Annotated in this window: 111 protein-coding genes, 2 tRNA genes and 3 pseudogenes (1 of these 116 running past the window's edge); 55 read left to right on the top strand and 61 right to left on the bottom strand. The window is 58.5% G+C overall.

The window, feature by feature from the left end:
* From hisD to TU74_RS06005, 9 genes are all read right to left on the bottom strand, one after another.
* Positions 1-65, bottom strand: partial view of a histidinol dehydrogenase gene (gene hisD / locus TU74_RS06045; protein WP_048375575.1) — the beginning only. It extends 1,261 nt beyond the left edge of the window; 65 of the gene's 1,326 nt are visible here — the first part of the coding sequence; its start codon is at positions 63-65; its stop codon lies off the left edge, out of view.
* A 148-nt stretch (positions 66-213) separates the two neighbouring features.
* Positions 214-849, bottom strand: a complete 636-nt coding sequence (gene hisG, locus TU74_RS06040) for an ATP phosphoribosyltransferase (protein WP_047273377.1) — start codon at positions 847-849, stop codon at positions 214-216.
* Positions 850-1,030: 181 nt separating this feature from the next.
* A complete protein-coding gene (gene murA / locus TU74_RS06035; RefSeq protein ID WP_047273376.1) occupies positions 1,031-2,296 on the bottom strand; it encodes a UDP-N-acetylglucosamine 1-carboxyvinyltransferase in 1,266 nt (421 codons plus the stop codon).
* Positions 2,297-2,327: 31 nt separating this feature from the next.
* A complete protein-coding gene (locus tag TU74_RS06030; protein ID WP_003439919.1) occupies positions 2,328-2,567 on the bottom strand; it encodes a BolA family protein in 240 nt (79 codons plus the stop codon).
* A gap of 114 nt (positions 2,568-2,681) precedes the next feature.
* The gene (locus TU74_RS06025) at positions 2,682-2,987 is read right to left on the bottom strand and encodes an STAS domain-containing protein (RefSeq protein WP_047273375.1); all 306 of its coding nucleotides are present in this window, start codon (positions 2,985-2,987) and stop codon (positions 2,682-2,684) included.
* Positions 2,984-3,655 carry an MlaC/ttg2D family ABC transporter substrate-binding protein gene (locus TU74_RS06020; protein WP_048375574.1) on the bottom strand — a complete coding sequence of 224 codons (672 nt, stop codon included), beginning with the start codon at positions 3,653-3,655 and terminating at the stop codon, positions 2,984-2,986. Before TU74_RS06020 ends, TU74_RS06025 begins: the two co-directional genes overlap by 4 nt.
* Positions 3,656-3,666: 11 nt before the next feature.
* Entirely contained in the window at positions 3,667-4,134 is a 468-nt protein-coding gene (mlaD, locus tag TU74_RS06015; RefSeq protein ID WP_047273373.1) for an outer membrane lipid asymmetry maintenance protein MlaD, read from the bottom strand.
* Entirely contained in the window at positions 4,134-4,931 is a 798-nt protein-coding gene (mlaE, locus tag TU74_RS06010; protein ID WP_047273372.1) for a lipid asymmetry maintenance ABC transporter permease subunit MlaE, read from the bottom strand. The genes mlaD and mlaE overlap by 1 nt, the downstream gene beginning before the upstream one ends.
* Complete coding sequence (locus TU74_RS06005; protein WP_047273371.1) at positions 4,931-5,740, bottom strand: ATP-binding cassette domain-containing protein; 810 nt, start codon at positions 5,738-5,740, stop codon at positions 4,931-4,933. The genes mlaE and TU74_RS06005 overlap by 1 nt, the downstream gene beginning before the upstream one ends.
* 292 nt (positions 5,741-6,032) lie before the next feature.
* Here TU74_RS06005 and TU74_RS06000 point away from each other — a divergent pair, with 292 nt between their 5' ends.
* The 10 genes from TU74_RS06000 (at position 6,033) to TU74_RS05955 (ending at position 13,062) form a co-directional block, all read left to right on the top strand.
* On the top strand, positions 6,033-7,007 hold the full coding sequence (locus TU74_RS06000; RefSeq protein WP_047273370.1) for a KpsF/GutQ family sugar-phosphate isomerase: 975 nt from the start codon (positions 6,033-6,035) through the stop codon (positions 7,005-7,007).
* Positions 7,007-7,531: a KdsC family phosphatase gene (locus TU74_RS05995; protein WP_047273369.1), complete on the top strand. Its 525-nt coding sequence runs from the start codon at positions 7,007-7,009 to the stop codon at positions 7,529-7,531. Before TU74_RS06000 ends, TU74_RS05995 begins: the two co-directional genes overlap by 1 nt.
* 8 nt (positions 7,532-7,539) lie before the next feature.
* Positions 7,540-8,112, top strand: a complete 573-nt coding sequence (gene lptC, locus TU74_RS05990; RefSeq protein WP_047273368.1) for an LPS export ABC transporter periplasmic protein LptC — start codon at positions 7,540-7,542, stop codon at positions 8,110-8,112.
* Positions 8,099-8,641, top strand: coding sequence for a lipopolysaccharide transport periplasmic protein LptA (gene lptA / locus TU74_RS05985; RefSeq protein WP_047273367.1), 543 nt, complete (start codon positions 8,099-8,101; stop codon positions 8,639-8,641). Before lptC ends, lptA begins: the two co-directional genes overlap by 14 nt.
* On the top strand, positions 8,641-9,366 hold the full coding sequence (gene lptB, locus TU74_RS05980) for an LPS export ABC transporter ATP-binding protein (protein WP_047273366.1): 726 nt from the start codon (positions 8,641-8,643) through the stop codon (positions 9,364-9,366). Before lptA ends, lptB begins: the two co-directional genes overlap by 1 nt.
* A 183-nt stretch (positions 9,367-9,549) precedes the next feature.
* Positions 9,550-11,046, top strand: coding sequence for an RNA polymerase factor sigma-54 (locus TU74_RS05975; RefSeq protein WP_047273365.1), 1,497 nt, complete (start codon positions 9,550-9,552; stop codon positions 11,044-11,046).
* 75 nt (positions 11,047-11,121) lie between these two features.
* On the top strand, positions 11,122-11,436 hold the full coding sequence (gene hpf / locus TU74_RS05970) for a ribosome hibernation-promoting factor, HPF/YfiA family (protein ID WP_047273364.1): 315 nt from the start codon (positions 11,122-11,124) through the stop codon (positions 11,434-11,436).
* Positions 11,437-11,448: 12 nt separating this feature from the next.
* Positions 11,449-11,913 carry a PTS IIA-like nitrogen regulatory protein PtsN gene (gene ptsN / locus TU74_RS05965; protein WP_047273363.1) on the top strand — a complete coding sequence of 155 codons (465 nt, stop codon included), beginning with the start codon at positions 11,449-11,451 and terminating at the stop codon, positions 11,911-11,913.
* Between the two features lie 2 nt (positions 11,914-11,915).
* Positions 11,916-12,773 (top strand): RNase adapter RapZ, encoded by an 858-nt coding sequence (gene rapZ, locus TU74_RS05960; protein WP_047273362.1) that lies wholly within the window; start codon positions 11,916-11,918, stop codon positions 12,771-12,773.
* A gap of 16 nt (positions 12,774-12,789) precedes the next feature.
* A complete protein-coding gene (locus TU74_RS05955; protein ID WP_047273361.1) occupies positions 12,790-13,062 on the top strand; it encodes an HPr family phosphocarrier protein in 273 nt (90 codons plus the stop codon).
* Positions 13,063-13,178: 116 nt separating this feature from the next.
* Here the strand turns inward: TU74_RS05955 and TU74_RS05950 are convergent, their stop codons facing one another.
* From TU74_RS05950 to pmbA, 6 genes are all read right to left on the bottom strand, one after another.
* Complete coding sequence (locus TU74_RS05950) at positions 13,179-14,072, bottom strand: ZIP family metal transporter (protein ID WP_048375571.1); 894 nt, start codon at positions 14,070-14,072, stop codon at positions 13,179-13,181.
* 26 nt (positions 14,073-14,098) lie between these two features.
* Positions 14,099-14,710: a superoxide dismutase gene (locus tag TU74_RS05945; protein WP_048375569.1), complete on the bottom strand. Its 612-nt coding sequence runs from the start codon at positions 14,708-14,710 to the stop codon at positions 14,099-14,101.
* Position 14,711: 1 nt separating this feature from the next.
* Positions 14,712-15,161, bottom strand: a complete 450-nt coding sequence (locus TU74_RS05940; protein WP_047273358.1) for a hypothetical protein — start codon at positions 15,159-15,161, stop codon at positions 14,712-14,714.
* Between the two features lie 27 nt (positions 15,162-15,188).
* On the bottom strand, positions 15,189-16,565 hold the full coding sequence (locus TU74_RS05935; RefSeq protein ID WP_047282077.1) for a class II fumarate hydratase: 1,377 nt from the start codon (positions 16,563-16,565) through the stop codon (positions 15,189-15,191).
* On the bottom strand, positions 16,558-16,953 hold the full coding sequence (locus TU74_RS05930; protein WP_047273459.1) for a hypothetical protein: 396 nt from the start codon (positions 16,951-16,953) through the stop codon (positions 16,558-16,560). Before TU74_RS05930 ends, TU74_RS05935 begins: the two co-directional genes overlap by 8 nt.
* A 1,015-nt stretch (positions 16,954-17,968) precedes the next feature.
* Positions 17,969-19,315, bottom strand: a complete 1,347-nt coding sequence (gene pmbA, locus TU74_RS05925; RefSeq protein WP_047275412.1) for a metalloprotease PmbA — start codon at positions 19,313-19,315, stop codon at positions 17,969-17,971.
* Between the two features lie 107 nt (positions 19,316-19,422).
* Here pmbA and yjgA point away from each other — a divergent pair, with 107 nt between their 5' ends.
* Complete coding sequence (gene yjgA, locus TU74_RS05920) at positions 19,423-19,944, top strand: ribosome biogenesis factor YjgA (RefSeq protein WP_047273355.1); 522 nt, start codon at positions 19,423-19,425, stop codon at positions 19,942-19,944.
* A gap of 44 nt (positions 19,945-19,988) precedes the next feature.
* On the opposite strand, the gene tldD is transcribed toward yjgA, so the two are convergent.
* From tldD to mreB, 8 genes are all read right to left on the bottom strand, one after another.
* Positions 19,989-21,431 carry a metalloprotease TldD gene (gene tldD / locus TU74_RS05915; RefSeq protein ID WP_048375568.1) on the bottom strand — a complete coding sequence of 481 codons (1,443 nt, stop codon included), beginning with the start codon at positions 21,429-21,431 and terminating at the stop codon, positions 19,989-19,991.
* A gap of 59 nt (positions 21,432-21,490) precedes the next feature.
* A complete protein-coding gene (locus TU74_RS05910) occupies positions 21,491-22,339 on the bottom strand; it encodes a carbon-nitrogen hydrolase family protein (RefSeq protein WP_047282076.1) in 849 nt (282 codons plus the stop codon).
* Positions 22,340-22,359: 20 nt separating this feature from the next.
* Positions 22,360-26,172 (bottom strand): YhdP family protein, encoded by a 3,813-nt coding sequence (locus tag TU74_RS05905; RefSeq protein WP_048375566.1) that lies wholly within the window; start codon positions 26,170-26,172, stop codon positions 22,360-22,362.
* A gap of 76 nt (positions 26,173-26,248) precedes the next feature.
* Positions 26,249-27,706, bottom strand: a complete 1,458-nt coding sequence (rng, locus tag TU74_RS05900) for a ribonuclease G (protein WP_047273351.1) — start codon at positions 27,704-27,706, stop codon at positions 26,249-26,251.
* 56 nt (positions 27,707-27,762) lie between these two features.
* A complete protein-coding gene (locus tag TU74_RS05895; RefSeq protein ID WP_047273350.1) occupies positions 27,763-28,368 on the bottom strand; it encodes a Maf family protein in 606 nt (201 codons plus the stop codon).
* Between the two features lie 52 nt (positions 28,369-28,420).
* Positions 28,421-28,909, bottom strand: a complete 489-nt coding sequence (gene mreD, locus TU74_RS05890) for a rod shape-determining protein MreD (protein WP_047273349.1) — start codon at positions 28,907-28,909, stop codon at positions 28,421-28,423.
* Complete coding sequence (gene mreC / locus TU74_RS05885; protein WP_082149831.1) at positions 28,909-29,997, bottom strand: rod shape-determining protein MreC; 1,089 nt, start codon at positions 29,995-29,997, stop codon at positions 28,909-28,911. The genes mreD and mreC overlap by 1 nt, the downstream gene beginning before the upstream one ends.
* 143 nt (positions 29,998-30,140) lie before the next feature.
* Positions 30,141-31,178 (bottom strand): rod shape-determining protein MreB, encoded by a 1,038-nt coding sequence (gene mreB / locus TU74_RS05880; RefSeq protein WP_002555108.1) that lies wholly within the window; start codon positions 31,176-31,178, stop codon positions 30,141-30,143.
* Positions 31,179-31,388: 210 nt separating this feature from the next.
* Here mreB and gatC point away from each other — a divergent pair, with 210 nt between their 5' ends.
* The 6 genes from gatC to TU74_RS05850 all read left to right on the top strand — a co-directional run bounded on the left by gatC (position 31,389) and on the right by TU74_RS05850 (position 36,605).
* Positions 31,389-31,676, top strand: coding sequence for an Asp-tRNA(Asn)/Glu-tRNA(Gln) amidotransferase subunit GatC (gatC, locus tag TU74_RS05875; protein ID WP_047273347.1), 288 nt, complete (start codon positions 31,389-31,391; stop codon positions 31,674-31,676).
* 14 nt (positions 31,677-31,690) lie between these two features.
* Positions 31,691-33,142, top strand: coding sequence for an Asp-tRNA(Asn)/Glu-tRNA(Gln) amidotransferase subunit GatA (gene gatA, locus TU74_RS05870; protein ID WP_047273346.1), 1,452 nt, complete (start codon positions 31,691-31,693; stop codon positions 33,140-33,142).
* Positions 33,143-33,152: 10 nt separating this feature from the next.
* Entirely contained in the window at positions 33,153-34,598 is a 1,446-nt protein-coding gene (gatB, locus tag TU74_RS05865) for an Asp-tRNA(Asn)/Glu-tRNA(Gln) amidotransferase subunit GatB (protein ID WP_048375562.1), read from the top strand.
* 163 nt (positions 34,599-34,761) lie between these two features.
* Positions 34,762-35,133 (top strand): septal ring lytic transglycosylase RlpA family protein, encoded by a 372-nt coding sequence (locus tag TU74_RS05860; RefSeq protein WP_047273344.1) that lies wholly within the window; start codon positions 34,762-34,764, stop codon positions 35,131-35,133.
* A gap of 48 nt (positions 35,134-35,181) precedes the next feature.
* Entirely contained in the window at positions 35,182-36,222 is a 1,041-nt protein-coding gene (locus tag TU74_RS05855; protein ID WP_047273458.1) for a calcium/sodium antiporter, read from the top strand.
* 38 nt (positions 36,223-36,260) lie between these two features.
* A complete protein-coding gene (locus tag TU74_RS05850) occupies positions 36,261-36,605 on the top strand; it encodes a carboxymuconolactone decarboxylase family protein (protein WP_047280034.1) in 345 nt (114 codons plus the stop codon).
* Here TU74_RS05850 and TU74_RS05845 read toward each other — a convergent pair.
* From TU74_RS05845 to TU74_RS05835, 3 genes are all read right to left on the bottom strand, one after another.
* Positions 36,602-37,543 (bottom strand): AEC family transporter, encoded by a 942-nt coding sequence (locus TU74_RS05845; RefSeq protein WP_047273342.1) that lies wholly within the window; start codon positions 37,541-37,543, stop codon positions 36,602-36,604. The two genes, TU74_RS05850 and TU74_RS05845, sit on opposite strands and share 4 nt — an antisense overlap.
* Before the next feature lie 91 nt (positions 37,544-37,634).
* Positions 37,635-38,108, bottom strand: a complete 474-nt coding sequence (locus TU74_RS05840; protein WP_048375559.1) for a WbuC family cupin fold metalloprotein — start codon at positions 38,106-38,108, stop codon at positions 37,635-37,637.
* 17 nt (positions 38,109-38,125) lie between these two features.
* Positions 38,126-38,683 (bottom strand): hypoxanthine-guanine phosphoribosyltransferase, encoded by a 558-nt coding sequence (locus tag TU74_RS05835; protein ID WP_047273340.1) that lies wholly within the window; start codon positions 38,681-38,683, stop codon positions 38,126-38,128.
* 164 nt (positions 38,684-38,847) lie between these two features.
* On the opposite strand from TU74_RS05835, the gene upp reads away from it, so the two are divergent.
* Positions 38,848-39,486, top strand: coding sequence for a uracil phosphoribosyltransferase (gene upp, locus TU74_RS05830; protein ID WP_047273339.1), 639 nt, complete (start codon positions 38,848-38,850; stop codon positions 39,484-39,486).
* 1 nt (position 39,487) lies between these two features.
* The gene (locus TU74_RS05825; protein WP_047273338.1) at positions 39,488-40,762 is read left to right on the top strand and encodes a uracil-xanthine permease family protein; all 1,275 of its coding nucleotides are present in this window, start codon (positions 39,488-39,490) and stop codon (positions 40,760-40,762) included.
* A 51-nt stretch (positions 40,763-40,813) separates the two neighbouring features.
* Here the strand turns inward: TU74_RS05825 and hemH are convergent, their stop codons facing one another.
* Both hemH and TU74_RS05815 read right to left on the bottom strand, forming a co-directional pair.
* Complete coding sequence (hemH, locus tag TU74_RS05820; protein ID WP_047273337.1) at positions 40,814-41,839, bottom strand: ferrochelatase; 1,026 nt, start codon at positions 41,837-41,839, stop codon at positions 40,814-40,816.
* A gap of 13 nt (positions 41,840-41,852) precedes the next feature.
* Entirely contained in the window at positions 41,853-42,755 is a 903-nt protein-coding gene (locus TU74_RS05815; protein WP_047280033.1) for a TIGR01777 family oxidoreductase, read from the bottom strand.
* Between the two features lie 194 nt (positions 42,756-42,949).
* Here TU74_RS05815 and TU74_RS05810 point away from each other — a divergent pair, with 194 nt between their 5' ends.
* The 10 genes from TU74_RS05810 (at position 42,950) to TU74_RS05765 (ending at position 52,434) form a co-directional block, all read left to right on the top strand.
* Complete coding sequence (locus TU74_RS05810) at positions 42,950-43,936, top strand: NAD(P)/FAD-dependent oxidoreductase (protein ID WP_047273335.1); 987 nt, start codon at positions 42,950-42,952, stop codon at positions 43,934-43,936.
* Positions 43,937-44,142: 206 nt separating this feature from the next.
* Positions 44,143-45,111, top strand: coding sequence for a YbgA family protein (locus TU74_RS05805; RefSeq protein ID WP_047273334.1), 969 nt, complete (start codon positions 44,143-44,145; stop codon positions 45,109-45,111).
* A gap of 2 nt (positions 45,112-45,113) precedes the next feature.
* Positions 45,114-46,049 (top strand): MerR family transcriptional regulator, encoded by a 936-nt coding sequence (locus tag TU74_RS05800; RefSeq protein ID WP_047273333.1) that lies wholly within the window; start codon positions 45,114-45,116, stop codon positions 46,047-46,049.
* A gap of 28 nt (positions 46,050-46,077) precedes the next feature.
* Positions 46,078-47,523 (top strand): deoxyribodipyrimidine photo-lyase, encoded by a 1,446-nt coding sequence (phrB, locus tag TU74_RS05795; protein WP_047280032.1) that lies wholly within the window; start codon positions 46,078-46,080, stop codon positions 47,521-47,523.
* Positions 47,516-48,286 carry an SDR family NAD(P)-dependent oxidoreductase gene (locus TU74_RS05790; protein WP_047280031.1) on the top strand — a complete coding sequence of 257 codons (771 nt, stop codon included), beginning with the start codon at positions 47,516-47,518 and terminating at the stop codon, positions 48,284-48,286. Before phrB ends, TU74_RS05790 begins: the two co-directional genes overlap by 8 nt.
* On the top strand, positions 48,283-49,530 hold the full coding sequence (locus TU74_RS05785) for an NAD(P)/FAD-dependent oxidoreductase (RefSeq protein ID WP_047280030.1): 1,248 nt from the start codon (positions 48,283-48,285) through the stop codon (positions 49,528-49,530). The genes TU74_RS05790 and TU74_RS05785 overlap by 4 nt, the downstream gene beginning before the upstream one ends.
* The gene (locus tag TU74_RS05780) at positions 49,527-50,327 is read left to right on the top strand and encodes a DUF1365 domain-containing protein (protein ID WP_048375557.1); all 801 of its coding nucleotides are present in this window, start codon (positions 49,527-49,529) and stop codon (positions 50,325-50,327) included. Before TU74_RS05785 ends, TU74_RS05780 begins: the two co-directional genes overlap by 4 nt.
* Positions 50,314-51,585 carry an SAM-dependent methyltransferase gene (locus TU74_RS05775; RefSeq protein WP_047273328.1) on the top strand — a complete coding sequence of 424 codons (1,272 nt, stop codon included), beginning with the start codon at positions 50,314-50,316 and terminating at the stop codon, positions 51,583-51,585. The genes TU74_RS05780 and TU74_RS05775 overlap by 14 nt, the downstream gene beginning before the upstream one ends.
* Positions 51,578-52,072: a DUF2878 domain-containing protein gene (locus TU74_RS05770; RefSeq protein WP_048375555.1), complete on the top strand. Its 495-nt coding sequence runs from the start codon at positions 51,578-51,580 to the stop codon at positions 52,070-52,072. The genes TU74_RS05775 and TU74_RS05770 overlap by 8 nt, the downstream gene beginning before the upstream one ends.
* 56 nt (positions 52,073-52,128) lie before the next feature.
* Positions 52,129-52,434, top strand: coding sequence for a YkgJ family cysteine cluster protein (locus tag TU74_RS05765; RefSeq protein ID WP_047273326.1), 306 nt, complete (start codon positions 52,129-52,131; stop codon positions 52,432-52,434).
* Positions 52,435-52,436: 2 nt separating this feature from the next.
* On the opposite strand, the gene TU74_RS05760 is transcribed toward TU74_RS05765, so the two are convergent.
* The 6 genes from TU74_RS05760 to hemA form a co-directional block, all read right to left on the bottom strand.
* Entirely contained in the window at positions 52,437-52,955 is a 519-nt protein-coding gene (locus TU74_RS05760; protein ID WP_047273325.1) for an acyloxyacyl hydrolase, read from the bottom strand.
* Between the two features lie 114 nt (positions 52,956-53,069).
* The gene (gene murI, locus TU74_RS05755) at positions 53,070-53,861 is read right to left on the bottom strand and encodes a glutamate racemase (RefSeq protein WP_047282068.1); all 792 of its coding nucleotides are present in this window, start codon (positions 53,859-53,861) and stop codon (positions 53,070-53,072) included.
* Positions 53,854-54,609: a molybdopterin-synthase adenylyltransferase MoeB gene (locus TU74_RS05750; protein WP_048375553.1), complete on the bottom strand. Its 756-nt coding sequence runs from the start codon at positions 54,607-54,609 to the stop codon at positions 53,854-53,856. Before TU74_RS05750 ends, murI begins: the two co-directional genes overlap by 8 nt.
* Positions 54,603-55,433 carry a peptide chain release factor N(5)-glutamine methyltransferase gene (prmC, locus tag TU74_RS05745; RefSeq protein ID WP_047273322.1) on the bottom strand — a complete coding sequence of 277 codons (831 nt, stop codon included), beginning with the start codon at positions 55,431-55,433 and terminating at the stop codon, positions 54,603-54,605. The genes TU74_RS05750 and prmC overlap by 7 nt, the downstream gene beginning before the upstream one ends.
* On the bottom strand, positions 55,434-56,516 hold the full coding sequence (prfA, locus tag TU74_RS05740) for a peptide chain release factor 1 (protein WP_047280025.1): 1,083 nt from the start codon (positions 56,514-56,516) through the stop codon (positions 55,434-55,436).
* Positions 56,516-57,802: a glutamyl-tRNA reductase gene (gene hemA / locus TU74_RS05735; protein WP_047273320.1), complete on the bottom strand. Its 1,287-nt coding sequence runs from the start codon at positions 57,800-57,802 to the stop codon at positions 56,516-56,518. Before hemA ends, prfA begins: the two co-directional genes overlap by 1 nt.
* 210 nt (positions 57,803-58,012) lie before the next feature.
* On the opposite strand from hemA, the gene TU74_RS05730 reads away from it, so the two are divergent.
* From TU74_RS05730 to TU74_RS05690, 9 genes are all read left to right on the top strand, one after another.
* A complete protein-coding gene (locus TU74_RS05730) occupies positions 58,013-59,737 on the top strand; it encodes a tetratricopeptide repeat protein (protein ID WP_047273319.1) in 1,725 nt (574 codons plus the stop codon).
* Between the two features lie 3 nt (positions 59,738-59,740).
* Positions 59,741-60,367, top strand: coding sequence for a lipoprotein insertase outer membrane protein LolB (gene lolB, locus TU74_RS05725; RefSeq protein ID WP_047275357.1), 627 nt, complete (start codon positions 59,741-59,743; stop codon positions 60,365-60,367).
* A gap of 1 nt (position 60,368) precedes the next feature.
* Positions 60,369-61,244, top strand: coding sequence for a 4-(cytidine 5'-diphospho)-2-C-methyl-D-erythritol kinase (gene ispE / locus TU74_RS05720; protein WP_047280023.1), 876 nt, complete (start codon positions 60,369-60,371; stop codon positions 61,242-61,244).
* A 10-nt stretch (positions 61,245-61,254) separates the two neighbouring features.
* Positions 61,255-61,329: transfer RNA gene (locus TU74_RS05715), tRNA-Gln, on the top strand.
* A 45-nt stretch (positions 61,330-61,374) separates the two neighbouring features.
* Positions 61,375-62,316, top strand: coding sequence for a ribose-phosphate pyrophosphokinase (locus tag TU74_RS05710; RefSeq protein ID WP_003208392.1), 942 nt, complete (start codon positions 61,375-61,377; stop codon positions 62,314-62,316).
* Between the two features lie 140 nt (positions 62,317-62,456).
* On the top strand, positions 62,457-63,047 hold the full coding sequence (locus tag TU74_RS05705) for a 50S ribosomal protein L25/general stress protein Ctc (protein ID WP_047273316.1): 591 nt from the start codon (positions 62,457-62,459) through the stop codon (positions 63,045-63,047).
* Between the two features lie 163 nt (positions 63,048-63,210).
* Positions 63,211-63,795, top strand: coding sequence for an aminoacyl-tRNA hydrolase (gene pth / locus TU74_RS05700; RefSeq protein WP_048375550.1), 585 nt, complete (start codon positions 63,211-63,213; stop codon positions 63,793-63,795).
* A 23-nt stretch (positions 63,796-63,818) separates the two neighbouring features.
* Positions 63,819-64,919 carry a redox-regulated ATPase YchF gene (gene ychF, locus TU74_RS05695; protein WP_047273314.1) on the top strand — a complete coding sequence of 367 codons (1,101 nt, stop codon included), beginning with the start codon at positions 63,819-63,821 and terminating at the stop codon, positions 64,917-64,919.
* 133 nt (positions 64,920-65,052) lie between these two features.
* Positions 65,053-66,111 carry an FUSC family protein gene (locus tag TU74_RS05690; RefSeq protein ID WP_047273313.1) on the top strand — a complete coding sequence of 353 codons (1,059 nt, stop codon included), beginning with the start codon at positions 65,053-65,055 and terminating at the stop codon, positions 66,109-66,111.
* A 26-nt stretch (positions 66,112-66,137) separates the two neighbouring features.
* On the opposite strand, the gene TU74_RS05685 is transcribed toward TU74_RS05690, so the two are convergent.
* Complete coding sequence (locus TU74_RS05685) at positions 66,138-67,355, bottom strand: MFS transporter (protein ID WP_047275349.1); 1,218 nt, start codon at positions 67,353-67,355, stop codon at positions 66,138-66,140.
* A 172-nt stretch (positions 67,356-67,527) separates the two neighbouring features.
* Between TU74_RS05685 and TU74_RS05680 the strand changes: the two genes are divergently transcribed.
* From TU74_RS05680 to TU74_RS05640, 9 genes are all read left to right on the top strand, one after another.
* A tRNA-Met gene (locus TU74_RS05680) sits at positions 67,528-67,604 on the top strand.
* A 561-nt stretch (positions 67,605-68,165) separates the two neighbouring features.
* Positions 68,166-68,708, top strand: coding sequence for a DUF3833 domain-containing protein (locus TU74_RS05675; RefSeq protein WP_048375548.1), 543 nt, complete (start codon positions 68,166-68,168; stop codon positions 68,706-68,708).
* Complete coding sequence (locus TU74_RS05670; RefSeq protein WP_048375547.1) at positions 68,705-69,415, top strand: SDR family NAD(P)-dependent oxidoreductase; 711 nt, start codon at positions 68,705-68,707, stop codon at positions 69,413-69,415. Before TU74_RS05675 ends, TU74_RS05670 begins: the two co-directional genes overlap by 4 nt.
* A 14-nt stretch (positions 69,416-69,429) precedes the next feature.
* Entirely contained in the window at positions 69,430-69,735 is a 306-nt protein-coding gene (locus tag TU74_RS05665) for a DUF6482 family protein (RefSeq protein ID WP_047273309.1), read from the top strand.
* Between the two features lie 328 nt (positions 69,736-70,063).
* Positions 70,064-70,591 (top strand): fimbrial protein, encoded by a 528-nt coding sequence (locus TU74_RS05660; protein WP_047273308.1) that lies wholly within the window; start codon positions 70,064-70,066, stop codon positions 70,589-70,591.
* Positions 70,592-70,691: 100 nt separating this feature from the next.
* Positions 70,692-71,420 carry a fimbrial biogenesis chaperone gene (locus TU74_RS05655; protein WP_047273307.1) on the top strand — a complete coding sequence of 243 codons (729 nt, stop codon included), beginning with the start codon at positions 70,692-70,694 and terminating at the stop codon, positions 71,418-71,420.
* A gap of 84 nt (positions 71,421-71,504) precedes the next feature.
* Positions 71,505-74,084: a fimbria/pilus outer membrane usher protein gene (locus tag TU74_RS05650; RefSeq protein ID WP_420912155.1), complete on the top strand. Its 2,580-nt coding sequence runs from the start codon at positions 71,505-71,507 to the stop codon at positions 74,082-74,084.
* Between the two features lie 27 nt (positions 74,085-74,111).
* Positions 74,112-75,401 (top strand): fimbrial protein, encoded by a 1,290-nt coding sequence (locus TU74_RS05645; protein WP_048375543.1) that lies wholly within the window; start codon positions 74,112-74,114, stop codon positions 75,399-75,401.
* Positions 75,402-75,403: 2 nt separating this feature from the next.
* Positions 75,404-76,165, top strand: coding sequence for a fimbrial biogenesis chaperone (locus TU74_RS05640; protein ID WP_052892911.1), 762 nt, complete (start codon positions 75,404-75,406; stop codon positions 76,163-76,165).
* Positions 76,166-76,177: 12 nt separating this feature from the next.
* Here TU74_RS05640 and TU74_RS05635 read toward each other — a convergent pair whose 3' ends face one another.
* The 7 genes and pseudogenes from TU74_RS05635 to TU74_RS25035 all read right to left on the bottom strand — a co-directional run.
* The gene (locus TU74_RS05635) at positions 76,178-76,825 is read right to left on the bottom strand and encodes a response regulator (RefSeq protein WP_047273305.1); all 648 of its coding nucleotides are present in this window, start codon (positions 76,823-76,825) and stop codon (positions 76,178-76,180) included.
* A gap of 69 nt (positions 76,826-76,894) precedes the next feature.
* Complete coding sequence (locus TU74_RS05630; RefSeq protein ID WP_048375541.1) at positions 76,895-80,110, bottom strand: hybrid sensor histidine kinase/response regulator; 3,216 nt, start codon at positions 80,108-80,110, stop codon at positions 76,895-76,897.
* A gap of 120 nt (positions 80,111-80,230) precedes the next feature.
* Positions 80,231-81,421 carry a response regulator cyclic di-GMP phosphodiesterase PvrR gene (pvrR, locus tag TU74_RS05625; protein ID WP_048375538.1) on the bottom strand — a complete coding sequence of 397 codons (1,191 nt, stop codon included), beginning with the start codon at positions 81,419-81,421 and terminating at the stop codon, positions 80,231-80,233.
* Entirely contained in the window at positions 81,411-84,242 is a 2,832-nt protein-coding gene (locus TU74_RS05620) for a response regulator (protein ID WP_048375537.1), read from the bottom strand. Before TU74_RS05620 ends, pvrR begins: the two co-directional genes overlap by 11 nt.
* A 92-nt stretch (positions 84,243-84,334) precedes the next feature.
* A complete protein-coding gene (locus TU74_RS05615) occupies positions 84,335-85,219 on the bottom strand; it encodes a Dyp-type peroxidase (protein ID WP_048375535.1) in 885 nt (294 codons plus the stop codon).
* A gap of 97 nt (positions 85,220-85,316) precedes the next feature.
* Positions 85,317-85,748 (bottom strand): annotated as a pseudogene (locus TU74_RS25040) (methyl-accepting chemotaxis protein); the annotation flags it as partial.
* Positions 85,749-85,856: 108 nt separating this feature from the next.
* Positions 85,857-86,618, bottom strand: a pseudogene (locus tag TU74_RS25035) (PAS domain-containing protein); the annotation flags it as partial.
* A 236-nt stretch (positions 86,619-86,854) separates the two neighbouring features.
* Here TU74_RS25035 and TU74_RS05605 point away from each other — a divergent pair.
* Positions 86,855-87,085 carry a DUF6555 family protein gene (locus TU74_RS05605; RefSeq protein ID WP_047273299.1) on the top strand — a complete coding sequence of 77 codons (231 nt, stop codon included), beginning with the start codon at positions 86,855-86,857 and terminating at the stop codon, positions 87,083-87,085.
* Between the two features lie 55 nt (positions 87,086-87,140).
* Here TU74_RS05605 and TU74_RS23325 read toward each other — a convergent pair whose 3' ends face one another.
* A complete protein-coding gene (locus tag TU74_RS23325; protein ID WP_080960279.1) occupies positions 87,141-87,305 on the bottom strand; it encodes a metallothionein in 165 nt (54 codons plus the stop codon).
* Positions 87,306-87,517: 212 nt separating this feature from the next.
* Between TU74_RS23325 and TU74_RS05600 the strand changes: the two genes are divergently transcribed.
* Positions 87,518-88,936, top strand: a complete 1,419-nt coding sequence (locus TU74_RS05600) for a short-chain fatty acid transporter (protein ID WP_047282063.1) — start codon at positions 87,518-87,520, stop codon at positions 88,934-88,936.
* Between the two features lie 53 nt (positions 88,937-88,989).
* Here the strand turns inward: TU74_RS05600 and can are convergent, their stop codons facing one another.
* The gene (gene can, locus TU74_RS05595) at positions 88,990-89,634 is read right to left on the bottom strand and encodes a carbonate dehydratase (protein ID WP_048375532.1); all 645 of its coding nucleotides are present in this window, start codon (positions 89,632-89,634) and stop codon (positions 88,990-88,992) included.
* Positions 89,635-89,933: 299 nt separating this feature from the next.
* Between can and TU74_RS05590 the strand changes: the two genes are divergently transcribed.
* Positions 89,934-90,347: a hypothetical protein gene (locus TU74_RS05590; protein WP_048375531.1), complete on the top strand. Its 414-nt coding sequence runs from the start codon at positions 89,934-89,936 to the stop codon at positions 90,345-90,347.
* A 119-nt stretch (positions 90,348-90,466) separates the two neighbouring features.
* On the opposite strand, the gene rimI is transcribed toward TU74_RS05590, so the two are convergent.
* Together rimI and TU74_RS05580 are read right to left on the bottom strand one after the other, a co-directional pair.
* A complete protein-coding gene (gene rimI, locus TU74_RS05585; RefSeq protein WP_047281800.1) occupies positions 90,467-90,919 on the bottom strand; it encodes a ribosomal protein S18-alanine N-acetyltransferase in 453 nt (150 codons plus the stop codon).
* Entirely contained in the window at positions 90,912-91,688 is a 777-nt protein-coding gene (locus tag TU74_RS05580) for a hypothetical protein (protein WP_048375529.1), read from the bottom strand. The genes rimI and TU74_RS05580 overlap by 8 nt, the downstream gene beginning before the upstream one ends.
* A gap of 168 nt (positions 91,689-91,856) precedes the next feature.
* Between TU74_RS05580 and mksB the strand changes: the two genes are divergently transcribed.
* The 5 genes from mksB (at position 91,857) to TU74_RS05555 (ending at position 101,307) form a co-directional block, all read left to right on the top strand.
* Positions 91,857-93,137, top strand: coding sequence for an Mks condensin complex protein MksB (gene mksB, locus TU74_RS05575; protein ID WP_048375528.1), 1,281 nt, complete (start codon positions 91,857-91,859; stop codon positions 93,135-93,137).
* Positions 93,127-93,789, top strand: coding sequence for an Mks condensin complex protein MksE (gene mksE / locus TU74_RS05570; protein WP_047273292.1), 663 nt, complete (start codon positions 93,127-93,129; stop codon positions 93,787-93,789). Before mksB ends, mksE begins: the two co-directional genes overlap by 11 nt.
* Complete coding sequence (mksF, locus tag TU74_RS05565) at positions 93,786-96,626, top strand: Mks condensin complex protein MksF (protein ID WP_048375526.1); 2,841 nt, start codon at positions 93,786-93,788, stop codon at positions 96,624-96,626. Before mksE ends, mksF begins: the two co-directional genes overlap by 4 nt.
* A gap of 425 nt (positions 96,627-97,051) precedes the next feature.
* Complete coding sequence (locus TU74_RS05560; protein WP_047273290.1) at positions 97,052-97,681, top strand: response regulator transcription factor; 630 nt, start codon at positions 97,052-97,054, stop codon at positions 97,679-97,681.
* A gap of 89 nt (positions 97,682-97,770) precedes the next feature.
* Positions 97,771-101,307: an ATP-binding protein gene (locus tag TU74_RS05555; RefSeq protein ID WP_241485543.1), complete on the top strand. Its 3,537-nt coding sequence runs from the start codon at positions 97,771-97,773 to the stop codon at positions 101,305-101,307.
* 8 nt (positions 101,308-101,315) lie between these two features.
* Here TU74_RS05555 and TU74_RS23320 read toward each other — a convergent pair whose 3' ends face one another.
* The 15 genes and pseudogenes from TU74_RS23320 to TU74_RS24090 form a co-directional block, all read right to left on the bottom strand.
* The gene (locus TU74_RS23320; RefSeq protein ID WP_048375647.1) at positions 101,316-102,263 is read right to left on the bottom strand and encodes a fimbrial protein; all 948 of its coding nucleotides are present in this window, start codon (positions 102,261-102,263) and stop codon (positions 101,316-101,318) included.
* Positions 102,264-102,447: 184 nt separating this feature from the next.
* Positions 102,448-103,299, bottom strand: a complete 852-nt coding sequence (locus TU74_RS05545; protein ID WP_048375524.1) for an MrpH family fimbial adhesin — start codon at positions 103,297-103,299, stop codon at positions 102,448-102,450.
* 390 nt (positions 103,300-103,689) lie between these two features.
* Complete coding sequence (locus TU74_RS24095) at positions 103,690-104,460, bottom strand: MrpH family fimbial adhesin (RefSeq protein ID WP_157315137.1); 771 nt, start codon at positions 104,458-104,460, stop codon at positions 103,690-103,692.
* 113 nt (positions 104,461-104,573) lie between these two features.
* A complete protein-coding gene (locus tag TU74_RS05540) occupies positions 104,574-105,128 on the bottom strand; it encodes a fimbrial protein (RefSeq protein ID WP_241485542.1) in 555 nt (184 codons plus the stop codon).
* An 11-nt stretch (positions 105,129-105,139) separates the two neighbouring features.
* Positions 105,140-105,619, bottom strand: coding sequence for a fimbrial protein (locus tag TU74_RS05535; RefSeq protein ID WP_047273288.1), 480 nt, complete (start codon positions 105,617-105,619; stop codon positions 105,140-105,142).
* Positions 105,620-105,632: 13 nt separating this feature from the next.
* Positions 105,633-106,145 (bottom strand): fimbrial protein, encoded by a 513-nt coding sequence (locus TU74_RS05530; protein ID WP_371057809.1) that lies wholly within the window; start codon positions 106,143-106,145, stop codon positions 105,633-105,635.
* Positions 106,138-106,713 carry a fimbrial protein gene (locus TU74_RS05525; RefSeq protein WP_047273286.1) on the bottom strand — a complete coding sequence of 192 codons (576 nt, stop codon included), beginning with the start codon at positions 106,711-106,713 and terminating at the stop codon, positions 106,138-106,140. Before TU74_RS05525 ends, TU74_RS05530 begins: the two co-directional genes overlap by 8 nt.
* Positions 106,714-106,734: 21 nt before the next feature.
* On the bottom strand, positions 106,735-107,475 hold the full coding sequence (locus tag TU74_RS05520) for a fimbria/pilus periplasmic chaperone (RefSeq protein WP_241485547.1): 741 nt from the start codon (positions 107,473-107,475) through the stop codon (positions 106,735-106,737).
* Positions 107,476-107,492: 17 nt separating this feature from the next.
* Positions 107,493-110,051 carry an outer membrane usher protein gene (locus TU74_RS05515; protein WP_082149827.1) on the bottom strand — a complete coding sequence of 853 codons (2,559 nt, stop codon included), beginning with the start codon at positions 110,049-110,051 and terminating at the stop codon, positions 107,493-107,495.
* Positions 110,052-110,615: a fimbrial protein gene (locus TU74_RS05510; RefSeq protein ID WP_052892137.1), complete on the bottom strand. Its 564-nt coding sequence runs from the start codon at positions 110,613-110,615 to the stop codon at positions 110,052-110,054.
* Between the two features lie 53 nt (positions 110,616-110,668).
* Positions 110,669-111,199, bottom strand: a complete 531-nt coding sequence (locus TU74_RS05505; protein ID WP_047273284.1) for a fimbrial protein — start codon at positions 111,197-111,199, stop codon at positions 110,669-110,671.
* Positions 111,200-111,607: 408 nt separating this feature from the next.
* Positions 111,608-113,911: a PqiB family protein gene (locus tag TU74_RS05500; protein ID WP_048375521.1), complete on the bottom strand. Its 2,304-nt coding sequence runs from the start codon at positions 113,909-113,911 to the stop codon at positions 111,608-111,610.
* A complete protein-coding gene (locus TU74_RS05495) occupies positions 113,904-114,527 on the bottom strand; it encodes a paraquat-inducible protein A (protein ID WP_047273282.1) in 624 nt (207 codons plus the stop codon). The genes TU74_RS05500 and TU74_RS05495 overlap by 8 nt, the downstream gene beginning before the upstream one ends.
* Positions 114,514-115,173: a paraquat-inducible protein A gene (locus TU74_RS05490; protein WP_048375518.1), complete on the bottom strand. Its 660-nt coding sequence runs from the start codon at positions 115,171-115,173 to the stop codon at positions 114,514-114,516. The genes TU74_RS05495 and TU74_RS05490 overlap by 14 nt, the downstream gene beginning before the upstream one ends.
* A gap of 53 nt (positions 115,174-115,226) precedes the next feature.
* Positions 115,227-115,343 (bottom strand): annotated as a pseudogene (locus tag TU74_RS24090) (IS630 family transposase); the annotation flags it as partial.

The following is a 115,343-nucleotide window of genomic DNA, read 5'->3' as shown; positions in this document are numbered from 1 at the left end:
TCCAGATGCTGCGCGAAATCCGGATCAGCAGCGTTGAGACGGCGAATTGCAGTGGGAGCGGTCATAGCGAGGGCCTCGGTAATTGGCGAATGCTTAGAATTCAGGATATTGCACAGCTCAGGCACCGCAAGACTACCAAGCCATCCGCGCGGGTACCTGAGATTTCTGGCTTTTACACGGATAGATGGGCGCGCCCGGAGACGCGCGGGTGAGTCAGCCGCGGTGTCGGGATTCCACTGCTTTGCGCAGGGTATCGATCAGGGCTTGAATGCGGGCGTGCTGCATTTTCATGGAAGCCTTGTTAACCACCAGGCGAGAGCTGATGGCGGCAATGAAGTCCTGGGGTTCCAGGCCATTGGCGCGCAAGGTGTTACCGGTATCGACCACGTCGATGATTTTGTCGGCCAGACCGATCAGCGGTGCCAGCTCCATCGAGCCATACAGCTTGATGATGTCGACCTGACGGCCCTGTTCAGCGTAATAACGCTTGGCCACGTTGACGAACTTGGTCGCCACGCGCAGGCGGCCTTTAGGCTCGACGGCACCCACGGCACCGGCTGTCATCAGCTTGCACTGGGCAATGCGCAGGTCCAGTGGCTCATACAGGCCCTGACCGCCGTACTCCATCAGTACGTCTTTACCGGCAACGCCCAGGTCGGCGGCGCCATGCTCAACGTAAGTGGGTACGTCAGTGGCGCGCACGATCAGCAAACGTACGTCTGGCTGGGAGGTCGGAATGATCAGCTTGCGGCTTTTGTCCGGATTCTCGGTCGGCACGATGCCCGCTTCAGCCAGAAGCGGCAGGGTGTCGTCAAGGATACGGCCCTTGGACAATGCAATGGTCAGCATGGGAAACGTAAGTCCTTATCAGGGTACTTATGCCCGGGCGCAATCGGCGCCGGACAAACGTCGAGCCTGATAATCAGGCTCGACTTGAACGATTCGAGGCCAGGTAAGGTAACGCGTCAACACCGTTACGTCACCTGGCGGCTGGACACAGTCCGTGTGCCCTGATGCCTGTTACCAAAAACTAGCCCGGAACGCGGCGGATTTTGGCACCCAGCATTTGCAGTTTTTCTTCGATGCACTCGTAACCACGGTCTATGTGGTAAATGCGGTCGATCAAGGTATCGCCTTCGGCCACCAGTGCCGAAATCACCAGGCTGGCCGACGCACGCAGGTCGGTGGCCATCACAGGCGCGCCCTTGAGTGTTTCAGTGCCGGTCACGATGGCCGTGTTGCCTTCGACCTGGATCTTGGCGCCCATGCGGTGCAGTTCGTACACGTGCATGAAGCGGTTTTCGAAGATGGTCTCGATCACGGCGCCGGTGCCTTCAGCAATGGCGTTCAACGAGATGAACTGTGCCTGCATGTCGGTCGGGAACGCCGGGTAAGGAGCGGTACGCACATTGACGGCCTTTGGACGCTTGCCGTGCATGTTCAGCTCGATCCAGTCTTCGCCGGTGGTGATCTCGGCGCCCGCTTCCTTGAGTTTCTCAAGCACGGCTTCGAGGATGGTCGGATCGGTGTCCTTGACCTTCACGCGGCCGCCGGTCACGGCAGCAGCCACCAGGTAAGTACCGGTTTCGATACGGTCCGGCATCACGCGGTAAGTGGCAGAGTGCAAACGCTCAACACCATCAATGGTGATGGTGTCGGTACCCGCACCGCTGACCTTGGCGCCCATGGCGTTCAGGAAGTTGGCCAGGTCAACCACTTCAGGTTCACGGGCCGCGTTTTGCAGAACGCTGCGGCCTTTGGCCAGTGCTGCGGCCATCATGATGTTTTCAGTACCGGTCACGCTGACGGTATCGAAGAAGAAGTTGGCGCCACGCAAGCCGCCTTCGGGCGCCTTGGCCTTGATGTAGCCGCCTTCAACGTCGATCACCGCGCCCATGGCTTCAAGGCCGCGGATGTGCAGGTCAACCGGACGCGAACCGATGGCGCAACCGCCAGGCAACGCCACTTCAGCTTCACCGAAACGGGCAACCATCGGGCCCAGTACCAGGATCGAAGCACGCATGGTCTTAACCAGTTCGTACGGGGCGATCAGGGTTTTGATGGTGTTCGGGTCGATTTCGACCGACAGCTTCTCATCGATCACCGGCTCAATGCCCATGCGGCCGAAGAGCTCGATCATGGTGGTGATGTCATGCAGGTGCGGCAGGTTGGCCACGGTCACCGGGCCATCGCACAGCAGGGTCGCAGCCAGAATCGGCAGGGCAGAGTTTTTCGCCCCGGAAATGCGGATCTCGCCATCTAGACGGGCACCGCCGGTAATAATCAATTTATCCATAACAATCTCGACGCCAATGGGCTCAGGGGGCTCAGGTGCGCTCGGCCCAGGCCGCGCTGCTGAAGAATTTCATAGTGACCGCATGGATGCTGCCATCAGCGATCCACGGGTTCAAATGGGCATAGATGCTTTGTTGACGTTTCACCGGGCTCAAGGCCACCAGCTCGTCACTAATCACGTTCAGCTGAAAGTTGCAGCCTTCGCCCTCAACTTCTACCTGGGTTCCAGGCAGCTTTCCCTCAAGAAAGCTCTTCACTTCTACGGCCTGCATGCTCAACCTCAATCGGCGCCCAACGCGCGCGGGTCGGCCATCATACAAAAAAGCCCCGCGCCTGCGAACCCCGCTGAACAGGACTCTGACGGGGGGCTTCTCTATAAATGGCGATTAATGATGTGCCAATAGCTCGGTCAGGCCCGAAACCTGAGCGATTTCGCGCATGTCTTCAGGCATGGCACGAATGCTCAATGGCTTGTTCAGGGCTTGTGCGTCACGGATAAAACACAGCAGCAACGACAAACCGACGCTGCTGGATTTGGTGACGGCCGAGCAATCCACCACAAGGGATTTGGCCAGCGCTTTTTTGATCAGCGCCTGGCCTTCCTTACGTAAGCGGGGGCCGGTCTGGTAGTCAAGCACGCCACTGAGGCGCAGCTCGCTTTCACCGGCCAGGGTCACGGCACCCTCACTCATTTGTCGATGGCCTTGTCAGTCTCTTGCTTGACCTTGGCCACTTCGCCAGCCCAGTTATCAATGGTCTTATCCAGATCGTTGCCGTTTTTCTGCATGGCATCGGCGAATTGATCACGGAACAACTTGCCGATGTTGATGCCATTGACGATCACGTTACGTACTTTCCACTCGCCGTTCACCTTGTTAAGGGTGTAGGACAACGGGTAAGTCGCGCCGTTATCGCCTTTAACGATCATGTCAACGCTAGTGCGATCGCACTTCTTATCACCGGTGGAATCGTTGCATTCATTCTTGGGCGGGCTAACAGTGATGCCCTGGTTTTTGAACTCCAGCAAGGCATTGCCGTAGAACTGCATGAGGCTGCGCTTGAAGTTCTCCTGGAACCGCTGCATTTGTGCTGGCGTTGCCTTGCGCGAGTACTTGACGGTCATGATGCTTTTGGAGATGCCTTCCACATCCACCGCAGGCCCGACAATATTGTTCAGGGCATCGTAAAACTTGCTCGGGTTTTGTTTGTATTGCTCTTTGTTGGCCGTCAGGTCAGCCAGCAAACGTGTGGTGGTGTCTTGAACGATGTCGTGGGCCGATTGCCCCGGTGCTGCATTCGCCATCAGAGGAAGTGCGGCCGCCAAAACAACCAGCAGGCCACGGCGCAAGAGAGAAATCATCGAAACACTCCTTATTTGGCGTCTTTGCTAACGGTATTGAGCAGGAACTTGCCGATCAGGTCTTCCAGAACCAGTGACGACTGGGTGTCGTGAATAGTTCCGCCGTTCTTGAGCAGCTCATCCTCCCCGCCCACGCTAATACCGATGTATTTCTCACCCAGCAGGCCTGCCGTGAGAATAGACGCTGTCGAATCCACCGGCAGGTTATCCACGTCTTTTTCGATCTGCAGCGTGACGCGGGCCGTGAAGTTGTCACGGTCCAGGTCGATCGCGGTCACCTTGCCGATGGTGACGCCCGCCATGGACACCTTGGCGCGCACGGTCAGGCCGGCAATATTGTCGAAGTAGGCATACAGCTTGTAGGTGTCACTGCTGGCGGTCGGGGACAGTCCACTGACCCGTAGGGCGAGCAACAGCAAAGCCAGGATGCCAGCCAGCAGGAACAGGCCGACACCGATTTCCATGGTGCGGTTTTGCATCAGAAATCTCCAAACATCAAGGCGGTCAAAATAAAGTCCAGCCCGAGTACAGCCAATGAGGCATACACCACGGTCTTGGTAGTGGCACGACTGATCCCCTCTGAAGTGGGCTCGCAGTCATAACCTTGAAACACGGCAATCCAGGTCACTACAAAGGCAAAAACGATGCTTTTGATGATCCCGTTAAGCACGTCACCGGTGAAGGTCACGCTGTTCTGCATATTGGCCCAGTAGGAGCCGTCATAGACGCCCAGCCAGTCCACCGCCACCCACGAACCGCCCCAAATCCCGACCACGCTGAAAATCATGGCCAGCACAGGCAGAGAAATGAACCCGGCCCACATCCGCGGCGCAATGATGTATTTCAGCGGATCGACACCAATCATTTCCAGGCTGGACAGTTGCTCGGTCGATTTCATGTTGCCGATTTCAGCGGTCAGTGCAGACCCGGCCCGACCGGCGAACAGCAGCGCGGTCACCACCGGCCCCAGCTCACGCAACAGGGTCAGGGCCACCATCTGCCCCACCGCCTGCTCCGAGCCATAGCTGGACAGGATGCTGAAGCCTTGCAGCGCCAGCACCATGCCGATGAAGACGCCGGAAACCACGATGATGACCAGCGACATGACACCCACGGAATGCAGTTGCTTGAGCAACAGCCCAAACCCGCCGCCGATTCCGCCGCGCCCCAGCAATGCGTGAAACAGGAAAATCGTCGAACGCCCCAGTACCGAGACCATGTCGATCCCGGCCCGGCCGAACAATCCGACGCGGTCCAACATTGATTGTTTGCGCATCAGCGCTTCCCCAGAAGATCGGTTCGGTAGTCCGACGCCGGAAAGTGAAACGGAACCGGACCGTCGGGATCGCCAGTCATGAACTGACGGATGCGCGGGTTATCGGCATTCATCAACTCTTGCGGCGTACCCTGCCCCAGCACCTGACCATCGCCCACTACGTATAAATAGTCGGCAATGCTCGCTGTTTCGGCCAAATCGTGAGAAACCACAATACTGGTGATGCCCAATGCGTCATTCAGCAGACGGATAAGGCGCACCAGCACCCCCATGGCAATGGGGTCCTGGCCGACAAACGGTTCGTCGTACATCAGGATTTGCGGATCCAGCGCGATGGCACGAGCCAGCGCCACACGGCGTTTCATACCGCCAGACAGCTCGTCCGGCATCAGGTCAATGGCTCCGCGCAACCCGACCGCCTGCAACTTGAGCAGCACGATGTCGCGGATCATTTCTTCCGGCAGCTCGGTATGCACGCGCAGCGGGAAGGCAACGTTTTCGAATACATCCAGATCGGTAAACAGGGCGCCGCTCTGAAACAGCACGCCCATATGCTTGCGCGCGTCGAACAGATCGCTGCGCGACAGGGTCGGCAGGTTCTGGCCGTTGACCCACACTTCGCCGTTGCTGGGACGCAGTTGCATGCCCATCAAGCGCAACAGGGTGGTCTTGCCGCAGCCGGACGGACCCATGATCCCCGTGACTTTGCCACGCGGGATACGAATATCGACGTTATTGAAAATGCTGCGCGAACCGCGCTTGAAGGAAACTCCCTTCAGCTCGACCGCGTAGGCGTTATCGGCACTCATCTAAACTCCTTGCGATGCAGCCTCTGCCTCTAACCGGACATCAAGCTTCTTTTCAGGAAGCGCGCGTTCCTTGAGCGGGCCGAACTGGCGGCGAACTATATCACTGCTGTTACTGACCGCCAAAGGCCGAAGGAGTGCCCATTCAGGTTAAGGACAGTGAAAAATGAGTAAATCATCCTAAAGTCCAGTAGAGCTTTGTTGCATGAGACAACAAAGCATGACGAACACACGTGAGGGAATTGCTCAGAACCGCTATAATCGCCGCCTTTTCTCAGGCTACCCGACTTCAAACATGAGCCAATCCAGCGACCTGATTCAATCTGCACAACGCACCATCCGCCTCGAACTGGAAGCCGTAGAAGATTTACTGCCCCGGATCGACGCTGATTTCGTACGCGCTTGCGAGATGATTCTAGCGAGCAAGGGTCGAGTCGTCGTAGTCGGCATGGGCAAGTCCGGGCATATCGGCAATAAAATCGCCGCCACCCTGGCCAGCACCGGCACCACGGCTTTCTTTGTTCACCCGGCCGAAGCCAGCCACGGCGACATGGGCATGATTACCCGCGACGACATCATCCTCGCGCTGTCGAACTCGGGCTCCACCGCCGAGATCGTCACATTGCTTCCTCTTATCAAACGCCTCGGCATCCAGCTCATCAGCATGACTGGCAATCCCGAGTCCCCGCTGGCCAAGGCTGCCGACGTCAGCCTGGATGCCCGCGTGGCCCAAGAAGCCTGCCCATTGAACTTGGCGCCTACGTCATCGACCACTGCCACGCTGGTACTGGGCGATGCGCTGGCCATTGCCTTGCTCGAAGCCCGCGGGTTCACGGCTGAGGATTTCGCCTTCTCGCACCCTGGCGGTGCACTGGGTCGCCGCTTGCTGCTTAAAGTTGAAAATGTCATGCACTCGGGTGATGAACTGCCACAAGTGGTACGCGGCACGTTGCTCAGGGACGCCCTGATGGAGATGACCCATAAAGGGCTGGGCATGACCGTTGTCACTGAAGCGGACGGCACACTGGCCGGGATCTTCACCGACGGCGACTTGCGCCGCACGCTGGATCGCGAAATCGATATCCGCAACGCGACTATCGATACAGTGATGACACCTCACGGCAAAACAGCCCGCGCCGACATGCTCGCCGCCGAGGCCCTTAAAATCATGGAAGACCATAAAATCAGCGCGCTGGTTGTCGTCGACAAGGACGACCGCCCAGTCGGTGCCTTGAACATGCACGATTTGTTGCGCGCAGGAGTGATGTAATGACCAACGATTTGCTCAAACGCGGCAAAGCCATCAAGCTCGCCGTTTTCGACGTTGACGGTGTACTGACTGATGGCCGGCTGTACTTCCTTGAAGACGGCAGCGAGTTCAAGACCTTCAATACCCTCGACGGCCAGGGCATCAAGATGCTGATGGCAGCCGGCGTTCAGACGGCAATCATCAGTGGTCGCAAGACACCGGTCGTTGAACGTCGCGCGCAAAACCTGGGTATCGCGCACCTGTATCAGGGTCGAGAAGATAAATTGGTGGTATTGGACGAGCTTCTCGGCCAACTCAACCTAAGCTATGAACAGGTTGCCTATCTGGGCGACGACCTGCCGGATTTACCGGTTATCCGTCGCGTAGGCCTGGGCATGGCTGTGGCCAATGCCGCCAGTTTCGTACGCGAGCACGCCCACGGTATTACCCAGGCACGCGGTGGTGAAGGCGCCGCACGTGAATTCTGCGAACTGATCCTGCGCGCCCAAGGCCGTCTGGATGCCGCTCACGCGGCCTACTTATAGAGCTTTCTATGCTGAGTAAAAAAATTCGCAACTTCCTGTTATTCGGTGTCATTGCGGCGCTGTTTGCAGCCGTGGGCTACTGGAATATCAGCCCGGAACGCTTCCTCGACAAACCTGCCGTGGCGGTGGATGAGCACGCGATCGACTATTACGCCATCAACGCCCACAGCCTTCAGTATTTGCCGGACGGCAAGCTGCAATATGAAATGACGTCCGACAAGGTTGAACACCTCAAGGCTTCCGAAGTGACGCTGCTGACCAACCCGGACCTGCAGATGTACCGCGGAACCACGTTCCCGTGGCATGTTCAAAGTGAGCGCGGCGAGGTCAACCCGGACGGCACGGAGGTCGAGCTGATCGACTCGGTACGTGTCGCCCGCACCGACGAACGCAACCGCGAGCTGATTATCACCAGCTCACGCATGACAGTATTCCCACAGAAGCAATATGCGCAGACCGAGCAAGCCGTTAGAATCGACGGCGCTGGCGGTGTGACCACTGCCAAGGGAATGAAAGCATATTTGAAAGACGGCAGGATGGACCTGCTGTCCAACGTAAGAGGACAGTATGAGTCTCGTTAAAACCCTCCCTTTATTGCTCAGCTTGAGCGCAGCACTGGGAAGCGTGAGCGCCTGGGCTCTGCCGAACGACACCGAACAGCCTATCCGTATTCAGGCCAACGAAGCGCAGCTGGATGACAAGAAAGGCGTCGCAACCTACAAGGGCGACGTCATCATCACGCAAGGCTCGATGAAAATTACCGGCAATACCGTCACGATCACCCGCAACGCGGCTGGCGAAATTGACGTCGTGACCTCGATCGGCAATCTGGCCTACTTCGAACAACTGCAAAAAGCCACTGACCCGGTTCCGGTCAAAGCCTACGCAGTGACCATTCAGTACCATGCACCGCAAAACCGCATCGTCCTGATCGACAAGGCCAAAGTGATCAACGACGGCAACACCACTGAAGGCGAGAAAATCGTCTACGACACGGTCAAGCAAGTGGCCAACGCCGGTCGCGCCAACGGTAGCAGCGTGACTGCTCCTCGTCCGCGCATCGACATGGTGATCCAGCCGAAGAAAAAAACTGACGCGAAGGCCAAGTAATGGCAACTCTTAAAGCCCAGCATTTGGCTAAAAGCTACAAGAGCCGTCAGGTGGTGCGCGATGTCAGCCTGTCGATCGACAGCGGGCAGATCGTGGGCCTGCTCGGCCCTAACGGCGCCGGCAAGACCACCTGCTTTTACATGATTGTGGGCCTGGTGCAGGCTGACCAGGGTCGCGTGCTGATCGACGACCTGGATGTCAGCCACCAACCCATGCACGGCCGCGCACGCGCCGGTATCGGTTATCTGCCGCAGGAAGCCTCCATTTTCCGCAAGCTCTCGGTCGCCGATAACATCATGGCGATTCTTGAGACACGCAAGGAGCTCGACAAAGCAGGTCGTCGCAAGGAGCTGGAAAGCCTGTTGCAGGAATTCCACATCAACCACATCCGCGACAACCTGGGCATGAGCCTGTCGGGTGGCGAGCGCCGCCGGGTGGAAATCGCCCGCGCACTGGCTACCGCCCCCAAGTTCATTCTGCTCGATGAACCCTTTGCCGGTGTTGACCCCATCTCCGTGGGCGACATCAAGCAGATCATTCACCACCTCAAGGCCAAAGGTATTGGCGTGCTGATCACCGATCACAACGTTCGTGAAACACTCGATATTTGCGAAACTGCCTACATCGTAAATGACGGACAACTGATTGCTGAAGGCGACGCTGAAACGATTCTGGCCAACAAATTGGTGAGAGAAGTGTATCTGGGCAATGAGTTCCGCTTGTAAGCCCTTACGCTTGTACATGCCTTGAAGGTGTTTTCAATTTGCTCCGGCCAGCCTGACGAATTGTAAACGCCTCTAGGCAAACGCTACGGTTTCAGGCATATAATTTGCTTATGTTTGGCGCTCACGCGCCCTTGTAGTGGATGGCGCCATGCGCGCCGGCGAATAAGGTGTTAAGCCCCTGCCATGAAACCATCGCTAGTCCTGAGAATGGGCCAGCAGCTGACAATGACACCTCAGCTGCAACAAGCCATACGCCTGCTCCAATTGTCGACCCTGGACCTGCAACAGGAAATCCAGGAGGCCCTGGAATCCAACCCGATGCTCGAACGCCAGGAAGAAGGCGAAGACTTCGACAATTCGGACCCCTTGGCCGACAACATTGAGCAAAAACCCGCCAGCGAAATTCAAGAACCCTCCTATCAACAGGAGTCCGCAACCACTGTGGATAACCTGGAGGAAGGTGAATGGAACGATCGCATTCCCAACGAGCTGCCCGTCGATACGGCCTGGGAAGACGTTTACCAGACCAGTGCCAGCAGCCTGCCCAGCAACGACGATGACGAGTGGGATTTCACTACGCGCACGTCGGCCGGTGAAAGCCTGCAAAGCCATTTGCTCTGGCAGTTGAATCTGGCGCCCATGTCGGACACCGACCGGCTCATTGGCGTGACCCTCATCGACTGCATTAACACGCAGGGCTACCTCGACGAAACCCTCGAAGAAATTCTCGAAGCCTTTGACCCGGAACTGGACATTGAGCTCGATGAAATCGAAGCCGTCCTGCACCGTATCCAGCAATTCGAACCGGCCGGCATCGGCGCACGCAATCTGGGCGAATGCCTGTTGTTGCAGCTGCGCCAATTGCCTGCAACTACGCCTTGGCTCGACGACGCCAAGCGGTTGGTAACGGACCACATCGATCTGCTGGGCGCCCGCGACTACAGCCAGCTGATGCGCCGCATGAAGCTCAAGGAAGACGAGCTGCGCCAGGTCATCGAGCTGGTACAAAGCCTTAATCCGCGTCCAGGTTCGCAAATCGAGTCCACTGAGCCTGAATACGTTGTACCGGACGTCATCGTACGCAAGGACAACGAACGCTGGCTGGTAGAACTCAATCAGGAATCGGTACCGCGCCTGCGGGTCAATGCCCAATACGCGGGTTTCGTGCGACGCGCCGACACCAGTGCCGATAACACCTTCATGCGCAACCAGCTGCAAGAAGCGCGCTGGTTCATCAAAAGCCTGCAAAGCCGCAACGAAACCCTGATGAAAGTGGCGACACAAATTGTCGAACATCAGCGCGGGTTTCTGGAATACGGCGATGAAGCCATGAAGCCGCTTGTGTTGCATGACATTGCAGAAGCCGTCGGCATGCACGAATCGACCATTTCACGGGTAACCACCCAGAAATTCATGCATACCCCGCGCGGTATCTATGAACTCAAGTACTTTTTCTCCAGCCATGTAAGCACCTCCGAAGGCGGTGAATGCTCGTCCACGGCGATCCGCGCGATCATCAAAAAACTGGTCGCGGCTGAAAATCAGAAAAAGCCGTTGAGTGACAGTAAGATCGCTGGTTTACTGGAGGCACAAGGTATTCAGGTAGCCCGTCGCACGGTCGCCAAGTACCGCGAATCCCTTGGGATTGCGCCGTCTAGCGAGCGTAAGCGTTTGATGTAAGCAACGGGCCACTGCGTTTCAGTGGCAGGCTTGCCAGCCTGCCGCTTTATGTAATGGCATCGAAGGAGAAACTATATGCAAGTCAACATCAGTGGACAGCATCTGGAAGTGACCGAACCGCTGCGCACTTACATCGGCGAAAAACTGGACCGGCTGGAGCGTCACTTCGACAAAATCACTAACGTGAGTGTGATTCTTACCGTAGAAAAGCTGCTCCACAAAATCGAAGCGACCCTGCACATACCCGTAGGGCCAGGGGAAGTTGTCGCAAATGCTGAGCATACCGACATGTATGCCGCTATCGACCTGCTCGCCGACAAGCTTGATCGCCAACTGAAAAAGCAAAAGGAAAAGACCCTCAGCCAGCTGCAAGGCGCGACCGGTCGTTAAAACCCCATACCCATGATTCGACTTGAAAACATCCTGACCCCCGGCCGTTCCCACGTGAACGTGCCGGGCGGCAGCAAAAAGAAAGCCCTTGAATACATTGCCAACCTGATCAGCCGAGAAGTGCCTGGTCTCGACATGCAGGATGTTTATGAAAGTCTGATTGCCCGTGAAAAACTGGGTTCAACCGGTTTTGGTAACGGCATTGCTATCCCCCACTGTCGCCTCAAAGGCTGCGAGGCGCCTGTGAGCGCCCTGCTCCACCTTGACGCCCCTATAGATTTCGACGCCATCGATGGCGCGCCGGTCGACCTGTTGTTCGTATTGCTGGTGCCAGAAGCGGCCACCGATGCACACCTGGAGCTGCTCAGGCAGATCGCCAGCATGCTCGATCGCAAAGACGTGCGGGAAAAACTGCGCAGTGCACAAAGCAACGAAGCGCTGTATCAGGTTGTTCTGGACGTACAGAACGGTCATTAATCATGCGCTTAGTCATTGTCAGCGGACGCTCCGGCTCCGGTAAAAGCACCGCCCTCGCCGTCCTCGAAGACAACGGTTTCTATTGCATCGACAACCTGCCCGCAGGCTTGCTTCCCGAGCTGGCCGAGCGTGCGTTGATTCACACTGAACTCGCACAGCCGCTGGTGGCGGTCTCGATTGATGCGCGTAACTTGCCCAGCCATTTATCGCGCTTTCCACAATTGCTCGAAGAAGTGCGCAACCGTCATATTCAGTGTGACGTGTTGTACCTGGACGCAGACGAAGAAACCCTGCTCAAGCGCTTCTCCGAGACCCGCCGCAGACACCCGCTAAGCAGCGCCAGTCGCTCGCTGGCAGAAGCCATCCGCGATGAAACAAAACTGCTTGGCCCCATCGTTGATCTGGCAGACCTCACGATCAACACGACCAACCTGAACCTCTACCAACTGCGCGACACCATCAAGTTGCGCCTGCTGAACAAACCCGAGCCCGGTACGGCCTTTCTGGTGGAGTCGTTTGGCTTCAAGCGCGGGATGCCGGTGGATGCCGATCTGGTCTTTGATGTGCGCTGCCTGCCAAACCCGTACTGGAAACCCGAGTTGCGTGAGCAATCGGGGCTTGATCAACCGGTGGCCGATTATTTGGCCGCCCAGCCAGATGTTGAAGAGATGTTCCAGGACATTTCCAGCTACCTGCTTAAATGGCTGCCGCGTTTTGCCGCGAGCAATCGTGCTTATGTGACCATCGGTATCGGTTGCACCGGCGGGCATCACCGCTCTGTGTACCTCACCGAACGACTGGGCAAGTGCCTGCAAGAAACCCTGAAAAACGTCCAGGTTCGCCACCGCGACCTTACTTGAAAGGATCTACCCCGCGATGCCTGCTCTGGAAATCGAAATCATCAACAAATTGGGCTTGCACGCTCGGGCATCTGCCAAGTTCGTCGGGGTTGCAGGTCGGTTTCCTTGTCAGGTGCGAGCAGGCCGTACGCCGGAGTCCATGGTCGATGGCAAAAGCATCATGGCCATGATGATGCTTGCCGCAGGCAAAGGTACGACCATTCATTTAAAGACCGAAGGCGAACAGGAGCAGGAAGCCATGGATGCACTGGTGGCCCTGATCAATAACTTCTTTGATGAAGGTGAATAACGGCTACCGCGAGGTTGCCGAGGGCGTGATTGAGAGCTCACAGACCCAGGCTTGCTGCGCAATCCTTCGCCGCCTCGTACCTACCGAGACAGCGAACCTGACTGCGCCGCATGGCTCTACCCCAGCGCAGTGTCCATGACCATCATCACGCAGAACCCGATGCAGAGCCCAACGCTCGCCAGTTTTTCGTGACCGTTACGCCGCGATTCCGGAATCACCTCTTGCGTCACCACAAGCAGCATCGCTCCCGCGGCCAGCGCCAGCCCCAGCGGCAATAGAAGCTCGGCCAAATTCACCAGCCAGGCACACAACATCGCGAATACCGGCTCCACCAGCCCGGACGCGGCACCAATCAAGAACGCCCTGATCCGCGACATGCCCGCACCCGCCAGCACCAAGGCAATGACCAACCCCTCCGGCACATCCTGCAACGCAATCCCCATCGCCAGGCTGTCGGCGTCCGGCATACCGCCGCCCGCCGAAACGCCCACCGCCATACCTTCCGGAATGTTATGCGCCACGATCGCAATGACGAACAGCCAAATGCGCGGTGCTATGACGGGCTCACCCGGACGGCTGACAATAACGTCCGGCCCGGCACCCGACACTTTCAGGTCCACCAGAAACAAACACAGGGCGCCCAACAGAATGCCCGCACACACCAGCCCGCTGGATGCCCACGCAGACAACCCCAGACTTTCAGCCGCTGCAATGCCCGGCACAACCAGCGAAAACGCCGTGGCCGCCAGCATGACCCCGGCACCAAAGCCCAACAACGTATCGCTGACCGCCACCGGCATGTTGCGAATCACCAGTACCGGCACAGCACCCAGCGCCGTACCCAGCGCACACAACGCCCCGCCTTGCAGGGCTCTGTGCATTTTGGGCTCGAGGTCCAGCCAGACCAATCCTTTGGCCACCAACAGCGCAGTGCCCGCCAACAGCAACAGCGTACCGAGGGCATAGCGAAACATTCGCACGCCGCCGACCGCCAGAATTTGCGTGCCCATATCCGCCTGAATCCTTGTGAGTAGCCTTAGACCATAGCTGCTTGGTAGCGGCGTGCTACTTCGGGCCAATTAATCACGTTATAAAACGCATTGATGTATTCAGGCCGTCGGTTCTGGTAACGCAGGTAATACGCGTGCTCCCACACATCCAGCCCCAGAATCGGGGTGTTGCCGCTCATCAGCGGGCTGTCCTGATTGCCACTGCTTTCAACCACCAGAGTTTTGTGCGGCGTCACGCTCAACCACGCCCAGCCACTGCCAAACCGGGTCAGCGCAGCCTTGGTAAACGCGTCCTTAAATGCTTGCAGCCCACCCAACTGTTCATCCATGGCCTTGGCCAACGCGCCATCGGGTTTACCACCCCCGCTGGGGCTCATGACCTCCCAGAACAACGAGTGGTTAGCGTGGCCGCCGCCCTGATTGATAACCGCTGCGCGCAGGTTTTGAGGGAGCTGGTGCACACTGGCCACCAGCTTTTCCACAGGCCATTGCGCCCACTCCGTGCCTTCTACGGCAGCATTGAGGTTGTTGATGTACGTCTGATGATGCTTGGTGTAATGGATCTCCATGGTCTGCGCATCGATGTGTGGCTCAAGTGCGTCATAGGCGTAAGGCAGTGCAGGCAAGGTGTACGTCATATCAATGGACTCCTGAAGGTTGGCCGCTGACCGTTGAGAATGCGTGGCTGGATTGAGTAACGTTGCGCTTGAGCAACAGGTCTGAGCGCGGGTACTCGCCATGCTCACTGATGAAATTCAATAACTCGACATAGGTTTTACTGCTCTGACGCAGCGCGGCTTCTCGCAGCTCAGGCTTGAGTCGCGGGTTCTGGACGGTTTGCAGCAACCGCTGATGAATCGAGCATAAGTACTCAACGCTCTCTTCCGGCTGATTAAGGCGTAAATGCACGTCCGCCAGGTTGTGATGCGAAATCACGCAGGCCGCCACTGCTTCGTCAGCATCACTCCAGCGCTCAAACAACACTTGAGCCAGCGCCAGCGCTTGCAAGTAGTGCTCGCGCGCATCCACCAGCTCGCCTTCAGCGAAACAGCGATTGGCTCTTTCGATCGTGCGTTTCCAGTGTTCCATGTGCACCTCCAAAGCAGTGTCGGGGGGTTAGACGCCGCCTGCGGTCAGCTTCTCGGGGTCCAGCAGAACCTCAAGCTGGCTGCGTGGCAGGTCGGTGAACTCAAGCGCCACGTCAATCACCGGGCGCCCTTGTTTGTAGGCGGTCTTGGCGATTTCAGCGGCCTGTTGATAGCCAATGATCGGGTTCAGGGCCGTCACCAGAATGGGGTTACGCGACAACGCTTCCTTGAGCTTGGCTTCGTTGACCTTGAACGTGGCGATTGCCTTGTCGGCCAGCAAACGGCTGACATTGGCCAACAGCTCGATGCTACTGAGCAGGTTCTGGGCAATGACCGGCAGCATCACGTTCAGCTCAAAGTTGCCGGACTGGCCCGCGACCGTAATCACCGAGTCATTGCCGATGACTTGCGCAGCGACCATGGCAGTGGCTTCCGGGATCACCGGATTGACCTTGCCCGGCATGATCGAAGAACCCGGCTGCAACGCCTCCAGCTCAATTTCACCCAAACCCGCCAGCGGCCCGGAGTTCATCCAGCGCAGGTCGTTGGCGATTTTCATCAGCGATACGGCTGTGGCCTTGAGCTGGCCCGATACCGAGACGGCAGTGTCCTGCGAGCCGATCAGGGCAAACAGGTCTTCACCCGGCGTGAACTGCACGTGCGTCAAGGCACTCAGTTGCTGACTGAACAGCGCGGCAAATTGCGGGTGCGCGTTGATCCCGGTACCGACTGCCGTGCCGCCCTGCGCCAGGGATTGCAGCGCAGGTTGCAGGTCCTGCAAATGCCCGATATTGGCCTTGAGCTGCTGCGCCCAGCCGTTGAGCACCTGACTCATGCGCACCGGCATCGCGTCCATCAAGTGGGTGCGTCCGGTTTTGACATGGCTGTGGACCTGTAAAGCCTTGCGTTCAATGGTCTCCACCAGATGCGTCAGCGCTGGCAAAAGACGCTCATGCAAGCCCAAGGCGGCGCTGACGTGAATGCAGGTCGGGATGATGTCGTTGCTGCTTTGGCCGCAGTTGACGTGATCGTTCGGGTTGATTGTTTCGCCCAGCACGCGGGTGGCCAGGGTGGCGATCACTTCGTTGGCGTTCATGTTGGAACTGGTGCCTGAACCGGTCTGGAAGATGTCCACCGGGAAGTGCTCCATGAAATCGCCTGCCAGCAGGATCTGCGTCGCTTCGACAATGGCATTGCCCTGAGCGTCCGAGATTTGCCCCAACGCCACGTTGGCTTTGGCGGCTGCCGCTTTGGCCAGAATCAATGCGCGAATGAATTGCGCCGGCATGCGCTGATGACTGACGGGAAAGTTATCCACCGCACGCTGGGTCTGCGCGCCATACAACGCGGCCTCAGGCACGTGCAGTTCGCCCATGCTATCGCGTTCGATACGGGTATTACTCATCGTGAAATCCTTGCATCAGTTCGATTAAAGAAATGGACGGTTCAAGTTCACAGGTCGCCAATTGCCAGGCACAGCGTTGCCAGCGTTTGAGTCGACATCCGCACAAGGCTTGGGTTTCGAGGTCACGCAGCGGTCGCCACGCATGGTCAAGGCACATACTGCGCCAGTGCCAAGGCAGCGCCGTATCGGTGGCGGTGTCCAGCAAAAGCCGGAACGACGTGAGGGCAATCGTCCAGGACGACGTTGACGTGCAACAGGCCAGGTAACGGCCTTCGGCCAGATAATGCTCAATCAGGCGCGGCTCATCGGGCGCCAGCCCGCAGCGGATCTGGCGACTCATCCAGCGCCAGCTTTCCTGATAAGGGCTTTCGTGCAACACAGAACTCATGATCCAGGCTCGCTCGATAATGAGATTCATTATTAAGCGATATTGATTATCAAAACAAGCCTGCGAAAGGAGGTACCTCCCGGACAAAAACGTCCGTCACGCTTTCAAGGCGGGGAAGCGCAGGCGCTCAGTTTGCACGCAAAACTCGGCCCCATGAGGTTCAAAAACGCGAGCACAGGTTAAACACGAAAAACCGGACTGCAATGAGTCAGTTGAATCCCTGAATAGTAGTGCGCAACTTCTTGCGCACTTTGTGGATATTTCTCTTTAAATAATAAACCCACTTACTTAGATGCAAATACATGTTAAGTTGCGCCAACAAACAGGCTCTACGCCCTATCGGATACGCAGGATATTTTATTTAAACTTCATATTTGCTTAAGGATAAGCTCATGTTCTCGCAGGTCAAACAACCCGACTCAAACCTGCTAACTCTTGGCGTAAACCACCCTTCTCACTTCCTGATAAGCGACGCATCAATGATTGCTTTTCGGATGATTAGAAGAGGGAGCTGCTCGAATAACGCCAAGCCTTCATCTTGCCCAAGAACCTGATTCCAAGGGCATTGGGTCACGATCAGAACGCTGAAAACGACATTGAACCAATTGAAGTAAGCCATTGAACATGAAGCGATTTATTGCATGCATTGCAATGACAAGTGTATTGACCGGATGCATAGGCGCTTCGGTCATTGTGCCAAAAAACGATCCTCGCCAGGTTGAACAGGCTCGCGAACCACGAGAGGGGCACAAATGGTGCCGGATAAGCCTGTGGCTCGTCTTTTTCCCCGTCCCGTTGATGTTACCGGTTTGCAAAATTGATACTGAACTAACATCCGATTTTTATAGCTGTGGCCCCTTGATGCACTTCGCCAAGTTAGGAGCACACTATAAGGGAAATGCGCTCTGCGGACGTATGCCGGCGGGATGGCCTAGTGACTGACGCAATGGCTCACCTGCATAAAAAAAGGCGCATCACTTGAACCGTGATACGCCTTTTTAAAACAGTTGAGAAATCAGCTGCCGCCGATTTTCATCCGCTCAATCAACACAGAACCGGTGCGAATATTGCTGCGCAGCTCAAGGTCATTGCCCACGGCAACGATCTGTTTGAACATATCGCGCATGTTGCCGGCAATGGTCACCTCTTGCACCGGGAACTGGATTTCGCCGTTTTCGACCCAGAAACCCGCCGCGCCCCGTGAGTAGTCGCCTGTGACCATGTTCAGGCCGCTGCCCATCAATTCCGTCACAAACAACCCGCGGCCCATGCGGCGAATCAAGGCAGCCTGGTCTTCATCGCCATGGGTCACGAACAGGTTGTGCACGCCGCCCGCGTTCGCCGTGCTGGGCATGCCCAATTTGCGGCCGGAATACGTGCTGAGGATGTAGGACACCAGTTCGCCGTCCTTGATGAACGGTTTGGCGTAAGTGGCCAGGCCATCGTTGTCGAAAGACGAACTGCCCATGGCACGCATCAAGTGCGGACGTTCGTCCAGGGTCAGCCATTCAGGGAAAATCTGCTGGCCCATGGCATCGAGCAGGAACGACGATTTGCGGTACAGGTTGCCGCCCGAAATGGCGCCCAAAAAGCTGCCGAACAGCCCTCCGGCCAGCTCGGCGCTAAACAGCACCGGCACTTCGCAGGTCGGCACCGGGCGCGAGCCCAGACGACGAGCTGCGCGCTCCGCGGCCCGTCGGCCGATGACGGCAGCGTCGGCCAGCAACTCACCCTGACAGTTCACGTCATACCAGTAATCGCGCTGCATCTGGCCGTCGCCTTCGGCGATCATCACGCAGCTCAGGCTATGGCGTGTAGAGGCCGAGCCTCCAATAAACCCGTTGCTGTTGCCATACACGCGGCAGCCTTGATGGGTGCTGAGTGTAGTGCCGTCGGCGTTTTTAATGCGGCTGTCGGCGTCAAAAGCAGCCGCTTCGCAAGCCAGTGCCTTTTCGATGGCTTGCTCGGGGGTGATGTCCCACGTGTGGAACAGATCGAAATCCTTCAGGTCCCGGGCCATTAACTGCGGGTCGGCCAAGCCGGAACTTTCGTCCTCGGACGTATGGCTGGCAATCGCCAGCGCAGCAGCAACCGTTTCGCGAATCGCATCAGGACCGGTGGCCGAAGTGCTCGCCGAACCTTTGCGTTGCCCCACGTAAAGGGTGATACCGAAGCCCTGATCGCGATTGAACTCAACGGTCTCAACCTCACGCTGACGTACCGAAGTCGACAAGCCCTGCTCCAGCGACACGGCCACTTCGCAGGCACTGGCGCCCTGACGCTTGGCTTCGGCAATAATGTGCTCGACCTGCTCTTGCAGTGCCGGCAAGGCCTGCGGGCCGACGCTTTCTACTGCACTCATGGTTTTCTCCACTCAAATTCTGTTTTCGGAAGGGCCGCCGAGCGACCGGGCCGGACAAGCGGCCCCCGACTGGTTATCATGGCGGCGTTTCTTTGCGGACTGCCACCATGGTTGATTCTTACGACGACGCCTTCGACGGCGAAAAAAGCAAATCACAGGTCAAACGCGAGCTTCATGCTCTGGTTGATCTGGGCGAACGTCTGACGACGCTCAAGCCTGACTTGCTGAACAAAATGCCTTTGACCGACGCTTTGCGCCGGGCACTGGTAGATGCTTCAAAACATACGGCTCATATTGCCCGTAAGCGGCACATCCAGTTCATCGGCAAGCTGATGCGCGATCAACCGATCGACGAAATTCTGGCGATGCTCGATCAAGTGGATGCCTCTTCGCGCCAATACAACGAACGTTTCCACGGCCTCGAGCGCTGGCGTGATCGCCTGATCGAAGGCGATGACGATGTACTGGAAAAATTTGTCATCGAGTTCCCCGAAGCCGATCGTCAGCAATTGCGTTCGATCGTGCGTCAGGCCAAACACGAACTGGCTCATAACAAGGCCCCGGCTTCCAGCCGCAAATTGTTCAAGTACATTCGTGGGTTGGACGAGACTCAACGCGGCTTGCGTTAAGTCCCGTACGCGGGCGGGTTGCCCTGCAACCCGCCCGCAGCCCGTCAACTGCCCGTACCTCCGACTGTAATTGCATCAATCTTCAAGGTTGGCTGACCGACGCCCACCGGCACCGACTGCCCGTCCTTGCCACATGTCCCCACGCCGCTGTCCAGCGACAGGTCATTACCGACCATCGACACTTTGCTCATCGCTTCGGGTCCGTTGCCAATCAGGGTCGCGCCCTTGACCGGACGGGTGATTTTGCCGTCTTCGATCAAATACGCTTCGCTGGTAGAAAACACGAACTTGCCGCTGGTGATGTCAACCTGACCACCGCCCAGATTGGCGCAGTAGATGCCCTTTTTCACCGAGGCAATGATTTCAGCCGGATCGCTTTCGCCGCCCAACATGTAGGTGTTGGTCATGCGTGGCATGGGTAAATGTGCATAGGATTCGCGACGACCGTTACCGGTGCGGGCCACGCCCATCAAGCGTGCATTCAGTTTGTCTTGCATGTAACCCTTGAGTACGCCGTTTTCGATCAACGTCGTGCACTCGGTCGGGGTGCCTTCGTCGTCCACGCTCAACGAGCCGCGACGCCCTGGCAAGGTGCCGTCATCGACGATGGTGCACAAGCTCGAAGCCACACGCTCGCCCATGCGGCCGCTGTAGGCTGAACTGCCCTTGCGATTGAAATCCCCCTCCAGACCATGGCCCACGGCTTCGTGCAACAACACGCCCGACCAACCGGAACCCAGTACGACAGGCAGGGTACCGGCCGGTGCCGGTACGGCTTCGAGGTTGACCAGCGCCTGACGCAAGGCTTCGCGGGCATAGCCCATGGCGCGGTCGTCAGTCAGGAAATAACGGTAATCCGTACGCCCGCCGCCGCCATGTCCGCCCCGCTCACGACGGCCGTTTTGCTCAACGATGACACTCACGTTGAAACGCACCAACGGCCGCACATCGGCCGCCAGGCCGCCGTCGGTGGAAGCCACCAGAATACGTTCCCATACCCCGGCCATGCTCACGGTGACTTGTTGAATGCGCGGGTCGAGGGCGCGGGTGGCGGCGTCGACGCGCTTGAGCAGTTCGACCTTTTGCGCACGGCTGATGACTTCCAGCGGGTTGTCCGGCGCATACAACTGCGCTACATCCTGCGTGGTGAAGGCTTGAACGGTGCCGTGCTGACCGGCCCGAGAGATCGAGCGCGCTGCACGGGCGACCAGCCCCAATGCCTCAAGGGTGATGGCGTTGCTGTAGGCAAATCCGGTTTTCTCGCCAGACTGGGCGCGTACACCTACGCCTTGATCCAAATTGAAGCTGCCTTCTTTTACGATGCCGTCTTCCAGTGCCCAGGATTCGGAAATCTGGCCCTGAAAGTACAAATCCGCCGCATCGATCCCCGGCCCGGCCAGGTCACCCAGCACGGTCTGCAGGCTCTCAAGGGTGACACCGCCCGGTGCCAACAGGTGTTCGCTGACTGAGGTCAACAACTCGCTCATATTCACTCCGTCTTGGCCCGTGCTTCAGCATCTTTGAGTGCCGAACCCATGGGCCTGAATTAGCCTTGCGTGGCAGGTCGCTGTGCGCCCTGCGAAAAAAATCGTCGGTGGCTGACCACCGGCATGCGTGCCCTGATGGCCGCTTGTTCTGCTGCATCGCGTGGGGCGATCAATACCCCCTCACCTTGCGCCTGCTCAGCCAGCACTCGGCCCCAGGGGTCAATGATGGCCGCGTGGCCGAAAGTCTCACGTGGCCCCGGATGTACGCCACCTTGTGCCGCCGCCAACACGTAACATTGAGTTTCAATGGCCCGGGCACGGATCAGGATGTCCCAATGCGCCGCCCCGGTCACAGCGGTAAAAGCCGACGGCGCGCTGATCAGTTCGGCACCGGCTGCACGCAGCTCGCTGTACAGCTCGGGGAAGCGCAGGTCATAACATACCGTCATCCCCAACTTGCCGACCGGCGTGTCTGCCACGACAACCTGCTCACCTTGAGCATAGTCGTCAGACTCACGGTACCGGCCACGATTGTCAGACACGTCTACGTCAAACAAGTGCAGCTTGTCGTAGCGCGCCACCTGTTCACCGTCTGCGTTGATCAACAGCGAACAGGCACGGGATTTGGCATCGGGCTGACCGGCAGGCGGCAATGGCAACGTGCCCGCCACCACCCATAACTTGAGGTCGCAAGCGGTCTGTTTCAACCAGGGCAGGATTGGACCTTCGCCCAACGCCTCGGCCCGCCCCACGGCGGCCATGTCCCGGCGCCCCATGGCCGCGAAGTTCTCCGGCAGCACGACCAGTTGTGCGCCACCGGCTGCCGCGTCTTCAAGTAAACGCCGGGCTTGAGCCAAGTTGGCCAGCACATCGCTTTGACTGACCATTTGAATCACTGCTAACGACATGCCCTGCTCCTCGGTCGCGCTTACTTCTTCTCGAATGGCTTGTCGAAGGTGATCTTCGGATCCTGCCATGGCCCTTTGATGCTGTATTGCACACTCGCAAAGCGCGACACCTGATCACCGATCAACTTGTTGATCAGGAACAACGCACCGCCGACGGCCGGGGCGCCCACCAGCAAAGCCGCGATCGGCAAGTTATTGGTCACGGGCAAGGTCACCAGCAAATTCGCATCCACTTGGTCGGTCACCATGTTCAGCGTGCCGCTCAGCTCAAGGTTGCTTGAAGGGCCGGTCATGGTGATGGGCTTGTTCGCGCGGTACACCCCGCGATTGGCTTGTAGCAGACCTTTGACGCGGTCGTAACTCAATCCTTTGTCGAACAGGTCGGAGAAGTCCAGGCGCAAGCGTCGACCGATGGAGTTGAAGTTCAGCAGCCCAAAAATGCGCAGCACCTGCGCGCTGCCATCAACCTCCACAAACTGGCCTTTGTTCAAGGACGCGTCCAGTGTGCCGCTGAAGCGCTTGAGGCCAATCCACGCCGGCGAACCTGGCCAGTTGCCATCAACGTCCAGTCGGAAGTTGTCACTGGTGACGCTCGGTGCGAAGCCCCAGTTTTTCAGCACGTCCGCCAGATTCCGCCCGCCCAGGCGGCCCTTGTACCAACTGTTGCTGGCGCCAGCAAAACCCTCCCAGCCGCCCGAACCTTCAAGCAGCAGGCCTTTGAGCCCCAGGTTGAGGTTGTTGAGCAACACGCCACGATTGGTGGGCCGCACATTGAGCGACCAGGCGCCGATCAGGTCTGGGCCTTGGTAGAGCTGGCGGATGATGATGTCCATCGCCGGAATTTTACGCGGGTCAACCGATGCCAAAGGGTCAGGCGCATTCTCATCAGCCACAGCTTTAGGGTCGGTCGCCGGAAGACGAACGATCTGCATGGTGATGGCAATCGGGGCATGTTTCGCATCAGGCAGCGTGACCGAGCCGACTGCCTGTTTGCTGTCGATTTTCATCCCCCACGACGCCGGGTAGCGGTTCATCTGCAAGCGGACCTGGTCGAGCTGGGTGCCCATGGCAATCAGTTTGCCAATTTTGAAATCCGCACTGCTGAGCAATTGCTGTGCGCTGCCCCCCACATCCTTGCCCGCATAACGCTCCACCACTGCCTGCCACGGCGCAACGTCCAGTTCCGAGAGTACGCCGCGAACACGCAAGCCCTTGCTGGTGGGCAACGAGGCCGCTCCGGCGCCGAGGTACAACTCGCCGCGGCCTGCCTCAAGCTTGCCGTCCGGCGCGGCGAACGTCAGGCTCGCCAGGTTGCCGTAGTCAAACCAGTACCGCTTCTCGGCCCCCTGCAGGGTCATGCGGAATACGCTGTCACGGCTTTCATTGGTTGCCAGGCCAAACGGTGCGGGCAAATCAATCGCCGCGCCTTTGAGGCTGGAATTGACACGCAACTGGCTGTCCGCGCCGTCGAGCGTCAGTTGCAATTGATAGGGCAGGTTGCCGGAAACAGGAATCGGCTGGTTGAACTTCAGCCAGCTGGTCAGGGTTTTTACGGCGATTTGGCCATTGGCAACCACGCGAGTACTGATGCGGCCCGGTTTGCCGTCGGCAAAAATCTGCGCGTTGACCGGCCGGTCGAATGCGCGGGCGGTGATGCCTTTGCCGCTCAGGCCTTTGGCACTGTCAAAGCGGAAATCACCCTTGAGCTGCGTCAGTTCAAGCTCCGGTTCGCTGATTTTGAGCCGCGCCTTGTCGGTTTTGAAATCCACCACGATGTTCGGTTCGACGCTGTGCTCAAGCGGTATATCCAGGTCGACCCGCCCGGTGAGCGGGCCATCACCCTGCCAACCGGCAAAGGTGTCAGCGGTGCCGATGGGGGCTTCTTGAAGGATTTTCAGGCCGTCGCCCAAACCGCCTGCAAAGTCCCCTTGCAACAGCAAGTGGCTGACCTTGCCGCTGGGAACGTGGGGAATATTGACTGCGACATCACGCACCTCGGTGTCGAGCAACTGGCCTTTGCTGGCCATGATCCGCACGCCGCTGTCCTCGATGAAGACGTCACCCGATACATTCCGTACATGGGGCCAGCCCGGCTGGAAAGCCAGCTCGGCGCCATGCACCTTGAAAAACAGGCTGAGGGTGCGCGCGGCCGCGACCGCATCATGGCTTAACGAGCCCTGATACTGGAAGAAGCCCTCCTCCACGTCACCCTTGATGATGGCAGTGCTGAGCCATTCAGTCAGGGCCGGGCTCAAGACTTCAGGCAGGTATTTAGGGGTGAAACGGCCGTCGCCGTCGGTCAGCCCGACGCGCAGGTCCATGTAGTCTTCCTGCGAATGGTCCAGATGAATGCGGATCAGGAAGTCGGCAGCGATCTTGCCCTCTTCGCCCAGCACCTTGATGTAGGGCGCGATGAGGGTGAAGGTGTCTTTGCTCAGGGTCCAGGTCAGCAAGGCGTTGGCCTGCTGGTAATGCCAGGGTTTGGCGAAGATCGGGTCCAGGTGCAGCATGAAATCCTTGCTGTCCAGCCGCAGCTCGCCCTTGCCCAGGTCGCCGCTGATCAGGCCGCTGACATTGCGCGCCGCAGGTGCACCGTGGGTGGCGTTGAAACCGACTTGCTGCAGATTGGCCGCGAAACTGAGCTTTTGATCGCCGCTCACGTGAGGGCGAAAATCAGCCAGCACATTGCGCAGCGTGCCAGTCGCCTTGAGTTGATCGACCACTTTGGCCACGCCCTCCGGCCACGGCGCCAGCGCGTCCAGCAAGGGGGTGATCGGGGTCAGGTTCACATGATCGGCTTGCAGGTGCCAGCGCTCCTGCGCTGTGTCTGTGCCCTTGAACTGCTGCACTTGCGCGCGGGTTTCCCAGCGCGTATCGCCCAGGCTCATGGCCAGGGAATCCAGCACCAGGTTGTAACCCTGCTCGCCGCGTTCCAGCCAGGCATGCAAGGCCAGGTTGTCGATAGTGGCTGGCTTGCGGTCGGCGTAGGCACCGGTGAACGTGGGGGCGTTGAGTCGGGCTGTGGCGCTTTGCACCGTGCCGTTGCCCCAATTGAACCAGAACTCACCACCGGCCTTGAGTGTCTTGAGGGTCCAGCCTTGGGTCATGCTGGACGGCAGCCATTTGGCCCAATTACTTTGCGGCAGGCTGACATACGCTTGCGCCGCGCCGTCACGCCACTGGCTGGCGCGAATCTGGCTTTTGACACTCAGCGCAACCGGCTGGCCATCGGGTAAGGTCAACCGCGCATCCAGGCGTTGATCGGAAGACCCCACGTCGAGGGTCAGGCCGACATACGTCAGGGTCATCGGCGCTTCTTTATAGGGTTCCAGGGTCAACTGGCTGTCGAGCACGGAGAGACGCGCAACCTTTTGCAGCTGATTGAGTAACTGCTCGGGGTCCAGAGGCTTGTCGTCCTGAACTGGCAAACCTTCGAGGGTCCAGTGCCCGTCCTTGTCCTGGCGCGCACTCAGTTGCAAGCCATTGAGCTGCACGTGGGCGATACGTACTTCGCGGGCCAGCACGCTGCCCCAGACATCAGGCACCACTTGCACTTCATCCAGGCGCAAGGCGCTGCGACCTTCGCCCACCATCACGTCATGTGCCAGCAACACCGGCGCCATGCCGCGCCAGCGCCCTTCGAGGCTGCCGATGGTCAACGGCATGCCCAAGGCATCGCGGGCCTTGGTTTGCACGTCGGCCCGGTATTCGGCAATCAGGGGCGTGAGTTCTCGCCCGAGGCTGACGTAGAGCGCCGTCAGCACCAGCAATAACGCACAAAGACTTAATCCCCAGCGGGTCAGCGCGGCAAAAAAGCGTGTCAGACGCTCCATGTCAGGTGGCCCCTTCAGTAATGATCGAAGGGGCTGAATGCAGCCCCCTTTTTAAATCCGGACATCCCGTGCAGCTTCAGAGCAGCACCACGTCGTATTGTTCCTGGGAGTACATGGTTTCCACTTGAAAGCGGATCGTACGCCCGATAAACCCTTCCAGCTCCGCCACATTGCCCGACTCTTCATCCAGCAACCGGTCAACCACGCGCTGACTGGCCAGCACGCGATACCCCTCGGCCTGATACGCACGGGCTTCGCGCAGGATTTCACGGAATATTTCGTAGCAGATGGTTTCCGGGGTTTTCAACTTGCCCCGGCCCTGGCAGCACACGCAGGGTTCACAGAGCACCTGTTCGAGGCTTTCGCGGGTCCGCTTGCGGGTCATTTGCACCAACCCCAACTCGGTAATGCCGATGATGTTGGTTTTGGCATGATCGCGTTCGAGTTGCTTTTCAAGCGTGCGCAGCACCTGCCGCTGATGCTCTTCGTCTTCCATGTCAATGAAGTCGATGATGATGATGCCGCCCAGATTGCGCAGACGCAGTTGACGCGCAATGGCCGTTGCCGCTTCGAGGTTGGTCTTGAAGATGGTTTCTTCAAGATTGCGATGCCCCACGAACGCGCCGGTGTTGACGTCAATGGTGGTCATGGCTTCAGCCGGGTCCACCACCAGATAGCCGCCCGACTTGAGTGGCACTTTGCGGTCGAGGGCTTTCTGGATTTCGCTTTCAACGCCGTACAAATCAAAGATCGGCCGTTCGCCGGGGTAATGCTCCAGACGATCCGCAATTTCTGGCATCAGCTCAGCCACGAACTGCGTGGTTTTCTGGAAGGTTTCGCGGGAGTCGATGCGGATTTTTTCAATCTTCGGGCTGACCAGGTCGCGCAGGGTACGCAAGGCCAGGCCCAGGTCTTCATAAATGACCGTCGGAGCGCCGACGGTTTTGATCTGGGCACCGATTTGGTCCCACAGGCGACGCAAGTAGCGAATGTCCATCAGGATTTCATCCGCGCCAGCGCCTTCGGCCGCTGTACGCAGGATGAAACCGCCCGCTTCCTTGATACCTTCCTGCGCCACGCAATCACTGACCACCTGTTTGAGGCGGTCCCGCTCGGCTTCGTCTTCGATCTTCAGGGAGATGCCGACATGGGCCGTGCGCGGCATGTACACCAGATAACGCGAAGGAATCGACAATTGGGTCGTCAACCGTGCGCCTTTGGAACCGATCGGGTCTTTGGTGACCTGCACCACCAGGCTTTGGCCTTCATGAACCAGCGAGCTGATGCTTTCGACCGCCTGACCTTCACGCAGGGAGATTTCGGAAGCATGGATGAATGCCGCACGGTCCAGGCCGATGTCCACGAATGCCGCTTGCATGCCGGGCAAAACACGAACGACCTTGCCTTTATAAATGTTGCCGACAATGCCTCGGCGCTGGGTGCGCTCGACATGCACCTCTTGCAAAACACCGTTTTCTACCACCGCCACGCGCGATTCCATCGGCGTGATGTTGATCAGGATCTCTTCACTCATGGCTGGGTCTCGTTCAGGCGTCATCACAGTAGTGCCACGTTTCATGGGTGCAATAGTTAGCGCACGGAAAGGGTTTGCCAACAGGGTATGCCGAAATGTCCCAGCAGTTCTGCGGTTTCGCACACGGGCAAGCCCACGACAGCGGAATAGCTGCCCTCAAGCCCGGACACAAATACCGCGCCCAGCCCCTGAATCGCGTAGCCACCGGCTTTATCCAGCGGTTCGCCGCTGGCCCAGTAACGCGCAGCTTCTTGTGTGCTGATGTTTCTGAAACGCACCGCGCTGCGCACCACACGGGTTTCGCAGCGGGTTGCATCAATCAGGGCAATGGCGGTCAAGACTTCATGCTCGCGGCCAGATAACGCCATGAGCATAGCCAAGGCATCGGCTTCGTCGACGGGTTTGCCAAGAATCTGTCCGTCCAGCACCACGGCAGTGTCAGCGCCCAACACGCAAAAATCATCGCCCGGAGGCGACGCCGTGACGTGCTTATAACCTGCACGCGCTTTTTCGCGCGCCAGCCGCTCGACATACGCCGTGGCGGCCTCATTGACCAAAGGGGTTTCGTCGATGGCAGCACTGACGGTGCTGAAGGGCACGCCGATTTGAGTCAGTAACTCGCGTCGGCGGGGTGAGCCTGAGGCCAGATAAAGCGAAGTCATCGAGACATCTCCCTGTCAGTGTGCGCAAACCAGGAAATGGCTCACGCTTCCATCAATTGATTTTGAAACGTCGAACCAGCCCGCGCAGCCCGTAGCTGACCCAAGGCCACAACAAGGCGCTGACCAGTGCAGGCAGCACCAGCGCCAGGGTTGGCTGACGGTTCCCGGTCAAGGCGCTGAGCCACAATTGCGCCAACTGGGCCAGGCCAAAGATGACCAGCAACACCAGGCTTTGCTGCCACATCGGGAACATGCGCAGGCGCTGTTGCAGGGACAGCACGAGGAAGGTGATCAGGGTCAGGATCAAAGCGTTCTGCCCCAGCAGCGTGCCGTAAACCACGTCTTCAACCAGGCCCAGGCACCACGCGGTGACCATGCCCACCTTGTGCGGCATGTACAGCGCCCAGAAAGCCAGCAACAACGCCAGCCACAGCGGACGGAACACTTCCATGAACTGCGGCATTGGCGAAACGCTGAGCAAGACGCCAATGGCAAACGTCAGCCAGATGATCCAGCCATTACGTGAACGGATACCCGCCATTATTGCCTCTCCCGGGTGGTGGCCGGCGCAGCGGCTGGCGGCTTGGCTGCGGCGGGTGTTGCAACTGGCGCAGGTTTTTTGACCGCTCCGGCGGCGGGCGCAGGCGTTGCTGGCGTGGTGACAGCGGGCGCCGGGGCCACGGCGGGCACGGCGGGCACGGATGCAGGCACGGGCTTGGGCACAGTCGCCGGAATAATGGGCTGCGGCTCGCCGTTGTTTTCGGCTTCCTGGGCTTGAGCCGCGTCGTTGGCGCGCTCTTCAGGGGTGCGGCTGTCGCTGAAGACCAACAGCAAGTAACGGCTGCGGTTCAGAGCGGCTGTCGGCACGGCCCGCACAATAGCGAATGGCTGGCCCGAGTCGTGAATCACTTCCTTGACCGTTGCGACCGGATAGCCCGCCGGGAAGCGTTGCCCCAGACCCGAGCTGACCAGCAGGTCGCCCTCTTTGATATCCGCCGTGTCGGCCACATGGCGCAATTCCAGGCGTTCGGGGTTGCCCGTGCCACTGGCAATTGCACGCAGCCCATTGCGGTTGACCTGTACCGGAATGCTGTGGGTGGTGTCGGTCAGCAGCAAAACCCGCGAGGTGTAGGGCATCAACTCAACCACTTGCCCCATCAGCCCGCGGGCATCGAGCACCGGTTGACCGAGCACCACGCCGTCGCGCTCACCCTTGTTGATGATGATGCGATGAGTAAACGGGTTGGGGTCCATGCCGATCAGCTCGGCCACTTCAACCTTTTCGTTGACCAGCGCAGAGGAGTTAAGCAACTCGCGCAGGCGAACGTTTTGCTCGGTCAGGGCGGCGAGTTTTTGCATGCGCCCTTGCAGCAGAAGGTTTTCAGTCTTGAGCTTCTCGTTCTCGGCGACCAGCTCCGTCCGGCTACCAAACTGACTGGCGACGCCCTGGAACAGACGTTGCGGCAGATCGGTAATCCAGTAGGTCTGCATCAGCACCAGCGACATTTGACTGCGCACCGGCTTGAGCAACGTGAAACGGGCATCGACCACCATCAGCGCGACCGATAGCACGACCAGCACCAACAGGCGCACGCCCAAAGAGGGGCCTTTGGAAAAGAGCGGTTTAATAAGCCGCTCCTCCGGGGCAAGGATTCAATGTATTCATACGGCTTCAAGCGGCCTGGATGAAGATTGACAAAAGATAAACGCCAAAAGGCAGCACAGCAAAGTGCTACCTTTTGGTGATAACCCCCGAACTGCAACCACCGATATTATTCGCTGGAGAGCAGATCCATGGTGTGCTTATCCATCATTTCCAGCGCACGGCCACCACCACGCGCAACGCAGGTCAGCGGGTCTTCGGCAACGATGACCGGCAAACCGGTTTCCTGGGCCAGCAACTTGTCGAGGTCACGCAACAATGCGCCACCACCGGTCAGCACCAGACCACGCTCGGCGATGTCCGACGCCAGCTCTGGCGGGGACTGTTCCAGCGCGCTTTTAACCGCCTGAACGATGGTCGCCAGCGACTCTTGCAGGGCTTCAAGCACTTCATTGGAGTTCAGCGTGAAGGCACGTGGAACGCCTTCAGCCAGGTTACGGCCGCGCACGTCTACTTCACGCACTTCACCGCCCGGATAGGCCGTGCCGATTTCCTGCTTGATGCGCTCGGCGGTCGATTCACCGATCAGGCTGCCGTAGTTACGGCGCACATAGGTGATGATCGCTTCGTCGAAGCGGTCGCCGCCAACCCGTACGGATTCGGCGTAAACCACACCGTTCAGGGAGATCAGCGCGATTTCAGTGGTACCGCCACCGATATCGACAACCATCGAGCCGCGGGCTTCCTCAACCGGCAAGCCGGCGCCGATGGCAGCGGCCATCGGTTCTTCAATCAGGAAGACCTCACGGGCGCCGGCACCCAGTGCCGACTCACGAATGGCGCGACGCTCAACCTGAGTCGATTTGCACGGCACGCAAATCAGAACCCGAGGGCTTGGCTGCAGGAAGCTGTTCTCGTGAACCTTGTTGATAAAGTACTGCAGCATTTTTTCGCACACGCTGAAGTCAGCGATCACGCCGTCCTTCATCGGACGAATGGCTGCAATGTTGCCCGGTGTACGGCCCAGCATGCGCTTGGCCTCGGTGCCGACGGCAACGACACTTTTCTGGTTACCGTGTGTCCGAATAGCCACAACCGATGGCTCATTCAGGACAATACCGCGCTCGCGCACGTAAATAAGGGTGTTGGCAGTGCCCAGGTCGATGGAAAGATCGCTGGAAAACATGCCACGCAGTTTCTTGAACATGGGAAAGGGACCCTAGGCAACGCGTGGGTAAAAAAGTGCGGCAAACTCTAACAACGACAGGGATTTTGGGCAAGGCGCCAATATGTTAAATTGGCCGCTTTTCCGAGCACCAGCCCCCACAATCGCGGCCATATGACCGTAGAAATGCGGTAGTGTTCCGACAATCTAACACACGGATAGCATCCGTCTTGTTTTCCACTGGAGAATCCCATGGCGCTTGAACGCTCCGACGTGGAAAAAATCGCTCATTTGGCCCGCCTGGGTCTGAATGATGCCGATCTGCCACGCACCACCGAAGCCCTTAACAGCATTTTGGGGCTGATTGACCAGATGCAGGCTGTCGACACCACCGGTATCGAGCCGCTGGCCCACCCCCTGGAAGCCAGCCAGCGCCTGCGTGCAGACGTCGTGACTGAAACCAATCATCGCGAGGCTTACCAGTCCATCGCGCCAGCGGTCGAAAACGGCCTCTATCTGGTTCCCAAGGTCATCGAGTAAAAGGAAGAGCCTGCATGCATCAAATGACTCTGGCCGAGATCGCCCGCGGACTCGCCGATAAAAAGTTTTCGTCTGAAGAGCTGACCAAAACCCTGCTGGCGCGAATCGCCCAACTGGACCCGCAGCTCAACAGCTTCATTACCCTCACCGAAGACCTCGCCCTGGAGCAGGCCAAGGCCGCCGACGCACGTCGCGCCAACGGTGAAACCGGCGCCCTGCTGGGTGCGCCAATCGGTCACAAGGACTTGTTCTGCACCCTCGGCGTACGCACCAGCTGCGGCTCGAAGATGCTCGACAACTTCAAGGCCCCGTACGACGCCACGGTAGTGTCCAAGCTGGCCGCTGCCGGCGCGGTGAGCCTGGGCAAGACCAACATGGACGAGTTCGCGATGGGCTCGGCCAACGAATCGAGCTACTACGGCGCCGTCAAAAACCCGTGGAACCTTGAGCACGTGCCCGGCGGTTCGTCCGGAGGGTCGGCCGCCGCAGTAGCCGCCCGCCTGTTGCCAGCCGCTACCGGCACCGACACTGGCGGTTCGATCCGCCAGCCCGCCGCGTTGACCAACCTCACCGGCCTGAAACCGACCTACGGTCGCGTCTCGCGCTGGGGCATGATTGCCTACGCCTCCAGCCTCGACCAAGGCGGCCCGTTGGCGCGCACGGCTGAAGACTGCGCCATCCTGCTGCAAGGCATGGCCGGTTTCGACCCGCAAGATTCCACCAGCATCGATGAGCCCGTGCCGGACTTCAGCGCCAACCTGAACACTTCGCTGCAAGGCCTGCGCATTGGCGTACCGAAAGAGTTCTTCAGCGAGGGCCTCGACCCGCGCATCGCGGAGCTGGTGCACACCAGCATCAAAGAACTCGAAAAACTCGGCGCCGTGATCAAGCCCATCAGCCTGCCCAACATGCAGCACGCGATCCCTGCGTACTACGTGATCGCGCCGGCAGAAGCGTCTTCCAACCTGTCGCGTTTTGACGGCGTGCGCTTCGGCCATCGCTGCGAAGACCCGAAAGACCTCACCGACCTGTACAAGCGCTCGCGCGCCGAAGGCTTCGGCCCTGAAGTGCAGCGCCGGATTCTGGTGGGCGCCTATGCGCTTTCGGCCGGTTACTACGATGCGTACTACCTGCAAGCGCAAAAAATCCGCCGCCTGATCAAAAACGACTTCATGGCTGCCTTTAATGAAGTCGACATCATCCTCGGCCCAACCACGCCTAACCCGGCCTGGAAAATCGGCGCTAAAAACAGCGACCCGGTCTCGGCCTACCTGGAAGACGTCTACACCATCACCGCCAACCTCGCGGGCCTGCCAGGCCTGTCGATGCCAGCCGGTTTTGTCGACGGCTTGCCAGTGGGCGTGCAGTTGCTGGCACCTTACTTCCAGGAAGGTCGCCTGCTCAACGTCGCTCACCAGTACCAGTTGAACACTGACTGGCACACGCGCTCACCTGCCGGCTTCTGAGGAGAAACATATGCAATGGGAAGTTGTGATCGGGCTGGAAATTCACTCCCAGCTCGCCACCCAATCGAAGATTTTCTCCGGTAGCGCCACCACTTTTGGCTCGGAGCCGAACACCCAGGCCAGCCTGGTTGACCTGGGCATGCCGGGCGTATTGCCGGTGCTCAACGAAGAAGCCGTGCGCATGGCCGTGATGTTTGGCCTGGCGGTGGACGCTGAGATCGGTCAGCACAACGTCTTCGCCCGTAAAAACTATTTCTACCCGGACCTGCCCAAGGGCTACCAGATCAGCCAGATGGAATTGCCGATCGTCGGCAAGGGTCATTTGGACATCACACTGGAAGACGGCACGGTCAAACGGGTGGGCATTACCCGTGCGCACCTTGAAGAAGATGCCGGCAAGAGCCTGCACGAAGACTTCAGCGGCTCGACCGGTATCGACCTGAACCGCGCGGGCACCCCGCTGCTGGAAATCGTTTCCGAGCCGGACATGCGCAGCGCCAAAGAAGCCGTCGCTTACGTCAAGGCCATGCACGCCCTGGTGCGCTACCTGGGCATCTGCGATGGCAACATGGCCGAAGGCTCGTTGCGTTGCGACTGCAACGTGTCGATTCGCCCGGTGGGTCAGGCCGAGTTCGGCACCCGCTGCGAGATCAAGAACGTCAACTCGTTCCGCTTTATCGAAAAGGCGATCAACAGCGAAGTACAACGCCAGATCGAGCTGATCGAAGACGGCGGCAAGGTGGTTCAGCAAACCCGCCTGTACGACCCGAACAAAGACGAAACCCGCGCCATGCGCAGCAAAGAGGAAGCCAACGACTACCGTTACTTCCCGGACCCGGACTTGCTGCCGGTCGTCATCGAAAACTCGTTCATCGAAGACGTACGCGCCACCCTGCCGGAACTGCCGCCGCAAAAGCGCGAGCGTTTCCAGTCGCAGTTCGGTCTGTCGGCCTATGACGCCAGCGTCTTGGCTTCCAGCCGCGAGCAAGCGGACTACTTCGAAAAAGTGGTCAGCATCAGCGGTGACGCCAAACTGGCCGCGAACTGGGTCATGGTCGAGCTGGGCAGCCTGCTCAACAAACAAGGCCTGGACATCGACCAGTCGCCGGTTACGGCCGAACAACTGGGCGGCATGTTGCAGCGCATCAAGGACAACACCATCTCCGGCAAGATCGCCAAAGTGGTGCTTGAAGCCATGGCCAACGGCGAAGGCAGCGCAGACGACGTCATCGAAAAACGCGGTCTCAAGCAAGTGACCGACAGCGGCGCGATTGAAAAAGTGCTGGATGAAGTGCTGGCGGCCAACGCCGAGCAGGTTGAGCAATACCGTGCGGCAGACGAAGCCAAGCGCGGCAAAATGTTCGGCTTCTTTGTCGGCCAGGCCATGAAAGCCTCCAAAGGCAAAGCCAACCCGCAACAAGTCAACGAACTGCTCAAGAGCAAGCTCGAAGGCTAACGCACCGGCTACACACGATACCTGTGGTCACGGACGAGGCCTCAGGCTGCGAGGGGTTGCGAAGCAGCCCCCCCTTTATCGGGAAGGCCTCACCCGGCCTTGTCGCAGCCTGGCACCTCGTCAGCGGCTACACCGGTTAACACGCTTACGAGGATTCCCCCCCATGAAGCAGCTACTCGGCGCCTGCGCCCTGCTGAGCCTGCTCGCGGGTTGTGCCAGTCACGACATAGACCCGCGCGGCTATGACAAAACCGGCGTTGCCTCTTATTACGGCGCCCGCCACCATGGCAAACGTACTGCCAGCGGCGAACCTTTCGATCAGCACGCCCTCAGCGCCGCCCATCGCCAACTGGCCTTCGGCAGCCGCGTCCTGGTCACCAATCTGAGCAATAACAAATCGGTTGTGGTGCGCATCAATGATCGCGGCCCTCACACCCGTGGCCGATTGATTGATCTTTCGCGCCAGGCCGCCCGGCAGTTGGGTATGCTGCGCAGCGGCACCGCCAATGTCCGAATCCAGGGCTTGAGCGATTAATCAGGGAGTGGCTGCGATTTGGGCTTGAACGCGTTATCGACATGGAACCTGCTGCAATTGCTCTGCGGTCTCGGCCTGCTGGTCGCCGGTGCAGAACTGCTGGTGCGCTGCGCCGTCAGCATGGCAGCCACGCTCAAAGTCCGCCCGCTGCTGATCGGCCTGACCGTGGTCGCACTGGGCAGCAGCGCCCCGCAAATGACCGTCAGCCTGCAAGCCGCCTTCAATGACACCCCGGACATTGCCGTCGGCAGCGTGATCGGCAGCAACATCTTCAACGTGCTGGTCACCCTGGGGCTTTCCGCACTGATTATCCCGTTGCGCGTCTCTCGCCAGCTGGTACGCCTGGACATCCCGCTGATGGTGATTGCCAGCGCACTGGTGCTCGCCCTGGCCCTCAACACGGAACTCGACCGGCTGGACGGCGTGATCTTGCTGTGCGGCCTGACAGGCTACCTAGGCCTGTTGCTGCGCCAGTCGCGCCATGGCAGCCATCATCATGTCAGTCACGACCAACCCCAGCATTCCTGGCTGCGCAATGTGCTGATGATGCTCTGCGCCCTGCTCCTGCTCGGGCTTGCCGGTCGGCTATTGCTAGGCGCGGCGGTTGATGTCGCGACGCAGCTCGGGCTGTCGGAGCGCATCATCGGCCTGACCATCGTTGCCGTGTGCACGTCGCTGCCGGAGCTGGCCACCTCGCTGATTGCCGCCTTTCGCGGGCAACGTGAAATTGCCGTGGGCAACGTGATCGGCAGCAACGTCTTCAACCTGCTGGGCGTGCTGGGCATCACCGCACTGGTGTCCCCCGCGCCGCTGTCCGTTTCACCGAACGCCTTGGCCTTTGACTTGCCAGTCATGCTCGGGGTCGCGGCCTTGTGCCTGCCCATTTTCTACAGCGGCTACCGCGTTACGCGGGCAGAAGGCGTGTTGCTTCTGGGGTTGTATCTCGTCTACGGGCTGCATGTCGTGTCCTTCACCACCGGCATGCCGCTGGCCGGAAAACTCGAACACCTGATGCTGTTTTTTATCCTGCCGGCGCTGCTGGTGTATGTGCTGTTCAGTACCCTGCGCGCATGGCGTCGACAACACTGAGGAGTCTTCCCTTGAATAATAAAAAGACCGGACTTGAAATGCGCCGCCAGGTGATGGGCGATGAATTTGTGGACCGCGCCCTGGGCAACGCCACTGACTTCACGCAGCCGTTGCAAGACTTCGTCAACGAGCACGCATGGGGCGGTGTGTGGAACCGAGAGGGCTTGCCCCTCAAGACCCGCAGCCTGATCACCCTGGCCACCCTGACCGCGCTCAAGTGCCCTCAGGAACTCAAAGGCCACGTGCGCGGCGCGCTGAACAACGGCTGCAGCGTAGAGGAGATCCGCGAAGCCCTGCTGCATTGCGCGGTATACGCGGGGGTTCCGGCGGCCATTGATGCGTTTCGGGCAGCGCAGGAAGTCATCGACAGCTACGACGTTTAAATCCAGCCGCCCCACTGCAAGACAAAAATCCCGATATTGGTCGTGACCGCCGCCATCACCGTGGTGATCACGATGATGGCAGCCGCGAGTTCATGATTGCCATTGGCGGCGCGCGCCATGACAAAACTGGCCGCGGCAGTCGGGCTGGCGAAATACAGAAACAGCGTGCCCAGTTCCGGCCCGCGAAAACCGTACAACCATGCGCCCCACGTGGTGATGAGCGGCAGGCCAATCATCTTCAGCAAGCTGGCGCTGAAGGCCAGATCGCCACTTTTGCGCAGGGCCGCGAGTGACAACGTGCCGCCGATACAGATCAGCGCCAACGGCAAGGTCATCGCCGCCAGATATTCCCCGGATGCCTGCAACCAGCCGGGCAACACTATCTTGAATGCAGCAAACGGCACGGCTGCCAGCACACTGATAATCAGCGGGTTGCGAAACACGCTTTTGCAGATGCTCCACGGGTCGGATTTGATCACCGGGCTGTACACGGCCAGCACGATGGTCGACAACGTGTTGTACAGCAGGATCACCAGCGCCGCGAGCACAGCCCCCAACGAGATGCCGTAGGCACCGTACATACTGGCGGCCAGCGCCAGCCCGATCACCGCGTTATTGCCGCGAAAGGCGCCCTGCGTGTAGATGCCACGGTCTTCGCGTGGGCACCGCCAGATCGACCAGCCCCAGGCCAACGCGAAGCTCACCAGGGTCGCCACCGTGAAGTAGCCCAAGACTTTAGGCTGCAAGGCGGCATTAAGATCCGCGTGCACAATGCCCAGAAACAACAACGCCGGCATGGTGACGTTAAACACCAGAGCCGACGCGGTATGGATGAAGCTGTCATTGATCCAGCCGACACGCTTGAGCACTACCCCCACAAACAGCATGGCAAACACGGGCGCAGTGATGGTCAGGGTCTGAAGGAAGATAGCCAGCATGCCAAGCAATTCCGATTGCAATCGTCAGACCGCGAATCTTATGCCAGGGACAGGAGCAACACCTAATATTGAAAAGCCATTATTGCCCGGATCAATCGAACTGCGCGCGCATCCAGACCTGGTACTGGGCCACTTCAGGCTCACCTTCGCGAGGCGCCCAAGGTGCCAGTTCGCCATCCCCGACAGGCCGGTAGGGTCCGGCTTTGCACTCGAACATCACGCTGTCAGGCTCAAGCACTACCAGGCCATGAAATACTCCCGGCGGCAGGTCTACGCCGAGGCTTTCGCCCCCGGCCATCAACACGCGCGTTTCGAGCAACTGACCGTTGCGGTCAAAAATCAGCACCCCCAGCTTGCCCCTGAGCACCAACAGGGTTTCAGCCTTGTCGCTGCTCAGGTGACAGTGGGGCGGGATGTACGTGGCGGGTTGCAGGCCCACCACCATGCGATGACAAGGCTCCTGCATCTGATGCAGGTTGTGGTGCTGGCGACCACGAGGGTTACCGGCAGCCTTCTCGGCCAGTTCGTTAAACAGTGTCTGATCGAGAAAGCTGGGGGTAGTCATGGTTTCAACGTCCTTGTTTACAAACCTTTAACGGCATAAATGCCGGCGGCGTTACGCCAGTAGCCTTTGTAGTCCATGCCATAACCGAATACGTAGCGGTCGATGCACGGCAGGCCTTCGTAAGTGGCCTTGAGGCCAGCACTTGCCTTGCGGTCGTGTTCTTTGTCGATCAACACCGCCGTGTGCACCTGACGTGCGCCAGCGTGATTGCAGAAATCCACAATGGCGCTCAGGGTGTGACCTTCATCCAGAATGTCGTCGATGATCAGCACATGGCGGTCCATGAACGACACTTCCGGCTTGGCCTTCCAGAACAGATCGCCGCCGCTGGTCTGATTACGGTAGCGCGTGGCGTGCAGGTAAGACGACTCAAGCGGAAATTTCAAATGCGTGAGCAGCTTGCCGGCAAAAATCAGCCCACCGTTCATCACACAAAAAACCACTGGATTCATCTCGGCCATGTCGGCCGTGATTTGCGCGCCAACACGGGCAATGGCCGCCTCGACTTCAGCTTCGGTGTACAGGCAGTCAGCCTCTCGCATGACTTGACGGATATGCTCGAGATCAGCAGACATGACGCTCTCCAGGGGGGGTTGCTCAAGAAAAGCGGGCAAAGGTACGCATCCGCATGGCTCAGATCAAGCATTTATGGACTAACGTGCTGTTATGTCTATAGGACATCACCCCGGATTAGATTAATCTAGGCCGGTTTTTTTGCCTGCCCCCGGAGCTTTTCCCTATGCCTATCCGTGAGATCCGCCATCCGCTGATCCGTCACAAGCTCGGCCTTATGCGCCGTGCCGACATTAGCACGAAGAACTTCCGCGAGCTCGCTCAGGAAGTCGGCGCGTTGCTGACCTATGAAGCCACCAGCGACCTGACGCTCGAAACCTACGAGATTGAAGGCTGGAGCGGCCCTGTTCACGTTGAGAAAATCGCCGGTAAGAAAATTACTGTCGTGCCTATCCTGCGCGCCGGCATCGGCATGCTCGAAGGTGTGCTGAGCCTGATCCCGGGCGCCAAAGTCAGCGCCGTCGGCGTTGCCCGTAACGAAGAAACCCTGCAGGCCCACACTTATCTGGAAAAACTCGTACCGGAAATCGACGAGCGTCTGGCGATGATCATCGACCCGATGCTGGCCACCGGTTCTTCGATGGTTGCAACCATTGACCTGCTGAAAAAAGCCGGCTGCAAAGAGATCCGCGCCATGGTGCTGGTTGCCGCCCCCGAAGGGATCGCTGCGGTAGAAGCCGCTCACCCGGACGTCACCATCTACACAGCGTCCATCGATAACCGTCTGGACGAACACGGCTACATCATTCCGGGCTTGGGCGATGCCGGCGACAAGATCTTCGGCACCAAGCAAAAGGACGCATAACATGCAGGACGAGTTCAACGACCCGCTCTGGCGCCAGATCCTCTCTGGCGCGCAGATGCTCTTCGTGGCCTTTGGCGCGTTGGTGTTGATGCCTTTGATTACAGGCCTGGACCCTAACGTTGCGCTGTTCACGGCGGGTCTCGGGACTCTGCTGTTCCAGATCGTGACCCGGCGCCAGGTGCCGGTCTTTCTGGCTTCGAGTTTCGCTTTCATTACCCCGATCATTCTCGCCAAGGGTCAATTCGGCCTGGCGGCGACCATGGGCGGCGTGATGGCAGCCGGTTTCGTGTACACCTTTCTCGGTTTCGCGGTAAAGCTCAAGGGCACCGGTTTCATTGATCGCCTGCTCCCGCCCGTGGTCATTGGCCCGGTGATTATCTCCATCGGTCTGGCGATGGCACCGATTGCCGCGCACATGGCCATGGGCCGCGCTGAAGACGGCACCGAGCTGATCCACTACCAGACCGCCATGATGATCTCGATGCCAGCCTTGCTGACCACCCTGATCGTGGCGGTGTTCGGTAAAGGGATTTTCCGTCTGGTTCCGATCATTGCCGGTGTGTTGGTGGGGTTTGCCCTGGCCTTCTATTTTGGCGTGGTCGACACGGCCAAAATTGCCGCAGCCCCCTGGTTTGCCTTGCCGCAGTTCACGGCGCCGGAGTTCAACTGGCAGGCGATTCTGTTTATCGTCCCGGTGGCATTGGCCCCGGCCATTGAGCACATTGGCGGCGTGATTGCCGTGGGCAGCGTGACCGGTCGCGACTACCTGAAAAAGCCCGGCCTGCACCGCACCCTGTTCGGTGACGGTATTGCCACCACGGCTGCCGGCCTGCTGGGCGGCCCACCCAACACCACCTACGCCGAAGTGACGGGCGCCGTGATGCTGACCAAGAACTACAACCCGAAAATCATGACCTGGGCGGCCATCTTTGCCATCAGCCTGGCATTTATCGGCAAGTTCGGCGCACTGCTGCAAAGCATTCCAGTGCCGGTCATGGGCGGGATTTTGTGCCTGCTGTTCGGCTCGATTGCGGCGGTGGGGATGAACACCCTGATCCGTCATCAGGTCGACCTGAGCGAGGCACGCAACCTGGTGATTGTTTCGGTCACGTTGGTGTTCGGTATTGGCGGTGTGCTGATCGGCACCGGGATGGGACCTGAAGACTTCGGTCTCAAGGGCATCGCGCTGTGCGCCATTGTGGCGATAGCGCTGAACCTGCTCCTGCCGGGTAACGACAGTTGGAAAAAGAAAAAAGGTGACGAGCCGATTATCTAAACCGGCCTGCGTCACCTGCAACCCTCTCCCCTCGGGAGAGGGTTTTTTATTTCACAGCGCCAGCGGCGCCCTTTCGCATAACGTATTCAACGCAGCCGCCCATTCAGGGTTGTCGTTGAGGCACGGCACCAGCACCAACTCCTCGCCCCCCGCCTCGATAAACTGCTCGCGACCGCGATCGCCAATCTCTTCCAGCGTCTCGATGCAGTCGGCGACAAAGGCTGGGCACATCACCAGAATTTTCTTCACGCCCTCTTTGGCCAGCGCATCCAGTCGCGCTTCGGTATAGGGTTCGATCCACTTCGCGCGCCCCAAACGGGACTGAAAAGCCACCGACCACTTACCATCCGGCAAGCCCATTCGCTGCGCAAACAACTCAGCGGTACGCAGGCATTGCGCGCGATAGCAGGTAGCCATCACCGCAGGGGACGCGTTTTGGCAGCAGTCTTCATTTTTGAAACAGTGATTACCGGTCGGGTCGAGCTTGTGCAGGTGCCGCTCGGGCAAACCGTGGAAGCTCAGCAGCAGGTGGTCGTATTCCTGCGCCAGATGCGGTTTGGCACTGGCCACCATCGCTTCCAAATACTCGGGCTGGTCATAAAACGGCTGCAGGATTGAGAACTGAATCGGCAGCTTTTTAGCCTTGACCACCCGCTTGGCTTCTTCAATCACCGTGGTCACGGTGCTGTCCGCAAATTGCGGGTAGAGCGGCGCAAGGGTGACCTTCTTGATGCCCTGAGCGGCCAGCCGGGTCAGCACGGTTTCAATGGACGGCTCGCCATAGCGCATCGCCAATTCCACCGGCCCCTGCTTCCACTCGCGGGTCATGGCCTGCTGCAAACGACGGCTGAGCACCACCAACGGTGAACCTTCATCCCACCAGATTGACGCGTAGGCATGCGCCGACTGCTCGGGGCGTTTGATCAGGATCAGCGACACCAGCAAGCGTCGAACCGGCCATGGCAAGTCGATCACGTACGGGTCCATCAAAAACTGGTTCAAGTAGCTGCGAACATCCGCTACCGACGTAGACGCCGGTGAACCCAGGTTTACCAGCAACAGCGCGTGGTCGGTCATGCAACATCCTATTTCAGAGGCGGGCGGACACATCATCGAGTGCCGCTCGCAAATCGGTGAACTGAAAAGTGAAACCGGCTTCGAGCAAGCGTGCGGGGGTCGCCCGCTGCCCGCCCAATAACAACTGCGACATTTCACCCAGCAATACGCGCAATACAAACGCGGGCATGGGCATCACGGCCGGGCGATGCAGCACGCGGCCAAGGGTTTTGGCGAACTCGGCGTTACGCACCGGGTGCGGGGCGCAGGCATTATAAGGACCGGTTGCCGCATTCTCATGCACAAGAAAATCAATCAGGGCGATTTGGTCCTGGATATGAATCCAGGGCATCCATTGCCGACCATTGCCTATCGGCCCGCCGAGCGCCAGCTTGAAGGGCAGCAACAGGCGTGACAAAAAGCCGCCCTCGGCTGACAACACCAACCCGGTGCGCACCAACACCACACGTATCCCCAGTGCCTGCGCACGCAGCGCGGTCTCTTCCCAGGCGATGCACAGGTGACTGGCAAAATCTTCACTGACCGGCGCGGCGTCTTCGGTCAACTCGCGCTCACCGCCATCCCCATACCACCCCACTGCCGACCCGGAAACCAGCACTGAAGGCTTCTGCTCGCGGCTTTCGAGCCATGCCAGCAGGGTTTCGGTCAGGGTGATCCGACTGCTCCAGAGCAACATCTTGCGCTTGCGCGTCCAGGGCCGATCCGCAATCGGTGCCCCCGCCAAATTGATCACGGCATCCACGGGGTCCTGCCCCAGCTCTTCGAGCGTGGCGATGCCCCTGACGCCTGTTCCACAGCGTTCACTCACCTGCGCGGGGCGTCTGCTCCACACCGTCAAACGATGACCTTGGGCCAACCAGTGACGACAAAGCTGGCGCCCTATCAAGCCTGTACCGCCTGTCAGCAATATGTGCATCTGTTCAACCTCGCAGGAAGTTTTATCGCAAGCACTGGTCTATTTTTAGAGAAAGCCCCAATTCGTCGCGCCGTCGGCTGTGTATAAGAATAGGCCAGATGGACCCAGCGAGCACGCTAAAACTTATACCAATAAATAGATTTGTACAGGTATTACCGTCGGCGTAGTCTGTGCAAACAGGAATCGAGGCCACTATGACTGTACCCATCGCAATCATCGGCACCGGCATTGCCGGTCTTTCAGCAGCGCACGCCCTTCAAACAGCAGGTCACACGGTGCACCTGTTCGATAAAAGCAGGGGCAGCGGTGGCCGTATGTCCAGCAAACGCAGTGAAGCGGGCAACCTGGACATGGGCGCGCAGTACTTCACTGCCCGCGATCGACGTTTCGTCGAAGAAGTGCAACGCTGGCAAGCCAAAGGCTGGGCCAGTGAATGGGAACCGCATCTGTACAACCACAAACATGGCCAGCTGACTCCCTCCCCCGACGAGCAAACGCGCTGGGTCGGCAGCCCGCGCATGAGTGCGATCACCCGCGGCCTGCTGGGCAAATCCCACGTGACCTTTTCCTGCCGGATCACCGACCTGATCAAGGGTGAGGCACACTGGCACCTGCAAGACGCAGACGGTCAGGATCATGGCCCCTTCAGCCATGTGATCATCGCGACTCCCGCGCCACAGGCCACGGCGTTACTGGCCGTGGCCCCTAAATTGGCCAGCATGGTGGCCAGCGTGAAGATGGACCCCACGTGGGCCTTGGCGCTGGCCTTTGAAACCCCTCTGGCGACCAAAATGGATGGCTGTTTTGTACAAGACAGCCCGCTGGACTGGCTGGCACGCAACAGCAGCAAACCGGGCCGTGACAACCAGCCCGACACCTGGGTGCTGCATGCCACCAGCGCCTGGAGCCGACAAAACCTCGACCTGCCCAAAGAAGCGGTCATTGAGCAACTGCACGGCGCCTTTGCCGAGCTGATGCACTTCCCCACACCGGCCCCGATTTTTACGCTGGCCCACCGCTGGCTCTATGCACGACCCGCCACGGCCCATGAATGGGGCGCTTTGGCAGACTCAGACCTGGGCTTATATGCCTGCGGCGACTGGTGTTTGTCTGGCCGGGTCGAAGGTGCCTGGCTCAGCGGCCAGGACGCCGCCCGCAAGTTGCTTGAGCATTTGGAATAACGCCCCGCAGGACACGCTCCCCGGACGCCGCCTCGTGCGGCGTCTGCCTACACGGCCTTGGCGTGGGCAGCCTACTCGGGATGCGATACCCCCATAAACACCCAATACCTGTACAAGCTATTTTACTTGTACAAGATCAAGCCTATGATGACCTTAAGTTGTACATCAAACAAAAGATGTACAAGTAATTCTTGGAGGTTCATCACATGGCCAGCGCCGTCTCAGCTCATGACAAACCGAAAATCGCCATCAGCGCCTGCCTGCTGGGAGCTGAAGTTCGCTTTAACGGCGGCCATAAAGAGTCGCGCCTATGCAGCCAGGCCCTGAGTGAACATTTCGAATTTGTGCCGCTGTGCCCCGAGGTCGCCATCGGTCTTGGCATTCCCCGTCAACCCATCCGTCTGATTGGCAACCCGCAACAGCCCCTGGCCGTCGGCAGTGTCGACAGCGCGCTGGACGTCACCGGCCCCCTGCATGACTACGGGGTGGACATGGCGGCCGAACACACCGACATCTGTGGCTACATTTTTATGCAGAAGTCCCCGTCCTGCGGGCTGGAGCGGGTCAAGGTCTATCAGGACGGTGGCCGCCCGGCCGAACTCAGTGGCCGCGGCATATACGCCCGCGCCTTCTGTGACGCGCACCCCAACCTGCCGGTGGAAGAAGACGGTCGTTTAAATGACCCGGTATTGCGCGAGAACTTCATGACCCGGGTCTACGCCTACCGGGACTGGCAAGCGCTGCTCAAACAAGGCATCACACGGCGCAGCCTGACTGAGTTCCATGCCCGGTATAAATATCAACTGATGGCAAACCATCCGGTCCAGTACAAAACCCTGGGCAATTTACTGGGCAGCCTTGGCAAACAAGACCCGCGCGCTATTGCACCGCAGTACTTCAGCGAGCTGATGAAAGCCCTCAAACGATGTGCCACCCGCCGCACGCACACCAATGTGCTGCAACACCTGAGCGGCTACCTCAAACAATCCATCAGCAGTGCCGACAAGCAAGAGATCCAGCAGATCATTGGCCAATACTTGCAGGGCATCGTGCCGTTAGTGGTGCCGCTGACCCTGCTCAAGCACCACTTCCGTCAGCACCCGGACCCCTACATCTCGCGTCAGGTGTACCTGCAGCCGCACCCGGAAAACCTCAGCCTGCGCAATGCCATCTGACCATGAACGACGACCTGATTATGTCCAACACACCTGATACGGACTACAGCCAGGCACTGGCACAAGGTTGGCTGCCCATACGTGATGTTTCGCGTATTACGGGGGTCAACGCAGTGACCTTGCGCGCCTGGGAGCGTCGCTACGGATTGATCGTCCCCCATCGCACCGCCAAGGGGCATCGGCTGTTTTCCACAGAGCATATTCAGCGGATCCAGCAGATTGTGCTGTGGCTCAACCGCGGCGTGGCTGTCAGCCAAATCAAGCCATTGCTTGATGCTCCCGGTCCGTCTGACGAAGCACCCGGCAGCGACTGGCAGGTTTGGCGTCATACCCTGATTGAAGCCATCAGTGAATTGGCCGAGCGCCGCCTCGATGATTGCTTCAACCAAGTCATGTCGCTCTACCCCACACGCCCCTTGTGCGAGCGACTGTTGATGCCGCTGCTCGATGAGCTGGAACAGCGCTGGCAAGGGCAGTTCGGCGCCCAACTGGAGCGGGTGTTCTTTCACACCTGGCTGCGCAGCAAGCTGGGCGCGCGCATTTATCACAACAACCGTTCGCTCAAAGGCGAGCCCGTGCTGCTGGTTAACCACTCGGACCTGCCCTTCGAACCCCAGCTGTGGCTCACCGCCTTGCTGATCAGCAGCAGTCATTGCCCGGTTGAAATGTTCGATGCGCCTTTGCCGGTGGGCGAGCTGGGCCTGGCGGTTGAGCGGCTGGAGCCGCGTGCGGTGGTGCTGTATTCCAGCAAGACCATTAACACCCAGGCATTGAACAAATTACTCAACGGCATCGAGTGCCCGACGTTGATTGCCGGTCCGGCGGTACGCATTCATTACGACGTGTTGTCCGTTAGCACAACCGAGATCGCAGGGCTGTGCCTGGCCAACGACCCCGTCGAAGCGCATCTACGTCTCAACCAACTCGGGCTTTTGTAACGCTCTGCAAGGGGCTCAAGGAACTGACATGCAACTTTTTTGGCTACGAAGCGACCTGCGTCACATGGACAACACCGCCCTGAGCGCCGCCGCAGAGCGTGGCCCCACACTGGCGGTCTATGTGATCAGCCCGCAACAATGGCTGATGCACGATGACGCGGCCTGCAAAGTCGACTTCTGGTTGCGCAACGTGCATACCTTGAGCGAGCGTTTGCGCCAGCTCAATATTCCTCTTTTGATTCGCACCGCCGCCACGTGGGAAGACGTCCCTTCAGTGCTCCTCACGCTGTGCCAAGAGCAAGGCATTCAAGCGTTGCACACCAATCAGGAATACGGCATCAATGAAACCCGCCGCGATACGGCGGTGGCTCAAACCCTCGAAGCCCACGGCATCGCCTTCCACAGCTACCTCGACCAACTGCTGTTTCAACCGGGCAGCATCCTCACCCAGTCGGGCTCGTACTTTCAGGTGTTCAGCCAATTCCGCCGAGTCTGTTACAACCGTTTGCACATGGCCCTGCCGCAGACACTCGCCGCCCCTGCGGTTCAAGCGCCCTTGAATATCCAAAGCGACCCGGTGCCTGCTGCAGTCGACGGGTTTGCCACGCCCGATGACGCGCTGCGTGCGCTGTGGCCCGCCGGAGAGCAAGAAGCCCAAACACGCCTGGCGCGCTTCGCTGATGAACACATCCACTATTACAAGGATGAGCGCGACCTGCCGGCCAAGCCGGGGACCAGCCAGCTTTCCGCCTACTTGGCGGCGGGCGTAATTTCCCCGCGTCAATGCCTGCACGCAGCACTCATGAGCAACAACGGCGAGTTCGAAAGCGGTAGCCCCGGCGCGTCCACCTGGATCACCGAGTTGCTGTGGCGCGAGTTTTATAAACACATTCTGGTCGGTTACCCCCGCGTCTCACGGCATCGCGCCTTCCGCCCCGAGACCGAATTTCTGCCGTGGCGAGAGGCCCCTCAGGAGTTGGCGGCCTGGAAACAGGGCCGCACCGGCTTCCCGATTATTGATGCCGCCATACGCCAACTGCTGGAAACCGGCTGGATGCACAACCGTCTGCGCATGGTGGTGGCGATGTTCCTGACCAAAAACTTGCTGATTGACTGGCGCGAAGGCGAACGCTTTTTCATGCAGCACTTGATTGACGGCGATCTGGCAGCCAACAACGGCGGCTGGCAATGGAGTTCTTCCACCGGTACCGATTCCGTCCCGTACTTCAGAATTTTCAACCCGTTGAGTCAGTCTGAGCGCTTCGATCCCGAAGGCACCTTCATCAAACACTGGCTCCCCGAATTGGCTGATTTGAATAAAAAACAGGTGCATAACCCGGCCTCAGTGGGCGGCCTGTTCGGCGCAGTCAACTACCCTGCTCCTATCGTGAACTTGAGCCAAAGCCGCGACCGCGCGCTCAGCGCCTTCAAAAATCTTCCTACCAGGCACATGTTGGAGATGAGTCATGACTGACGGGCGCAGAATCTGGCTCACAGGAGCCAGCAGCGGTATCGGTGCGCATCTGGCTCAGGTGCTGCTTGAAACAGGCGCCCGGCTCGCCGTCAGCGCACGAAACCCGCAACCGCTTACAGCCCTGTCTGAGCGCTATCCCGGACAAGTTCTGGTTGTCCCCGGCGATTTGACCGACTGCGCTCAGGTGCGTGAGATCGGCATGCACATTGCCCAGACCTGGGGAGCGCTGGACACCGTAATTCTCAATGCGGGCACCTGCGAATACATCGACGTCGACCACTTTGATGCCGCCCTGATCGAGCGCGTCGTACGCACCAACTTATTGGCCACCAGTTATTGCATCGAGACGGCGCTGCCCTTGCTGCGCGCCGGCTCGCGCCCACATCTGGTGGGCGTTGTGAGCTCCGTCACCTATTGGGCGCTGCCACGGGCAGGCGCCTATGGCGCGTCAAAGGCGGGGCTGCGTTACTTGCTGGAATCCCTGCGGCTGGATCTTGCCCATGAAGGGATGGACGTTACCCTCGTCAGCCCGGGCTTCGTGGACACGCCGCTGACTGAAAAAAATGACTTTCCGATGCCCATGCGCTGGTCTGCCGACAAAGCAGCCAACCATATTGCCCAGCGTCTGGAGAAACGCCCGCTGGAGATCGCCTTTCCAACCCCTTTCATCGCGCTGTTGCGCCTGTTGTCCAGCCTGCCCAAGCGCATGCAAGTGGCGCTGGGCAAACGTCTTGCGCGTAATGGCGAGCAACCACACCCATGAAAATCGCGATTATCGGCAGCGGCATATCAGGCCTGACCTGTGGCTATTTACTGCACAAGACCCACGACATCACGGTGTTTGAAGCCAGCGACTGGGTCGGAGGCCACACCCATACCGTCACTGTTGACGTCAACGGGCAATCCTATGCGGTCGACACGGGATTCATCGTTTTCAACGATTGGACCTATCCCAATTTCATCAAACTGATGGACCAACTGGGGGTGCGCTCCAACGCCACTGAAATGAGCTTCTCCGTGCACGATACGGACACGCGGCTTGAATACAACGGCAATACGCTCAACAGCCTGTTTGCCCAGCGCGGCAATCTGCTGTCGCCTGCTTTTTGGGGCATGTTGCGCGACATTTTGCGTTTTAACCGCGAAGCCGTCCGCGACCTGGACGAGCAGCGTATCGCTGCTGACACCCGGCTCGGCGACTATTTGCAACAGCGCGGCTATGGCGAACGTTTCATTGAGCACTACATCGTGCCGATGGGCGCCGCCATCTGGTCCATGTCACTGGCCGACATGCTGACGTTTCCCCTGCAATTTTTCGTACGTTTCTTTAAGAACCACGGCCTGCTCAGCGTCAGTAATCGCCCGCAATGGCGTGTGATTGAAGGAGGCTCAAGTGCTTACGTCAAACCGCTGAGTGCCGGCTTTGCTGATCGAATTCACCTTAATTGCCCAGTGACTCAGGTCGAGCGCTACGAGCAAGGCGTACTGATCCACACGGCAGCCGGTGTTGAGCGATTCGACAAAGTGATTTTTGCCTGCCACAGCGATCAGGCCCTCGCCTTGCTGGCCCAGCCCTCAACGGCCGAAAAGGAAATCCTCGGCGCGCTGCCCTACGCTGACAACGATGTTGTGCTGCACACCGATACGCGCCTGTTGCCTGACCGAAAACTCGCTTGGGCCAGTTGGAATTATCGCCTGGGGTCAGCCGTACAAAAACGCGCTGCCGTGACCTACAACATGAACATCCTGCAAGGTATTCAGAGCGAGACCACGTTCTGCGTCAGTCTTAACCAAACTTCAGCCATCGACCCGCTAACAGTGCTGGCCAGCTTTACCTATGCCCACCCGCAATACAGTTTGCAGGGCATTGCCGCACAAGCGCGCTGGCAAGAACTGCTGGGCGCGAACAACAGCTATTTTTGCGGCGCCTACTGGGCCAATGGTTTCCATGAAGATGGTGTGGTCAGCGCACTGCGTGTGGCCAACGCCTTCGGGCATCGCTTATGAACAGCGCCCTGTATACCGGGTGGATCGCCCACCGGCGCTTCGCGCCCACCGCCCATGCATTTCGTTACCGCATCGGGCTGCTTTATCTCGACCTGGATGAACAAGAGGCGGTCGTGGGCCTCTCCCCTTTGGCCGGAAAAAGCCGACTGGTGCCCTTCTCTTTCCGTGAAACCGATTACCTGAAAACGTACACCCAGACGGGCATGCGCCTGATCGACGCGGTGCGCCAACAAGTCGGTATCGCGTTGGGGCGCACCCCGCAAGGCGCAATCCGCGTGCTCACGCAACCGCGCAGTTGGGGGCTTTCATTCAACCCGGTGAGTTTTTTTTACTGCTTTGAGGCTGACGGCACCTTGGCTGCTGTCTTGTGCGAAGTGACCAATACGCCCTGGCGCGAGCGCTATCACTATGTTCTCCCGGCGCAAGGTGACGGTTTTCAGCACGTCGCCGTGGCCAAGGCTTTTCATGTGTCGCCGTTTCTGCCGCGCGATCTGCAATACCGCATGAGCTTCAGCGCGCCCGACGCGCGCCTCGGTGTCCACATGGCCGACTGGCAAGGTGAGTTAAAACTGTTTGATGCCACCCTCAATCTGCAACGCACGTCGCTGGACCGTGCGGGACTGCATCGCTATGTGCGCCAGTTCCCATGGATGACGGCGAAGACGTGCGTGGCGATTTACTGGCAAGCCATGCGGCTTTTTCTCAAGCGCACACCGATTTTTTCCCATCAGGCCGCCGATGGCGCCTTTCGCATTGCTACTGCGCATAACAAGGAACAACGCCATGAAAAGCCCTAGCCTGGTGAGCAAATCGTCATCGTCGAGTACCCATAATCTGACCAGCGCGCTATTGCGCCGCGGGGTGATGCGCCAATTGGCCCAGTTGAAAAACGGCCACCTGACCGTCGTCGAAAAAGGCGAGCGCCGGACATTCGGCGACCATGGCGCGGGGCTTGTGGCGGAGGTTCACATCCACGACGCCAGCGTGTGGGGCATGATCGCCAGCAACGGTTCGATTGGCGCCGGAGAAGCCTTTATCCATGGCTACTGGAGTTCCCCGGACCTCACAAAAGTGATCCGTGTGCTGGTCAGCAATATGGAAGTGCTGGATGCCATGGAAGGAGGACTGGCGCGTCTGAGCCGCCCATTCATTCGGGGCCTGCACTGGATCAATCGCAACACGCGCAAGGGTTCGCAGAAAAACATTGCCGCGCACTACGATCTGGGCAATGAGATGTTCGAGCAGTTTCTCGACCCGACCATGATGTATTCCGCCGCCCAGTTCCTTACGCCCGACGACACGCTGGAGCAGGCGCAGCTCAATAAATTGGCGCGTATCTGTCAGAAACTCGGGCTGACTGCCGACGACCATTTGCTGGAAATCGGCACGGGCTGGGGCAGCATGGCGTTGTTTGCCGCTCAGCAATACGGGTGCAAAGTCACCACCACGACCTTGTCCAAGGAGCAGTACGACTACACCCTCGCGCGCATCCATGCACTTGGCCTACAAGATCAAGTGACATTGCTGCTTGAGGATTACCGTGATCTGACAGGGCAGTACGACAAGCTGGTGTCCATCGAAATGATCGAAGCAGTCGGTCACCGCTTTTTGCCCAGCTATTTCAAACAGTGTTCCCACTTGCTCAAACCCCACGGCTTGATGCTGCTGCAAGCCATCACCATCCGCGAACAACGCTATGAGCAGGCAAAACGCAGTGTGGATTTTATCCAGCGCTACATTTTCCCCGGCGGCGCTTTGCCCAGCGTGCAGAAGATGCTCGAAATTGTCGGCCAGGACACCGACATGAACTTGATGCACATGGAAGACTTCGGCCTGCATTACGCCAAAACCCTGCACCTGTGGCGCGAGAATTTTCGACGCGCCCATGGCCGTTTGACTGAGTTGGGCTACGACGAATACTTCCTGAGGCTGTGGGAGTTTTACTTGTGCTACTGCGAAGGCGGCTTTCTGGAGCGCAGCATTGGCACCGCGCAATTGCTGCTGGCCAAACCGGGCGCCACTCTCGAACCGCTGTTGGGCCGACTCGATGCTTAACAAGACGCTGGCCAACGCCGCGCTGTTTCAGGTCGGCTGGTTTGCCTGCGTGCTGGGCGGCCACAGCGCCTGGCTCCTGCTGGCAGGCGCGGCCTTGGTTATTCAAGTGCTGTGGATAAAAGCTGACATCCGCCTGGTGCTGCTGGTGTGCGTGCTGGGCAGCGTCATCGACAGCGTTCTGTTGAACGTGGGCGTGTTTGCATTCGACAGTCCAGGAAAGATCATCCCGTTCTGGCTGATGCTGCTGTGGGCCCTGTTGGCCACTACCTTGAATCATTGCCTGGCGTGGACCGCGAAACCGCTCTGGCTTTGCGCAGTGCTGGGCGCCGTGGCAGGTCCGATTTCGTACTATGCAGGGCAGCGCCTGGACGCCGTGGCGTTTCCATTGGGCCTGTGGCCTACCCTGATCGGGCTGGGGGTTGTTTGGGGGGCGTTGTTCCCAACCCTGCAATGGCTGGCAGGTAAATTTTCTCACCCGGCCGGATAGGTGCAGCTGTCAGCTGTTTCACACCTTGATGCGGCACTGCCTTACACTGCGCGCCTATGACCACCATCCCGTTGACTGAAATAACCGAACCCGCCGTCACGTGCTCGACCTGCGCGGCGTGCTGTTGCCAGCTCGAAGTGATGCTGATCACCGACACGGGTGTGCCCGAGCGTTTTATCGATACCGATGACTGGGGAGGCGAAGTGATGTTGCGCCTGGACGATGGCTGGTGTGCAGCCCTGGACCGCAACACCATGATGTGCACCATTTACGAAAAGCGTCCGCTGATTTGCCGCGAGTTCGAAATGGGTGAGGTTGAATGCCTCAACGAGCGTCAAGGCATTGCCACCGCGTATCGCTGAGGTTACAGCGGCATTGTGTAATGCAGGGCGTAGCTCTCAACCCCGTCATTGGTACTGGAAAGCCCGGCGTTGGAGTAATGCGTCGCACGAATCCCGACTTCATGACCACCGTTGAAACGCAGGCCAACACCAATGCGGTCTTCAAACTGGAACGCGGTGCCCAGCTTTTGCTCTTCCACTTCGGTCTTGGAGAACAACGCCATGCCGATCCCTGCTTCGATGTAAGGCTTCACCGTTTCGCCGGCAAATTCGTACACAAATACAGGGGAGAACGACAGGCTGTTACTGCTGGATGACTTCTTGCCATCCCAGAACGTGTAAGCACCGTCCCAATAGCCGGTCAGGCGACCGACATCACTTTGTAGCCAGCTCTTGTCCCAATCGGACTTCAAACCCAGGCGATAGGTCATGCTCGATTGGCTTGTATGCCCTACCCCAAACTCGATACCGGCCGCTTGTGCCGTGTAACTGTGCCCCAGAACCGTTGCTGCGAGAGCAGCCAAGCCTAAAAAGCGCTTCATAAGAAAATCCTATTTTCGTATGCATAGGTCATTTGTTGTGTGCCCCATCAGGCAGGCGTTATGAATCCGATCACAACGTGAAAGTTCAACCCATTTGAACGGACACACATTTTTCTACAGGGCAAAGCTTCGCACAACGCCAGACTTATTCCACAGTGCAGGTAGGATATTTCTCATCTGTTCAGGTAAGGCGCTTGTCCAGAACTGGGTTTCTTGAGCCGGCCCAGTGGCCAAAAGCCCACGTTCACGGAGTAAACGCTGCAATTGACGGGCGACAGCCGCACCGGTATCGATCAGGCAGATCGACGGCGGGAGCATCTGACGGAGCAGAGGCTTGAGGAAGGGATAGTGGGTACACCCCAGGATGATCGTGTCGCACCCGGCAGCCAGCAGCGGCTCGACATAGCCTTGCAACCGTGAGCGCAAGGCCTGGCTTTGCAGGTCGCCGGTTTCGATCAATTCCACCAGCCCGGGGCAAGGCTGGGTGATGACGCGCACATCATTGGCAAACCGGTCCAGCAAGGCGGCGAATTTGGCGCTCTGCAACGTGCCCGTGGTGGCCAGAACCCCCACGACGCCACTTCGGGTCGCGGCCGCAGCAGGCTTGACGGCAGGCTCCATGCCAACGATTGGCCAGTGCGGATAGCGTTGGCGCAAATCTGCCACACCCGCCACCGTGGCGGTATTGCAGGCCAACACGATGGCTTTGGCGCCCTGTTGCTGAAAGAAGTCGGCAATCACCGCACAACGCTGGCGGATAAATTCCGGGGATTTCTCGCCATACGGAATATGCCCACAATCACCGACGTACAGCAGCGACTCATTGGGCAGTAAGGCGTGAATCTCGTTGAGCACTGACAAGCCGCCGACACCCGAGTCGAAGACGCCAATCGGTGCTTCACTCATGGGCTGAACCGCACACGCTGCACGCCGGGTCACGCTTGACCCGCAGCTCGCGAAAACGCGTGCCGAGGGCATCAATCAACAGCAGTCGACCGACCAGCGGTTCACCAAAACCGGCCAGTAGCTTCAAGGCTTCAAGGGCTTGCAAACTGCCCACCAACCCCACCAGCGGGCCGATGACGCCGGCTTCGCTGCAGGTCAATTCATCTTCGCTGCCGTGCCCGTATAAACAGTGGTAACAGGGGCTGGAAGGCTGGCGCGAATCGAAGACCGATAACTGGCCTTCCAGGCGGATGGCAGCCCCGCTCACCAACGGCTTGCGCGCCGCCACACACGCCCGGTTCACGGCTTCACGGGTGCCAAAGTTGTCGCAACAGTCGAGCACCAGATCCACGGCGGCGACTGCATCGGCCAATGAGTCTTCGTCCAGCGCCGTACGGTGGGCAATCAGGGTGATCGCCGGGTTGATCGCGGTAAGCCGGGTCAGGGCCGATTCGACCTTGCTCTCACCGACACTGGCCGTGTCGTGCAGGATCTGGCGTTGCAAGTTGGTGACGTCGACGCTGTCGAAGTCAGCCAGGTGCAACTCGCCCACCCCCGCCGCGGCCAGGTACAACGCCACCGGCGAGCCTAGCCCGCCGAGGCCGACGATCAATACACGGCTGTTTTTGAGGGCCAACTGCCCGGCGATATCGACCTGTTGCAACAGGATCTGTCGGCTATAGCGCAACAGTTCCTGATCGGTCAGCACGGCAGGCGACCCAACGTAATACGTTCGTGAGTGCCCAGGTCTTTGCGGCTTTCAACCTCGACGAATCCCGCGCCCTGCAACAGGTCACGCACGGCAGGCGCCTGATCGTAACCATGTTCAAGCATCAACCAGCCCCCGGCATTCAGGTGGTGCGGGGCTGCGGCGACAATCTCACGAATGTCATCGAGCCCGTCAGCACCGGCGACCAGCGCACTTTCGGGCTCGAAACGCACGTCGCCTTCATCCAGATGCACATCCCCGGCCGCAATGTAAGGCGGGTTGCTGATGATCAAATCAAAACGGTGGCCGGCCAACGCGCTGAACCAATGGCTGTTGAGCACGGTGACATTATTCAATTCAAGGCGCTGCCGGTTGCGCTCTGCCAGCGCCACGGCTTCGAGGATGCGATCAACGGCCGTGACCTTCCAGGCCGGGCGTTCACTAGCCAGGGCCAAGGCGATGGCGCCGCTGCCGGTGCCCAGGTCCAGCACACTGGCCGGGGTTGCAGGCAGCAATTGCAGGGCCGTCTCCACCAGCAGTTCGGTATCCGGACGCGGGATCAACGTGTGCGGGGCCACTTCCAGATCGAGGTTCCAGAAACCTTGCTGCCCCAGAATGTAGGCCACGGGTTCGCCCGCGCGGCGGCGTTGCAGGAAGTCGGCAAAGGTCAGTGCGGCTTCGCTGCTGACAATTTTCTCGGGCCATGTGTGCAGGTAACTGCGCGACTTGCCCAAGGCGGCTGCCAACAACAGCTCTGCATCCAGACGCGCCGTCGGTGAATCGGGCAATTGGGCGGCGCGCAACAAGCTGGCAATGATGGTCATTTATTCACCCAGGGCTGTCAGTTGATCAGCCTGATATTCCGCTAACAACGGTTCGATCACGGCTTCGACGCCGCCTGCGAGCACTTCATCCAGTGAGTACAACGTGAGGTTGACGCGATGGTCAGTCACCCGGCCTTGGGCAAAGTTGTAGGTGCGAATGCGCTCGGAGCGATCTCCCGACCCCACCAACAGTTTACGTTCACTGGCAATCGCGCTCGCGGCGGCGCTGGTTTGCTGGTCGTTCAATTTAGCTGAAAGCCACGACATCGCCCGCGCACGGTTTTTATGCTGGGAGCGTTCTTCCTGGCACTCCACCACAATGCCCGACGGCAAGTGCGTGATGCGGATAGCGGAGTCGGTCTTGTTGACGTGCTGACCACCCGCGCCCGAAGAACGGTAGGTGTCGACGCGCAAATCGGCCGGGTTGATCTCGATCGCCTCTTGTTCGTCAGGCTCAGGCAATACCGCGACGGTGCAGGCCGAGGTGTGAATACGCCCTTGGGATTCAGTCGCCGGGACACGCTGAACACGGTGAACGCCCGACTCGAACTTCAGCTTGCCGTACACGTTCTCGCCTTCAACCCGCGCAATGACTTCTTTATAGCCGCCATGCTCACCGGGGTTTTCCGACAGGATTTCCAGCCTCCAGCCACGCCGTTCGGCATAACGGGAATACATGCGAAACAGATCGCCTGCAAAAATCGCGGCCTCATCGCCCCCGGTGCCCGCCCGGATTTCGAGGAAGACGTTGCGTCCATCGTTCGGGTCCTTGGGCAGCAACATGCGCTGCAGGTCGCCTTCGAGCTCAATCAGTCGCTCTTTGGCTTCGCGCACTTCCTCGACAGCCATTTCACGCATGTCGGGGTCGCTGTCCTTGAGCAAGGCTTGAGCGCCTTCCAGGTCGCCCTGAACTTTCAGCCACTGGCCGTACGCGCCAACAATGGGCTCAACTTCTGCGTATTCCTTGGAATAAGCGCGGAATTTGGTTTGGTCGGAGATAACTTCGCCATCGCCAAGCAATGCGGTCAGTTCCTCAAAACGGTCCTGGAGGATGTCCAGCTTATTAAGCAATGACGCTTTCATTACGATTTTTTATCCGCAGAGCTATGCGATGAGCCCTCACCGAGGGCAAAAAGTTCTTGTGCCATGGCCAGCGCATCGAGGCGGCCTTCGGCGGAAAGCTTTTTCAACTGCACGCTGGGCGCGTGCAGCAATTTATTGGTCAGACCGCGCGCCAATTGGGCCAGCACGTCTTCAGGGTTGCCGCCATTGGCCAGCATTTTCAACGCTTTTTGCAGCTCTTCATCGCGCAGGCGTTCGCCTTGCTGGCGGTAGGCCTTGAGCACATCCACGGCCGCCAGCTCACGCAAACGCACCATGAATTCTTCGGCGCCGATGCTGACCAGCTCTTCGGCGGCTTGAGCGGCGCCCTGGCGGCTCTTGAGGTTTTCAGCCACTACTTCATGCAAGTCGTCGACGGTGTAGAGGTAAACGTCGTCCAACTCGCCGACTTCTGGCTCGATATCGCGAGGAACAGCAATATCGACCATGAAGATGGGTTTGTGCTTGCGCAGCTTCAGCGCGCTTTCAACCGCGCCTTTACCGAGAATAGGCAACTGACTGGCCGTCGAGCTGATGACGATGTCGCTGTGCACCAACTCTTGAGGAATGTCCGACAACAACACGGCATGCGCGCCGAACTGTTCGGCCAACAGACTGGCACGCTCCAGCGTACGGTTAGCAACCACGATACGTTTGACCCCCAAGTCATGCAGGTGTCGGGCGACCAGGGTGATGGTTTCGCCAGCCCCTATCAACAATGCCTGACTGCGCTGCAAGTCACTGAAAATCTGCTTGGCCAGGCTGACCGCGGCAAACGCCACGGAAACCGGGTTTTCGCCGATGGCCGTGTCGGTGCGCACTTGCTTGGCCGAGTTGAACGTGGCCTGAAACAGGCGCCCCAGCAGCGGCCCGACGGTGCCCGCCTCACGCGCCACGGCATACGCCGACTTCAACTGGCCGAGAATTTGCGGCTCGCCCAACACCAGTGAATCGAGGCCTGCGGCCACACGCATCATGTGACGAACGGCAGCATCGTCTTCATGGATGTAGGCGCAAGACTTCAATTCTTCAAGGTCGAGCTGATGGTAATCGGCCAGCCATTTCAGGACGGTATCGGCTGAAATCTGGTCTTGCTCTATATACAGCTCACTGCGATTGCAGGTTGAGAGGATCGCAGCTTCACGACTGTCGGTCAGTCGGCAGAGCTGCTGCAAGGCCTCAACCAACTGCTCCGGGGTAAAAGCCACGCGCTCGCGGACGTCTACTGAAGCAGTCTTGTGGTTAATACCGAGTGCGAGGAAGGCCATTCAAGATCGCTGATGATGACGAGAAGCCGGCAATTGTCCTACTTCGCCAGATTCAGAACAACCATTGCTGACTATTGTCTCTATAGTTAAGGTCTGTTGACGCCCAATTAGCCATCATCTGCATCCTGATATCGATAGTCGCAGCCGTTAGGTTTGCCCTTTCGCATGTGTCATGATGCCCCGACCGCAGGTAAGTCGCCCTTCTCTTATATGAATAGATCCTCCGCGTTGCTCCTTGCTCTTGTCTTCCTCAGTGGCTGCCAGGCCTTGGCTCCCACGTCGCCGGATGAATCGTCCGCGGTTGAAGACACCACTTCTGTGCCCGAAAAGCCAAAGGTCTACAGCTCTTTCAGCGAAGACACGCTGTACAGCCTGTTGAGTGCCGAACTGGCAGGGCAACGTAATCGTCTGGACATTGCGCTGGACAACTACGTGACCCAGGCCATCAATACTCAGGATCCGGGCATTTCCGAGCGCGCATTTCGCATCGCCGAGTACCTGGGCGCCGATCAGGCCGCACTCGACACGTCGCTGATCTGGGCAAAAAACGCCCCGGATGACCTTGAAGCCCAACGCGCCGCCGCCATTCAGCTGGCGCGCAACGGCCGTTACGACGATTCCATCGTGTACATGGAAAAAGTCCTGCAAGCCAAAGGCGATACTCACTTCGACTTTTTAGCGTTGTCAGCCTCTGAATCAGACCCCGAAACCCGCAGCGGCATGTTGAAAAGTTTCAACAGCCTGCTCGCCCGGCATCCGGACAACGGTCAGCTGATTTTCGGTAAAGCCTTGCTCATGCAGCAGGATGGAGACGCCGAAGGCGCACTCAAGTTACTGGAGAACAATCCGCCGCAAGCCGGTGAAGTCGCCCCCGTGCTGTTGCGTGCCAGAATTCTGCAAAGCCTCAATCGCGGTGATGAAGCCCTGCCGCTACTGAAGAAAAGCATTCAGCAATACCCGCAAGACAAGCGCCTGGCGCTCACCTACGCCCGCGCGCTGGTTGAGCAAAACCGCATGGATGAAGCGAAGGCGCAATTCGCCAGCCTGGTCCAGCAATACCCAGAAGACGACGAACTGCGTTTTTCTCTGGCGCTGGTGTGCCTCGAAGGCAAAGCCTGGGATGAAGCCGAAGGGTATTTGCAAACGCTGATCGAACGCGACAGCCATGTCGACGCGGCGCACTTGAACCTCGGGCGTATCGCAGAAGAGCGCAACGACCCCCAAGGCGCGTTGATCGAATACGCTCAAGTCGGCCCCGGCAATGACTACTTGCCCGCCCAACTGCGACAGGCCGACATCCTGATCAGCCACGGTCGCGGCACAGAAGCCTCTGCCAAATTGGCGGCGGCCCGCGACGAGCAACCCGATTACGCCATTCAGCTGTTTTTGATCGAAGCAGAAACGCTGAGTGCGAATAATCAGACAAACCGCGCATGGGATGTCCTTCAGCAAGCGCTGAAACAGTACCCGGATGACCTGAACTTGCTCTACTCGCGCGCCATGCTCGCCGAGAAGCGCAATGACCTGCCTCAACTGGAGAAGGACCTGCGCGCCATCATCGCCCGCGAACCTGACAATGCCATGGCATTGAACGCGCTGGGTTACACCCTGTCAGATCGGACAACACGTTACGCCGAAGCCAAAGCGCTGATTCAACAGGCTTATGACATCAACCCCGACGACCCTGCCGTGCTCGACAGCTTGGGCTGGGTCAATTACCGCCTCGGCAATTTGAATGAAGCCGAGCGGTTATTGCGTCAGGCGCTGGATCGCTTCCCGGACCAAGAAGTCGCCGCGCATTTGGGCGAAGTGCTTTGGGCCAACGGCAAACAGCGTGAAGCCAGGCAAATCTGGGCCAAGTTCCTTAAAGACAACCCAGAAAGCCCTATCCTGCGCAAAACCGTTTTGCGTTTGACCGGATCCGAGACTCTTTAAATCATGCGTTATCGCACCCTGCGACACCTTATTGCCTTTAGCCTGATCGCCTTGCTGGCCGGCTGTTCCATGTTTGGCGCCCGTGAATCGGTCGAAGGCCATGGCAGCCCGGCATTGTGGTCAGCACATAAACAGCATTTGACCCAACTCGACGGTTGGCAGATCAACGGCAAAGTCGGCATCCGCGCCCCGAAAGACTCGGGCAGCGCCACGTTGTTCTGGCTGCAACGCCAGGATTATTACGACATTCGCTTGTCAGGCCCGCTAGGCCGTGGCGCTGCCCGCCTGACCGGGCGCCCGGGCAATGTCACGCTGGAAGTGGCCAATCAGGGCCGCTACGAAGCCTCTTCTCCTGAAGAGTTGCTCGGCGAACAACTGGGTTGGAGCCTGCCCGTGTCGCACCTGGTCTGGTGGGTTCGCGGCTTGCCGGCGCCGGGCAGCAAAAGCCGCGTTGCCTTGAATGCAGACAGCCGCCTGGGCCAACTGGAACAGGACGGCTGGAAAATCGAATACCTGAGTTACGTCGAGCAGAACGGCTTCTGGCTCCCTGAGCGCGTAAAACTGCACGGGAAAGATTTGGACGTCACCCTGGTGGTGAAAGATTGGCAACCCCGTCAGTTGGGACAATGACATGCAAAACGATCCACTGATTTTGCCCTCCCCGGCAAAATTGAATTTGATGCTGCACATTCTCGGCCGCCGTGAAGATGGCTATCACGAACTGCAAACGTTGTTTCAATTCCTCGACTATGGCGATGAAATGACGTTTTCAGTGCGAGAGGACGGTGAGATTCGCCTCCTCACTGAGTTTGCAGGCGTGCCACACGACCACAACCTGATCGTGAAAGCGGCTCGACAACTTCAGGCGCAATCAGGTTGCACGCTGGGCATCGATATCCACATCAATAAAATTTTGCCCATGGGGGGCGGAATCGGCGGCGGAAGTTCGAATGCCGCCACCACATTACTGGGCCTCAATCATCTGTGGGGGCTGGGCTGGAGCGAGGATCAACTGGCGGCACTGGGGTTGAACCTGGGCGCGGATGTACCGGTTTTCGTTCGCGGGCATGCCGCTTTCGCTGAAGGGGTTGGCGAAAAACTGTCACCCGAATACCCGGAAGAACCGTGGTACGTCGTGCTCGTCCCGCAAGTCTCTGTAAGCACAGCAGAAATTTTTTCGCATCCTTTGTTGACACGTAACTCTTTGCCCATTAAAGTGCGCCCCGTTCCCAAGGGAAACAGCCGAAACGACTGCGAAGCAGTAGTAACGGAGCTTTACCCAGATGTACGTAAGGCTTTGAATTTGTTAGGTAAATATACCGAAGCAAAATTAACTGGAACTGGAAGTTGTATATTTGGGGCCTTCCCAAACGAAGCAGATGCTGATAAAGTCCTGCACCTTCTTGCAGACACCCTTACAGGGTTTGTAGCGAAAGGAAGCAACGTTTCGATGTTGCATCGCAAGCTACAAGATCTGTCAAAGGAAACGGGTACACGGTACTCGTAGCAACAGATACAGGGGCGTCGCCAAGCGGTAAGGCAGCAGGTTTTGATCCTGCCATGCGTTGGTTCGAATCCAGCCGCCCCTGCCATTTCTTATACTCATCCAGGTTACCCTCAGCCTTCAGGTACTGCGCGTGTCCAAGATGATGGTCTTTACGGGGAACGCTAACCCCGATCTGGCTCGGCGTGTCGTACGTCAGCTGCATATCCCACTCGGTGACATTTCTGTCGGTAAGTTTTCCGACGGCGAGATTACCGCTGAGATTAATGAAAATGTCCGCGGTAAAGACGTTTTCATCATTCAGCCGACTTGTGCTCCGACCAACGATAACCTGATGGAACTCGTCGTGATGGCTGATGCCTTCCGCCGCTCCTCAGCGACTCGTATTACTGCTGTTATTCCTTACTTTGGTTATGCCCGTCAGGATCGCCGTCCGCGTTCCGCACGTGTGGCTATCAGCGCAAAAGTTGTGGCTGACATGCTTACCGTTGTCGGCATTGACCGTGTTCTCACGGTTGATTTGCATGCTGACCAAATCCAGGGTTTCTTCGATATTCCTGTAGATAACATCTATGGCTCCCCAGTTTTGGTGGATGACATCGAAGATCAGCGCTTTGAAAACCTAATGATCGTGTCCCCGGATATCGGCGGCGTCGTGCGTGCACGTGCTGTTGCCAAATCCCTGGGCGTTGATCTGGGTATCATCGACAAACGCCGTGAGAAAGCCAATCACTCGGAAGTGATGCATATCATTGGTGATGTCGAAGGGCGTACCTGCATTCTGGTTGATGACATGGTCGATACCGCCGGCACTCTGTGCCACGCGGCTAAAGCCTTGAAAGAGCATGGCGCTGCCAAAGTGTTCGCCTACTGCACACACCCTGTGCTGTCGGGTCGGGCAATCGAGAATATCGAAAATTCCATGCTGGATGAGCTGGTGGTGACTAACACCATTCCGCTGTCCGCTGCCGCACAAGCCTGTTCGCGTATCCGTCAACTGGATATCGCACCGGTTGTGGCTGAAGCGGTTCGCCGCATCAGCAACGAAGAATCGATCAGCGCGATGTTCCGATAAGGGCCCAGCCCTTCTCGAATGCCTCGTTGACGAAAAGCGCCCCGCCCCAACAGCCTGTTGGGGTGGGGCTTTTTTGCCCATACCGTCCATAGCGCTGGTCGCAAACGCTAGGCCGGATGTGGTTATTTTGGAGATACAACATGAACGAATTTACTCTGAATGCTGAAGTGCGTTCCGACCTGGGGAAAGGTGCGAGCCGCCGCCTGCGTCGTCTCGCAAGCCTGGTTCCAGCTGTCGTTTACGGTGGCGAAAAAGCCCCTGAATCCATCAGCCTGCTGGCTAAAGAAGTTGCCAAACTGCTCGAAAACGAAGCGGCTTACAGCCACGTTATCGAACTGACTGTTGGCGGCACCAAGCAAAACGTAATCATCAAAGCGCTGCAGCGTCACCCGGCCAAAGGCCACGTGATGCACGCTGACTTCGTACGCGTTGTTGCCGGTCAGAAGCTGACTGCAATCGTTCCAGTTCACTTCGTTGGTGAAGCTGCTCCGATCAAGAAAGGCGGCGAGATCTCGCACGTTGTTGCTGAAATCGAAGTTTCCTGCCTGCCAAAAGACCTGCCTGAATTCATCGAAGTTGACCTGGCTAACGCCGAAGTCGGCTCGATCATTCACCTGTCGGACATCACCGCTCCTAAAGGCGTTGAGTTCGTAGCACTGGCACACGGTAACGACCTGGCAGTAGCCAACGTTCACGCTCCACGTGTTGCACCAGAAGCTGAAGCAGAGTAATTCATTACTCTGTCTGGAGTTTTGAGGAACATCGCGAGCTAACACGCAGCGAGTAAAGCGGACAAGATCGCGAAGTTTACTCATGTAAACCCGCTTTTTTGTCCGTTTTCGCCGCTGCTGTCAGCGGCGATGTTATCCACAACTCCATAGAAGGGCCCTTGTCGTGACCGCCATAAAACTGATCGTTGGCCTGGGAAATCCAGGCACCGAATACGAACAGACCCGGCATAACGCAGGGGCCCTTTTTGTTGAGCGTCTCGCGTCCGCGCACGGGGTTAACCTCGTTGCAGACCGAAAGTATTTTGGCCTGACCGGTCGATTCAGCCATCAAGGTCAGGATGTTCGTCTGTTGATTCCCACCACCTATATGAACCGAAGCGGCCAGGCCGTTGCGGCGCTTGCCGGTTTCTACCGGATTGCGCCGGAATCCATATTGGTGGCCCACGACGAACTCGATCTCCCGCCAGGTGTTGCCAAGCTCAAACTGGGCGGCGGCCACGGAGGTCACAACGGGCTGCGTGACATCATCGCGCAACTGGGGAACAACAATAATTTCTACCGTCTGCGGCTCGGCATTGGCCACCCAGGCGTCGCCAGCATGGTCTCCAATTTTGTCCTGGGTCGCGCGCCGCGCGCCGAACAGGAAAAACTGGATGCCAGCATCGATTTTGCCCTCGGCGTGCTGCCGGATATCCTCGCCGGGGAATGGAACCGTGCGATGAAAAACCTGCACAGCCAGAAGGCCTGACTCTACTCCTCGGGGAAAACACCATGGGATTCAATTGCGGCATCGTCGGCCTGCCTAACGTCGGTAAGTCCACCCTGTTCAACGCCCTGACCAAATCCGGTATTGCGGCTGAGAACTTCCCCTTCTGCACGATCGAACCGAATACCGGTATCGTGCCGATGCCCGATCCGCGTCTGGACGCGCTGGCTGCCATTGTGAACCCGGAGCGGGTGCTGCCGACCACCATGGAGTTCGTCGATATCGCGGGCCTGGTAGCTGGCGCCTCCAAAGGTGAAGGCCTGGGTAACAAGTTCCTGGCCAACATCCGTGAGACCGATGCCATCGCTCACGTAGTCCGCTGCTTTGAAGACGAAAACGTGATTCACGTTTCCAACAGCGTTGACCCGAAACGCGACATCGAAATCATCGACCTTGAACTGATCTTCGCTGACCTCGACAGCTGCGAAAAGCAGTTGCAGAAAGTGGCGCGCAACGCCAAAGGCGGCGACAAAGAAGCCGTGGCTCAAAAGGCTCTGCTGGAGCAGTTGATCGCCCACTTCACCGAAGGCAAACCAGCCCGCAGCCTGATCAAGAACATGTCGGCAGACGAAAAAGCTATCATCCGTGGCTTCCACCTGCTGACCACCAAGCCGGTTATGTACATCGCCAACGTCGCTGAAGACGGTTTCGAGAACAACCCGTTCCTCGACGTGGTCATGGCCATTGCCGAAGAAGAAGGTGCACTGGTCGTTCCGGTCTGCAACAAGATCGAAGCGGAAATCGCAGAACTGGAAGAAGGCGAAGAAAAGGACATGTTCCTGGAAGCGCTGGGCCTCGAAGAGCCGGGCTTGAACCGGGTTATCCGTGCCGGTTATCAGATGCTGAACCTGCAAACCTACTTCACGGCAGGTGTTAAAGAAGTACGCGCCTGGACTGTAAAAGTAGGCGCAACGGCCCCGCAAGCCGCCGCCGTGATTCACACCGACTTCGAAAAAGGCTTTATCCGCGCCGAAGTCATCGCCTACGACGATTTCATCCAGTACAAGGGTGAAGCCGGTGCCAAAACCGCTGGCAAATGGCGTCTGGAAGGCAAGGACTACATCGTTAAAGACGGTGACGTTCTGCACTTCCGCTTCAACGTGTAAACACCACACGTACAAAACCGCGCTCAGGCGCGGTTTTTTTTGGCTCTGAGTTGGACACCGGCACCTTGGCGCACGCTATCGGCGCGCGAAGGTCTATGGTTATCACCACCATTGTTCAACTTCAGGAGCCTGAATGATCGCCCGCCCCAATTTCCTGACTCGCTCTATCGATTCGCTGGTCGAAAAAATCAAAACCCGCTGGGCCTCCGGCTGGCGTGATGCGCTGGCCTCAGCCATTGCCGCCGCGCTGGCGTGGATTCTGGCGGTGCATTTCCTGGGGCATGAACACCCGGTGTTTGCAGCCATCAGCGCTGTCGTGTGCCTGGCGCCCGGCCTGCCCAGCCATGGCAAACAGGCAGTAGGACTGATGGTCGGGGTGGCCACCGGGATCATCGTGGGGGAAGCCGCGCTTTGGCTGCCTGACGGCTATCCCCTGCTGCGGATCGGATTTGCCACGTTTTCCGCCATCGCCATTGCAGCGCTGTATGGCCTGGGCGCTGTCGTACCGATTCAAGCGGGCGTCTCGGCCGTGCTGATGCTGGCTGTGGGGCCAGAAAGCGCCGGTGTTGTGCGCATGATGGACGTGCTAGTGGGCGCGGGTGTCGGGCTGGTGTTCAGTCAGATCCTGCTGACCCCGAACCCCATCGGGATCATCGACAGCTCGGCAAAGGACTTGCTGGAAAAGCTGGCGAAAGGTTTCGGTAAAAGCCTGCAATCACTGGAAGAGAACGACGCCAACAAAGCCAAAAATGCCGTGCTGATCTTCTCGGCCGCCCATGACAGCCTGATTGCACTGGAAACCGGCATCAGCAGCGCCCGTAATACGGCGCGCTGGACGTTACGCGGGCGCTTTGTATCACGGGAAGTCAAAGACATTGCCAGCCGCTACGAACGCCATGCCGTGCGCCTGTACGCCAGCTCGCTACTGTTCGCCGAGGCCTTTGCCGATGCCTTGCGCAAGGAACAAGGCCCGCCTCCAGCGTCATTGCACGAACGGTTGGCCAGTGTGGCGTCAGGCTGCGCGGCCATCGCCAGCGACAACCAGCGCCCGGTATTGCTTCCCGTGGCGCCCAATGAAGTGGCCGATGCGGTGTCCGCGCCGTGGCAACTGTGCCTACAACACATGAGCACGGTTGAAAGTGCCCTGCTGACGTTTGGCTTCACCACCCAAAACGACAAACCCACTGTTTAAGCGCTGAGGCTGATTACCTGCGCGGATCAGACCTTTTTGGTCCGCGGCAGGAAAATCGCCAGCACACCCAGCAGCGGCAGGTATGAGCACAAGGTGTACACGTATTCGATACCGTGAATATCCGCCAGATGGCCCAACAGCGCCGCACCGATCCCGCCAAAACCAAACATCAGGCCAAAGAAGATACCGGCAATCATGCCCACATTGCCTGGCACCAATTCCTGCGCATACACCACAATCGCCGAGAACGCCGAGGCCAGTACAAAGCCGATGATGACGCTCAACACGCTGGTCCAGAACAAGTCCGCATAGGGCAGCAGCAAAGTGAACGGCGCTACACCCAGAATCGAGAACCAGATCACGGCTTTACGCCCGATGCGGTCGCCGATCGGACCGCCAAAAAACGTACCGGCCGCCACCGCACCGAGGAACAGGAACAAGTACATCTGCGAATTGGCGATGGAGACGCCGAACTTCTCGATCAGGAAGAACGTGTAGTAGCTGGTCAGGCTCGCCATATAGAAATATTTGGAGAACACCAGCAGCCCAAGCACGACCAACGCGCTCAACACCCGATTTTTAGACAGCCCGTGGGTGGCCTTTTGCCCGGCTTTGAGCTTGAACAGGTTTAAGTGGCTGCGATACCAACGACTGATCGCATACAGCAAGCCAACGGCGAACAGCGCAAAGAGGCCAAACCAGGCCACATTGCCTTGCCCGAATGGAATGATGATCGATGCTGCCAGCAAAGGACCAAACGCAGAACCGGCATTACCGCCCACCTGAAACGTAGACTGTGCAAAACCGTAGCGCCCGCCTGAGGCCAGACGCGCCACCCGTGAAGCCTCGGGGTGGAAGGTCGACGAACCGATGCCCACCAGCGCGGCGGCCAGGAGGATCAAGGGAAAACTGCCGACCTGGGACAACATCAAAATCCCCACCAGCGTACACACCATGCCCGCAGGCAAGAGCAACGGGTTGGGATGGCGATCGGTGTAATAACCTACCCAGGGCTGTAACAGCGAGGCGGTCATTTGGAAGGTCAGGGTAATCAGGCCGATCTGGGTAAAGGTCAGGTCATATTTGGCCTTGAGCATCGGATAGATCGAAGGCAGAACGGCTTGAATCAAGTCATTGATCAGATGCGCCAGCGCCACTGCACCGATAATGCGCAGCACCAACGGGCTGGTTTGAGGCGTTTGTGAGGCAGTCGTTGTTGTTGTTTGAGCGTTGCTAAGGGCCATGAGACTTTCCGTACATCAGGTGAATGCGCACTTGCAGGTCGGTCAATGTGCCATTTTTTAACAGGGTATTGCCATCCAAACGCCGTAAATCCTTAAGCGGTTGATTGAACAAAGAATTTTTTAAGATATTTGCTTGACACATGCCCGGCTCGAAGGAATAATGCGCGCCATTGGCTACATAGCTCAGTTGGTTAGAGCATAGCATTCATAATGCTGGGGTCCGGGGTTCAAGTCCCTGTGTAGCCACCAAACGCTTGTTTACAGATGTCTCCATGAGTCTATAAACAGTACAAGAAGCCCGCCTAGTGCGGGCTTTCTTGTGTCTGGGGGTTTCTCCTTGTCTCTCTCCATACCTCCCCCTCCGTGCATCCCCCGTGTTCCTCCTTCGTTACGAACTCGAATCGACGTGACACCCGCCAATCCAGCACCCCCCATTCAAAACACCTACGCATCACAATCGCTACTCCATCAGCACTAACCGCTTCCTGGCCTGATAAGTCCCCTTGAATAACGTGCCCAAAGCTATCGCACATGCCCCCACCGCACTGGTGAGCCGCAGGCAGCCTCGTGCTCAGCAAGGTGAGGTTTTCGCCTCTGCATAAAAAGATTGCCGATGGATTGTCAGTTGATTTTTTTCAGCCTATCTTGAATAAAACCTATACAAGTCGATTGACATTGTACAAGTATTTAGATGAGGGTTGATACTGACCCAAAAGGCCGACGCAGAACCCTCTACCGGGACTGCCCACCGAACGCACCGATGGCGCGATGCTTCGTACGCGTGAGCCGCGTGCTTCAGGGAGAAAGGCAATGAAACGATTACTGCTGTTACTGGCGCTGGCCCTCAGCATCACTAGTTGTACCGGTGTGGATGTCGCCCGGTACGCGGATCAGCAACCGGCGTTGAATCTGGAGCAGTTTTTCAGCCAGCCCGTCAAAGCCTGGGGGATGTTTCAAAAGCGCAGCGGTGAGGTGGTCAAGCGTTTCGAGGTCAATATCGTCAGCCGTCGCGAGGGCAACAACCTGATTCTCGACGAGCGCTTCCTCTACAGCGACGGCACCCGCCAACGCCGCGTCTGGACCCTCACACCCGAGGGCCAGGGACGCTGGAGCGGCCGCGCCGAGGATGTGGTGGGTATCGCCAACGGCCAAATCGCCGGAAACACGTTGCACTGGCGGTACCGCCTGAACCTGCCGGTCGATGATTCGACCTACGAAATGAGCATGGACGACTGGATGTACTTGATGGACGAAGACACGTTAATCAACCGCACCCGTATGTCCAAGTTCGGGGTTGAGGTGGGTCAGGTGACGATATTCTTCCGCCGTCAGGGCGCCGGGGTGAGCCAATGAACCACGTCGTGACCATGACCTCCCTCGACGACGGCTATCGCGCGCTGGTGATCGGCGCCAGCGGCGCCCTCGGCACGGCGTTTTGCGAACACCTGAGGCAAGATCCGCGCTGCGCCGGGGTTCGTGCGATAGGGCGCCATACCGTGCCCGAGCTGGACCTTGAACGTCCCGAAACGATTGCCAGCGCCGCCACCGAACTGGCAGCCGAAGCGCCGTATCACCTGATCGTACACGCGGCCGGCCTGCTCCATCGCGAGGGGATCAAACCGGAAAAAAGCATCAGCGCCCTCGAACCCGAGGCGCTGCAGGCTGTGTTTCAAGTCAACACGCTGGGGCCGGCCATCGTGTTGCGCGACTTTCTACCACTGCTCGCACCGCGCGGCGCGATGGCGATGCTCTCAGCAAAAGTCGGGAGCATTGGCGACAACCGTTTGGGCGGCTGGTACGCCTACCGTGCTTCCAAGGCCGCGCTGAACATGCTGATCAAGACTGCCTCCATCGAACTGGCGCGCACTCGTCCGCACAGCCGCTTGCTCAGCCTGCACCCGGACACGGTCATCTCGGGGCTGTCGCATCCTTTCCGCGTCGCCGACACCGCCCGTCCCGCAGACGTTGCCGCGGCCCGATTACTGACCTTGATTGACCAGTTGACTCCGGCCGACAGCGGCCATTTCTTTGCTTACGATGGACAACGCCTGCCCTGGTAGGCAAGGAGTGAAGCATGAACCTGCACACCCTCACCCAACATGCGGCCAACAGCGAAATACGCGAGCTGGAGCTGCTGTCACTCGAAGGTGGTGTTTATCTGGCACGAATCCGCCTGGATCACGGCCAGTTCACCTTGCTTGACGAGGCGGCCCAGCCGATGCACCTGCGCTCAATCCCCCACCTGCGGCAGGTGCTGCACACCGTGCCGGCATTTCCGTGCGTGCTGGTGCAGCACTGCGTGCACGACGAAATGTGCGGCCGCGATACTGGGCCTGTCGGGGAACTGCGCATTCCGTTTTCGCTCTCCACACCGCTGTGAACACGAAGTCGACGCGCGTGAGCGGATGAGCGTTTTTCGCTGGTTTGGGCGATCGCTTGCCCTTGGACCTCAGAGGTGACCGTCGCGTCAAACCCCTGTTGATAAAGACCGTGTACCCGTACCGAAAAATGGCTTGCCGCACGGTCAGCCATTTTTTTTGCCTGGGGCAAATCCCCCGCCTCAATCGCCCGCCACGGCCTTTTAAGAATCGTCTGATTAAAGCCCGGTCCTGCCCCCGATAACCTGCACTGGCTGAATCTGCTCCTGACCGACTCCACGAAGAATGGGTTGGGCTCGAGCCTCATCTCCAGTTATCAGGATTATTACTATGAAGCGTACTGCTCTGCTCATCGCGATGACGGCATTCCCGGCGATCTCGTTCGCCGCCAGCCAAAACACCATCACTTTCAAAGGCCAGGTGTCTGACCAGACGTGCCAGGTGTCGGTCAACGGTAACGCTGGCAGCCCGATCGTGGTGTTGCCCACCGTGGCATCCAGTGATCTGGACACCGCAGGCAAGTTCGCCGGTGAAACGCCTTTCACCATCGCCGTGACGGGTTGCACCGCCCCCACCACGGGCGACCTGAACATTCGCACCACGTTCCTGGGTGCCAACGTCAACACGGGCGGCAACCTGGGCAACACGGGAACGGCGCAAAACGTTGCAATCCAGTTGCTGGATGCCAGCGGTGGCACGCCGATCACCCTGAGCGGCATGACGTCGGTTGAAGGCCTGGTGCTGAAAAAAGACGAAACCGCCACCAGCCACGACTTCGCTGCGCGTTACATCAGCACCGGCGCTGCCACGGCCGGTACCGTTTCAGCATCGGCTCAATACGCCCTCGACTACCTGTAAGCGTAACCCCCTGACCTGCCGTCTTCGCGCCTTGCGAAGCGGCGGGTCCGCACCTCGCTTGTCCTTTTCTGTTTTCCCAGCCTTTCGGAAGGAGTTGGCCATGACCTGCCTGAAACGCTTAGCCCTGTCCGTCGGTTTGCTGATCGGCGTAACGCTTGCCCAGAGCGCGATGGCCAGTGTGGTCATGAGCGGCACGCGGGTGATCTACCCCGCCGCCATTCGCGAAAAAGCCCTGCAACTCACCAGCCATGACGCATACCCCAATCTGGTGCAGATCTGGGTGGATAAAGGCGACCCGGCGTCGACCCCACAAACCGCTGACGCCCCTTTTATCGCCAGCCCGCAGATTTTCCGGATGAACCCCAAGGCCGGGCAAATCGTGCGTCTGGTGTACACCGGCAAGGACCTGCCTCAAGACCGTGAGTCGGTGTTCTACATCAACTTCATGCAAATGCCCGCGCTCAAGGCTCACGACATGGAAGCCAACAAGCTGATGCTCACCGTGAGCAGCCGGATGAAGATCTTTTATCGCCCGCAAAGCATTCGCGGCAACCCCGAAGACATCGCCAGGTCGATGACCTTCACCCTGCAAGGCAGCGGCTCGAACCAGCACCTGAGCGCTGAAAACAACAGCGGTTATCACGCGGTTATCCGCCAGGCCAACCTGCTGGTGGGCGGCAAGCCGGTCAACGTGGCCAAGGCCGTGATGGTCCCGCCCTTCTCCAAGGTGCAATGGCCGGTCAAAGGGGCCAGCGCCGGCAATCAACTGCGCCTGACGCTGGTGAACGATTACGGCGCCGACGTCACCACCGACCAGCCTGTTCAGTAACCTCGGGAACTACACATGTCCGTGGCTCAATACATCCCCTGCCGGATCCGCACCCGCGCCCCGCATAGCCGCTGGTTGTGGGCCATGTTGCTGGCGTCGTCGATCCTGTGTGGCGCATTGACGGCGGGCACGGCACAGGCTCAAACCGATTCAGCCAGCACCAGCGACGACTACCAATTCGACGACAACATGATGTTTGGCGGCGGCTCCCTGTCGCGCTTTAACACCATCAACGCCATTGATCCCGGCCACTACACGGTCGACCTGTACCTCAATGACCGTTTTGTCGAGCGCGTGCCGGTGCAGTTTGTCGCCGTGGCGCAGGGCGATGTGCAACCTTGCCTGCCACGGGCGCTGCTGGAAGGCGCGGGCGTGCTGGCCACGGCGATCACCGACACCCCCGGCAGCCAATGCCCGTTGCTCGGGGACACGGTCAAAGGCGCCAGCAGCCATTTCGATTTCGCTCAGTTGCGCCTCGACATCAGCATGCCGCAAAGCCTGATGCTGCAGGTGCCGCGCGGCTATGTGTCGCCGCAGAACCTGGACGCGGGCAACACCATCGGGTTCATCAACTACAGCGCCAACCAGTACCACGTCAGCCGCAGCGCCAGTCATGCCCAGGACTCGGACTCCAGCTATGTGGCGCTCAACAGTGGCCTGAACCTGGGCATGTGGCGCCTGCGCCAGCAAGCGTCCCTGCGCTATGACTCGAAAAACGGCAGCGACTGGAACGCTACCCGCACGTATGTGCAACGTGCTCTGCCCAGCCTGCGCAGTGAACTGACGGCGGGCGAAGGTTACACCTCGGGGCGTTTCTTCTCCGGGCTGGGGTTTCGTGGGGTACAACTCACCTCCGACGAACGCATGTTGCCCGAATCGGTACGCGGCTATGCGCCGACGGTGCGCGGCATTGCCAAGACCAACGCCAAGGTCACTGTGCGCCAGAATGGTAATGACATTTACGAAGCCACCGTCGCGCCGGGGCCGTTTGAAATCAGCGACCTGTACGCCACCAATTACAACGGCGACCTTGACGTCACGGTGCAGGAAGCCGACGGCAGCATCAGCCGCTTCAGCGTGCCGTTTTCGGCAGTGCCGGAATCCCTGCGCCCGGGCACCTCGCGCTACAGCGCGGCCGTGGGCAAGACCAGCGACGTGGGCGATAACGACCTGTTCAGCGAATTCACCTATCAACGCGGCCTGACCAACACCCTCACGGCCAACACCGGCTTGCGGGTCGCGGACGGCTACCAGGCGCTGGTGTTCGGTGGCGTCTATGCCAACTGGCTGGGGGCGTTCGGCCTTGATGCCACCTACTCGCGCGCCGACATGCCGCAAGAAGGGCTGGTCGATGGCTGGATGGCACGCCTGTCGTACAGCCGCACCTTCGCACCGACCAACACCACGCTGTCGATTGCCGGTTACCGCTACTCAACCGCCGGGTATCGCGACCTGGGCGACGTGCTCGGTGTGCGCGAATCCCTGAACAAAGGTGAGACCTGGGACTCGGCCAGCTACCTGCAACGCTCGCGCTTCGAAGTATCCGTGAACCAGAGCCTGGAATCCTACGGTTCGATTTATGTGTCGGGCTCGACTCAGGATTACCGCAACGGCCGCGAGCGCGACACGCAACTGCAATTGGGTTATGCCAACACCCTGCAAAACTCGGTGAGCTTTAACCTGTCGGTCTCGCGCCAGTCCACCGGCAATGTCGAGAACACCCGTAACGGCGGCTATGACGGCCACAACGCGGGCAATAACGTCAACGGAGGCCGCTGGAACCCGGCCTCCCCCGGCACGACTGAAACAGTCACGTTGCTCTCGGTCTCGTTCCCGCTGGGCAGCCCGTCGAAAAGCAACACACCGACGTTGAGCAGTTCCGTCAGCCACAGCTCGACGTACGGCAACGTGTACCAGACCTCGATGTCCGGCACCGCCGGGGCCGAGCAGACCCTGAGCTACGGCGTGGATGTGTCCCGCGACGCCGAACAAAAACAGAACACCTGGAGCGGCAACCTGCAAAAACGCCTGCCCAAGACCAGCCTCGCCCTCAGCGCGTCCAAGGGTGAAGACTACTGGCAGGCGTCCGGCAGCGCCCGCGGCGCGGTGGCACTGCACAGCGGCGGCGTGACCTTCGGCCCTTATCTGGGCGATACCTTTGCGCTGATTGAAGCCAAAGGCGCCAGCGGTGCAAAAGTCATGAACAGCCAAGGCACGACCATTGATGATTCGGGTTATGCCCTGGTGCCAGCCCTCACGCCTTACCGCTACAACACCGTGGCCATCACCCCGGAAGGCATGAACCAGAAAACCGAACTCGACGATGGCCAACGCCGGGTGGCGCCGTACGCCGGTGCCGCGGTCAAGATCACGTTCAAGACCCGCAGCGGCAACGCCCTGCTGGTCAAGGCCCTGCTGCCCGATAACCAGGCTGTACCGATGGGCGCGGATGTACTCGATGAAACCGGCAGCGTGATCGGCATGGTGGGCCAGGGCAGCCAGGCCTACTTGCGCAGCGAGAAGCCAGCAGGCGCACTGACTTTGCGCTGGGGCGATCGCCCTGAAGAGCAATGCGCCCTGCACTACGACGTCTCCGGACGCGATCTGGACCAGCCCTTGCTGCGTGTGACCAGCGACTGCCGCCCAGTGGATTCATCGCGTTAATTCACCCCCGAAAATCGAGGCTTTCTTATGTTCACCTTACGCCCACGATTGAATCAGTTACTGCTGCTGGCGCTGACACTCGGCTTGCTTCCCACGGCTGAGGCCACGTGCCGACGGGTCTACAACGGCATCACCGTGCTTGACCCTTACTCGGCGCAAATCAACTTTGGCCGGGTCAACCTCACCAGCACCTACCTGCAACCGGTGGGGACGCCGTTGGGCACGACGATTGTGGACAGCGCCACCGCCACGGGCCTCAACAGCGAGACGGTGCTGTGGGAATGCGACCTGGCAGACAAGGACGAGCTGTATGAAGTGTTTGCCACCAACGGCGATGACCGGGTCGGTGGCTACTGGGAAATCGGCAACGGCGCCGGTACCGCGACCAATGACGGGTTGCCCGGCTACTACGCCACCTACTTCCCCTATGTCGGGCTCAAGCTGACGCACCTCAACTCCGGCAAAGTGTTCACCCGCTACTGGCAGCAAAGCAAAATCACTCAATACGACGTGGTCGGCACCAAGCTGCAAATCAAACCCAAGCACCTGAGCATGGTGCAAGCGGATCTGGCCCGCGTCTCCAGCCTGCCGCCCACATCCGGCAGCGGCAGTAACTATTGCAGCGGCACCTACAGCTACACCTGCACCCAGCCCAATGGTTATGTGCAATTTCAGGGGCCTGGCTATAAGTCCGACACCGTGGGCACCGACTCCAATACCCATTATTCCTTCTGGGGCCAGTACAACGGCATCGGCTTTGGCATGCGCAGCGCGGCCTCCATCAGCTACACCGCCACCTGCGTCGCGCGCAATGTCACGCCGCTGGTGGTGTTCCCGCCGGTCACGGCCCAGGAACTGAACGACAACATGACCCGCGAAAGCGATTTCAGCATCGAGATTGAATGCAGCGATCAGGCGGTGTCGGGGGTCAACACCAATCAGACCGCGCTGGGCGTGCAAGTCTCTTCAGCTGCATATGCTAAGGCCGTGGAGCTGGGGTTGCTGACCGGGACACAAGGGGTGACGCATCTGGTTTCCAACGGCTACGGCACCGACCCCACCATCGCCACCGGGGTAGGCATTGCCCTGAACAAGGACGGCAAAGCGATGAATTTTCTGGGCACCGGGATCGCCGGGGGCGGAAATGCCAGCGGCTGGTACCCGGTCAAGGACGGAGCCAGCGCCAACGGCAGCGCAGCCTCGGGTTACACCACGTACACACAGACACTGACCGCGGTACTCAAAACCCTGCCGGGCCGCAAAGCCACACCGGGCAAGGTGAATGCCACCGCCTATGTTCTCGTTAAGGTGCAGTAATCATGACTCAAAAAATAACCCTCATCCTCACGCGCCTGATGCTGATCGGCCTGCTGTTTGTGTTCATTCTCCCGGCGCAGGCGGGCGTCATGGCGTCCCGCACGCGGGTGATTTACGAACAAGGGCAAACCGAACGTTCGCTGATGCTGGCCAACATCAACCCCTATCCGGTGGTGGTGCAAACCTGGGTCAATGATGGCGAAGATCAGCAAGCCCCCGAGAAAAGCACGTCACCGATGATTGCCTTGCCCTCGGTCTTTCGCATGCAACCAGGGGCGGTTCAGGGGTTGCGCATTCTTTATAACGGCGATGCGTTACCCAAGGACCGCGAATCGGTGTTTTGGCTCAACCTCTATGAAATCGCCCCGAAATCCGGTGCCACGCCCGCCCCTGAAGCGGCTGTAGCGCTGGCCATGAACACCCAGATGAAGATTTTTTATCGCCCGAAAAACTTGCCCTCCACCCCGGATGAAATGCCCGCCAAGCTGACCTTCACGCTGGAGCAGCAGGGCGAACACTGGGTGCTGGTGCTGCGCAATCCGACCCCTTATCACGCATCGATGGCCTCACTGCGCCTGGTCGACCGCCACCAAGAAATGGCGGTGCCGCAAACCCTCGACATGATGGCGCCGCCCTTTGGTGAAAAGCGTTACCCCATGGCCTCCGGCAGCCAGATTAACCCTCAAGGGCTCAACGTCAGTTTTACCTGGGTCGATGACGGCGGCCACTTCCACACCGGCACCGCCCCGGTGCTCCACCCCTGAAACCGCCACGGTTCAAATCAGATTCATACTGATGCAGAAGGTCAGCAAGGCGTGGTCGTTTTCCACATCCAGCTTGCGCATGGCGGAGACCTTCTGCGAACTCACGGTCTTCACGCTGCGGTTAAGCGAGTGAGCGATATCACGCACATTCATGCCCGAGGCAAACCGGCGCAGCACCTCAAACTCCTTGACTGACAGACTGGCAATCCGTGCCTGCACCGCATCTGAGCGCTCGACCACGCTGGCCGCCCCCTGACCGGCTTTGCTGTGCCATTTATCGCCTTTGGCCAACGCACCGAGCGCCAGCGGGATCTGGTTCAAGTCGCCGTTTTTCAAAATAATCCCGCCCACCCCCAAGTCATAGAGTCGCGACAGGATCAGGTTGTTGGTGAGCATGGTCAGCACCAGAATCTTGACCTCGGGGAAGTGCCGGATCAGGTATTCGATGAGCTTGACCCCGTCACCGTAGGTTTCATCCCCCGGCATGCTGTAGTCGGTGACCACAATGTCGGGCCGCAAGCGCTGCAACTGCTCGATCAGCTCTGTGGAGGTCTGAGCCTGGCCCACGATCTCATAACGCTCGTCGCGCTCGATCAGCTCGCTAACGCCCATCAGCACAATCGGATGGTCATCTGCTAATACGACTTTTATTTTTGGCACAGGTACATCCTGTCAAAAGAGCCATCACACGGTGAACGGCTCAATCGGTGGCGTGGGAAAACGAAAATATCAGACAGCGGCGACGGCGCGTTTGATACGCGCCAACAACACCTCGATCTGATTGTGCAAAGACTCATCCAGTACATGACCTTCGAGGCGGCGCTCAAGTTCGCCGCAACCTTCGGCCAGCGCATGGGCCTGAACCACGGCCAGCGCACCACGGATGCAATGCAGCCGCGCTTTGAGTGCGTCACTGTCACGCCCCGTCAACGCTTGCTGCGCGGTGGTGATGTCCGCGCCCATGGTGTTGATAAACAAGTCACGCATGCGCGCACTGACCACAATCGGGGCGTCGGCGGGCGCGTGATCATGCCCCATTGCAACGGTTTTGGCCTCCGGCAACGCGTCTGGCGTGCCGATGTCGCACGCGCGGTTCAGCTCGGTCCATAACGTTTGCAAGGTCATGGGTTTGACCATCCGTGCGTTCATGCCGACGGCGATACACCGCTCGCCTTCCTCGCGCATGGCGTTGGCAGTCACCCCGATGATGGGGATGTGGGCATCCTGCTGGCGAATGGCACCGGCCAGTTCGTAACCGTTCATGATCGGCATGTTGACGTCAGTCAGCACCACGTCGAAGGCGTCCGGTGACCACAGGCTGAGCGCTTCCTGCCCGTGGGACGCCAGCACCACGCGACAGCCCAGCTCTTCAAGTTGCTCTTTGAGGATGGTCTGGTTGATCGGGTTGTCTTCGGCCACCAGCACGCGCAGCGCCAGCTTCTCGCGGATCAAAGGCACCCGCCCGGTGTCGGCAGCGACCCGCCCGAGTTGGGCCAGCATCACCGCCCGTGCCAGCCCACGGATCATGTGCACACCCACTTGCCAGCCCTGGGGCGTGTGCTCGGGCTGCCCGGCACCCGGCACGCCAATCACGCGCGGGCCGTCCCATTCCAGCGACCCATGACGGCCGGGCAGCAAATCCACTAACACCGCGCCCGGCGACAGGTTGATCGGCCCGGCAGACGCCACCAAGGCCTGTGCGCCCCAGCGGTTCAACCAGCCGCAGGTGGTTTCGGCCAGCTCGGTGACCGGTGCGCGCACGTACACCGGCGTCGGACGCAACTGCAAGTCACTGACGGCCGGTAATGTTCCCTCCAGAATCGGCATGCTCAGCAGCAAACTGAAACTACTGCCCAGGCCCGGCTCACTGACCACGCGCAGTTGCCCGCCCATCAACTCGGACAGGCGCATGCAGATCGACAGTCCAAGCCCTGTGCCGCCTGCCGAGTGGCCGTTGAACACTTGATAAAACGGTTCGAACAAGCGCTGCTGCTGGGCTTCGGAAATCCCCACGCCGGTGTCGGTGACTTGCCATTGCAAGGTCACGTGCTGGGTGTCGCGCTGCACCACTTTGAGGCGCAGCACCACGCGGCCATAGTCCGTGAACTTGATCGCGTTGTTGAGCAGGTTATTAAGGATCTGGCGGATGCGCGACTGGTCGCCATCCAACTGATCGGGCACCTGGGGGTCAATGCAGGCATAGATTTGCAGCCCCTTGCCTTCGGCCGCTGCAGCGTAGGCATCCACCACGTCCTCGACCATGTCGAGCGGGCAGAACCGCCCCGGCTCCAGCGCCATTTGCCCCGCCTCAATCTTCGACACATCCAGGATGTCGCTGATCAACTGCAACAAGGTGGAGGACGAACGCGAAATGGTGTTCAGGTACACCTGCTGGCGCTTGTCCAGTGGTGTCAATTCCAGCAATTCGAGGGTGCCCAGTACGCCATACAGCGGCGTGCGGATTTCGTGGCTCATGGTAGCCAGAAAGGTAGTCTTGGCCTGGCTGGCCTCTTCGGCCTGTTGCCGGGCGCGGGTCAACGCGGCGGCATCGTCCTTGTGCCCGGTCACATCGCTGAAAGCGCACACAATCACGTCCTGCCCCTGGTAGCGCGTGCTGCTAAAGCTTACGTGCAAGTAGCGCCCGCCCACCTCAACGCACGCTTCCCCCATATCGGCTTGCTGCTCGCGGATCAAGCGTGAGATGTACTGAGAGTTGCCCAGCCATGCTTGCGCCCGTTTGTTGGCCAGCAACATCCGGTTATCGGACTGACGCACTACGCACAAACCGGTGGGCGCGGTGTCGATCACCGCGCGGCTGAAGATTTCGCTTTCAATCACCCGCCGATGCGCCTGCTCGGCCGGGCGCACCACGCGTAACCGATACCAGCGGTTCACCAGCCAGCCCACGTAAACGCAGAGCAAGGCAACGCCGAAAATGCTCAACAACTGCCATTTTGCGTAATGAAAAAAACTGTCATAGCTGATCCGGTACACCGCCGTCCAACGCTCGTCACCGTCGCTGGCGACTTTCATTTCCAGCCCGCTGGAGGTGAAGCGCATGCCGTCGGGCCGCGTGTTGTTTTCATCACGACGCCCCAGCAACACCTCGCCCGAGGGTGCAATCAGGGTCAAATCATCAAACGCCGGGGTGTCCACACTGGTGGGGGTTTCCGACAGGCGCCGCACATTGATCAACGCGGCCAGCAGCACTTCGCGATCATCACCTTCAACCCGCAGAAACCGGGTCGGCAAATTGATTTTTATAAACCCGAACACCTTGGCGTTGCCTTCACTGACATTGCCCGTATTGGCCCAATACACCTGCCCTTCTTGCAGCGCGGATTGGCGCTCCTTGAACAGTTGCAACAGGCCTTTGCTGGTTTCCAGATACGACTCAAGGCTCAGGATCGCCGCATGCCCGCGACGGGCGCCGATGGCGGGCACGGCAAGGGTGAATTCATGCCCGGACGGCAACAGAAACAATTGTGGTGAAGTGACCACCGAGCCTGACCAAAACTCGCTATAGAAGTTGGCCAAGTGCATGCCCAGTGAAAAGGCCGTTTGGCTAACCGTCTCGCTCGCGTCGCTTTGTGCCAGGTTGAAGGGGGTCGAAAACGAAAACTCTTTGCCTTCGTAAATGTTCACCCCGGCCCCATGAAACACCAACGTGCTTTGCAGCGGGGTGATGTTCTTGGTCAGTACATCCTGGGCGTCATTCACCGCACTGTTGACGTTGCTTAAAAACAGACGGTTTTCATTCAGGCTCTCGACCAGCCGTGAAAAATGGTAATCGACCTTGTTCACTTCCACGTCCAGCAAACGCTGCAACGCCCACGCACAGGTGCCGACCAGCACGACCGCCACCCCGACCAAAATCAGGACGCCACGGTTCAAGCGCATGGAGCTCAATGCGAGTTTGCCCAGTGAGGTGCTGTCGGTGGTCATGGTACGTCCTGTAATTTACGTGAGGGTCTGACCGGCGCTGGCTCGAAGCTTAGTCGAGCGCAAGCCGGCCGATGCGTGCGGTCTTCACCTTTTAGAAACAACGGGATGCCGAGGGTGAGGTCAGTGCAGTCGCGGCGGTGCGTCTTCGTGCAGCAGGTGGCCGAAGTGGCCCGATGATACGGCACGCGAGATGAGAAAACCCTGCACCCGGTCACAGTTGAGCTTGCGTAACAAGGCCAGCTCTTCCTGACTTTCAACCCCTTCGGCCACCACTTCTAGCCCCAATTGCCGCCCCAGCGCAACGATACTGGCCAGCGCCGACGCTAGGTTCTCGTTTTCCACACACCCGTGTACCAGCGCCCGGTCGATTTTCAACTCGGTGAACGGCGTGGACACCAAGTTGAAGTACGAGCTGAATCCCTGGCCAAAGTCGTCCTGTGCCAGCCCGAACCCTTTCATGCGCAACCGGCAGGCGCCCGCGTAATACTTGCTGATGTCCTGCGTGGTCGAGCACTCCATCAGCTCAAAAGCGAGTTTCGCCGGGATCCCGCCTTGCGCGCGCACGTAATCATGAAGCGCATCCGCCAGGTCATCGTCGTCGAGCAAATGGGTGGGCAAATTGATCGACACCGGGATGTCGTACCCCTGACTGGTCCAGCTCGCCTGGGCAGCAATCGTTTGCTTGATGAACAGCAGCAACAGCTCTTTTTCCAGGCCCAGGCTCACCAGCGAGGGCAGGAAATCAGCCGGTATCAGCAACCCCAGTTCAGGATGGACCCAACGCGCCAGCGCCTCGGCGGCCACGATATGCCCGTCGTGCAGGGATTTTTTCGGCTGGAACCACGCCTGTAACGCCCCGCTGCGCATGGCGTCACGCAGGGTTTCGCGCTCCAGCACCAGTGGCTCGCGGGCGACGGGTTGATCGGTGGTGATCAATTTATCCAGCGTGGTCATCAACGTACGCACCGCCAGCGGCACGACCGGCTTGGACAACTGCCCCACCACGCTCAACCCCATGCTTTGCGCCACCAGACTGGCGCTGACAATCATCCGCCGCGAAGCCGCGCTCATGATCGCCAGGGCAGGTTTGTGTGGCAAAGACGCCAGCCGCTGAATCAATTGCACGCCGTCCATGCCCGGCATCAGCAAGTCGGTGAGCACCAGATCAAACGGTTGTTTTTGCAGCCACTCAAACGCTTCATTGCCGTCGCGGGCGGCTTCGACACGAATGTTGCCCAGGTCGCGGAACAAGTTGAGCAAGTATTCATGCTGGAAAGGATGGTCCTCCACAATCAGAACGCTATACGGCATGAGACTTTCTCCCGGTTTGCTCAAGGCAGGTAAATAGGGCACTGAGGCCAAAGGGTTTGACCAGGCATTCATTCATGCCCACCGCCAGGCAGCGCTCGCGCTCTTCGTGCTGAGCGTTGGCGGTCGCGCCGATGATCGGCACGCTGCTATCGCGTTGGCGCAATTGCGTGGCCAGTTCATAGCCGTTCATGCGGGGCATGTTGACGTCGGTCAGCACCCGGTCAAAGGTCGACTGTTGCCACAGCGCCAGCGCCTCCAGCCCGTCCGAGGCCAGATCCACCGTGCAGCCCAGCTCTTCAAGCTGATCCTTGAGAATCAACTGGCTGATGGCGTTGTCTTCGACCACCAGTACATGCAGGCCCAGCGGTTTGTAGACACGGGTGCCCGGCCCGACAGGCCGCGCATAGGGGCTCAACCCCTGAGCCTGGCTGACCGCGCGACGCAGGTCTTGCAAGTAGCTCAAGTTGACGTGCCATTGCGGTGTTTCTTGCTCGGGCGGGGCAAAGCAGACATTGCCGCAGGCCACGATCACCGGCCCCGGCCAGTCGGGCGCAAGGTGCTGCTGGTATTCGCCGGGGTGCAGTTCAACCAGCACGGCGCTGCTGTCGCTGATGTCCATGCCCGCCCGCAACACTTGCGCCCTCGCGCCCCAGCGGCGCAACCAGCCACAGATGTTCTCGGCCATTTCCTGCATCGACGACACCACAAACACCGTTTCTGGCAACAACTCGACCAGTGCACTCACGGGCGTCGCGTTGCTCTGCTCAAGGGGCAGGCTCAAGGTAAAGCTGCTGCCGAGCCCCGGCTCGCTGACCACCCGCATGCTGCCGCTCATCAGGTACGTCAAGCGCTGACAAATCGACAGGCCCAGCCCGGTGCCGGTAATCACATTGGCGCGGTTGCCGGTCTGGTAAAACGGGTCGAACAGGAACGGCTGGTCTTGCTGCGCGATCCCCTGCCCGGTGTCCGTGACTTGCCACAGCACGGTGACGCGCTCGTCGATCCGGCTTTGCACGTTGACCCGCACCACGATCTGCCCGCTTTCGGTGAATTTGACCGCGTTGCTCAACAGGTTGTTGAGGATCTGCCGGATCCGCGGGCCATCTCCGATCAGTTGATCGGGCAAGTGCGGGTCGATGTGTGCGTACAACTGTAACCCCTTGCTTTGCGCAGCGGCCGAATAGCCGTTGACCACCTCTTGAATCAGGTCCAGCGGTGCGAATTCATTGACTTCCAGCGCCAATTGCCCGGCCTCGATTTTCGACACGTCGAGCACGTCGCAAATCAACTGCAACAAGGTCGACGACGAATTCTGAATGGCGTGCAGGTATTCCTGTTGCCGCGGGTTGAGCTGGGTGCGGCCCAACAATTCCAGGGTGCCCAGCGCGCCATATAAAGGTGTGCGGATTTCATGGCTCATGGTGGCGAGGAACAGGGTTTTGGCTTCATTGGCCTTGTCAGCCTCTCGCTTGGCCTGCTCCAGCGCCAGTTCGACTTCCTTGTGCGCACTGATATCGCTGAATGCACACAGCAACACGTCTTCACCCTTGTAACGGGTGGCGACAAAACTGATGTGCAGATGACGCCCCGCCACCGAAAATTCATCGATGCGGTGAATGCCGTCGTTGTTGTACGCGTGATCGATCCATTCATGGCACAGCTCATCGCGTTCACGGCCGCGCCCCAGCCAATGCTGGGCGAGGGTGTTTTCCAGCACCACGGCACCGTTGGCGCGACGCAGCACACACAACGCGACAGGGGCGGTCTGGATCACCGCGCGGCTGAACGCCTCGCTTTCGATCAGGGCCTGTTTGCGGTAAATCGCCGGGGTGATTAACTGCCGCTCAATGCGCCGCACCAGCAAGCCCATCCCGAGCGCACTGCCAAACCCCAGCAGCAGGGCAATCAACAACGGCTCGCGCATGGCCAGCAGCAAGTGGCTGAACTCCATCGAGTACACCACGTGCAGGTCGGCATACCCCAATTGGTTGCGCATGATCAGGTAATCGGGCAACAGCCCGTCGCCGGTAAAACCAAAATGCCGATCACCGGGAAACCGTTGCAGGGCCTGTCGCAGGCCAGGGTTCAAGGCACTGGCGAAGATTTCTTCCCCCCGTGCATTGAGCACGACAAAGTCACCCGCGTGCTTGCGGTCCATGGCCGCGGAAATATCCGCGCCTTCGATCTCCAGTCCGAGCCAGCCTGACGCCGGGTCACGCTTGTCGAGCAAGGTAAACAGGTACAGCGCCGAGCTTTCTGTCATAACCAGATTCGGCGTGGCGTTAAACCAATGCTCACCGGTGACCGTCGCCTGCGAGTGCTCAAGCGCCTTGAGCTGACGCAATACGTCTTGGTTCACTGCCACGGGGTTGAGTGCCGCCTGCGTCAGGCGCTCGGCCTGCAAAGCGTTGCCCGCCTTGACGTACAGCAGGTTTATTTTTTGGCTGCGCAGGTAATCCAGTTCGCGGGACTTTTGCCACAGACTCCACGAATGGACGCCCTGCCCCAACACCAGCTGGAACTCGTCGCTGTCTGCTTGCGCTTCAGGGGGGGCGGGTCTGGTGTTGCGCACCGCCGACAAGCTCAAGTTCTTGAGGAGAATTTCATGGCCGGTAAAAAAGCGCTGGGCTTCGAGAATGGCGCCGCTCATGTAGCCGCGACGCTTGGATATCTCCCGGTCAAAGCTGGAATTCACATAGACATAGAGCCCGCCGAACAACGAAAGCAGCAACGCCACGAAAAAAGAACGCAGCAACGTACGCGCTGCGATTGAGGTCGAGAACGAGGCATCTAACGGACGGAAAAACTGTTTGAGCTTCATGCTGCCAGCCTAGGGAGCCAGCAGCATGTGAAACATCAGACAAACCTTAAAAAAACGGTTCAGCCAAGGCAGGGGGAGAACACCAAAAAGAGTTAGCCCGCGCACACCGCTGCGAGGTCCAGGCGGCCGTCTTTCATCGGTGGGCACCAGTAATAGCCGCCATTGAGCGGTCGGCTGTAGCGGTACAGGCCATCAATGATGCCGTCTTCCATGCCGCTCATGCGGCGCAGTTGCACTTCAAAGGCGTTGAGGCTGCGACCGAAGGCGACAAACATCAGGCCCGACTTGCCGTTTTCAGTCCACGGCATGGAGCGGCGCACGATAAAGGCCTCAGGTGTGAAGCTTTCCTGCGCAGTGCGCTTGACGTGGGCGGACGCTGGCGCGTCGTCCAGTTCCTCGTTGTCGCTCATGCGACGGCCCATGATGTTGTCTTGCTCTTCGGACGGCAGCGCCGCAAAACCGTTCAAATCATGCTGCCACTGCTGGATCGCAACAAAGCTGCCGCCGTCCAGGCCCGGGCCTGCATGGGCAACGATGGCGGCCTCGACCGCTGCATCGTCCACCGGGTTTTCCGTGCCGTCTTCGTAGCCGGTCAGGTCGCGGTCGGTGCCGTAGCGGAAGCCTTCCGTCACTTGCAGCAGGTTGAAGGCTGACGCCAGCGCCGTCTCGATTTTTTGGCTGCGATGCAGCAGCTCGCCACGGTCATCACCCAACAGCCACAGCCACAGGGCGTGCTGGGTCGACGGGTTTTCAACCATGGCATTGAGTGCCGGAAAGACGCGCAAGCCTGGAACCTTAGCCCCCAACGCCATTACCAGCGGCGAGCCAAACCCCGCCACCACGCTTTTGCCGTCCACCCACTGCGACAGAACGTCGAGTGCAGCCGGCAATGCTTCTACTGACTTGAGGGCGAAAAACAGGTAACGCGCTTGCGAAGGGATAGGTTTAGCCAGAATGCTCGACTGGTAGAGACTCATAGAAACTCCTTTGGAAAGCGCAGAGTTTACTCCCAGACGTTCTTTTTCCGTCACTCGAAGGTTACTTTTCTTATGCGCAACCCTCGTGCATCACGACTCAGGTCGACAGTTGGTTGGCGAATTGCCCGACCGCATCCACCACTTTTTGCGCGCCGTCCTGAATTTCGACAATCACCGTGCCCGCTTCCGCCGCCAATGCCAGCCCCTGTTCGGCCTGCAATTTGCCGTCGGCCATCAGGGTCACGGCGTCACGCGCCATGTCCTGGTTTTGACGCACCACGTTGATGATCTCTTCCGTGGCTTTGCTGGTGCGCGAGGCCAATTGCCGCACTTCGTCGGCCACCACCGCAAAACCGCGCCCCTGCTCCCCGGCGCGGGCGGCTTCAATCGCGGCGTTGAGCGCCAGCAGGTTGGTTTGCTCGGCAATCGCGCTGATGGTTTTGACGATGCTCCCAATCACTTGCGACTGGTCGTTAAGGGCTTCGATGCCATCGCCGGCCTGCTGCATGTGTTTGGCCAGATCCCGCATGACCTCAACGGCCTGGGTCACCACCTTGGTGCCGCGCTGGGCGCTTTCATCGGTTTGCAAAGACGTGCTGTAAGCGATACCCGCCGCCTCTGAAACCGCCTGCTCCCGGTGGACCTGATCGGTAATCACCGTCGCGAACTTGACCACTTTGTACAGGGTGTTATTGGCGTCACGCACAGGGTTGTACGAGGCTTCAAGCCAGACGTCACGGCCATGGCTGTCAACGCGCTGAAAACGCCCGGCAACAAATTCACCGGCAATGAGCCGCTTCCAGAACGCCTCGTATTCAGCGCTGTTCTGCTCCTGAGCCGTGCAAAACAGGCTGTGATGCTTGCCCTGAATTTGCGCCAGGGTGTACCCCATGCCGTGCAGAAAACGATCGTTGGCCGTCAGCACTTCGCCAGCGAGGTTGAACTCGATCACGGCCGTGGAACGCAACAGGGCACTCATCAGGTTTTCGTGGTCGCGGGAGGTTTCGATGGTGCGCGTCAGGTCGCTGGAGAAAATCGAAATCCGCAGCACACGCCCGCTGGAATCCAGAATCGGCTGCATGATCGAGCGCAGCCATGCCTCCTGGCCATTGCCGCGCAACAAACGCACGGTGCCGCTGAAATGCTCGTTGCGGGTCATCGCCGTTTTGAACCGACGGTAATGTTCGTCGTTTTTCAGGTGCGCAGGCACCAGCTCATCAATGTGCCGCCCCACCAGCGCACTGTTTGCATACTGCATTTCTTGCGTGAAGTTGTGATTCGCCGTCTCGATGCGCCCATCCGCTCCCAGCGAGAGCACCAGCATTTCGCTGTCCAGGCTCTCTCTGACTTGCTGCAGGCTGGACAATTCTTCACGAAGAGCCGCTAGCTCTTGCTTCATGCGTTTGTTAAACATGGGATACCTGAGGGAATGGGGGCTGCATACCACGACATCGGCGTCAGGCCGATTTTCTAGAGAGGGTGAGACGACCGCTCATCAAAAAAATTCACCTTTTAATGGATCCACATCAGTCCACTGGCAGATAGTCCTGAACCGATGGCGGCGACCGTCAATTGGAGTGAATTTTTTGAAAGCCACAGACTCACTTACTCAACACAGGGAGAAATGTCTGAATCATGAACTCGGCAAAATTATTCATTATTGATTACACGCTGCATGGCGAGCCCAAGTCATTCATCATCCGCCACGCCGCGCTGGACAATCTCACGGCCTGGTACTGGGCGGGTTGTGACGCTGGGGTTGAACGCATTGCCCGCAATGAACGCGAAGCCGCCAAAAAGCTCGATCGCGCGCAAATGGAACGAAAAGGCATTGCCAACGTGAAATGGCGCCTGGCTTCAACATGAAGGGCAGTGGCGCAAACGCGCAGTCCACGACTGCGCGAGTCTGCACTCAGCTCATTTAGCGTTTATCGCCGCAATGGCAACCGCTGGATGACGCACACCCCTGACCGTCGGGGTGATGATCGGCGCACGCCTTGCAGCAGTACTGTTTCCCGTCGCGCTCCACGCCTTGGGCACCCACTTTGCAGTTGCAGTCCGGACAATCACACGTTTGCTCTTTCATCGTGAACTCCTTGTAGTCAGGTCGTTACACAACGGCACCATTGCCGCTTACAGGCAGTGACTGTAGACCTCGCGAGTTGGTTCAAAGCGACTGCCCATCGGAAATCCCCGTCGATTGATTTACTGTATTGGCCCGCCGCCGCTGATGCCTTGACGCTCTGAAAGGCTGCGCGCAGGCGTCACCATAATCATAAGAACAACGAGGTATTTCCCATGGCCGCTGAGATTGAATCCAGCCGTTATGCCCGCTTTGCCCTGCGCTGCTCCAATTGGGCGGAGCGCTGGTTCCCTGACTCCTGGGTGTTTGCCGCCGTCGCCGTGATCACCGTGGCACTGGCCACCCTGGCGATGGGTGCCAAACCCACGGATGCCGCGAAGGCGTTCGGTGACGGCTTCTGGAGCCTGATCCCCTTCACCCTGCAAATGTGCTTCGTGGTGATTGGCGGCTACGTGGTGGCCAGCTCACCGCCTGCGGTCAAACTCATCGACAAACTGGCACACGTCCCGAAAAACGGCCGACAGGCGGTGTGCTGGGTCGCCCTGATTTCGATGGTGGCGTCGTTGCTCAACTGGGGGTTGTCGCTGGTGTTCGGCGGGTTGCTGGTGCGGGCGCTGGCCCGCCGCACGAACCTGCGCATGGACTATCGCGCCGCCGGTGCAGCCGCCTATCTGGGATTGGGGGCGGTGTGGGCGCTGGGGCTGTCATCCTCGGCCGCGCAGTTGCAGGCCAACCCCGCCAGCCTGCCGCCTTCGATTCTGGCAATCACCGGGGTGATCCCGTTCACTGAAACCATCTTTCTGTGGCAATCCGGTGTGTTGCTGGCAGCGCTGGTGGTGGTGTCGCTGATCGTTGCCTACGCCACGGCGCCGGGGCCGGAATCGGCCCGGGATGCGGCGGCCTGCGGCGTTGATCCGGCCTTCAGCCTCCCCAAACTGCCGGCGCGCACACGACCCGGCGAGTGGCTGGAATACAGTCCGGTGCTGACCCTTTTGCTGGTGTTGCTGGCGGCGGGCTGGTTGTTCCACGAGTTCTCGACCAAACCGGCAATCAGCGCCATTTCAGGCCTCAACACCTACAACTTTTTGTTTCTGATGCTCGGTGCATTGCTGCACTGGCGCCCGCGCAGTTTTCTGAATGCCGTGGCCAGCGCCGTGCCGACCACGACCGGGGTGCTGATCCAGTTTCCGCTGTACGGCTCGATTGCGGCCCTGATGACCGTGGTCAAGGGCACAAACGGCGAAACCCTGGCGCATCACATCTCCACGTTCTTTGTGCAGATTGCGTCCCACGATACCTACGCCGTGTTGATGGGCGTGTACTCGGCGGTGCTGGGGTTCTTCATCCCGTCGGGGGGTGGCAAATGGATTATCGAAGCGCCTTACGTGATGCAAGTCGCCAATGATCTGGAGTACCACTTGGGGTGGGCGGTACAGATTTACAACGCGGCTGAAGCCTTGCCGAACCTGATCAACCCGTTTTACATGCTGCCGCTGCTAGGTGTACTGGGCTTGAAAGCACGGGACCTGATCGGTTTCTCGTTCGTGCAATTGCTGGTGCACACGCCACTGGTGCTGTTTTTGCTGTGGGCGTTGGGCACGACGCTGACTTATGTGGCGCCGGTGATGCCCTAACCCCTCGCCCTGCCCTTCTCCCTGTGGGAGAGGGGCAGGATGAACCGCGATCGTTAAACGGGATTGACCGGCCGCAAACGGTACTGCGGCGGCAATTGGTCAAGCCCGCTGATGGTCGTGTTCAGGCTCTTCCAGCGACCATCCTTGATCCCGTAGATGCACCCGTGAACCGACAGGCTCTGCCCGCGGTGCCAGGCATTTTGCACAATGTTGGTGTGACCCACGTTGGCCACCTGCTGGATGACGTTGAGTTCGCACAAACGATCTACGCGTTCTTCTTCGGTGGGCAACAGCGCCAGCACGTCGCGATTTTCGTAATACAGGTCGCGGATCGAGCGCAGCCAGCCGTCGATCAGCCCTAGCTGCTGGTCCTTCATCGAGGCACGCACGCCGCCACAGCCGTAGTGGCCAGTGACCAGAATGTGTTTGATCTTCAATACATCCACGGCGTACTGAATCACCGACAAACAGTTCAAATCGGTGTGTAGCACGACGTTGGCCACGTTGCGGTGCACAAACAGATCGCCGGGCAACATGCCGACGATCTCATTGGCCGGTACACGGGCATCCGAACAACCAATCCATAGGTATTCCGGCGTTTGCTGGCGGGCCAGCTTGGCGAAAAATTCGGGATCTTCCTGCTTGATCGCATCGGCCCAGCGCGCGTTGTTATCAATCAGGTCTTGTAGTTCGTTCATGCGGTAAGGCCTCAAGAGTTGATGCTCAGCTTTGACAGCCGACCGGCGGTCGACGTCACGTGGGCAAATGCCAAATCCGGCGATCAATCGGGTGGAATCTTCACGCTTGACTACAGTCCACCCTAGGGTCTGTTGCCGTTTCATAGTAGCCGCGATGAAAACCCACGGGGTTTGGGTGTTCCCAATCAGCGTCTAGCAACGCCGCTCTGAACCTTGCCCGGCTATCTGTGACCCAGCAACGCGGCATGCAATGCAACGCGAACAGCCCCTGGCAAGGCCCCACAGTATGAGGATTTACCATGACCGATTCACGTCGCCCGTTCGGGGCAGAAGAACCATTGGACATCGACGACACCGAAGACCGCATGGGCTCGGTGGAACCGCTCGACTTTGACGACCCTGTGGACACACATGAATCACTGGACGATCTGGTGACCGATGAAGAGTACACGCGCCATGTGGGCGAGCATCGACCGCGCAACCGCGAAATCAGTGGCGCGGCGCTGCCGGGGCGTGATTCCAGCCCGGACGATCTGGACGCCGACATGCTAATACCTGAAGACGGTGCCCGGGATGCCTACGAAGCCCTTGAAGAAGAGGGTGGCGCGGCAGACTGGGATTTGAGCGTCGTCAATGAAGACGAGATCGGCGCAGGTCGTGGCCTGGATGAAGCTGAGCTGGCGGATATTGATCCGGTGGGCCGCAAGGATTAAACGCCCCTCGGCTGACCCTCTCCCCAAGGGAGAGGGGGCATTGCTCCCGTGAACAGGCGGTTGACGCCGGGTCTTGTACGGGTGCCTTTATGGAACGGGTTGTTGCCAGGGGGATGCCGTCAGTCAACCAGCGTACACGCCATGACCACGGCATCTTCGCGCCCGCCCACGGCCGGGTAATAGTCGCGGCGGCGGCCGATTTCGTTAAAGCCATAACGCTCGTACAACTTGAACGCGGCGGTGTTGCTGTCGCGCAGCTCAAGGAAACACTCGCGGGCGTCATGCTGGTAAGCAATGGACATCAAGTGCTCCAGCAATTTAAGCCCAAGGCCGCGGCCCTGGCTTTCGGGTTTGACCGTGATATTGAGCAGGTGCGCTTCATCGAGAATGATTTGCACCACACCGTGCCCCACTTGCTGCTCGCCTTCAAACATCAACCAGATGTGGTACTTGCCCAGCCCGTCGAGGAATATCCCGCGCGTCCAGGGGTGGCTGAAGGCGGCGTATTCAATTTTCAACACGGCATCGAGGTCCGCCTCGGTCATCGGGCGAAAAGTTACAGCGTCACTCATTGATTGGTTTCCAGCGCGCCATCAGCCGGCGCATGGCTTGCCACACATCCGCTTTGCGGTGTGGCTCATCCATTAATAATTCAAGACCCGGCAGCGCCCAGACGCAGCCCAGCCCTTCAATGTCCAGATCGCGGTGATAGGCTTCGGCATTGGCTTGGCCCGCAAAACGCACGGCAGGCAGCCCGATCAGCCATAAACACGCACACTCGATGTCTTCAAGGCGCGCCATCAAAAAGCCCTGTACAAATTCCCGTGCGGCCTCCGGGCCCTGATCGACATTGCCCCGGCGCAGCAAAGGCCAGCGAATCGGCTCGCCAATGATTTGCGGGCTGTCCGGCAGTCCGGCTGCGCGCAGCATGTCTTTGAGCAACAGGTAAGCCGGATCGCGGCTCTGGAACGCGCCGCCTGTGGGTAACTCCACCAGCACCAGGCAGCGACCGGCGCGCAGCAATTGCAACGCAAAACGCGGCGTCGGCAAGGGCACTACTTTGGCCACCACGGGCGCAGTGTCGGCTTCGGCGACCGGTTTGCTCGCTGCACGCGGGGTGACGGACGGGCGTGGCACTTCGATCTTCGGGCGTTCGGCAGGCTTGCTCGGCACCGCCGCCACCTGGGCAACAGGCGGCGCCATGACCGGCACTGCGGGCGGCTCGGGGACCACCAGCAGTTCAGGCCGCGACGGGGCGGCGAACGGCAATTCGGTGCGCGGTAACCAGGTGACCACCTGCATGGCAGTCAAATAAGCGCGGCGGCGGGACTCGTTCAACAAGGGTCGGCCATCTGTGGATAACAAAAGAACGGGGATTCTACCGCCCTTCTGCCCTTCCCGCCCGCAGTTGATCGCTAAACGGTGGGCAGGCGCTCGGGCGGCAGATCGCCAAGGGAAGATGTGCGCAGTACAATCGCCGCCTTTCATTGCCAATCGACCGGCCTTCCCATGATCGAACCCAAGCGCGTTTTACGTGCCCTCGCCGAGCACTGGGCACTCCTTGAGCCCTTGTGCGAACACTTCGACCAAGGCACGTTGAGCCTCAGCGAACTGCGCCTGCAATTGGCGGCGCATCAGTTGGACAGCACCCCTCAAGACATCACCCACGTGCTCGACAGCTGGATCCGGCTCGACATTCTGGTGCCGGTCGCCAAAAGCCCGAACCGCTTCGAGCTGAATGCGCAAATCCATGACTTCCTGGCCTATTTGCGGCGCGAACACCGCCTCGGCCTGTGCCTGGAAATCGAAGCCTACCTGCGCCACCTTGAGCGTCTGGCGGGGTATATCCAGGATGCGTTCGACATCCGCGACGGCAACGATCTGGCGCGTCAACTGCGTCTGCTGGACATGCGCGTGCGCGACGTACTGAAAAAACTGGCCAACGATGAGCAGGCGCTGGTGGCCGTGGCAGAACGTGCCAAGACCAGCGACCGGCAAATCCCGTTGCGCCAGCGGTATGCCGAAGTGCTGGCGACATGGGATGAATACGTTGAGCCGATGATTCAATTGGTCAACGCCGACGGCGCCTTCGAGCAAGGTGTGCGCAAGGTTGAAAACGTGCTGCTGCGCATGCTCAGCGAACAGCAGCGCCTCGGCCACCTGGTCGACGACGACATGCTGCTGCGTACCCACGCGCGGATCCTCGAAATGCAAACCAGCGCTCAACTCACCCTGCGCCATGCGCGCGAGCTGTTGTTGCCGTTGCGCGAAGAAGCCCGCCGCCACAATGCCGTGACCCGCGGCGCGGCGCTGGCACTGGCCGCGATCCGCCGTAAAGGGCTGGACGCCGTGCCACAAGCGGCGATGCCGATGTTCACCCGCCCGCAAAGCACCTTTCTGGGCAGCGCCAGCCAAGTGGAAGCGTACGTGTATGCGTTGGCGCGCTTCGAGCCAAAACCTGCGCGGTTCCCCAAGGCGCACAAAACCCAAAAAGGCGGCGAAGCCCCGAAGGCGCCGCGCACGGTCAAAGAAATGCTCGACCGCTGCAGCGATGCACTGCCCATGCCGGACTTGATGAACTGGTTGCTGGCACAAGAGCCCGACGGCGACACCGACGAATTGCTGTACTGGTTCTCGCGCCTGTCGCGGGAAAAACGCTTCGTGCGCGAGCGTCTCGAACGCCGCGAGTATCACACCCACGAACACGTGGTCAGCTTGCGCTCTTTCGCCCTGCTGTCACGTAGCGAAGACGCAACCGAGCCTACTGCGAGCCCTCTCCATGCATCTTGATCTGTCTGAACTGTCCCAACTGGCACCGATTTTTCGCGAACTGTTCAAGGGCTATCACGTCAGCCGGCGCGACCCCGAGCTGTACGCGCAGTTGTCGAATTTCCAGGATCAATACCGCGCGCTGTTCAAGGCGCTGGGCTTTGAGTTGGTGTGTGACACCCGCGGTTTTTATTACTTCGTCCCCGACACGGCCACCGCCCAGGTGAACAAGACCGCACAGCGTCTGGCGCTGTTCACGTTCATCATTGTCGAGCACCTGGCCGATCAGGGCCGCGACCCGATTGCCGTGCTCGATGGCGGCAGCCTGGGCCGCGACGAACTGCCCGCGCTGCTGGAAAAATACCGCGACCTGTTCGTACAGGCCGAGGTCACCACTCAGGACGAGCTGGAAGAGAAGATCATGCGCCGCATGACCCAGCTCGGCTTTGCCGGTGAAGAAAACGGCATTTACCGCTTTCTGCCGCCGATGCACCGTTTTCTGGATGTGTGCCTGTCGGTGCAACAAGACCGCGATCTGGCCGCCAGCCTGCACAGCATCTTGCCGCTGCCGACGCCCGTACTGGCCGGTGACGACCCCGAGGTCGAGGAAGAAGACGAAGAAGCCGCACTGGCGCGTGCCATTGCCGCCGAGCAACAGGAGATGGATGCATGAGCCAGGAACGCTACGGAATACGCCGTTTTGCCTTGTTGAACACTGCCGGTTACAGCCTCGGGCTGTTCCCGCTGGAACACCCGCTGTCGGTGTATGGGGCCAACAACCTGGGCAAATCGGCCTCGATCAACGCCTTGCAGTTCCCGATTCTGGCGCGCATGTCGGACATGAGCTTCGGCAAGTACAGCCTCGAACAATCGCGGCGTTTTTACTTTGCCTCCGACACCAGCTACATCCTCGTCGAAGTGTCGCTGCCCCATGGCCCGCACGTGATTGGCGTGGTCGGCCGTGGCCCGGGCGGCGGTTTCGGGCACCAGTTTTTTGCCTACGCCGGTCAACTGGACCTGGCGCATTACCAAAAAGACGACACCTGCCTGCGGCAAAAAGAGCTGTTCAACAACCTTGAGCGCAACGGCCTTAAAGCCTACGAACTCAAACCCGATGAACTGCGGCGCCTGTTGGTGGGCGGCCACACGTCCATCCCGCTGGACCTGACGCTGATCCCGCTGCGCTCCACCAGCGAGCAAAGCCTGAAGACCTTCCGCGCGCTGTTTATCAACCTGCTGCACATGCGCGAAATCACCGCCGCCAAACTCAAGCAGCTGTTCCTCGATGCCTTCGAGCACAGCCTGCGCTCGGGCAGTGTGGATTACATTGCCGCTTGTGAAGAGGCCTTCCGCGACGTACGCCGCATGGAGCAGGACTACAACGCCCTGGTCGGTGCCGGGCAATTGGTTGAGTCGCTGGCGGCCGGGGTGCGCCAGCGCGATCTGCTGCGCGGCAAGTTGCACCGCCTGTCTCCCCTGCTCGACTCATTGCTCGGTACATGGCAGGACTATTCGGGGGCTCGCAAAGAAGAGCTGCTGGCCCAGTCCGAGCACTACCGTCACGAGCAAGACGCGCTGCAAAACGATCAGCGCAGCAGCACTCAGGAATTGATGCGCCTGGAGCGTGAAATCTCCGGCATCCAGCGCTGGTTGGGCGAGCTGTCCGTGCTCAAGCACCGGTTTGCCCTGGTGGACGATGTGAAGGTGCTGGAGCAGCAGTTGCTCGCCGCCAAGGACGCCCACGACGAACTGGCCGGTGCCCTGGCGCAATCGCGGCAGTTCAGCGCCGAGGACCTGGACGAACGGGTCCGGGATCTGGAAAAACGCCTGAAGTCGGTCAAGCAGCAACTCGATCACGCCGACAACAACAGCTACGCACGCCTGCGCGAAGAGTTTTCGCAGCAGGATGTAGAGCGCCTGATGCGCCTGTTCAACAGCGCCCTGTTCAGCCTGCCGCTGGGCGAACACGGGATTGCACTGGACGACAGCGACGCGTGGGTCAAATCACTGGAGATGATCCTCGACGGCTTCAAAGGCGAGCGCTTTGAAGCACCGGGGTTGTCGATTGACCTCAGCCACATCGAGCCACCTGCCTTGCAGGCCTTGGCAGACCGGGCCGCGTTACGCGATCAAAAAGAGCGTCTGGACAAAGAACTCAAGCAGCTCAAAACCCAGCAAGCCGTGACGTCTGATCGGGCGGCGAGCAAGAGTGAAGCCGAGTCGCTTTACCAACAGGTACTGGACGCGCAAAAAGCGCTGGAAGACTTCCGCCGCAGCCAGACGCTGAGTGCCGAGGAAGGCGAGAAACTGGAACAACTGGCTCAGGCCGAAGCCGCCCAGGACGAGTTGAAGCGCTCTAGCGATGCGTTCACCGAGCGCGTTCAACAGCTGTCGGCCAAGCTGCAACTGGTCGCCCGTCAACTGGGCGACATGGAAGCCAAACAGCGCACGCTGGATGACAGCCTGCGCCGCCGTCAATTATTGCCCGCCGACCTGCCGTTCGGTACGCCGTTCATGGACCCGGTCGACGACTCCATGGACAACCTGCTGCCGCTGCTCAACGACTACCAGGACACGTGGCAAGGCCTGCTGCGCTGTGATGGCCAGATCGAAGCCCTTTATGCTCAAGTGCGCTTGAAGGGCGTGGCCAAGTTCGACAGCGAAGACGACATGGAGCGCCGCCTGCAACTGTTGATTAACGCTTACGCGCACCGTACCGAAGAAGCCCTGACCCTGGGCAAAGCGCGTCGTGCGGCGGTGACCGATATCGCCCGCACGTTGCGCAACATTCGCAGTGACTACGACAGCCTTGAGCATCAACTGGCGCTGTTCAACCGCGAGATCAACAAGCGTCAGGTGTCCAACCTGCAAAGTTTCCGCATCGTGCTGGCCCCCAACAAGGAAGCCCTCAAGCACATCGATCAAATTATCCACAGCGCTGGCCAGTACGAAGAAGGCGAAACCCTTTCGGTATTCGACCTCAGCCAAAGCGCCGAACAGGACACAAAAAACGAGGAAGCCAAGGAGTATCTGGCTCGCCTCGTGGCCGCCAACCATAACCAGTTGGGCCTCAAGGACTTGTTCGAACTGGCGTTCGAGATCACCAAGGTCAACGGCCAGCCGGTGATCCATACCGACATTGACGGCGCTGCGTCCAACGGCACCACCATGACCATCAAGGCGCTGACCAACATGTATTTGTTGCTGCACTTGATGGACCGCGAGCAGGCCGGGCGCATCCGTTTGCCGTACTACCTGGATGAGGCGGCGGACATCGATGAAAAGAACCAGACCGCGCTGCTCGAAACCAGCTTGCAGTTGGGGTTTGTACCGATTCTGGCGAGCGTGAAACCGCAGGTCTGTGCGCATGTGGCCATCGACCTTGAGGGCGGCAGCGGGCCTAACGGTATTTATATCGATGAGGACGACTGGAAGTACATTCGCCGCCATGACGAAGTACAGCCTGCCAAGGCGATTGACACGGCATTGCCCGAGCTGGACGAAGCCTGACCCCAAGCGTTAACCCCTGAAAACTGCGATCACCGATCGCGGTTTTTTTATGCCCGCCCGTAGTAATCGGGCGCAAACCTAGCGCCCTTAAACCGTCTTTTAGATCAGTCTTGAGGCAAATAAAAAATATATTTTAAATTTCAGAAAATTCCTACCAACTACAGCGCAATCAAACGGCAAACTCTAAAAAATCATTAAGAACTCTCTGAAACACAAAGGAAAAACAACAACTGGAAACTCGCGTGCCAACGCATTCACCCACAGGCCAGCGCACGCTCAAAATGGCATCTCACGAATATTAACTATGTTTATGATTTGAAATAACGTTTAAACTTTGCAACATTAAAAAGCGCTTTGCTTTCACAACTTGTGAGCATTGAAGACAAAAGCCTACAAGGAACTCTTGAGAGGTTGTAGGAGAAATCATGCGTAAAGCCCTTATCGTAGACGACCATCCCTTTATTCGAAGAATAGTCAGATTGGTACTTGAAAAAGCTAACTTCCAGATCGCTGCTGAAACCGACAATGGTGCAACAGCATTAGACCTGGCGCGCTCTCATGTACCGCACTTGATCGTGCTTGATCTGTCGATGCCCAAGCTCGATGGGCTCGAAGTGTTGAAGCGATTAAATATTCTCGGCTTGCCCATCAAAGTATTGGTTCTGACGTCCAAGGGCTCTGCGTTTTTCGCAGATCGGTGTATACGCGCGGGGGCCATCGGCTTCATTGAAAAAACAGAAGATGTCGATGCGCTGACCCAGGCCATCAATCATGTGATGAGTGGCCGTATTTATTTAAATGACCCCGATGCCAATGTCGCAACTGCTGACAATGACAAACCCAGCGACCTACAACTTATAAAAAAACTGTCTGACCGTGAGCTGCGCACACTTCAATATTTAGTGTCGGGTTACTCGAATAAAAAAATCTCTGAAACCATGTTGTTGAGCGAAAAAACGGTCAGTACGTATAAGACCCGCGTCCTGAACAAACTCAACATTAAATCGGTGGTGTACCTGGCCGAGTTTGCCAAGCGCAATAACTTGGTCGAATGAAAACCGTGTCAGCCCGGCGATATGCTTTCTTCTGTTTGTCGCTGTGCATAACGTCTGTCTGCCAGGCCGATCCTGTTGATTTGCAGTTATTGGCCCGCTCGCACATCGACGTCCTGCCACTGGACCTGAGCGAAGGCGACCGGCAATGGTTAACCGGTAAAGCGGCACTGACGCTGGGCACTTCCGCCCCGGACTACGCCCCCTTCGATATCTCCACCGGCAGTGATTACTTTGAAGGGGTGACAGCGGACTATGCCGGCCTGCTCAGCCACTTGCTGCAAGTCCCGTTCAAGGTGCGTCGCTACGCGTCCCGGGGCGACGTGATCTCGGCGTTGAAACGGGGTGAAATCGACCTGCTGGGGACCGCCAACGGGTATGAAATGGCTGATCCACAACTGGTCTTTTCTTCCTCGTATGCGCTGGACACGCCAGTATTGGTCACCCGGATGGGCGATGACCCGAGGACCAAAGCGCTGCCCAATGGCCTGCGGCTGGCCATGCTGTATCACTACCAGCCGGTTGAGGAGGTCAAAGCCGCTTACCCGCAAGCCGACGTGCAGTTATACGCCTCAACCCTCAGCGCCATCGGCGCCGTGGCGTTTGGTCAGGCCGACCTGTATCTGGGGGACGCGATCAGTACCAATTACCTGATCAACAAAAACTACTTGAACAACGTGTACCTCAAGGATTTCTCCAGCCTTGAAGGCCATCCCTTTTCGTTTGCCGTGCATCACCCCAACCCGCGTTTGCTGCGGCTGATCAATGCGGCCATGGCGCGCATCCCCAGCGATGAGCAGTACGCGATCCTGAGCCGCTGGGGCGTCAGCGGCATGAAATTCGAAGGCCGCGGGCCGCTGCACTTTTCACCCGCCGAACAACGCTGGATTGACCAAAACCCGCGCCTGAAAGTCGCCGTTACAGAGGATTTTCTGCCGTTTAATTTTTATGACGAACATGGCATGTTCAGCGGCCTGGCGGCAGACTTGCTGGCCAAGATCAGTGTGCGCACCGGGCTCAAGTTTGATCTGGTGCGCAGCCCTTCCGTCAGCCAGTTGACCGAACTGATTAGCCGGGGTGAAGCCGATTTGACACCGGCCTTTACCCCCAGCAGCAACCGGCAAGATGTGCTGCGCTTTACCAAACCCTATCTCACCACGCCCTTTGTATTGGTCACGCCATTGAAACCCGGGAGCCCTGCCACCCTCGATGAGCTGCAAGGCAAACGCGTGGCGCTGGTGACCGATAGCCTGATGCAGACCTACCTTGAGCAAAATTTTCCCAAGGTCAATCTGGTGTCCGCGCCCAACTCGGCGCACGCGCTGGCCATGGCCGCCAAAGGTGAGGTGGACGGTGCCATCAACTCATTGATCAGTGCCCGTTATTTGATCAAGCAGCAGTACAGCGGACGCCTGCGCATCCGTAGCACCGTCGGGGTCGCCCCTGCCCAGTTCGCATTGGCCATCCACCCCGACGCGCAGGAGCTGTACTCGATTCTGGGCAAAGCACTGACCAGTATCTCCCCCGAGGAAATGGACACCCTGACCAACCGCTGGCAAAGCGCTGTGGTGCTGGACAATCGCTACTGGGTACGCAATCGCTCGACGGTGATCAAAGTGACGCTAATGCTGTTGGGCGTGCTGACTGTGGGGGTGGTGTGGATTGCCTACTTGCGGGGGTTGGTGCAAAAACGCGATCAGGCCGAGCGTGCCCTCAATGACCAACTGGCGTTCATGCGCACCTTGATCGACGGCACCCCGCACCCGATCTATGTGCGCGACCGCGAGGGACGCTTGCTGATTTGCAATGAGGTGTATCTGCAAGCCTTCGGCGTGAGCCGCGAAGCCGTGATCGGCAAAAATCTGCTGGAGTCCACCTTCAACCCCGAAGACCAGCGCCGGGTTTACCACACCGACTACCTGGAGGTGATGCAAGAGGGGCGCCCGGTGCTGCGTGATCATTCGCTGACCCTGCCCGACGGTAAGGTGCTGACCATTTATCACTGGGTGTTGCCCTACCGCGGCAGCGATGGTGCGATCATGGGCATCATCGGCGGTTGGATCGACATCAGTGAGCGCCAGCAATTGGTCGAACAACTCAAAGAAGCGAAGAACCATGCCGACCAGGCGAACCTGGCCAAAAGCGATTTTCTGACCACCATGAGCCACGAGATCCGCACACCAATGAACGCCGTGATCGGCATGCTGGAGCTGGCCATGAAAAAAGCCGAACAAGGCGTGGCGGACAAAGCGTCCATCAATGTGGCTTCCGAAGCCGCACACGGCTTGCTTGAGCTGATCGGAGACATTCTGGACATCGCGCAAATCGAATCCGGACGAATGTCGCTCAACCAGCAACGCACGCAGTTGATGACGCTGGTGCAATCCACCGTGCGCGTGTTTGAGGGCATGGCGCAACAAAAAGGGATACAGATGAGTGCCGAGCTGGACCCCAAAATCAACCTCGACGTATTGATTGATCCGCTGCGTTTCCGACAGATTCTGTCCAACCTGCTGAGCAACGCCATCAAGTTCACCGATGCCGGTCAGGTGCGCCTGAGCGTACGGGCCAGAGGATCGGAGGACGGCGAACGGCTGCGACTCAATGTGCAAGTTGAAGACACCGGCATCGGCATTTCCATCAGCGATCAAAAACGCCTGTTCAGCCCCTTTTCCCAAGTCAACACCCGCGCGCAAAAACCGGGCGGGTCGGGGCTCGGGCTGATGATCAGCCGTCAACTTTGCGACTTGATGGGCGGCACCTTGTCGCTCAACAGCACCGTGGGCAAAGGCACGTGCATCACGATGCAGTTCGACATTGTGACGCTGCTGTCGCAAACACCTGTCGCGCCAGCCCCGCGCTTGCCGTCAAGCAATGCGCGGCCGCTCAACGTCTTGGTGGTCGATGACTACCCGCCCAACCGCAAGTTACTGACCCAACAACTGGGGTATTTGGGCCACTCGGCGGTAGAAGCCGAAGACGGCGCGCAAGCCTTGAAAATCTGGCGTAGCCGTCATTTCGACATGATCATGACCGACTGCGCCATGCCCGTCATGGATGGTTACGAGATGACCCGTTCCATCCGGGCCGAAGAAGCGGCAGCCAATAACGCTCCCATCTTGATTGTCGGCTTCACCGCCAACGCCCAGATTGGAGAAGCCGAACGTTGTCTGGCGGCGGGTATGAATGACTGCCTGTTCAAACCCATCAGCTTGCACAGCCTGGAGGCCCGTCTGGCCAGCGCTGAGCGGGCGCCCATCAATGTGCAGAACGAGCAAGATGATGCGGGGGTTACACCGCTCATTGACCTTGAAGCGCTGGAGCATTTGACCGGCGGAGATGCGAACGCCCTGAAAAACTTGCTTGAGCCTTTGATCGACAGCCTGGAAGACGACATGGGCGGGCTATTGAATGCGTTCACCAAAAACGATCTGCCGGGCATGAGCGAAATTGCGCACAAAGTTAAAAGTGGCGCCCGCATGATCAAGGCCACCCACCTGGCCCACTGCTGCGAGCAGCTGGAAAAGGCCTGCCTCAGCCCTGAATGGAGCCAGTTGGCCCAACGGGTGGATGAACAATACGAGGCCATGGCCCAGGTGCTGGAAGTGATCGAGGTGTATCGGGTTTGAGGCGCCTGTCAGGGCAACCCCATCACCAGTGTGGCGCTGCCGGTGAAGCTCCCGGTGGCCAGGGTGGTGGCACTTTTACGCACCAGGGCGAAGGTCACATCGTCCGCGCCTGAACTGTTGTAGAGGTTGGTTCGGAAAGCTTGATTGGGCCCTATTTGCACGCCGCCCCGTAACAAGCCCGTCGCCAGATTCGGGTTGCTCATGTGCAGCAGCCCGGAATTGAAAGCCGATGAAGCCCCTTTGAAGGTGATGGTGATGGGCATTGTTATGCCTGGGTTGGGGCAAGAGTAATTTAAACGCACGACTCTGGTGACCGATGTGCTGGCAGAACTTTCACCGATGGCGGCGGGGTCCACTTGATTGAAGTTCACATCAATTGCCCGATTGCCATTGATCGTACACGTTGAGGGCTCAATGATCAGGCTGTTGTTCGCAATCAAATTAATGCGCACCACCGGCACCGGAGGCTTACCCGTATTATTGGTTTGTCTCAAGAGTATGGTTCCGATGAGATCGTTATATCGAATATTAATGGGATTAGAGGGGTCGCCCCGGTTGAGAATGTACATATACGTGCGCATATTGGCGGGCACATGATTGTTATACATGGTCGCAATATGAATCCCCGGCCGAACGGGGGCATCGTAGTCGACGTTATGAATATTAAGTCCTAATGTATGGCCCATTAGTTTTGGGCCCGGCTCAACACCATTCAAGGTGGTATGCCAATAATCCCTGGCCGAAGCGGGAAGACCACTGTCATAAGAAAAGATGCACTCCAGAGTATAGCCATCCAACAGAATGCGCCTTGAACCGGGAGTGATTTTAACGGGCACGCGCACGTCGACGACTTTGTGGGTCGGTATCCATATCCACCGGCCGCCGTCGACTCGACAATCCGAGGCCAAGAGTGTTTGCATGAAAAACGTCAAACATACACCGATTATATATTTCATCGTTGCTCCTGCTGGCCGCTCACCCAAGGTGAACCGCTGTAGATAAATCGTAAATACCGCGTGAAAGACCCCATCAAGATTATGAGCAGCGATATACGTCTGACCTTGATAAGCGCCCTTCTTTGAAAGCATCCAGCATTGCGCCAGATTATGTGACGCGCCCTAAGGGAGCGACGGAACCCGCTCACATAAAACTTTGAATCAACACCACTGTTTTTGAAAACTCACCGGCTTGTGCGCCGTTGTCCGTCAGCGTTGAGGCAATGCTCAGGCTCGAAGTGCCCGCTGGCAGCTTTATCATGTCACCTGCTTTCACGCCGTTTACCGTCAACGTTGTACTGACGCCCAGCCCTACAGCAACTGGATTGCCTTCAGACACGAGATAGCGCACATTCGCTGATTGCGTACACGTCACCTGTCGTGTCGCCTGGGCTGTAGAGCCGGTGATTTCTCCAACTTTCAACACGCCGTGATTCAGATCCACGCTGGCGCCCAGAACATCGCACTGATTGGGCGGTATGGGTGGCGTGGCACAAGAATCTGTCCCGGGCATCATGAAATAGGCGGCGCCATAGGTGCCCCAAGCGGCGCAAATTTGCGTCGTCCATCCCGTCGCGGTTGAGTAGGCATAGGCGTGAGTTCGGGTGACACTCGTTCCATGCTTGTCGACCCACGCTTTAATTGCCTCTTCCCAGGTCATGCCTGTGTTTACCGTCACATTGGTGTCGGTAATCTGCCCGCCGCAGTTGTAATACGAGGTGCAGCCCATCACCGTCATTGTTCGCTGACTGTTGTAGAGCCTGCTGGCAGAAATTGGCCCGAACTGACACGTCGTGGCATTCAGGCATATAACGTTTCCCGGATACGGGTTGCCTGCTGTCGGATAGGCACTCGCGGTACCGGATGCTACCGAGACAAGGGTTTCGGCGCCTGGCAGGCCACGAGCGTCAGCGTTGACCTTGCTGACAAGGTTCCACGCGCCGATTGAAGGCGCATTCAGGCCTAACAAAAACGCTAAAAAAATGTTCAGTTTCATCTGGTTGAACACGCTCTATTTGTCGTGCGCCAAAGATCCAGACAGTGCTTCTTTTAAAGCAGTGAAGACCACTCGATCTTATTAATAAGCTAAACAACTGCTTAGGCTTCTGTATTTAAAATGTCTGAATACAATAGCTCGTCGGTGCCGAACCATTGCCACGCAGCGCACTGTTTAGACTATAGAAGCACACGATACTCGCGCCAACCATTACGGTAAGTATTTTTACTCACCCCTGCACTACACTTTCAACCCGCTGCATAAACTTCCGATAAATCTGTCTGAAACTTCATACATAAGCAGTGAGCAAGGCATAAACGTTGCTGACGTCAGTAAACAGATCAACCCGCTTTCAAATAAAGAGTGTGCGACAACCCCGCCATGACAGCTTTACAAAAAACTTTGAATCAAGACGACCGTTTTGGAAAACGCACCGGGGATAGCCCCTTTATCCGTCAGTGTTGAAGCAATCCGCAGTGAAGATGATCCCCCAGGCAGCGTAATGGACTGCCCCGCCGCAACCCCGTTGACGGTAATTAAACTGCTGATGCCATTGCCCAAATCAACCGGATTACCGAGCGAAACCGTGTATTTAATCGAGGTGCGCCGCGTGCAGCTAACTTGTCGGGCAACTTCTACGTTTTTACCTGTAATTTCGCCCGTATTTAAAAGCCCATGATTCAAATCCACGGCACCACCGCTGATCGTGCACTGATTAGGGAGTGAGGGGATACCGCCACAACTCATTGAGCCGGACGTGACATTTATATACGCCGTTGAATAATTGCCCCACAGCGTGCAGAGCGACTTTGAAAACGTGTAGTAGGCGTAAGCATTTGGTCGAGACACTGTCGAACCAAAACGCTTGCTCCACGCACTGATTGCCTCGTCCCAAGGTATGCCATTTTTTACGATGACACCGGTGTCAGCATTGTTATAACAAGCCGGCCCACCCCCCGAGACAGGTTCACAGCCTAAAGGAAAGTAAGAACCCGGCAAACTGAGGATCATTGGCCCAAACCTGCACTGCGAATAACCTGAGCCACAGTTCACATTGCCCACATATTGATTGGGCACGCCATTATCAAAGACGCTGGCGGGGCCTGAAATGCTGATGAAATCCCATGCAATAGGATGCGGATCGGAATTGGCTTTGCTCACCAAGTTCCAGGCATTCGAGAACGGTGTTATGCCCAGCAAGCACACAGCCCCCAAACACCGGATCGTGACGTTATTTATCTTCATTTGAACCAACAGCATGCGTGATTAGAAAGTTAAGGGTAAACCAGCGTAAAGGTTGAAACAGCGCTGTAGCGCCCTGCCCGGATCGTGTGGTTGGCTATCGCTTTGGGCTCGCCGCGCACATACGCCTGAAAGCTCATGACGTTATCGCCATCGGCCAACACAAACGGATCGCTGGTCACATTTAACGGCAACAACTGGCCTGCAGCGCTTTCAAGCCCGATTGCAATGCCGCGCGCGCGGCTGCCTGTTGCAAGCGCCAGCAGGCCGGGCAATTCAGTGTTTTCAACCCCGCTAAAAAGGGCGGTGACGGTGTTGGCAATGCTGGTATCACAGCCGACAAGGTGAATGTAAAACGGCACGCTTTGGGTACGGGTATTGAGGTAAAGGTAGTGGCTGGACTGGTCATCGAACAATAGTTCAATCGCCTCGTCACCGGGCCGAATCGAACACGCTTGTGCCACCAGATTGCCAACGAAGTTCAGGTTATCCGCCGCGGGCGTTTTATCGGCCATCATCATAGACAGCCCCCACACCCATGCAGCAGCAACCAGCCGCCAACCGCTGGCCGGGCGTACAAACATCATGCTCCTTCCCCTCACTGGTATTCAGCCAGCAACGTGGCCGCTGCGCTGAAGCCGCCTGCGCTCAATGTCGTGCCGGGGCGTTTGACCGGCACGGCTTCCAGTGCGGGCGGTGAAGCAGGATTGATGACCATGGGCGTGTTGAGTGTAAAGGGCTGGCCATTTTGCAGAAGTTGCACACCAAGGTCTGTCACGCTGGTTTGCACCGCTGAGGGTTCAAATGAGGTGGCGGTCCCTTTGACGGTCAAAATCATTTCCCAGGGCAGTGTGCTGCCCGCACAGGTGATGGTGTAGTTCACCGGTTGCCGATAATTGATGCCATCGACTTTATTGACGCCTACATCCTTGAAGTCGATGGTCAGGGTGTTCCCGTTATTGATGGTGCACAGCGGAGGCTCAACCAAGGTGCCGGTGAAGGCGAGGTTGGCTGAGGCACCGGCGTTAAACCCGGCGGCGCAGACCACCAAGAGTGAAAGTTGTTTGCAGATTCTCATCACACATTCCTTCTCATTGCTGCGCGACCACCAAGGTTGCCACCGCAGAAAACGCCCCGCCCTTAAGCGTGCTGTTGGTCTTTTTGACAGGCACTGCTTCCATCACGGGCAGGGTCGGGTAGGTAAATTTCACACTTGTATTGAGCGGCCAGGACGCGCCATTGATGTACAGCCTGATCGCCAGATCCGGGTTGTTGGACGCCAAGGACTGCGCATCAAATGCGGCGCCTGAACCGGTGAGTGTCAGCGTCATGGCATTTGAAGGGCTGCCAGTGCAGGTCACGGTGTACGGCACCGCGCGGCGATACTCGATGCCGTCGATCCGGGTGGTGAGCAAGTTGTCGCCAAACGGCACGGTCAACGTGCTACCGCCGTTGATCACACAGGACGGCGGGGCCACGATGGTGCCTCGAATGGTCACATTGACGTCCGCCCTCACCGCTTGCCCACAGGTCAATAACAGTGCGCTGCACATTAACAATGCACAGGCGGATGCGGCGTTAGGCATCAGGGGTCGATTAGTCATAGTTGAGCCTGAAATCGGCCACAGCCTTGAAGGCGCCATTGGTCAAGGGGGCGGAGGTTCGAGTGGGTTGTACATGCCAGGTCACGACATCGCTGCCATGGGTCAGGAACAACGGCGCGCCCCAAGCGCCCAAGCGCACGTCGCGGCCGCGTTCATCGGTCAGGCGTAACCCCATGCCCGTGACGCCGTTTACCTGCACGAGTGTTGGATTGTCCGGGTCGGCGGGCGCGACAAATGCCACGGACAGCACCGGCTCATAGGGGCTCCAGACCAATGTGGAGGTGCGGGCATCGGGCAGCCCCCCGGCAATGCGGCGACACTCCATAAAACGCAGCTGAAACGCAACGGGCGGCGCCATGTCTCCAGGGCGTTGCAGGTAGCTGCGCGGGACGTTTCCCAAATCCACGGTTTGATAGGCCGATGACATTTCCAGAATGCAGGGGGCATGGTGCAAAGACCCCCGAATGTCCAACATGCCGTCGAAGGTCATCGCGGGTTCTTCATCGACGGCCTGAACCTGTGCGCTCAGCGCCAGGCTCACCCAGGCCATGATTGAACAAGGTCTCATGAGGGTCTCCTGTCGCTGCGGTTATTCATTGCCCGGCGACGCTTTGAGGTCGACCGCGCAATTATTGCCATTACAGGAAAACGCCAGTGTGGGGCGACCGCCATAGTCATTGATGTAGGTCAGATAGGGGGTCGCGCCAAGCGCAGTGGCACTTGGCCCCAGCGTCAATGAACCCTTGGGCGGCACCATGATCGGTTCAAAGTTTTCAGCGGTTTTACCCTCTTTACTGCTGCGCGCATCCACCAGGGTGACGTAGTAAGGCGTCGGGTTATTGACCTGATACTGGTTGCCTAGGCGAGTCAGGGTCAGTTTTTCCTGCCAGGGGTTGGCCAGTTCTTGCTGGCTCGGAATGATGGCCGCGGGGCGATAAAACAGTTTGATGCGCGTCTGTAACGCTATTTGCAACGTATTGGCTTTATCGCTGCGCGGTGGAATCTCTCGCAGGTTGAAGTAGTAAACCGTTTCCCGGTCCTGAGCGAGCAACTTGGCCCCCGGCAACGCCTGCACTTTGACCTGACTGTGCTTGCCCGGCTCCAGACGCTGCACAGGCGGCAGTACTGTCAGGGGCGATGTGATCTTGTTGCCCTGTTCATCTTCGATCCAACCCTGCGCCAGATAGGGCAGCTCGGTGTTGTTATTGGCAATGTTCATGCTCACCGCATCTTTGGCCCCGTCAAAAATCACCCGGGTTCGGTCAAGACCAATGGCAGCCTGCGCCGGGAGCGTCAAACACCCGGTCAGAACGGCCAGAGCCAGCGGCATACAGCGTGTTGGGTTACTCATGAGTTTTTCTTCTCCATGTCGTCAGGGGTGCCCACGGTAGGGGGAGGCGCAACAGCGTTCTTGGCGGTGCCGGTCTGGCAGAGCAACTTCAGTTCAGAACTCAGGCCGTCCGTTGGAAGAGATGCCGGAAGCGTGAGCGTGCATTGCTCGTCCGCCCCCCAACTGACGATCATCTGATCGCCCGGCTGAATGCCGCTCAGGTAGACGCTGCCGCCGTCATTCACAATGCCGGTGTCTTGTTGGCGGGCGTTCTTCACCGTGGCGCCGAAAGGCGGCGCCTTGCCATCGGGCATGCGCAGTACGGCCATGGCTTTCTCGCCGGCGATTACATCCAGCGAGCGGTAGCCGATCGCCCCTTCGGTCAGGGTGAGTTGGGTCACGGACTGCGTGGCTTCGACATTCTTGGGCAGGTTTTCCAGGTCAACGCTGGCACCGGTTCGGTAGTAACTGCTGATGTCCGCTATCACGGCTTTACCGTAGGCATTGGTGCGCGTCGGGCTGCCGTAACCGCGAACCGGTACGCCTGGCACGCCTTGGGTGTCCACCATCAAGCGTGTGCCGCCCATGCTGCTGCTACGATGCAGCGCTCCACCGTTGGCAGTGACTGTCGCTCCGCCCCGTGCGGAAAGGCTGAAGCTGGTGTAGTTATCTTCCTCAAGACCGACGGTGAGATCGACATCGGAAAGATCACCCGTATGGCTCAAATACCCACCAACCGACGTGTTACTGGCCGAGAGCTGATAGTGGGTGCGGTCATTCAGGCGATCACTGAAGCGCGCCGAATAACTGTTTTTGTTTTGTGACCGGTTGGCACTTGTGGACAGCGACCCCGTGCGCCCCAACGGCAGGCTGAGTGAGAGGTAAACCCCGTCACTGCTGGGCTGATCGCGCTCCTGGGTACGAAACATGTTCAGCGAGAAACTGACATTTTTGATCGCGCCCACATTGAAATAGCGCGCCAGTGACAGGTTCCAGCGTTTCTGGTCAGGGCGGTCCCAATAGGACTGATTGCTGTAGTTGAGAAATACCGATACGCCCGCGTCCCGGAACTGCTTGTTGAACGTCGCGGTGTACAGCGACTTGCTGCCACCGACCGGGCCACCGTAATGACGCGCGTCCAGGTATTCGCTCATGCTCATGTAGTTCTTTTCGGAAAAGCGGTAGCCGGCAAACGTGATCTGGCTGTCGTATTCGGCAAAGCTTTTGGAGTAACTCAGGCGATAGGACGCACCCGACAGCGTTTCATCCTGCAATTGGGTGCTGGCACGGGTGGCATCCAGCGACACGGCACCAAACGCCAATAAATCACGGCCGAGCCCCAGTGAAAGAGCCCGGTAGCTGTTGTCGCCCAGTGCGCCGCCATACAGTGACCAACCGTTACTGATCCCCCATGAAAACTCCCCTGTGCCAAAGAAGTCGCCTTCGTTGCCGCCGTGCAGCGCAGACGGCCGCCCGCTGGCCAACTTGTAGCGCACGGTGCCGGGACGCGTCAGGTAGGGAATGCTGGCCGAGTCCACCTTGAAGGTGTGCACCGACCCGTCCTGCTCCTCGACCCGCACATCGAGTGTGCCCGTGACGGCATCGTTCAGGTCCTGAATGCGAAACGGCCCGGCCGCTACCAGCGTTTCATACAACACGCGGCCTTGCTGGCTGATGATGACTTTGGCGTTGGTTTTAGCCACACCGACCACTTCCGGGGCGTACCCCCGCAAATTGGGAGGCAGTTGGCTGTCATCGGACGTCAAGGCCACGCCGGTAAAACGGAAACTGTCGAACACATCCGAATAGAGGTAGTTTTCACCCACCGTCAGGCGCGCCTGGAGTGCAGGCAATGCCCGGTAGGCATAAAAGCGGCTCCATTCCAGATTCTGAGTGCGCCGGGTGCTGTCGTTATCGACCCTTCCCTGCCAGTCGGCACGTAGCCGCCATGGGCCCGCATTGGCTCCCAAGGTGCCGTTACCGCTCAAGCCCATGCGCGACTCGCTGTCGTCCTGATGAATGGATTGCGCGGTGAGGTTGTAATCCACCAACAGGCCGGGCACGCCTTCATCCCAACGCGAGGGCGGGTCCCAGTTTTGGTGCGTGTATTGCAAATACGCCTGGGGCAAAGAGACATGCAAGGTTGAGGTGCTCAGGTCGCCACTGACTTCCAGGCCGGGCAAGCTGCTGAGGTCCAGGCACTTGGCCGTTTTCCACCACGTGAGTTGGGCCAGTTTTTCTTCTTTGAGGCCAAACTGATCCAGCAACTCGGGCGTCAGGCATGCTGCGCTGCCTTTGAGGTCATCGTCGGGCGGTAAAAACTCCACGCGTTGCTCGGGCAGGTGTTGCGCGTTCACTTGCACAGTCATCGGGTACACACCCGGCAAGATGAAGCCACTGCGGGAAAACTGGGACAAGTCGATATTGGTGCGATCGTTCAAGTCCAGAATATCGGTATTGAATTGAATCTCCGCAGCCAACGCTGCGCTTGTTATCGACATCAGGCCGCCCACAAAACCCGGGCGCAACAATGCCTTGACTGCTGAAGGACTCAGCAGGGCATACAACCCATTCATTCAGTAATACTCCAGCCTGAAACGCACCGCCGCGCTGTGGCTACCCACAGACATGGGTTGGTCATTGCCGACCAAGCGAAGGGTGTAATGAAGCACCTGATCTTTGGTGGCAGAGAATGGAACCAGCGGCATCGGCACGCCTGGCAAACTTTCGCGGCCCTGCGCATCGATGATGTGCAGCGCAACCCCTTGCGAGGTCCCTGTCGCCGCAAACGAACGCCCTTCTCGATCGGGCTCGCCTTCAAAAGTCACCCTGACATGCTGCCAGTCGGGCAGCCGCTCACCGATGTGATCGGGGTCGTAGCGGGTCAGCGAGCAGCCCACCAAGCGCAAGGTAAACGGATGCGGATCGCCTTCACCTTCACGAATAAGTCGCCCTACAGGTGCCGGATCCATTTCTATAACTTGAAAGGCACTGCCGGTATCCAGGGTGCAGGCCGTATCAATGATTTCTCCACCCAACCTGACAATACCGCTGCCTTGTCCTGCGGCGAGCACCGTATTAACAGACAGCGTTAAAAGAACAAGTGACGTTGCAAGAGCTGCCGGTGAAAGTGCTTTCACGTTGTTGATCCCATTAACTTAGCCCTGCCACCTTGCGGTGGCAGGGCAAGTACTTATTGGTAAGCCAATGAGAAGTTAGTAACGGCTGTGAACTTGCCAGGTTTGACAGCATCCGTTGCGGTGCTGCCTTGCAAGTAAGCGCCGAAGGACAATTGGTTGTCTCCATCCTGCAGGGCTTGTGGCTTGGTCGCTGTACCGAGCACGATTTGCGTACCGGTACCGTCGCGCATCATGATGCCTGCGCCACTGGCTGTACCGACAATCCCCAGCGCGCCAGGAACCGCAGCTGACTCGGCACCGGTAAAGGTGGTGGTCACGGTTTTAAGGGTGCTGGTGTCACAGCCTACAAGCTTGATGTAAAAGGGTTCTGGATCAGCGTAACCGCCATCTGCCAACTGCGATCTGGCGACCTGACCCAGGCTGACGGTCTGATCAACGCTTTCTGGCTTGATAGAGCACGCCGCTTCAATGATCGCCCCCTCGAACGTGACAGTGCCCGACCCCGCGCCTGCTGCTTGTGCAATGGAGGCCGAGCCCGCCAGCAAGACCATAGAAGCCAAAGCAGATTTAAGTACGTACTTCATTCGTGTATTCCCATTTAATTAATAAAAGAACCGAAACAGCTCTTATTGAAAGGCCGGCCTTTTACCCGTAGTCTCCTTACTTATTAATACCGGGCAAAAATATAACGCACTTCAGATTAAACAACCGTGAAGTTGCTCACCCAGACCTGCGAGTTTTACCGCACTTCTAAAACAAAGGAAAAACACAAGAACTCCGTTTCTTTATATTCCCAAGTTAAAACCCCCGTCGGTGAAAACTGATATGAAGTTACCGCACCGTACTTAAATCTGACGTAGGAATTCTCTGAACAATTTCAAATAGGTAGAGGAAGCAGCAGACAGCAGGAAACGCACAATGCAAAAAGGCCGCGATCATCGAATGATCGCGGCCTTTTGGAGGGAGCCTAGTTAAACGGCTAGCTTATAAGGTCACTTTGCGAGCGGTATTTTGGGGGCCCACTGCAGCCATTCCTCTTCAAATTTGTCGAAGAGCGGGAAGGTCTGTTGCGGGCGGGCCTGGTTGCCCATTTTGTCACCGTCCGGTGTGGCAAACGCGATACCACCCTGTACGAGGGTTTCGAGCGATTCCGTACGAATCGTTGCCCCTTTGAACAGCCCGAAGTCGACACCGAACCCACTGCTGTTCCAGAACCGGCTGCCGCTGCGCACCAACGGTGCATAACGGGGCTCAATCAGGATATGAACCAGCACGCGGTCTGCCGTGTTGCCCAGCTCATAGCCCGTGACTTTGCCCACGGTGACTTCCCGGTAGGTGACGGGCACGCCTTCTTTGAGGGAGCCTCGACGTGCGGCACTCAACACCAGGCGCAACCCGGCTTCAGGCACGGTGGCGTCAGGCGCCTGATCGAGGGCGACGAAATGACTTTGCGGGCCACGGTCTTTCGGCGCGGGTTGCACCTCAAGGTATTGACCTGTCACCAGGGTTTCGAGGTTGGCGGTTTTCATGAGGCCCAACTCGGGTTTGACCACCCAGAATTGGGTCCCCACCCGTGCAATGCGCTCGGGCACTTCAGTAATGCGGGCCTGAAGCAGGACTGACTGCAAGTCATCACTCAGGTCGACACTTTCAATTTTACCCACGGTGAGGCCTTTGAAACGAATGGGCGAGCCGCTGCTCAAGCCGTCTGCCCGCGCGACTTTGATGGTGACCGGCACACCTTGCTCCATGGCCGCGTCGCGATCTTTGAACAGGCGGAAACGCGGGATACGTTTCTGCAGGGGGGCCGCGGCTTTAGGGGTTTCGAAGGCAATGCCACCTGCCATCAAGCTTTGCAGGGACTCACTTTTAACCTGAATGCCGCCGGTAAAGCCCCCTGTCAAGGTGACCCCGCTGGCGTTCCAAAAACGGGTGGAGCCGTTGACCAGGCCTTCATATTCCTTCTCGATGTGCACGCCAATGATCAGCTGCTTTTTCGTGCGCGAGAACTGGTAGCTTTGCACCGAACCGACTTTGACTTGCTTGTAGAGGATTGGGCTGCCTACATCGAGTGAGCCGAGGTTATCGGTGAACAACACCATGTGCAGGCCCGGTGAACGCAGGTCCAGGGGCGGCGCTTTGGGGCGTGCAACAAACTCACGCTCCGGCTTGCTGCCTTTGTCGCCCGGCCGAATCGCGATGTAGTTACCTTTGACCAAGGCTTCAAGCCCGGTGATACCGGCCAGCGAAATCGAAGGTTTGACGACCCAGAACTGAGTGCCTTCGACCAAATAGTCTTCGGCCAGCGGATCCAGGGCCAGTTCTGCGCTTGCGCTAGTGAGATCTGGGTCGACCTTCAGGCCTTTCAGGCTGCCCACCTGGATACCTTTGTACATAACGGGCGTGCGGCCAGCTTGCAGGCCTTCAAAGTCACTGAGTTTAACTTTGACCTTGATACCGGCCTGAGCGGCGTCGAAGTCTTCATACAAACGGAACGGCAGGTTGGGATCCGTTGGCGGGCTGTCCTGGCGGTTTTCAGGGGTGGCGAAGGCAATCCCGCCGGCGACGATGCTGGCCAGCGATTCGCTGCGCAGCTTCAGCCCGGACAAGTTGGCGTCAATGCTGATGCCACTGGCGTTCCAAAAACGCGTGTGTTTGCGCACCAGATTGGCGTAGGTCGGTTCAATGTAAACCTTGACCTCCACGGTGCTCTGGTCTTCAGACAGCACGTAGCTTTTGACCTGGCCGACCTGAATCTGCTTGTAGAACACTGGGCTGCCACGGTTCAGCGACCCGAGTCGTTCGGCTTTAAGGGTCAAGTGCAGACCCGGCTTGGCATCCGACAGAGGCGGTTCTTGCGACAGGGCCTTGAACTTGCGTGTGGGCTCGCCATCGGCGGGGCTGACAGCGATGTAGTTACCCGATACCAGGGTTTCAAGGCCCGTAATACCAGCCAATGTGACGCTGGGTTTGACCAGCCAGAAACGGGTATTGGTTCTCAGGTAACGCTCAACATCCTTGTCCATCTCAACGGTGGCAATCACCCCTTTGCTAGGACCATCCTCATCGAGCGCCAAGGTTTTTACCTTACCCACAGGCATGCCTTTGTAGACCACTTCGGTCTTATTGGCGACGATCCCTTCCCCGCTTTCGAATCGCACCTGGATGTTGATGCCGGTTTCACTGTAGGCACGCCATCCCAACCAGCCCCCGATAACCAGCGCGATCAGGGGAAGAATCCAGATGGCCGACCAGTTAGAAGCCGGGCGGGTTTTTGCGGTAGGTAAATCACTCATGGTCGTCGTCCGACTCCGTGTTATCCCAAATCAGTCGGGGATCAAAAGTAACAGCAGCAAGCATTGTTAATATCACCACACTGGCAAAGGCCACAGCGCCGAGATTGGCCTCGACGCTGGCTATTCGCCCAAAGTTGACCACCGCCACCAGGATGGCGATGACGAAAATATCCAGCATCGACCAACGGCCAATGAATTCGATAAACCGGTACATGATGATGCGTTGGCGGGCCGATAAAGGCTGGCGGCGCTGCACCGAGAACAGCAGCAAGGCAATGCCCACCAGTTTGAACGTTGGCACCAGAATACTGGCGATAAAGACCACAGCGGCAATCGGGATCATGCCGTGCTGCACCAACTCTATGACGCCGGACATGATGGTGCTCGGAGATCCCTGACCGAGCGAACTGACGGTCATGATGGGCAGCAGGTTGGCAGGGATGTACAGAATGGCGGACGTCAGCAGTAGCGCCCAAGTGCGCATCAGGCTGTCTGGGCGACGTGCATGCACCCATGCCCCGCAACGGGTACAGGTTTGCTCGTCAGCTTGCGCGTCTTGCCGATTCAACTCGTGGCACTCGGCGCATATCAAAATGCCCGCATCAATCGCACGCATGAGTGTCCTCCCCTAAAAGGGCCTGCCAGATCTGATGAGGTGACATGACAACCTCCAACCAGACCTGTACCAGCAAAAGACTCACAAAGCACGTCAAGCCAAGGCCCAGGCTTAACTCTGCCATGTCAGCCAACTTCACAATGGCCACCAACACGCCCATCAGGTACACCTCGAGCATGCCCCAGTCTTTCAAGTGGTGATAAATCCTGTAGATCAGCAATCCGTAGGAGCGACCGATATTCAAGCGAATGCTGAGTAAGACTGCCAGTTGGCACAGCAGCTTGAGCAACGGAATCCCCATGCTGCATAAGAACACAACCACGGCGATGCCTTGCATGCCTGTGTCGAACAGGCCGACCACACCGCTCCAGACAGTGTCTTGAGTCGCTTGGCCCAACAGATTGAGTTGCATGATGGGCAAAAAGTTCGCGGGGACGTACAACAGCAATGCGGCGATAACAAGTGCAAGGCTGCGTTCTACGACGTTATGGCGATGGGCGTAGAGCTCATAACCACAGCGCGGGCATTGAGCTTTTTCACCGAGGGCGAGATGCGGCTTACGCATCAACAGATCGCACTCATGGCAGGCCACTAACTCGTCCAGCGGTAAATCTGACACCCTGCGGGCGTCAACCGGATCTGGCATATAAGGAGTCTCTGGCTTGAAAATGAATGCGCCTATTCTAGTATCCTGAGCGGTTAATTCAAAAATCTATTTTTAATCGCACCCAGCTTTGCTTTATGCACCGAGCTGATGATGGTTTCAGCCGTTTTGTTCCACTTGAATGGTTTTGCTGAGTGCTCATTGTGGGCTTC

The sequence above is a fragment of the Pseudomonas lundensis genome (genome assembly GCF_001042985.1).
GTDB classification, from domain to species: domain Bacteria; phylum Pseudomonadota; class Gammaproteobacteria; order Pseudomonadales; family Pseudomonadaceae; genus Aquipseudomonas; species Aquipseudomonas lundensis.
The sequence above is the reverse complement of the archived record's forward strand: the minus strand, read 5'-3'. Positions and strand labels throughout refer to the sequence as shown.

Coding starts and splice junctions, on each gene's coding strand:
- hisG (WP_047273377.1), bottom strand. CDS start 849: ATGCTGACCATTGCATTGTCCAAGGGCCGTATCCTTGACGACACCCTG.
- murA (WP_047273376.1), bottom strand. CDS start 2,296: ATGGATAAATTGATTATTACCGGCGGTGCCCGTCTAGATGGCGAGATC.
- TU74_RS06030 (WP_003439919.1), bottom strand. CDS start 2,567: ATGCAGGCCGTAGAAGTGAAGAGCTTTCTTGAGGGAAAGCTGCCTGGA.
- TU74_RS06025 (WP_047273375.1), bottom strand. CDS start 2,987: ATGAGTGAGGGTGCCGTGACCCTGGCCGGTGAAAGCGAGCTGCGCCTC.
- TU74_RS06020 (WP_048375574.1), bottom strand. CDS start 3,655: ATGATTTCTCTCTTGCGCCGTGGCCTGCTGGTTGTTTTGGCGGCCGCA.
- mlaD (WP_047273373.1), bottom strand. CDS start 4,134: ATGCAAAACCGCACCATGGAAATCGGTGTCGGCCTGTTCCTGCTGGCT.
- mlaE (WP_047273372.1), bottom strand. CDS start 4,931: ATGCGCAAACAATCAATGTTGGACCGCGTCGGATTGTTCGGCCGGGCC.
- TU74_RS06005 (WP_047273371.1), bottom strand. CDS start 5,740: ATGAGTGCCGATAACGCCTACGCGGTCGAGCTGAAGGGAGTTTCCTTC.
- TU74_RS06000 (WP_047273370.1), top strand. CDS start 6,033: ATGAGCCAATCCAGCGACCTGATTCAATCTGCACAACGCACCATCCGC.
- TU74_RS05995 (WP_047273369.1), top strand. CDS start 7,007: ATGACCAACGATTTGCTCAAACGCGGCAAAGCCATCAAGCTCGCCGTT.
- lptC (WP_047273368.1), top strand. CDS start 7,540: ATGCTGAGTAAAAAAATTCGCAACTTCCTGTTATTCGGTGTCATTGCG.
- lptA (WP_047273367.1), top strand. CDS start 8,099: ATGAGTCTCGTTAAAACCCTCCCTTTATTGCTCAGCTTGAGCGCAGCA.
- lptB (WP_047273366.1), top strand. CDS start 8,641: ATGGCAACTCTTAAAGCCCAGCATTTGGCTAAAAGCTACAAGAGCCGT.
- TU74_RS05975 (WP_047273365.1), top strand. CDS start 9,550: ATGAAACCATCGCTAGTCCTGAGAATGGGCCAGCAGCTGACAATGACA.
- hpf (WP_047273364.1), top strand. CDS start 11,122: ATGCAAGTCAACATCAGTGGACAGCATCTGGAAGTGACCGAACCGCTG.
- ptsN (WP_047273363.1), top strand. CDS start 11,449: ATGATTCGACTTGAAAACATCCTGACCCCCGGCCGTTCCCACGTGAAC.
- rapZ (WP_047273362.1), top strand. CDS start 11,916: ATGCGCTTAGTCATTGTCAGCGGACGCTCCGGCTCCGGTAAAAGCACC.
- TU74_RS05955 (WP_047273361.1), top strand. CDS start 12,790: ATGCCTGCTCTGGAAATCGAAATCATCAACAAATTGGGCTTGCACGCT.
- TU74_RS05950 (WP_048375571.1), bottom strand. CDS start 14,072: ATGGGCACGCAAATTCTGGCGGTCGGCGGCGTGCGAATGTTTCGCTAT.
- TU74_RS05945 (WP_048375569.1), bottom strand. CDS start 14,710: ATGACGTACACCTTGCCTGCACTGCCTTACGCCTATGACGCACTTGAG.
- TU74_RS05940 (WP_047273358.1), bottom strand. CDS start 15,161: ATGGAACACTGGAAACGCACGATCGAAAGAGCCAATCGCTGTTTCGCT.
- TU74_RS05935 (WP_047282077.1), bottom strand. CDS start 16,565: ATGAGTAATACCCGTATCGAACGCGATAGCATGGGCGAACTGCACGTG.
- TU74_RS05930 (WP_047273459.1), bottom strand. CDS start 16,953: ATGAGTTCTGTGTTGCACGAAAGCCCTTATCAGGAAAGCTGGCGCTGG.
- pmbA (WP_047275412.1), bottom strand. CDS start 19,315: ATGAGTGCAGTAGAAAGCGTCGGCCCGCAGGCCTTGCCGGCACTGCAA.
- yjgA (WP_047273355.1), top strand. CDS start 19,423: ATGGTTGATTCTTACGACGACGCCTTCGACGGCGAAAAAAGCAAATCA.
- tldD (WP_048375568.1), bottom strand. CDS start 21,431: ATGAGCGAGTTGTTGACCTCAGTCAGCGAACACCTGTTGGCACCGGGC.
- TU74_RS05910 (WP_047282076.1), bottom strand. CDS start 22,339: ATGTCGTTAGCAGTGATTCAAATGGTCAGTCAAAGCGATGTGCTGGCC.
- TU74_RS05905 (WP_048375566.1), bottom strand. CDS start 26,172: ATGGAGCGTCTGACACGCTTTTTTGCCGCGCTGACCCGCTGGGGATTA.
- rng (WP_047273351.1), bottom strand. CDS start 27,706: ATGAGTGAAGAGATCCTGATCAACATCACGCCGATGGAATCGCGCGTG.
- TU74_RS05895 (WP_047273350.1), bottom strand. CDS start 28,368: ATGACTTCGCTTTATCTGGCCTCAGGCTCACCCCGCCGACGCGAGTTA.
- mreD (WP_047273349.1), bottom strand. CDS start 28,909: ATGGCGGGTATCCGTTCACGTAATGGCTGGATCATCTGGCTGACGTTT.
- mreB (WP_002555108.1), bottom strand. CDS start 31,178: ATGTTCAAGAAACTGCGTGGCATGTTTTCCAGCGATCTTTCCATCGAC.
- gatC (WP_047273347.1), top strand. CDS start 31,389: ATGGCGCTTGAACGCTCCGACGTGGAAAAAATCGCTCATTTGGCCCGC.
- gatA (WP_047273346.1), top strand. CDS start 31,691: ATGCATCAAATGACTCTGGCCGAGATCGCCCGCGGACTCGCCGATAAA.
- gatB (WP_048375562.1), top strand. CDS start 33,153: ATGCAATGGGAAGTTGTGATCGGGCTGGAAATTCACTCCCAGCTCGCC.
- TU74_RS05860 (WP_047273344.1), top strand. CDS start 34,762: ATGAAGCAGCTACTCGGCGCCTGCGCCCTGCTGAGCCTGCTCGCGGGT.
- TU74_RS05850 (WP_047280034.1), top strand. CDS start 36,261: ATGCGCCGCCAGGTGATGGGCGATGAATTTGTGGACCGCGCCCTGGGC.
- TU74_RS05845 (WP_047273342.1), bottom strand. CDS start 37,543: ATGCTGGCTATCTTCCTTCAGACCCTGACCATCACTGCGCCCGTGTTT.
- TU74_RS05840 (WP_048375559.1), bottom strand. CDS start 38,108: ATGACTACCCCCAGCTTTCTCGATCAGACACTGTTTAACGAACTGGCC.
- TU74_RS05835 (WP_047273340.1), bottom strand. CDS start 38,683: ATGTCTGCTGATCTCGAGCATATCCGTCAAGTCATGCGAGAGGCTGAC.
- upp (WP_047273339.1), top strand. CDS start 38,848: ATGCCTATCCGTGAGATCCGCCATCCGCTGATCCGTCACAAGCTCGGC.
- TU74_RS05825 (WP_047273338.1), top strand. CDS start 39,488: ATGCAGGACGAGTTCAACGACCCGCTCTGGCGCCAGATCCTCTCTGGC.
- hemH (WP_047273337.1), bottom strand. CDS start 41,839: ATGACCGACCACGCGCTGTTGCTGGTAAACCTGGGTTCACCGGCGTCT.
- TU74_RS05815 (WP_047280033.1), bottom strand. CDS start 42,755: ATGCACATATTGCTGACAGGCGGTACAGGCTTGATAGGGCGCCAGCTT.
- TU74_RS05810 (WP_047273335.1), top strand. CDS start 42,950: ATGACTGTACCCATCGCAATCATCGGCACCGGCATTGCCGGTCTTTCA.
- TU74_RS05805 (WP_047273334.1), top strand. CDS start 44,143: ATGGCCAGCGCCGTCTCAGCTCATGACAAACCGAAAATCGCCATCAGC.
- TU74_RS05800 (WP_047273333.1), top strand. CDS start 45,114: ATGAACGACGACCTGATTATGTCCAACACACCTGATACGGACTACAGC.
- phrB (WP_047280032.1), top strand. CDS start 46,078: ATGCAACTTTTTTGGCTACGAAGCGACCTGCGTCACATGGACAACACC.
- TU74_RS05790 (WP_047280031.1), top strand. CDS start 47,516: ATGACTGACGGGCGCAGAATCTGGCTCACAGGAGCCAGCAGCGGTATC.
- TU74_RS05785 (WP_047280030.1), top strand. CDS start 48,283: ATGAAAATCGCGATTATCGGCAGCGGCATATCAGGCCTGACCTGTGGC.
- TU74_RS05780 (WP_048375557.1), top strand. CDS start 49,527: ATGAACAGCGCCCTGTATACCGGGTGGATCGCCCACCGGCGCTTCGCG.
- TU74_RS05775 (WP_047273328.1), top strand. CDS start 50,314: ATGAAAAGCCCTAGCCTGGTGAGCAAATCGTCATCGTCGAGTACCCAT.
- TU74_RS05770 (WP_048375555.1), top strand. CDS start 51,578: ATGCTTAACAAGACGCTGGCCAACGCCGCGCTGTTTCAGGTCGGCTGG.
- TU74_RS05765 (WP_047273326.1), top strand. CDS start 52,129: ATGACCACCATCCCGTTGACTGAAATAACCGAACCCGCCGTCACGTGC.
- TU74_RS05760 (WP_047273325.1), bottom strand. CDS start 52,955: ATGAAGCGCTTTTTAGGCTTGGCTGCTCTCGCAGCAACGGTTCTGGGG.
- murI (WP_047282068.1), bottom strand. CDS start 53,861: ATGAGTGAAGCACCGATTGGCGTCTTCGACTCGGGTGTCGGCGGCTTG.
- prmC (WP_047273322.1), bottom strand. CDS start 55,433: ATGACCATCATTGCCAGCTTGTTGCGCGCCGCCCAATTGCCCGATTCA.
- prfA (WP_047280025.1), bottom strand. CDS start 56,516: ATGAAAGCGTCATTGCTTAATAAGCTGGACATCCTCCAGGACCGTTTT.
- hemA (WP_047273320.1), bottom strand. CDS start 57,802: ATGGCCTTCCTCGCACTCGGTATTAACCACAAGACTGCTTCAGTAGAC.
- TU74_RS05730 (WP_047273319.1), top strand. CDS start 58,013: ATGAATAGATCCTCCGCGTTGCTCCTTGCTCTTGTCTTCCTCAGTGGC.
- lolB (WP_047275357.1), top strand. CDS start 59,741: ATGCGTTATCGCACCCTGCGACACCTTATTGCCTTTAGCCTGATCGCC.
- ispE (WP_047280023.1), top strand. CDS start 60,369: ATGCAAAACGATCCACTGATTTTGCCCTCCCCGGCAAAATTGAATTTG.
- TU74_RS05705 (WP_047273316.1), top strand. CDS start 62,457: ATGAACGAATTTACTCTGAATGCTGAAGTGCGTTCCGACCTGGGGAAA.
- ychF (WP_047273314.1), top strand. CDS start 63,819: ATGGGATTCAATTGCGGCATCGTCGGCCTGCCTAACGTCGGTAAGTCC.
- TU74_RS05690 (WP_047273313.1), top strand. CDS start 65,053: ATGATCGCCCGCCCCAATTTCCTGACTCGCTCTATCGATTCGCTGGTC.
- TU74_RS05685 (WP_047275349.1), bottom strand. CDS start 67,355: ATGGCCCTTAGCAACGCTCAAACAACAACAACGACTGCCTCACAAACG.
- TU74_RS05675 (WP_048375548.1), top strand. CDS start 68,166: ATGAAACGATTACTGCTGTTACTGGCGCTGGCCCTCAGCATCACTAGT.
- TU74_RS05670 (WP_048375547.1), top strand. CDS start 68,705: ATGAACCACGTCGTGACCATGACCTCCCTCGACGACGGCTATCGCGCG.
- TU74_RS05665 (WP_047273309.1), top strand. CDS start 69,430: ATGAACCTGCACACCCTCACCCAACATGCGGCCAACAGCGAAATACGC.
- TU74_RS05660 (WP_047273308.1), top strand. CDS start 70,064: ATGAAGCGTACTGCTCTGCTCATCGCGATGACGGCATTCCCGGCGATC.
- TU74_RS05655 (WP_047273307.1), top strand. CDS start 70,692: ATGACCTGCCTGAAACGCTTAGCCCTGTCCGTCGGTTTGCTGATCGGC.
- TU74_RS05650 (WP_420912155.1), top strand. CDS start 71,505: ATGTTGCTGGCGTCGTCGATCCTGTGTGGCGCATTGACGGCGGGCACG.
- TU74_RS05645 (WP_048375543.1), top strand. CDS start 74,112: ATGTTCACCTTACGCCCACGATTGAATCAGTTACTGCTGCTGGCGCTG.
- TU74_RS05640 (WP_052892911.1), top strand. CDS start 75,404: ATGACTCAAAAAATAACCCTCATCCTCACGCGCCTGATGCTGATCGGC.
- TU74_RS05630 (WP_048375541.1), bottom strand. CDS start 80,110: ATGACCACCGACAGCACCTCACTGGGCAAACTCGCATTGAGCTCCATG.
- pvrR (WP_048375538.1), bottom strand. CDS start 81,421: ATGCCGTATAGCGTTCTGATTGTGGAGGACCATCCTTTCCAGCATGAA.
- TU74_RS05620 (WP_048375537.1), bottom strand. CDS start 84,242: ATGAAGCTCAAACAGTTTTTCCGTCCGTTAGATGCCTCGTTCTCGACC.
- TU74_RS05615 (WP_048375535.1), bottom strand. CDS start 85,219: ATGAGTCTCTACCAGTCGAGCATTCTGGCTAAACCTATCCCTTCGCAA.
- TU74_RS05605 (WP_047273299.1), top strand. CDS start 86,855: ATGAACTCGGCAAAATTATTCATTATTGATTACACGCTGCATGGCGAG.
- TU74_RS23325 (WP_080960279.1), bottom strand. CDS start 87,305: ATGAAAGAGCAAACGTGTGATTGTCCGGACTGCAACTGCAAAGTGGGT.
- TU74_RS05600 (WP_047282063.1), top strand. CDS start 87,518: ATGGCCGCTGAGATTGAATCCAGCCGTTATGCCCGCTTTGCCCTGCGC.
- can (WP_048375532.1), bottom strand. CDS start 89,634: ATGAACGAACTACAAGACCTGATTGATAACAACGCGCGCTGGGCCGAT.
- TU74_RS05590 (WP_048375531.1), top strand. CDS start 89,934: ATGACCGATTCACGTCGCCCGTTCGGGGCAGAAGAACCATTGGACATC.
- rimI (WP_047281800.1), bottom strand. CDS start 90,919: ATGAGTGACGCTGTAACTTTTCGCCCGATGACCGAGGCGGACCTCGAT.
- mksB (WP_048375528.1), top strand. CDS start 91,857: ATGATCGAACCCAAGCGCGTTTTACGTGCCCTCGCCGAGCACTGGGCA.
- mksE (WP_047273292.1), top strand. CDS start 93,127: ATGCATCTTGATCTGTCTGAACTGTCCCAACTGGCACCGATTTTTCGC.
- mksF (WP_048375526.1), top strand. CDS start 93,786: ATGAGCCAGGAACGCTACGGAATACGCCGTTTTGCCTTGTTGAACACT.
- TU74_RS05560 (WP_047273290.1), top strand. CDS start 97,052: ATGCGTAAAGCCCTTATCGTAGACGACCATCCCTTTATTCGAAGAATA.
- TU74_RS23320 (WP_048375647.1), bottom strand. CDS start 102,263: ATGAAATATATAATCGGTGTATGTTTGACGTTTTTCATGCAAACACTC.
- TU74_RS05545 (WP_048375524.1), bottom strand. CDS start 103,299: ATGAAACTGAACATTTTTTTAGCGTTTTTGTTAGGCCTGAATGCGCCT.
- TU74_RS05540 (WP_241485542.1), bottom strand. CDS start 105,128: ATGATGTTTGTACGCCCGGCCAGCGGTTGGCGGCTGGTTGCTGCTGCA.
- TU74_RS05535 (WP_047273288.1), bottom strand. CDS start 105,619: ATGAGAATCTGCAAACAACTTTCACTCTTGGTGGTCTGCGCCGCCGGG.
- TU74_RS05530 (WP_371057809.1), bottom strand. CDS start 106,145: ATGACTAATCGACCCCTGATGCCTAACGCCGCATCCGCCTGTGCATTG.
- TU74_RS05525 (WP_047273286.1), bottom strand. CDS start 106,713: ATGAGACCTTGTTCAATCATGGCCTGGGTGAGCCTGGCGCTGAGCGCA.
- TU74_RS05520 (WP_241485547.1), bottom strand. CDS start 107,475: ATGCCGCTGGCTCTGGCCGTTCTGACCGGGTGTTTGACGCTCCCGGCG.
- TU74_RS05515 (WP_082149827.1), bottom strand. CDS start 110,051: ATGAATGGGTTGTATGCCCTGCTGAGTCCTTCAGCAGTCAAGGCATTG.
- TU74_RS05505 (WP_047273284.1), bottom strand. CDS start 111,199: ATGAAGTACGTACTTAAATCTGCTTTGGCTTCTATGGTCTTGCTGGCG.
- TU74_RS05500 (WP_048375521.1), bottom strand. CDS start 113,911: ATGAGTGATTTACCTACCGCAAAAACCCGCCCGGCTTCTAACTGGTCG.
- TU74_RS05495 (WP_047273282.1), bottom strand. CDS start 114,527: ATGCGTGCGATTGATGCGGGCATTTTGATATGCGCCGAGTGCCACGAG.
- TU74_RS05490 (WP_048375518.1), bottom strand. CDS start 115,173: ATGCCAGATCCGGTTGACGCCCGCAGGGTGTCAGATTTACCGCTGGAC.